78 protein-coding genes, 1 tRNA gene and 1 riboswitch are annotated in these 98,993 nt (G+C 71.9%); of the genes, 44 read left to right on the top strand and 35 right to left on the bottom strand.

The genetic code is table 11. The features are described from left to right. Nucleotides 1–549: 549 nt before the first annotated feature. Entirely contained in the window at nt 550–831 is a 282-nt protein-coding gene (locus ACGFW5_RS29345) for a hypothetical protein (RefSeq protein WP_393837324.1), read from the bottom strand. A gap of 18 nt (nt 832–849) precedes the next feature. Next, on the bottom strand, nt 850–2,520 hold the full coding sequence (locus ACGFW5_RS29340; protein ID WP_393837323.1) for a sodium:solute symporter family protein: 1,671 nt from the start codon (nt 2,518–2,520) through the stop codon (nt 850–852). 217 nt (nt 2,521–2,737) lie between these two features. Here ACGFW5_RS29340 and galT point away from each other — a divergent pair, with 217 nt between their 5' ends. Genes galT through galK form a run of 3 tightly spaced genes read left to right on the top strand, consistent with a single transcriptional unit; the run spans nt 2,738 to nt 5,900 of the window. Continuing rightward, a complete protein-coding gene (gene galT, locus ACGFW5_RS29335; protein ID WP_393837328.1) occupies nt 2,738–3,793 on the top strand; it encodes a galactose-1-phosphate uridylyltransferase in 1,056 nt (351 codons plus the stop codon). Further along, nucleotides 3,790–4,758 (top strand): UDP-glucose 4-epimerase GalE, encoded by a 969-nt coding sequence (gene galE / locus ACGFW5_RS29330; RefSeq protein ID WP_393837322.1) that lies wholly within the window; start codon nt 3,790–3,792, stop codon nt 4,756–4,758. The genes galT and galE overlap by 4 nt, the downstream gene beginning before the upstream one ends. After that, a complete protein-coding gene (gene galK, locus ACGFW5_RS29325; protein ID WP_393837321.1) occupies nt 4,755–5,900 on the top strand; it encodes a galactokinase in 1,146 nt (381 codons plus the stop codon). The genes galE and galK overlap by 4 nt, the downstream gene beginning before the upstream one ends. A 15-nt stretch (nt 5,901–5,915) precedes the next feature. Here the strand turns inward: galK and ACGFW5_RS29320 are convergent, their stop codons facing one another. After that, entirely contained in the window at nt 5,916–6,359 is a 444-nt protein-coding gene (locus ACGFW5_RS29320) for a GNAT family N-acetyltransferase (RefSeq protein ID WP_393837320.1), read from the bottom strand. Between the two features lie 262 nt (nt 6,360–6,621). Between ACGFW5_RS29320 and ACGFW5_RS29315 the strand changes: the two genes are divergently transcribed. Then, on the top strand, nt 6,622–7,389 hold the full coding sequence (locus ACGFW5_RS29315; protein WP_393837319.1) for a LuxR C-terminal-related transcriptional regulator: 768 nt from the start codon (nt 6,622–6,624) through the stop codon (nt 7,387–7,389). Here the strand turns inward: ACGFW5_RS29315 and tamR are convergent. After that, nucleotides 7,348–7,845 carry a MarR family transcriptional regulator TamR gene (tamR, locus tag ACGFW5_RS29310; protein WP_053724556.1) on the bottom strand — a complete coding sequence of 166 codons (498 nt, stop codon included), beginning with the start codon at nt 7,843–7,845 and terminating at the stop codon, nt 7,348–7,350. The two genes, ACGFW5_RS29315 and tamR, sit on opposite strands and share 42 nt — an antisense overlap. Before the next feature lie 242 nt (nt 7,846–8,087). Here tamR and ACGFW5_RS29305 point away from each other — a divergent pair, with 242 nt between their 5' ends. Together ACGFW5_RS29305 and ACGFW5_RS29300 are read left to right on the top strand one after the other, a co-directional pair. Next, nucleotides 8,088–8,912: a trans-aconitate 2-methyltransferase gene (locus tag ACGFW5_RS29305; RefSeq protein WP_393837318.1), complete on the top strand. Its 825-nt coding sequence runs from the start codon at nt 8,088–8,090 to the stop codon at nt 8,910–8,912. Between the two features lie 13 nt (nt 8,913–8,925). Continuing rightward, entirely contained in the window at nt 8,926–9,288 is a 363-nt protein-coding gene (locus tag ACGFW5_RS29300; RefSeq protein WP_393837317.1) for a VOC family protein, read from the top strand. 60 nt (nt 9,289–9,348) lie between these two features. On the opposite strand, the gene ACGFW5_RS29295 is transcribed toward ACGFW5_RS29300, so the two are convergent. The 3 genes from ACGFW5_RS29295 to ACGFW5_RS29285 form a co-directional block, all read right to left on the bottom strand. Continuing rightward, complete coding sequence (locus ACGFW5_RS29295; RefSeq protein ID WP_393837316.1) at nt 9,349–11,106, bottom strand: FG-GAP repeat domain-containing protein; 1,758 nt, start codon at nt 11,104–11,106, stop codon at nt 9,349–9,351. Between the two features lie 290 nt (nt 11,107–11,396). Continuing rightward, nucleotides 11,397–12,119: a TetR family transcriptional regulator gene (locus ACGFW5_RS29290; RefSeq protein ID WP_393837315.1), complete on the bottom strand. Its 723-nt coding sequence runs from the start codon at nt 12,117–12,119 to the stop codon at nt 11,397–11,399. Beyond that, on the bottom strand, nt 12,116–13,111 hold the full coding sequence (locus ACGFW5_RS29285) for an acyl-CoA desaturase (protein ID WP_393837314.1): 996 nt from the start codon (nt 13,109–13,111) through the stop codon (nt 12,116–12,118). The genes ACGFW5_RS29290 and ACGFW5_RS29285 overlap by 4 nt, the downstream gene beginning before the upstream one ends. Before the next feature lie 217 nt (nt 13,112–13,328). Here ACGFW5_RS29285 and ppc point away from each other — a divergent pair, with 217 nt between their 5' ends. Then, nucleotides 13,329–16,058: a phosphoenolpyruvate carboxylase gene (gene ppc, locus ACGFW5_RS29280; protein WP_393837313.1), complete on the top strand. Its 2,730-nt coding sequence runs from the start codon at nt 13,329–13,331 to the stop codon at nt 16,056–16,058. A gap of 530 nt (nt 16,059–16,588) precedes the next feature. Here the strand turns inward: ppc and ACGFW5_RS29275 are convergent. The 3 genes from ACGFW5_RS29275 to ACGFW5_RS29265 form a co-directional block, all read right to left on the bottom strand. Further along, nucleotides 16,589–17,056, bottom strand: coding sequence for a hypothetical protein (locus tag ACGFW5_RS29275; protein WP_393837312.1), 468 nt, complete (start codon nt 17,054–17,056; stop codon nt 16,589–16,591). Between the two features lie 58 nt (nt 17,057–17,114). Next, entirely contained in the window at nt 17,115–17,708 is a 594-nt protein-coding gene (gene pth, locus ACGFW5_RS29270; protein WP_393837327.1) for an aminoacyl-tRNA hydrolase, read from the bottom strand. Nucleotides 17,709–17,833: 125 nt separating this feature from the next. After that, nucleotides 17,834–18,418 (bottom strand): 50S ribosomal protein L25/general stress protein Ctc, encoded by a 585-nt coding sequence (locus ACGFW5_RS29265; protein ID WP_393837311.1) that lies wholly within the window; start codon nt 18,416–18,418, stop codon nt 17,834–17,836. 241 nt (nt 18,419–18,659) lie between these two features. On the opposite strand from ACGFW5_RS29265, the gene ACGFW5_RS29260 reads away from it, so the two are divergent. Further along, complete coding sequence (locus tag ACGFW5_RS29260) at nt 18,660–19,610, top strand: LysR family transcriptional regulator (protein ID WP_393837310.1); 951 nt, start codon at nt 18,660–18,662, stop codon at nt 19,608–19,610. After that, nucleotides 19,607–20,512, top strand: coding sequence for a serine hydrolase (locus ACGFW5_RS29255; RefSeq protein ID WP_393837309.1), 906 nt, complete (start codon nt 19,607–19,609; stop codon nt 20,510–20,512). Before ACGFW5_RS29260 ends, ACGFW5_RS29255 begins: the two co-directional genes overlap by 4 nt. A 659-nt stretch (nt 20,513–21,171) precedes the next feature. On the opposite strand, the gene ACGFW5_RS29250 is transcribed toward ACGFW5_RS29255, so the two are convergent. The 3 genes from ACGFW5_RS29250 to ACGFW5_RS29240 all read right to left on the bottom strand — a co-directional run bounded on the left by ACGFW5_RS29250 (nt 21,172) and on the right by ACGFW5_RS29240 (nt 24,801). Then, nucleotides 21,172–22,146: a ribose-phosphate diphosphokinase gene (locus tag ACGFW5_RS29250; RefSeq protein ID WP_114039280.1), complete on the bottom strand. Its 975-nt coding sequence runs from the start codon at nt 22,144–22,146 to the stop codon at nt 21,172–21,174. 117 nt (nt 22,147–22,263) lie between these two features. Further along, a complete protein-coding gene (glmU, locus tag ACGFW5_RS29245) occupies nt 22,264–23,712 on the bottom strand; it encodes a bifunctional UDP-N-acetylglucosamine diphosphorylase/glucosamine-1-phosphate N-acetyltransferase GlmU (RefSeq protein ID WP_393837308.1) in 1,449 nt (482 codons plus the stop codon). A 228-nt stretch (nt 23,713–23,940) separates the two neighbouring features. Then, entirely contained in the window at nt 23,941–24,801 is an 861-nt protein-coding gene (locus tag ACGFW5_RS29240; protein WP_393837307.1) for a hypothetical protein, read from the bottom strand. Between the two features lie 166 nt (nt 24,802–24,967). Here ACGFW5_RS29240 and ACGFW5_RS29235 point away from each other — a divergent pair, with 166 nt between their 5' ends. Next, complete coding sequence (locus ACGFW5_RS29235; RefSeq protein ID WP_393837326.1) at nt 24,968–26,293, top strand: sensor histidine kinase; 1,326 nt, start codon at nt 24,968–24,970, stop codon at nt 26,291–26,293. 326 nt (nt 26,294–26,619) lie between these two features. Here ACGFW5_RS29235 and ACGFW5_RS29230 read toward each other — a convergent pair whose 3' ends face one another. Beyond that, complete coding sequence (locus tag ACGFW5_RS29230) at nt 26,620–27,108, bottom strand: SUKH-3 domain-containing protein (RefSeq protein WP_393837306.1); 489 nt, start codon at nt 27,106–27,108, stop codon at nt 26,620–26,622. Between the two features lie 41 nt (nt 27,109–27,149). Then, nucleotides 27,150–27,665 (bottom strand): YwqJ-related putative deaminase, encoded by a 516-nt coding sequence (locus tag ACGFW5_RS29225; RefSeq protein WP_393837305.1) that lies wholly within the window; start codon nt 27,663–27,665, stop codon nt 27,150–27,152. 251 nt (nt 27,666–27,916) lie between these two features. Here ACGFW5_RS29225 and ACGFW5_RS29220 point away from each other — a divergent pair, with 251 nt between their 5' ends. The 5 genes from ACGFW5_RS29220 to ACGFW5_RS29200 all read left to right on the top strand — a co-directional run bounded on the left by ACGFW5_RS29220 (nt 27,917) and on the right by ACGFW5_RS29200 (nt 37,099). Beyond that, nucleotides 27,917–28,903: an SMI1/KNR4 family protein gene (locus ACGFW5_RS29220; RefSeq protein ID WP_393837304.1), complete on the top strand. Its 987-nt coding sequence runs from the start codon at nt 27,917–27,919 to the stop codon at nt 28,901–28,903. 8 nt (nt 28,904–28,911) lie between these two features. Then, the gene (locus ACGFW5_RS29215; protein WP_393837303.1) at nt 28,912–31,740 is read left to right on the top strand and encodes an SUKH-4 family immunity protein; all 2,829 of its coding nucleotides are present in this window, start codon (nt 28,912–28,914) and stop codon (nt 31,738–31,740) included. Nucleotides 31,741–32,038: 298 nt separating this feature from the next. Next, entirely contained in the window at nt 32,039–32,935 is an 897-nt protein-coding gene (locus tag ACGFW5_RS29210; protein ID WP_393837302.1) for a cellulose-binding protein, read from the top strand. 796 nt (nt 32,936–33,731) lie between these two features. Further along, nucleotides 33,732–34,520 (top strand): ABC transporter ATP-binding protein, encoded by a 789-nt coding sequence (locus ACGFW5_RS29205; protein ID WP_393837301.1) that lies wholly within the window; start codon nt 33,732–33,734, stop codon nt 34,518–34,520. Further along, nucleotides 34,517–37,099 carry an ABC transporter permease gene (locus tag ACGFW5_RS29200; protein ID WP_393837300.1) on the top strand — a complete coding sequence of 861 codons (2,583 nt, stop codon included), beginning with the start codon at nt 34,517–34,519 and terminating at the stop codon, nt 37,097–37,099. The genes ACGFW5_RS29205 and ACGFW5_RS29200 overlap by 4 nt, the downstream gene beginning before the upstream one ends. Nucleotides 37,100–37,120: 21 nt before the next feature. Here the strand turns inward: ACGFW5_RS29200 and ACGFW5_RS29195 are convergent, their stop codons facing one another. From ACGFW5_RS29195 to ACGFW5_RS29185, 3 genes are read right to left on the bottom strand one after another with little or no spacing between them, the layout of a single operon-like run. Continuing rightward, a complete protein-coding gene (locus ACGFW5_RS29195; RefSeq protein ID WP_393837299.1) occupies nt 37,121–38,581 on the bottom strand; it encodes a DUF2079 domain-containing protein in 1,461 nt (486 codons plus the stop codon). A gap of 16 nt (nt 38,582–38,597) precedes the next feature. Next, nucleotides 38,598–39,146 (bottom strand): hypothetical protein, encoded by a 549-nt coding sequence (locus ACGFW5_RS29190; RefSeq protein WP_393837298.1) that lies wholly within the window; start codon nt 39,144–39,146, stop codon nt 38,598–38,600. After that, entirely contained in the window at nt 39,139–39,636 is a 498-nt protein-coding gene (locus tag ACGFW5_RS29185) for a SigE family RNA polymerase sigma factor (RefSeq protein ID WP_393837297.1), read from the bottom strand. The genes ACGFW5_RS29190 and ACGFW5_RS29185 overlap by 8 nt, the downstream gene beginning before the upstream one ends. Nucleotides 39,637–40,584: 948 nt before the next feature. Here ACGFW5_RS29185 and mfd point away from each other — a divergent pair. Continuing rightward, on the top strand, nt 40,585–44,118 hold the full coding sequence (gene mfd / locus ACGFW5_RS29180; protein ID WP_393837296.1) for a transcription-repair coupling factor: 3,534 nt from the start codon (nt 40,585–40,587) through the stop codon (nt 44,116–44,118). Between the two features lie 149 nt (nt 44,119–44,267). Next, nucleotides 44,268–44,945: an HNH endonuclease family protein gene (locus ACGFW5_RS29175; RefSeq protein ID WP_393837295.1), complete on the top strand. Its 678-nt coding sequence runs from the start codon at nt 44,268–44,270 to the stop codon at nt 44,943–44,945. 86 nt (nt 44,946–45,031) lie between these two features. Here the strand turns inward: ACGFW5_RS29175 and ACGFW5_RS29170 are convergent, their stop codons facing one another. Further along, nucleotides 45,032–45,772 (bottom strand): hypothetical protein, encoded by a 741-nt coding sequence (locus ACGFW5_RS29170; protein WP_393837294.1) that lies wholly within the window; start codon nt 45,770–45,772, stop codon nt 45,032–45,034. 186 nt (nt 45,773–45,958) lie between these two features. On the opposite strand from ACGFW5_RS29170, the gene ACGFW5_RS29165 reads away from it, so the two are divergent. The 3 genes from ACGFW5_RS29165 to ACGFW5_RS29155 all read left to right on the top strand — a co-directional run bounded on the left by ACGFW5_RS29165 (nt 45,959) and on the right by ACGFW5_RS29155 (nt 50,463). Further along, nucleotides 45,959–48,052: an N-6 DNA methylase gene (locus tag ACGFW5_RS29165; protein ID WP_393837293.1), complete on the top strand. Its 2,094-nt coding sequence runs from the start codon at nt 45,959–45,961 to the stop codon at nt 48,050–48,052. A gap of 219 nt (nt 48,053–48,271) precedes the next feature. Further along, the gene (locus ACGFW5_RS29160) at nt 48,272–48,916 is read left to right on the top strand and encodes a hypothetical protein (protein WP_393837292.1); all 645 of its coding nucleotides are present in this window, start codon (nt 48,272–48,274) and stop codon (nt 48,914–48,916) included. Further along, entirely contained in the window at nt 48,913–50,463 is a 1,551-nt protein-coding gene (locus ACGFW5_RS29155) for a serine/threonine-protein kinase (RefSeq protein ID WP_393837291.1), read from the top strand. Before ACGFW5_RS29160 ends, ACGFW5_RS29155 begins: the two co-directional genes overlap by 4 nt. A gap of 505 nt (nt 50,464–50,968) precedes the next feature. Here the strand turns inward: ACGFW5_RS29155 and ACGFW5_RS29150 are convergent. Next, nucleotides 50,969–53,440, bottom strand: a complete 2,472-nt coding sequence (locus ACGFW5_RS29150; protein WP_393837290.1) for a YfhO family protein — start codon at nt 53,438–53,440, stop codon at nt 50,969–50,971. Between the two features lie 248 nt (nt 53,441–53,688). On the opposite strand from ACGFW5_RS29150, the gene ACGFW5_RS29145 reads away from it, so the two are divergent. From ACGFW5_RS29145 to ACGFW5_RS29135, 3 genes are all read left to right on the top strand, one after another. Beyond that, nucleotides 53,689–54,387 carry a SurA N-terminal domain-containing protein gene (locus ACGFW5_RS29145; protein ID WP_393837289.1) on the top strand — a complete coding sequence of 233 codons (699 nt, stop codon included), beginning with the start codon at nt 53,689–53,691 and terminating at the stop codon, nt 54,385–54,387. A gap of 21 nt (nt 54,388–54,408) precedes the next feature. Continuing rightward, nucleotides 54,409–55,365 (top strand): nucleoside triphosphate pyrophosphohydrolase, encoded by a 957-nt coding sequence (locus ACGFW5_RS29140; RefSeq protein ID WP_393837288.1) that lies wholly within the window; start codon nt 54,409–54,411, stop codon nt 55,363–55,365. Between the two features lie 249 nt (nt 55,366–55,614). Further along, nucleotides 55,615–55,758 carry a hypothetical protein gene (locus tag ACGFW5_RS29135; protein ID WP_393837287.1) on the top strand — a complete coding sequence of 48 codons (144 nt, stop codon included), beginning with the start codon at nt 55,615–55,617 and terminating at the stop codon, nt 55,756–55,758. Between the two features lie 256 nt (nt 55,759–56,014). Here the strand turns inward: ACGFW5_RS29135 and ACGFW5_RS29130 are convergent, their stop codons facing one another. Beyond that, nucleotides 56,015–56,359, bottom strand: a complete 345-nt coding sequence (locus ACGFW5_RS29130) for a putative quinol monooxygenase (protein ID WP_393837286.1) — start codon at nt 56,357–56,359, stop codon at nt 56,015–56,017. 98 nt (nt 56,360–56,457) lie between these two features. Here ACGFW5_RS29130 and ACGFW5_RS29125 point away from each other — a divergent pair, with 98 nt between their 5' ends. From ACGFW5_RS29125 to ACGFW5_RS29080, 10 genes are all read left to right on the top strand, one after another. Next, nucleotides 56,458–56,775 (top strand): ArsR/SmtB family transcription factor, encoded by a 318-nt coding sequence (locus ACGFW5_RS29125; protein WP_393837285.1) that lies wholly within the window; start codon nt 56,458–56,460, stop codon nt 56,773–56,775. A 679-nt stretch (nt 56,776–57,454) separates the two neighbouring features. Then, nucleotides 57,455–58,729 carry a cytochrome P450 gene (locus ACGFW5_RS29120; protein WP_393837284.1) on the top strand — a complete coding sequence of 425 codons (1,275 nt, stop codon included), beginning with the start codon at nt 57,455–57,457 and terminating at the stop codon, nt 58,727–58,729. A 118-nt stretch (nt 58,730–58,847) separates the two neighbouring features. Then, on the top strand, nt 58,848–59,906 hold the full coding sequence (locus ACGFW5_RS29115) for a transglycosylase family protein (RefSeq protein ID WP_393837283.1): 1,059 nt from the start codon (nt 58,848–58,850) through the stop codon (nt 59,904–59,906). Between the two features lie 257 nt (nt 59,907–60,163). Then, a riboswitch (cyclic di-AMP (ydaO/yuaA leader) is annotated at nt 60,164–60,334 on the top strand. Nucleotides 60,335–60,336: 2 nt separating this feature from the next. Beyond that, entirely contained in the window at nt 60,337–61,041 is a 705-nt protein-coding gene (locus ACGFW5_RS29110) for a transglycosylase family protein (protein ID WP_393837282.1), read from the top strand. A 258-nt stretch (nt 61,042–61,299) separates the two neighbouring features. Continuing rightward, nucleotides 61,300–62,586 (top strand): phosphopyruvate hydratase, encoded by a 1,287-nt coding sequence (gene eno / locus ACGFW5_RS29105; protein WP_393837281.1) that lies wholly within the window; start codon nt 61,300–61,302, stop codon nt 62,584–62,586. A gap of 303 nt (nt 62,587–62,889) precedes the next feature. Next, entirely contained in the window at nt 62,890–63,378 is a 489-nt protein-coding gene (locus tag ACGFW5_RS29100) for a septum formation initiator family protein (RefSeq protein WP_393837280.1), read from the top strand. 30 nt (nt 63,379–63,408) lie between these two features. Then, nucleotides 63,409–63,942 (top strand): DUF501 domain-containing protein, encoded by a 534-nt coding sequence (locus ACGFW5_RS29095; protein WP_393837279.1) that lies wholly within the window; start codon nt 63,409–63,411, stop codon nt 63,940–63,942. Continuing rightward, nucleotides 63,939–64,853, top strand: coding sequence for an exopolyphosphatase (locus ACGFW5_RS29090; protein ID WP_393837278.1), 915 nt, complete (start codon nt 63,939–63,941; stop codon nt 64,851–64,853). The genes ACGFW5_RS29095 and ACGFW5_RS29090 overlap by 4 nt, the downstream gene beginning before the upstream one ends. 369 nt (nt 64,854–65,222) lie before the next feature. Next, complete coding sequence (locus ACGFW5_RS29085; protein ID WP_393837277.1) at nt 65,223–66,614, top strand: NAD(P)/FAD-dependent oxidoreductase; 1,392 nt, start codon at nt 65,223–65,225, stop codon at nt 66,612–66,614. A 247-nt stretch (nt 66,615–66,861) separates the two neighbouring features. Next, nucleotides 66,862–68,154 (top strand): class I SAM-dependent methyltransferase, encoded by a 1,293-nt coding sequence (locus tag ACGFW5_RS29080; protein ID WP_393837276.1) that lies wholly within the window; start codon nt 66,862–66,864, stop codon nt 68,152–68,154. 86 nt (nt 68,155–68,240) lie between these two features. Here the strand turns inward: ACGFW5_RS29080 and ACGFW5_RS29075 are convergent, their stop codons facing one another. Both ACGFW5_RS29075 and ACGFW5_RS29070 read right to left on the bottom strand, forming a co-directional pair. Next, entirely contained in the window at nt 68,241–70,772 is a 2,532-nt protein-coding gene (locus ACGFW5_RS29075; RefSeq protein WP_393837275.1) for an ABC transporter permease, read from the bottom strand. 196 nt (nt 70,773–70,968) lie between these two features. After that, entirely contained in the window at nt 70,969–71,739 is a 771-nt protein-coding gene (locus ACGFW5_RS29070; RefSeq protein ID WP_393837274.1) for an ABC transporter ATP-binding protein, read from the bottom strand. Nucleotides 71,740–72,182: 443 nt separating this feature from the next. Here ACGFW5_RS29070 and ACGFW5_RS29065 point away from each other — a divergent pair. Together ACGFW5_RS29065 and ACGFW5_RS29060 are read left to right on the top strand one after the other, a co-directional pair. Further along, nucleotides 72,183–72,264, top strand: a tRNA-Leu gene (locus ACGFW5_RS29065). A 199-nt stretch (nt 72,265–72,463) separates the two neighbouring features. Beyond that, complete coding sequence (locus ACGFW5_RS29060; protein ID WP_393837273.1) at nt 72,464–73,321, top strand: Bax inhibitor-1/YccA family protein; 858 nt, start codon at nt 72,464–72,466, stop codon at nt 73,319–73,321. 259 nt (nt 73,322–73,580) lie between these two features. Here ACGFW5_RS29060 and ACGFW5_RS29055 read toward each other — a convergent pair whose 3' ends face one another. The 3 genes from ACGFW5_RS29055 to ACGFW5_RS29045 all read right to left on the bottom strand — a co-directional run bounded on the left by ACGFW5_RS29055 (nt 73,581) and on the right by ACGFW5_RS29045 (nt 77,531). Further along, a complete protein-coding gene (locus tag ACGFW5_RS29055) occupies nt 73,581–74,777 on the bottom strand; it encodes a glycoside hydrolase family 64 protein (protein WP_393837272.1) in 1,197 nt (398 codons plus the stop codon). Between the two features lie 16 nt (nt 74,778–74,793). After that, nucleotides 74,794–76,194: a glycoside hydrolase family 16 protein gene (locus ACGFW5_RS29050; RefSeq protein WP_393837271.1), complete on the bottom strand. Its 1,401-nt coding sequence runs from the start codon at nt 76,192–76,194 to the stop codon at nt 74,794–74,796. A 758-nt stretch (nt 76,195–76,952) separates the two neighbouring features. Next, nucleotides 76,953–77,531: a TetR/AcrR family transcriptional regulator gene (locus ACGFW5_RS29045; protein WP_393837270.1), complete on the bottom strand. Its 579-nt coding sequence runs from the start codon at nt 77,529–77,531 to the stop codon at nt 76,953–76,955. 88 nt (nt 77,532–77,619) lie between these two features. On the opposite strand from ACGFW5_RS29045, the gene ACGFW5_RS29040 reads away from it, so the two are divergent. After that, nucleotides 77,620–78,501: an SDR family oxidoreductase gene (locus ACGFW5_RS29040; protein ID WP_393837269.1), complete on the top strand. Its 882-nt coding sequence runs from the start codon at nt 77,620–77,622 to the stop codon at nt 78,499–78,501. A gap of 36 nt (nt 78,502–78,537) precedes the next feature. Here the strand turns inward: ACGFW5_RS29040 and ACGFW5_RS29035 are convergent, their stop codons facing one another. Both ACGFW5_RS29035 and ACGFW5_RS29030 read right to left on the bottom strand, forming a co-directional pair. Continuing rightward, nucleotides 78,538–78,702: a hypothetical protein gene (locus ACGFW5_RS29035; protein ID WP_393837268.1), complete on the bottom strand. Its 165-nt coding sequence runs from the start codon at nt 78,700–78,702 to the stop codon at nt 78,538–78,540. 148 nt (nt 78,703–78,850) lie between these two features. Continuing rightward, nucleotides 78,851–79,081, bottom strand: a complete 231-nt coding sequence (locus tag ACGFW5_RS29030; protein ID WP_053725101.1) for a DUF4287 domain-containing protein — start codon at nt 79,079–79,081, stop codon at nt 78,851–78,853. A gap of 99 nt (nt 79,082–79,180) precedes the next feature. Here ACGFW5_RS29030 and ACGFW5_RS29025 point away from each other — a divergent pair, with 99 nt between their 5' ends. Next, nucleotides 79,181–79,507 (top strand): hypothetical protein, encoded by a 327-nt coding sequence (locus tag ACGFW5_RS29025; RefSeq protein WP_393837267.1) that lies wholly within the window; start codon nt 79,181–79,183, stop codon nt 79,505–79,507. Nucleotides 79,508–79,902: 395 nt separating this feature from the next. On the opposite strand, the gene ACGFW5_RS29020 is transcribed toward ACGFW5_RS29025, so the two are convergent. From ACGFW5_RS29020 to ACGFW5_RS29010, 3 genes are all read right to left on the bottom strand, one after another. Beyond that, a complete protein-coding gene (locus tag ACGFW5_RS29020) occupies nt 79,903–80,703 on the bottom strand; it encodes a hypothetical protein (RefSeq protein ID WP_393837325.1) in 801 nt (266 codons plus the stop codon). Nucleotides 80,704–81,067: 364 nt separating this feature from the next. Further along, entirely contained in the window at nt 81,068–82,288 is a 1,221-nt protein-coding gene (locus tag ACGFW5_RS29015) for an acetyl-CoA C-acetyltransferase (RefSeq protein WP_393837266.1), read from the bottom strand. 508 nt (nt 82,289–82,796) lie between these two features. Next, nucleotides 82,797–83,789 (bottom strand): SGNH/GDSL hydrolase family protein, encoded by a 993-nt coding sequence (locus ACGFW5_RS29010; RefSeq protein WP_393837265.1) that lies wholly within the window; start codon nt 83,787–83,789, stop codon nt 82,797–82,799. A gap of 164 nt (nt 83,790–83,953) precedes the next feature. On the opposite strand from ACGFW5_RS29010, the gene ACGFW5_RS29005 reads away from it, so the two are divergent. Next, nucleotides 83,954–85,342: a cystathionine beta-synthase gene (locus ACGFW5_RS29005; RefSeq protein WP_393837264.1), complete on the top strand. Its 1,389-nt coding sequence runs from the start codon at nt 83,954–83,956 to the stop codon at nt 85,340–85,342. Between the two features lie 1,148 nt (nt 85,343–86,490). On the opposite strand, the gene ACGFW5_RS29000 is transcribed toward ACGFW5_RS29005, so the two are convergent. Continuing rightward, nucleotides 86,491–86,934, bottom strand: coding sequence for a hypothetical protein (locus ACGFW5_RS29000; protein ID WP_393837263.1), 444 nt, complete (start codon nt 86,932–86,934; stop codon nt 86,491–86,493). Next, complete coding sequence (locus ACGFW5_RS28995; RefSeq protein WP_393837262.1) at nt 86,921–88,420, bottom strand: purine-cytosine permease family protein; 1,500 nt, start codon at nt 88,418–88,420, stop codon at nt 86,921–86,923. Before ACGFW5_RS28995 ends, ACGFW5_RS29000 begins: the two co-directional genes overlap by 14 nt. A gap of 611 nt (nt 88,421–89,031) precedes the next feature. Between ACGFW5_RS28995 and ACGFW5_RS28990 the strand changes: the two genes are divergently transcribed. Further along, nucleotides 89,032–89,871 (top strand): MurR/RpiR family transcriptional regulator, encoded by an 840-nt coding sequence (locus ACGFW5_RS28990; RefSeq protein ID WP_393837261.1) that lies wholly within the window; start codon nt 89,032–89,034, stop codon nt 89,869–89,871. A 290-nt stretch (nt 89,872–90,161) separates the two neighbouring features. Then, the gene (locus ACGFW5_RS28985; RefSeq protein ID WP_393837260.1) at nt 90,162–90,728 is read left to right on the top strand and encodes a hypothetical protein; all 567 of its coding nucleotides are present in this window, start codon (nt 90,162–90,164) and stop codon (nt 90,726–90,728) included. An 18-nt stretch (nt 90,729–90,746) separates the two neighbouring features. Here the strand turns inward: ACGFW5_RS28985 and ACGFW5_RS28980 are convergent, their stop codons facing one another. Then, on the bottom strand, nt 90,747–92,093 hold the full coding sequence (locus tag ACGFW5_RS28980; protein ID WP_393837259.1) for a diaminopimelate decarboxylase: 1,347 nt from the start codon (nt 92,091–92,093) through the stop codon (nt 90,747–90,749). A gap of 115 nt (nt 92,094–92,208) precedes the next feature. Here ACGFW5_RS28980 and hutU point away from each other — a divergent pair, with 115 nt between their 5' ends. The 4 genes from hutU (at nt 92,209) to hutI (ending at nt 98,382) form a co-directional block, all read left to right on the top strand. Beyond that, nucleotides 92,209–93,873 carry a urocanate hydratase gene (gene hutU, locus ACGFW5_RS28975; protein WP_393837258.1) on the top strand — a complete coding sequence of 555 codons (1,665 nt, stop codon included), beginning with the start codon at nt 92,209–92,211 and terminating at the stop codon, nt 93,871–93,873. Nucleotides 93,874–94,412: 539 nt separating this feature from the next. Continuing rightward, nucleotides 94,413–95,603 (top strand): allantoate amidohydrolase, encoded by a 1,191-nt coding sequence (locus ACGFW5_RS28970; RefSeq protein ID WP_393837257.1) that lies wholly within the window; start codon nt 94,413–94,415, stop codon nt 95,601–95,603. After that, complete coding sequence (locus ACGFW5_RS28965) at nt 95,594–96,931, top strand: formimidoylglutamate deiminase (protein ID WP_393837256.1); 1,338 nt, start codon at nt 95,594–95,596, stop codon at nt 96,929–96,931. Before ACGFW5_RS28970 ends, ACGFW5_RS28965 begins: the two co-directional genes overlap by 10 nt. Before the next feature lie 284 nt (nt 96,932–97,215). Beyond that, a complete protein-coding gene (gene hutI, locus ACGFW5_RS28960) occupies nt 97,216–98,382 on the top strand; it encodes an imidazolonepropionase (protein ID WP_393837255.1) in 1,167 nt (388 codons plus the stop codon). Between the two features lie 104 nt (nt 98,383–98,486). Here the strand turns inward: hutI and ACGFW5_RS28955 are convergent, their stop codons facing one another. After that, the gene (locus ACGFW5_RS28955) at nt 98,487–98,786 is read right to left on the bottom strand and encodes a hypothetical protein (protein ID WP_393837254.1); all 300 of its coding nucleotides are present in this window, start codon (nt 98,784–98,786) and stop codon (nt 98,487–98,489) included. Between the last annotated feature and the right edge of the window lie 207 nt (nt 98,787–98,993).

The raw sequence follows: 98,993 nt of genomic DNA, 5'->3' as shown, positions 1-98,993 counted from the left end.
CGCCCCAGACCCCATGCGGGGGCTCCGCCCCCTGCACCCCCGTTCGCGCCTGAACGGCGCTCGTCCTCAATCGCCGGACGGGCTGAAGATGCCCGTGCTGCCCGGCATCGAGTAGTCAGGGGCGCGGGGCTGTGACATTGCGCGGCTCCGCCGCGGTGGGCGCGGCCCGCAGTTCGGGGTGCCCTACAGGGGCGCGAGGAACTGCGCGAGGAGCGACCACGCCCCGCAGCCGAAAGCGGGTTAAGGGGCGCGAGGAACTGCGCGAAAAGCGACCACGGCCCGCAGGGGGCGACGGGTTAAGGGGCGCGAGGAACTGCGCGAGAAGCGACCACGACCCGCAGGGGGCGACGGGTTCAGGGGCGCGAGGAACTGCGCGAGCAACCAAGCACGGCCCGCAGCCGAAAGCGGGTTAAGGGGCGCGGGGAACTGCGCGAGCAACCCCGCACAGCCCACCCGCGGCACTGCGCCAGCAACCCCGCACAGCCCACCCGCGGCACTGCGCCAGCAGCCCCGCACAGTCCGGCGGCCCGGGCCGCTCAGTGGGGCCACTCAGTGGTCGGGGTTGTCCGGTGCGGGGGGAGCCAGGGGGCGCAGTTTTAGCCAGGTCAGGAAGAAGACGCCCAGCGCCAGCATCCCGAGCCCCGTCCACAGGTTGATGTTGATCCCCTGCGCCTTCTTCAGGTCCGCGTCGGACGCCATGATTCCGGCTACGGTGACGATCACCCCGTACAGGGTGAAAAGGCCGCCGATGATCCGCCGGATGTCGAAGAGCCGCGCCGCGGACGCCGACTTCTTCTCCAACTCGGAGACTTCACGCTGCAGTTCGGACATGTCGGTGCCTCCGGTGGATCAGAACGAGTAGGGGATGTAGCAGAGCGCGGCCAGCACGATCGCGCCCCAGCCGAGCAGGGCGGGCCGCCGGTACCAGGCGCTGTCGCCCTCGGCGGGCGGCTCCTCGACGCCGGGGGACTTCGTCCCGTACACCAGGCCCGCCAGCTCCGCCGCCGGCTTCGGCGCCGTGAAGAGCGTGACCGCCACCATCACCACCGCGCCGGCCACGAACCCGACGATCGCGGAGACGAAGTTGGCACCCTGGTCGGTGGGGATGGAGATGACGCCCTGCTTGTAGATCCAGAAGTAGTTGACCATCGCGGCGGAGGTGCCCGCGAAGAGGCCCCACACCCCGGACTTCACCGACGCCCGCTTCCAGAACATGCCGATCACGAACACCACGAACATCGGCACGTTGAAGAAGGAGAACAGGGTCTGGAGGTAGCCCATGATGTTGGAGAAGGAGGAGGCGATGAACGCCGTGCCGATCGACGCGAGCACGCCTATCGCCGTGATCAGGCGGCCGAATCGCAGGTAGTACGCGTCGGGCTTGTCCTTCTTCACGTACTTCGCCCAGATGTCGTACGTGAACACCGTGTTGAAGGACGACACGTTGGCCGCCATGCCCGCCATGAACGCGGCGAGCAGACCGGTCACCGCGATGCCGAGCACACCGTTGGGCAGCAGCTCCTGCATCAGGAGCGGGATCGCGTCGTTGTAGGTGAGGGGCGAGCCCGGCGTGCCGATCTTGGGGACCAGGACCGCCGCGACCAGGCCCGGGATCATCACCAGGAACACGATGAACATCTTCGGGAACGCCGCGATCAGCGGGGTACGGCGGGCCGCGCTGAGGTTCTTCGCGGACAGGGCGCGCTGCACCTCGGCGAAGTTGGTCGTCCAGTAGCCGAAGGACAGTACGAAGCCGAGGCCGAGGACGATGGTCAGCCAGTTCGCGCCCAGCGGGTTGGCCTCGCCGATGCCGGTGCCGCCCCAGGCGGACAGGAAGTTGTCGCCGTGGCTCGCCTTGAGGGACCCGGTCAGGCCGTCCCAGCCGCCGACGCGCTTGAGACCGAGGATGGTCAGCGGTATGAGCGCGGCCAGGATCACGAAGAACTGAAGCACCTCGTTGTAGATCGCCGAGGAGAGACCGCCGATGGTGATGTAGGCGAGCACGAAGAACCCGGCGACGACGATCGCCACCCACTGCGGCCAGCCGAGCAGCGCCTCGACCACGATCGAGAGGGCGTAGAGGTTGACGCCCGCGATCAGGACCGCGGCGAACGCGAAGAGCGCCGAGGCGAGCAGGTGCGCCGACTTGTCGAAGCGCTGGAGCAGGAACTCCGGCACCGAGCGCACCTTCGAGCCGTAGTAGAACGGCATCATCACCAGGCCGAGGAAGACCATCGCCGGGATCGCGCCGATCCAGTACCAGTGCACGACCGCGACGCCGTACTGGGCGCCGGTCGCGGACATGCCCAGGATCTCCGTGGCGCCGAGGTTGGCGGCCACGAAGGCGAGACCGGTCACCCAGGCGGGCAGTGAGCGGCCCGACAGGAAGAAGTCGAGGCTGGTCTTCACGCTGGCGCGGGCGGCGAAGCCGATGCCCAGGACGACGATGAAGTAGATCGCCAAAATCGTGTAGTCGAGCCCGTTGGTGGGGAGCCGGAGCCCCGCGGCCAGAGATTGCATGCGTACCCGCTTCGTCGCGCTTACTGATCCGGACGGGAACCTACGCCTCGATGTTCGAAAACTGAACAGCCTTGATGAGATTGTTTGTTTGATTGTGATCGGGCCTGAACCCCGGCCGCAGCGGGCGCTGCCATAGAAAGCGCTTGCCCTCGCCATTGACGAAGCCTGTTGGCTTATGGTTTGTTGTGCGCGGTTCTGTTGGATGGTGGAGGTTCAGGTGAAGAAGACGTCGACCCGTCTCGCCGACGGTCGGGAGCTGCTGTACTACGACACGCGCGACGACCTCGTACGTGAGGAGACGGACCGCCGTCCGCTCGACCCGGTGTCGACCGCGTCCGAGCTGCGCCGCGACCCGCTGCTCGGCGACACGGTGGTCGTCGCCTCGCACCGTCAGGGGCGCACCTACCTGCCGCCCGCCGACGCGTGCCCCCTGTGCCCCTCGCGCGAGGGCCGCGACAGCGAGATCCCGGCCCCCGACTACGACGTCGTCGTCTTCGAGAACCGCTTCCCCTCGCTCGCCGGTGACTCCGGCCGCTGCGAGGTCGTCTGCTTCACCTCCGACCACGACGCCTCCTTCGCCGACCTCACCGAAGAACAGGCCACCCTCGTCCTGGAGGCCTGGACCGACCGCACCGCCGAGCTCGCCGAACTCCCGCAGGTGCAGCAGGTGTTCTGCTTCGAGAACCGGGGCGCCGAGATCGGCGTCACCCTCGGCCACCCGCACGGCCAGATCTACGGCTACCCCTTCACCACCCCCCGCACCGCCCTCATGCTCCGCTCGCTCGCCGAACACCGCGAGCGCACCGGCGGCCGCAACCTCTTCGACGACGTGGTCGCGCGCGAACGCGCCGAGGGCACCCGCGTGGTGCTCGAAGGCGAGCACTGGGTGGCGTTCGTGCCGTACGCCGCGCACTGGCCCTACGAGGTCCATCTGCACCCCAAGCGACGCGTCCCCGACCTGCGCGCCCTGGAGGACGACGCGCGCACAGAGTTCCCACAGATCTACCTGGAACTCTTGAGGCGCTTCGACCGGATCTTCGGACCCGGCGAGCCGCCCACCCCCTACATCTCCGCCTGGCACCAGGCGCCGTTCCGGGGCGAGGGGGCCCTCGACCGCGCGGAGTTCGGGCTCCATCTGGAGCTTTTCACCATCCGACGCACTTCCGGCAAGCTGAAGTACCTCGCGGGTTCCGAATCCGGCATGAACGTGTTCATCAACGACGTGCCGCCGGAGACCGCGGCCGAGCGACTGCGAGAGGTGGCCAGCAAGTGAGCAAGTATCTGGTGACGGGTGGCGCGGGGTATGTGGGCAGCGTGGTCGCGGCCCACCTGGTCGAGGCCGGCCACGACGTGAGCGTCCTCGACGACCTCTCCACGGGCTTTCGCGAGGCCGTCCCGGCCGGCGCCGCCTTCATCGAGGGCCGCGTCCAGGACGCGGCACGCCTGCTCGACCCCTCCTTCGACGCGGTGCTGCACTTCGCGGCGTTCTCCCAGGTCGGCGAGTCCGTCGCGGTCCCCGAGAAGTACTGGGCCAACAACGTCGGCGGCACCATGGCGCTGCTCGCGGCGATGCGGGACACGGGCGTGCGCCGGCTGGTCTTCTCCTCCACGGCGGCCACCTACGGCGAACCGGTCTCCACCCCCGTCACCGAGACCGACCCGACCGCGCCCACCAGCCCGTACGGTGCCTCCAAGCTCGCCGTGGACCACATGATCGCCGGCGAGTGCGCGGCGCACGGCCTGGCCGCGGTGTCGCTGCGCTACTTCAACGTGGCGGGCGCGTACGGCACCTGCGGCGAGCGCCACGACCCGGAGTCCCACCTCATTCCGCTGGTGTTGCAGGTGGCGCTCGGGCAGCGGGAGTCCATCTCGGTCTACGGGGACGACTACCCGACCCCGGACGGCACCTGCGTACGCGACTACATCCACGTCGCCGACCTGGCCGAGGCCCACCTGCTGGCCCTCGACGCCGCCACGGCGGGCGAGCACCTGGTCTGCAACCTGGGCAACGGCAACGGGTTCTCGGTCCGCGAGGTCATCGAGACCGTCCGCAAGGTCACGGGCCACCCGGTCCCGGAGGTCGTGGCGGGCCGGCGCGGCGGCGACCCCGCGGTCCTGGTGGCCTCCGCGGCGCGCGCCCACGCGACGCTCGGCTGGCAGCCCTCGCGCGCCGACCTCGCGGGCATCGTGGCGGACGCCTGGGCGTTCGCCCGCACACGCGACGGAGCCCGCGCATGAGTGAAGTGGCCGCGGCTTTCCGCGCGTTGTACGGGTACGAGCCCGAGGGCGTGTGGGCGGCGCCCGGCCGGGTCAACCTCATCGGCGAGTACACCGACTTCAACGACGGCTTCGTCATGCCGCTCGCGCTGCCGCACACGGCGGTGGCGGCGGTGGCCCGGCGCGCCGACGGGGTCCTCAGGCTCCACTCGGCGGACATCGCCGGCCCCGTCGTCGAGCTGCGCACCGAGGGGCTCGAACCCCTCTCCGGGGCGGGCTGGGCGGCCTACCCGGCGGGCGTGGTGTGGGCCCTGCGCGAAGCCGGCCACGACGTGAGCGGCGCCGACATCCACCTCACCTCGACGGTGCCGACCGGCGCGGGCCTCTCGTCCTCGGCGGCCCTGGAGGTCGTGACCGCCCTCGCACTGCGTGACCTGTACGAACTGCCGCTGTCCATGGCGGAGTTGGCGGGCCTGTCCCAGCGGGCGGAGAACGCCTTCGTGGGCGTCCCCTGCGGAATCATGGACCAGACGGCGTCGGCGTGCTGCACCGAGGGCCATGTCCTGCATCTGGACGCCCGTGACCTGACGCGCCGGCAGATCCCCTTCGACCTGCCCGCGCACGGCCTGCGGCTCCTCGTCGTGGACACCGGCGTGCAGCACGCGCTGGGAGACGGCGCGTACGCCGAACGGCGCGCCGGCTGCGAGCGGGGCGCGCGGGAGCTGGGTGTGCGGACCCTGCGCGAACTGTCGTACGCGCGACTGCCCGATGCGCTGCGCGAGCTGTCATCGCCGACCGTACGGGGCTATGTGCGGCACGTGGTGAGCGACAACGAGCGGGTGGCGCGGGTCGCGGCGCTGCTGGACTCGGGCGACGTTTGGGGGGTGGGGCCCGTGCTGACCGAGGGCCATGTCTCCCTGCGGGACGATCTGCGGGTGTCCTGCGCCGAGCTCGACCTGGCGGTCGAGGTGGCGGTGGCGAGCGGGGCGCTGGGGGCGCGGATGACGGGCGGCGGGTTCGGAGGGTCCGCGATCGTGCTGGTCGAGGAGGCGGCCGCGGGCGCGGTGTCGAAGGCGCTGGTGTCGGCCTTCGAGAAGGCGGCCCTCGCCCGGCCCCGGCTGTTCGAGGCGACACCCTCGGCGGGGGCGCGGCGCCTGGCCTGAGGCCGGCCGGCCGGTTCAGGGCAGGTGTTTGGTCAGGGTGTACTCCGTCACGCCGGGGGGATAGTCGGGGATGGCCGCCACGACCTCGTACCCCCGCTTGCGGTAGAACTCCGGCGCCTGGAAGTCCCATGTCTCGACGCGCGCGTACCCGCAGCCCCGCTCGGTGCGGGCCAACTCCTCGGCGTGCCCGAGGAGTTGGCCGCCCAGGCCCGCCGAGCGCAGCCCGGGGTCGACCCACAGCAGGTCGACATGCAGCCACCGTGCCCACGTGCGCCCCACCAGGCCCCCGGCCAGCAGCCCCGCCTCGTTCAGACCCCAGACCTGGAGCGGCACTTCCTTCTCCGAAGGAGTCCCCCGCATCGCCCGCAGCACCGGCGAGCGCTCGGTGTTGGTGTCCCGCAACCGTCGACGGAGCTGCACGTGACGGTCCTTGTCCACTTCTGTCTCGATACGAAACATGATGCTCACCTTAAACATTCGTGTACGCCACGTAGCCGTCCGGGTTCAAACAGTTCTGCAAAGTGCCTTCCCCTCACAGCCTGCGGCCCTACGCTGATGCACAACACCGGTGGGGGCCGGTGTTGATCAGGGGGCGAGACAGTCGGGTACGTCGCCCGGGGTGGGGCAGCGCTCAGTGCACGGCGGCGGCCGTGTGTCTGCGGTGCCCCGGTTCCGGGCGGCGTACCCGTACCGGTCCGCCCTCCGTCCCTGGGGGTGTCACGTGGTACGTATCCGAGTCCTGGTGGTGGACGATCACCGCATCTTCGCCGAGTCGCTTGCCGCGGCCCTTGCGGCGGAGCCCGATGTGGACGTCGCCGCGGCCGGCAGCGGTCCCGCGGCGTTGCGCTGCCTGGAGCGGGCCGCGGCCGAGGGTCGCCGGTTCGACGTGATGCTCGTCGACGCGGACCTCGGGGCGTCGGCGACGGTCCCGGTGGCCCGCGCGGTGCCCGAAGGCGGCGGCGCGGACGGCCTGGTGGACGGCATCTCGCTGGTCGCGGGCGTGCGTTCGGGCCAGCCCGCGGTGCGTACCGTCGTGCTCGCCGAGAAGGACGACCCGCGCCGGGCCGCCCTCGCCCTCCAGGCCGGCGCGTCGGGCTGGGTCGCCAAGGACTGCTCCCTGCAACGGCTGCTCGCCGTCATCCGGGGCGTACTGCGCGACGAGACGCATCTGCCGCCCGCGCTGCTCACCGGGGTGCTGCGGGAGCTGACGGCCGCGCGCAAGCACCGCACCGAGTCGGAGCAGCTGGTCGAATCGCTCACCCCGCGCGAGCGCGAGGTGCTGCGCTGCATGGTGGCCGGGCTCGGCCGCAAGGCGGTCGCCGAGCGGCTGTTCCTGTCCCCCCACACCGTGCGCACCCACATGCAGAACGTGCTGGGCAAGCTGGGCGTGCACTCCACGCTCGCCGCCGTCGCGCTGGCCCGGCGGGCCGGCGTGGGACCGGCCGACCTAGCCGGGGATGTTGTCGAACGGGGCGGTCAACTGGCGTAGCAGCGCCGCCAGTTCACCCCGCTGGTTGCGGCTGAGCTCGCCGAGGATGGCGCGCTCCTGCTCAAGGAGCCCGGCGAGCGCCTGGTCGGCGCGGTCGCGTCCCTCGGGTGTGAGCCGCACCAGCACCCCGCGGCGGTCGCTGGGGTCGGGCAGCCGCTCGACCAGGCCCTTCTTGGCGAGCCTGTCGATCCGGTTGGTCATGGTGCCCGAGGTGACCAGGGTCTGGGTCAGCAGCTGCCCGGGGGAGAGCTGATAGGGGGCGCCCGCGCGCCGCAGCGACGTCAGGACGTCGAACTCCCAGGGCTCAAGACTGTGCTCGGCGAACGCGAGCCTGCGGGCCCGGTCGAGATGGCGGGCCAGCCTGCTGACCCGGCTCAGTACCTCAAGTGGTTCCACGTCGAGGTCCGGGCGCTCTCGGCGCCATGCTGCGACCAGTCGGTCGACCTCGTCCTCCATGTCGATCAGTGTAGTGGGTCCCTCGACGTGAAGTCTCTTGACGTCAAGATATATATCGAGCCACCATTGGGCATGGAGGGGCCGGGACGCCGTTCCGCTTCGGTCAGCCGCACGTGCAAGGGGGCTCGAACATGCATTCCGATTCTTCGTCTTCCTCGTCTACCTCGTCTACGTCGTGTTCTTCGTCGTCGTCACCTTCGCCTTCGTCGCCTTCGCCGTCGACCACACCGCCGGGGCCACCGGTGCCGCCAGGACCGCCGGTCTGGGACCCGCAGCAGTATCTGCGGCACGCCGGACACCGCACCCGCCCGTTTCTCGACCTGCTCACCCGCATACCCGAGCTCCCCGCGGCCGACGGCCTCTCCCCCCGGATCGCCGACCTCGGCTGCGGTCCCGGCAATGTCACCGCCCGCCTCGCCGACCGCTGGCCCGACGCCCGCATCACCGGGTTCGACCTGTCGCCGCAGATGCTCGCCCAGGCCGACAAGGACTACGCGGGCACGACCGCGGGCGGCGGCTGGCTCGACTTCCAGGTCGCCGACGCCACGAACTGGGTGCCCGGCGAACCGTACGACCTGATCGTCTCCAACGCGGCCCTGCAATGGGTGCCCAACCACCCCGATTCCTTCCCCGCCTGGATCGACGGCCTCACCCCGGGCGGCACCCTCGCCTTCCAGGTCCCCGGGAACTTCACCTCGCCCAGCCACGCCATCCTCGCCGAGCTCTGCGAGTCCCCGCGCTGGCGCAGCCGCCTCGGCGGCCACGGCCGACGCTATGTCCACATCCTGGAACCCGCCGACTACCTCACCGAACTCGCCGGCCTCGGCTGCGAGACCGATGCCTGGGAAACCGTCTACTGCCAGCTGCTCACCGGGCCCGACCCCGTCCTGGACTGGGTGAAGGGCACCGCGCTGCGGCCCGTGCTCACCGCCCTCGACGGCGACCAGCAGGCCATCGACGCACTGCTCACCGAATACCGGGACCGGCTGCGCGAGGCCTACCCGCCGGGCCCGCACGGGACGGTCTTCCCGTTCCGCCGCATCTTCGCCGTCGCCAGAAAGAAGTAGGAGGCCACCGGCCGTGCTCGTCGCCGTCGACCATGTGCAGCTCGCCGCCCCGCCGGGCAGCGAACCCCAGTTGAGGACGTACTACCAGGACGTCCTCGGCATGACCGAAATACCCAAGCCGCCGGTGCTCGCCGCCCGGGGCGGCTGCTGGTTCCAGTACGGCGCCGTCCAGCTCCACCTCGGCATCGAGGAAGGCTTCCGCCCCGCGCACAAGGCCCACCCCGGGCTGCGGGTGGCCGGCATCGAGCAGTACGCGCGCCGCCTCGAAGAACGCGGCGCGAAGGTCGTCTGGGACGACGCCCTGCCCGGCCACCAGCGCTTCTACTCCGAGGACCCGGTGGGCAACCGCCTGGAGTTCCTTGAGCCACTGGCCTGAAACGGAAGCGCCCTGCCCCTCGCGAGGAGGAGCAGGGCGCCCGGTGCCGCCGGTGGCGGTTTAGTAGATGCCGTACTTGTAGGTGTTCCAGCCGTAGCCGATCTTCACGCGGCTCTTGAACCCGCCGGTGCCGTCGGCGTCGTAGCGCCACAGGTTGCCGGAGGAGTCCACCGCGACGAGGTCGGTGCGGCCGTCGCCGGTCAGGTCGCCGGGGGCGGCGATCTTCCCGCCGCTGTACATGTCCCAGCCGTAGCCGATCTTCACCCGGCCCTTGAACGGGGTCTTCGGGTCGCCGGTGCCGGCGTAGAGGTACAGGTCACCGCCGGGCGTGCGGGCCAGCAGGTCGGCCTGCCCGTCCCCGTTGACGTCACCCGCGCCGAGCAGCTTGTCGTAGGCGTTCCAGCCGCCGCCGATGTCGACGCGCGAGTAGACACGGCTGCCCTCGCCGTTGCCCGGGTACAGGTACAGGTGGCCGTTGCCGGGCTGGCGGGCGAGCAGGTCGCCGTTGCCCTCGTTGGTCAGGTCGCCCACGCCGATGACGCTGTTGTAGATGCCCCAGCCGCCGCCGAGGTCCTTCCCGTCGACGTAGAGCTCCCCGTCGGTGGTGACCTCAAGGAGGTCGGCCCAGCGGGACGCGGTGAGCGAGGACGCCAGGGCGATGTAGTGCGCCCCGTTCCAGCCGCCCGCGGGGCCGGCGCTGGCGGCCGACAGCTCGCCGTTGCCCCGGCCGTAGTACGAGGAGAGCGTCCCGTTGGCGTCGAGGCCCACCAGGTCGTTCTTGCCGTACGCAGGGTTGCCGCCGCTGCCGGCGAAATCGGAGCCCTGCCAGCCCTTGCCCCCCGCGGTGTGGGGCTTGAGCGTGCCGTCGCCATTACCCGCGTAGAACCAGGCCTGGCCGGACGTGTCACGGGCAAGCAGGTCGCCGAGGCCGTCGCCGCTCTGGTCGTCCACGCCGATGATCTGGTTGAAGCCGTCCCAGCCGTAGCCGACCTTCACGCCGGCGGCCAGCGGGTCGGCCGCGTTGCCGGTGCCCGCGTAGAAGTACAGGTCACCGCTGGGTGTGCGGCCGTAGACGTCGCCCAGGCCGTCGCCGTTCGCGTCGTTGGCGCCGACGATCTGGTCGTACCGGTCCCAGCCGGAGCCGACCTTGCGGCCCGTCGTGAAGGGGGCGCTGAGGCTGCCGGTGCCCGTGTAGAGGTAGAGGTCGCCGCCCGGGGTGCGGGCCAGCAGGTCGGGCAGCCCGTCACCGCTGACGTCACCGGCGGAGACGACCTTGTTGAACATGTTCCAGCCGCCGCCGGACCAGCTGCCGGGGCCCACACCGGAGGAGGTGGTGACGTCGGCGTGCAGCGTCAGCGTCCCGGTCGGGGACAGGTCGAGCACCTCGGGAGCGGACCCTCCACCGAGGTCGCCCGGGTTGATCAGGTCCTTGTAGGTGCCCAGGTTGTTGGCGAACAGCGCGTTCGGCTTGCCGTTCCCGACAGCGAGGTACAGCCGGTCGTCCAGCCACCGGGTCAACAGGTCGCTGTAGCCGTCGTTGTCCGGGTCGAACCGGGGCTTCGCCTTGACCGGCGCGTTGGCGACGGCAGAGCGCGGGGCCTTGCGCGCGTCCTTGGGAACGTCCTTGCGGGCGTCCTTGTCGGCGGCGGCCGGGCGGGGAAGCGTCAGCGTCGGCGGCGCGGTGGCCGCGCGCGGCGCGGGCGCGGGTGTCGCGTGCGGGGCGCCGCCGTCGGCCGCCGCCGGGCCCGCGAGCAGCATGCCCGCAGACAGGACGATGGCGGTGCAGGCCGCGAGGCGACCGGCGCGCTGGGTGCGCACAGAGGACAAAATTCCCCCCATGGGAATAAGCGGGTGTATTCGGGGGGAACGGGATTCGCTGCGTATTCGTCGTCGCGTGAAGGCGCGGAAAAGGCGCGGCGTCTGGCCGCGGCCGCGCAACGGGCCATCAAAAGTGGTGGCGCGCGAAGAATGGCGAACATCCCCCCCGGGACTTTCGGTGAAGACTACAGCTGTTTTCCGTGCAGCTGAAGTGAAAAGCGTGGCCGATGTTGCCGACGGCACGCCGTGTCGAAGACGTCGTCACCGATGCCCTTGGGGGGAGGGGAGGGTCACTTCTTGCGGTGCCCTATGAGGCGCGGTTTCGGTTCGAGACCGTCCAGGCCGTGCCAGGCCAGGTTCACCAGATGCGCCGCGACTTCCGCCTTGCCGGGCTTGCGCTCGTCCAGCCACCACTGGCCGGTCAGCGCCACCATGCCGACCAGCGCCTGTGCGTACAGCGGCGCCAGTTTCGCGTCGAATCCGCGGGCCTTGAACTCCAGGCCCAGAATGTCCTCGACCTGGGTGGCGATGTCGGAGATCAGCGAGGCGAAAGTGCCGGTCGACTGGGCGACGGGGGAGTCGCGGACCAGAATGCGGAATCCGTCCGTATACGTCTCGATGTAGTCGAGCAGGGCGAAAGCGGCCTGCTCCAGCAGTTCGCGGGGATGGCCCGCGGTCAGCGCGCCCGTGACCCCGTCGAGCAGCGAACGCATTTCCCGGTCCACGACCACCGCGTACAGGCCCTCCTTGCCGCCGAAGTGCTCGTACACCACCGGCTTGGAGACCCCGGCCTTCGCGGCGATCTCCTCGACGGAGGTGCCCTCGAAGCCCTTCTCGGCGAAGAGCGTGCGACCGATGTCCAGCAACTGCTCCCGGCGCGCCGCCCCGGTCATCCGCGTCCTGGGTGCGCGTCGGGGTTTCGCGGCCGAGCCGGAGGGTGCAGCCGTGCGGGAGGAACCAGTGGTGCTGGTGGTACGGGTGGTGCTGGAGTCGGTCGCCACGTCGTCCATCATGCCGCCTCGGCGGCCTTCTCCTCGCCCCGGGACCGGCCGCCCTCGTTCCGCTTGGAGTCGATACGGGCCGCGCTCGGCCAGCGCACGTCGTACGCCAGACCCAGCTGCTCGCACCAGCGGATGATCCGGGCACTGGAGTCGATCTGGCCCCGCATCACCCCGTGCCGCGCCGACGTCGGGTCCGCGTGGTGCAGGTTGTGCCAGGACTCGCCGCAGGACAGGACCGCGAGCCACCACACGTTGCCGCTGCGGTCACGCGACTTGAAGGGACGCTTGCCCACCGCGTGGCAGATCGAGTTGATCGACCACGTCACATGGTGCAGCAGCGCCACCCGCACCAGCGAGCCCCAGAAGAACGCCGTGAACGCGCCCCACCACGACATCGTCACCAAACCTCCCACCAGCGGCGGGATCGCGAGCGAGAGCATCGTCCAGAAGACGAAGTCGCGCGAGATGCGGCGGATCGCCGGGTCCGCGAGGAGATCCGGCGCGTACTTCTCCTGCGAGGTCTGCTCCTCGTCGAACATCCACGCGATGTGCGCCCACCACAGGCCCTTCATCAGCGCGGGCAGCGTCTCACCGAAACGCCACGGCGAATGCGGGTCGCCCTCCGAGTCGGAGAACTTGTGGTGCCTGCGGTGGTCGGCCACCCAGCGCACCAGCGGCCCCTCGACGGCCATCGAGCCCGCGACCGCCAACGCGATCCGCAGCGGCCGCTTCGCCTTGAACGAACCGTGCGTGAAATAGCGGTGGAAGCCGATCGTGATGCCGTGGCAGCCCAGGTAGTACATGAAGACGAGAAGGCCGAGATCGAGCCAGCTCACCCCCCAGCCCCAGGCCAGCGGCACCGCCGCGAGCAGGGCCACGAAGGGCACCGTGATGAAGAGGAGCAGAGCGATCTGTTCGATGGAGCGTTTGTTCTCGCCGCCCAGCGTGGCGGAGGGCGGCGGGGTCTCGTCCGGCGACGTACGCAGATCGGGACTTGTGGTCATGGGGACTACCCCCGGCAGGGTGAGGAAAACGAGCGGAATCGCCCGGCTACGGTTGCGTAACCTACGGCAACGTAAGTATGGCAGTGCCGTGGCCGGGGACAAGAGCCCGTGACGGCGGGGCGGAATGGGACACCTATCCTGGGTGTCGTCGGACAGCGCGGTCCGCAAGCCTCCAGAACCCTCCAGACGTGCTCAAACACTGCAAGGAGCCGCACCTGTGAGCAGTGCCGACCAGACCCCCGCCGCCAGCAACGAGCTGCGCGCCGACATCCGCCGACTGGGTGACCTCCTGGGCGAGACCCTCGTCCGACAGGAGGGCCCCGAGCTCCTTGAGCTCGTCGAGCGGGTCCGCGCGCTGACCCGCAGCGACGGCGAAGCCGCCGCCGACCTGCTCGGCGGCACCGAAGTGGAGACCGCCGCCAAGCTGGTGCGCGCCTTCTCCACCTACTTCCACCTGGCCAACGTGGCCGAACAGGTCCACCGCGGCCGCGAACTGCGCGCCCACCGGGCCGCCGAGGGCAGCCTCCTCGCCCGCACCGCGGACATGCTCAAGGACGGCGACCCCGAGCACGTACGCAACAGCGTCAAGAACCTCAACGTGCGGCCGGTCTTCACCGCCCACCCCACCGAGGCCGCCCGCCGCTCCGTCCTGAACAAGCTGCGCCGCATCGCCGAACTCCTCGAAACCCCGGTCATCGAGTCCGACCGGCGCCGCCACGACCTGCGCCTGGCCGAGAACATCGACCTGATCTGGCAGACCGACGAGCTGCGCGTCGTACGCCCCGAACCCGCCGACGAGGCCCGCAACGCCATCTACTACCTCGACGAGCTGCACGCCGGCGCCGTCGGGGACGTACTGGAAGACCTCGCGGCGGAACTCGAACGGGTCGGCGTCGAGCTGCCGCCCGGCACCCGCCCGCTCACCTTCGGCACCTGGATCGGCGGCGACCGCGACGGCAACCCCAACGTGACCCCCTCGGTCACCTGGGACGTCCTGATCCTCCAGCACGAGCACGGCATCAACGACGCGCTCGACATGATCGACCACCTGCGCGGCCTGCTCTCCAACTCCATCCGCTACGCCGGCGCCACCGAGGAACTGCTCGCCTCGCTCCAGGCCGACCTCGCAGCACTCCCCGAGATCAGCCCCCGCTACAAGCGGCTCAACGCCGAAGAGCCCTACCGGCTCAAGGCCACCGCCATCCGGCAGAAGCTCGTCCACACCAAGGACCGCCTCGCCAAGGGCACCCCGCACCAGCCGGGCCGCGACTACCTCGGCACCGCCGAACTCCTCGCCGACCTCACCCTCATCCAGACCTCCCTGCGCGAACACCGCGGCGCGCTGTTCGCCGACGGCCGCATGGACCGCCTGATCCGGACCCTGTCCGCGTTCGGCCTCCAGCTCGCCACCATGGACGTACGCGAGCACGCCGACGCCCACCACCACGCGCTCGGCCAGCTCTTCGACCGGCTCGGCGAGGAGTCCTGGCGCTACGCCGACATGCCGCGCGACTACCGGCAGAAGCTCCTCGCCAAGGAGCTCCGCTCGCGCCGCCCGCTCGCCCCCACCCCGGCCCCGCTGGACGCGGCCGGCGAGAAGACCCTCGGCGTCTTCGGCACCATCAAGGAAGCCTTCGAACGGTTCGGGCCCGAGGTCATCGAGTCGTACATCATCTCGATGTGCCAGGGCGCCGACGACGTGTTCGCCGCGGCCGTACTCGCCCGCGAGGCCGGCCTGCTCGACCTGCACGGCGGCTGGGCCAAGATCGGCATCGTGCCGCTCCTGGAGACCACCGACGAGCTGCGCGCCGCCGACGTCATCCTCGACGAGATGCTGGCCGACCCCTCCTACCGGCGCCTCGTCTCGCTGCGGGGTGACGTCCAGGAGGTCATGCTCGGCTACTCCGACTCCTCCAAGTTCGGCGGCATCACCACCTCCCAGTGGGAGATCCACCGCGCCCAGCGCCGGCTGCGCGACGTCGCCCACCGCTACGGCGTACGACTGCGGCTCTTCCACGGCCGCGGCGGCACCGTCGGCCGCGGCGGCGGCCCCTCGCACGACGCGATCCTCGCCCAGCCGTGGGGCACCCTCGAAGGCGAGATCAAGGTCACCGAGCAGGGCGAGGTCATCTCCGACAAGTACCTCATCCCGTCCCTGGCCAGGGAGAACCTGGAGCTGACCGTCGCGGCCACGCTCCAGGCCTCCGCCCTGCACACCGCGCCCCGCCAGTCCGACGAGGCGCTGGCCCGCTGGGACGCGGCCATGGACACGGTGTCCGACGCGGCGCACTCCGCCTACCGGCGGCTCGTCGAGGACCCGGACCTTCCGGCGTACTTCTTCGCGTCCACGCCCGTCGACCAGCTCGCCGAGCTGCACCTCGGCTCCCGGCCCTCGCGCCGGCCCGACTCCGGTGCCGGACTCGACGGGCTCCGGGCCATCCCCTGGGTGTTCGGCTGGACCCAGTCCCGGCAGATCGTGCCCGGCTGGTTCGGCGTCGGCTCCGGGCTCAAGGCGCTGCGGGAGGCCGGGCTCGGGGAGGTCCTTGAGGAGATGAGCGAGCGGTGGCACTTCTTCCGCAACTTCCTCTCCAACGTGGAGATGACGCTCGCGAAGACGGACCTGCGGATCGCCCGGCACTACGTCGACACGCTCGTGCCGGACGAGCTCAAGCACGTGTTCGCGACGATCGAGGCGGAGCACGAGCTGACGGTGCGGGAAGTCCTGCGGATCACCGGGAGCGATGAACTCCTCGGTACGCACCCGGTGTTGCAGCAGACCTTCGCAATCCGGGACGCGTATCTGGACCCGATCTCCTATCTCCAGGTCGCCCTTCTCGCCCGTCAGCGGGCGGCGGCCGACCGGGGCGAGGCTCCGGACCCGTTGCTCTCCCGAGCCCTTCTCCTCACGGTGAATGGTGTGGCGGCGGGTCTGCGCAACACGGGCTGAGTTTCGCCCCTCCCCGCCCCTTCCCTCAACCCTCCGGGGGCGGGAGGGGGCGGCTAGCCCCCCCGGGCGGGGGCTCCGCCCCCTGCACCCCCGTTCACGCCTGAACGGCGCTCGTCCTCAAACGCCGGACGGGCTGAGGATGCCCAGGCCGCCCCGCATCGAGCAGCTGGGTGCGCGGGAAACGGGCAGGGGACGGTATTTGGGGGCGCGGGGAACGGCGCGAGCAACCACGCACGGTCCGCGCCCGAAGGCCGGTCTTTCAAGGGGCGCGGGGAACGGCGCGGGAAGCGACCACGGCCCGCAGGGGGCGAAGGTATTGGGGGCGCGGGGAACGGCGCGAGCAACCACGCACGGTCCGCGCCCGAAGGCCGGTCTTTCAAGGGGCGCGGGGAACGGCGCGGGAAGCGATCACGGCCCGCAGGGGCGAAGGTATTTGGGGGCGCGGGGAACTGCGCGAGCAACCACGCACGGTGCGCGCTCGAAAGCCGGTCTCTCCAGGGGCGCGGGGGACCGCAAGCGTGGGGGCCGGGCTACAGGGCGATGAAGGCCGCCGCCATCGCGCCGGCCCCGGCCACCCCCACCGCCCACGCCGTCCGCGGCATCCGCAAACCCCCCGCTATCAGCAGCGACGCCAGGAGCAACGCTCCGGACAGCGGCAGCCAGGCGTACAGGAGGCCCGCGGCCCCGCTGCGTACCGCCTGGTCGGAGTCCGGTTTGACCACCACCGGCAGCCGCTCACCCGCCCGGGCCGCCACCGATTCGGCAATCGTCACGCGCGGGTGCGCCGAGGAGCCGGAAGACGGCTGGTAGCGGCCGGTGCAGACGTCGTCCGCGCAGCCCGTCACCGTCAACGTGCCATGGTCGCGGCCCTTGGCGAGCACCACGTGCTGGGCCGTGCCCCACGACGACCAGAACCCGGCCACCACGACCAGCGCGGCGACCAGTGCCATCGCGCCCCGCCGCACAAACAGCAGGAAGGTACCGCTCCGCTTCGTCATGGGGCGCGATCCTGACGGGTGTGAACGCGCTCAGTCAACCTGAGCCCAACGATCCGCGTCAGGAGTTGTACGTCGACTGGGCCCGCTCAAGGCCCTCGATCACCAGCGCCTCGGCCGCGTCCGCCGCCCGGTCCACGAAGTAACCCAGCTCCTTGCGCTCGGCGGAGGAGAAGTCCTTCAGGACGAAGTCCGCCACCTGCATCCGCCCGGGCGGACGCCCGATCCCGAACCGCACCCGGTGATAGTCCGCACCCAGCGACTTGGTGATCGACTTCAGACCGTTGTGCCCGTTGTCCCCGCCGCCCAGCTTCAGCCGCAGCACCCCGTAGTCGATGTCCAACTCGTCATGAAGCACCACGATGTTGGCGACCGGCACCTTGTAGAAGTCGCGCAGCGCCGTCACCGGACCGCCCGACAGGTTCATGTACGACAGCGGCTTCGCGAGCACCACCCGGCGGTTGAACGGACCGGGCGGACCGATCCGGCCCTCCACGACCTGCGCACGCGCCTTGTGCGCCTTGAACTTCCCGCTGATGCGCTCCGCGAGCAGATCAGCGGCCATGAACCCGACGTTGTGCCGGTTCGCCGCGTACTCGGGACCCGGATTGCCCAGGCCCACGATCAGCCAGGGCGCGTTCGCGTCGGTCGTCATGTCGGTCGCCATGGGGGCTGCGTCTCCTCAGATGCGTACACAGGAAAACGGGGCGGCAGGCCAAGTGTGGCCCGCCGCCCCGTCGAAGTCCGTGCCCGGCACGGAACTCAGGCAGAGCGTACGGCTCAGGCCTCGGCGCCCTCGGCCTCGGCGTCGGCAGCCGGCTCCTCGGCCTGCGCCGACAGGATCTGGATGACGACCGCCTCGGGGTCGGTGGCCAGGGTCGTGCCGGACGGCAGCTCGACGTCCTTCGCGAGGATCGCGGCGCCGGCCTCAAGGCCCGCGATGGAGACGGTGACGGAGGTCGGGATGTGGGTGGCCTCGGTCTCGACGGAGAGCGTGTTCAGCACGTTCTCGACGAGGAAGCTGCCCGGGGCCAGGTCGCCCTCGGTCTCGACCGCGACCTCGACCGTGACCTTCTCGCCCTTCTTGACGAGCAGCAGGTCGACGTGGACCAGGTAGCCCTTGATGGCGTCACGCTGGACGGCCTTCGGGATGGCGAGCTCGGTCTTGCCGTCGATGTCCAGGGACAGCAGAACGTTCGGCGTACGCAGCGCGAGCAGCAGCTCGTGGCCCGGCAGGGTCACGTGAACCGGCTCGGTGCCGTGACCGTAGATGACACCGGGAACCTTGTTCTCACGGCGGATGCTGCGGGCGGCGCCCTTGCCGAAGCTGGAACGGACGTCGGCGGCGAGCTTGACCTCGGACATGTGCACTCCTCGTAGAAAGTGAAAGGCGAACCAGAAAAACCAGAAAAGGGGGGTCACCCGGCCACGACTGGCCTGCTACGAAGAGCGCGTCGATAACGGACCGCCGTACCTCAGGTACGGCCTCCCTCGCCGAGCAACTGCCCCAGACTACCCGGCCACCCCCCGACCGCCCAATTGGATCAGCCGGGCCCACCCGCCTATCAATGCAGCCGCCATAGGTGTTCCCCTATCCTTGCTGCTCATGGACCTGCTGCTGCACCTCAGGTACTTCCGCACCGTCGCCGAGGAACAGCACTTCGGCCGCGCCGCCGAACGCCTGCGCGTCGCCCAGCCCTCCCTCTCGCAGCGCATCCAGCGCCTGGAACGCGAACTCGGCGTCCGCCTCCTGGACCGCGGCCGCACCGGCGCCACCCTCACCCCCGCCGGGCGTCTCGTGCTGGCCGAAACCGACACCCTCCTGGACGCCGCCGACCGGCTCCGCACCCTCGTCGGCCGCGTCAAGGGCGGCGCCGCCGGCACCCTGCGCGCCGCCGTACCGCCCCAGCTCGGCGGCGCCACCGTCGCCGCACTCCTCACCGCCTACCGCGAACGCAGCCCCGGCGGCGAACTCGACCTGCGCGAACTCCCCACCGCCGAAATCACCGCCGAACTCGCCGCGGGCACCCTCGACGCCGGCATCGTCCGCCACCCCTGCCCCGCCACAGGGCTCGGCTTCGGCCCCCAGCTCCACCAGCCACTCGGCGCCCTCCTCGCCGACCAGGACCCCCTCGCCCAGCACACCGACATCGACGTACGCGACCTCGACGGCCGCGAACTCCTCCTCTTCCCCCGCGCCACCGCCCCCGCCCTCCACGACGAAACCCTCACCGCCTGCGCCCGCCACGGCTGCACCCCCAGCGCCGTACGCGAAGTCGCCGGCATCGAGTTCACCCACGCCCTCATCCTGTCCGGCACCCACGTCGTCGCCCTCGTGCCGCGCCCCGCCCCCGAACCCGGCACCACCTGGCGCCCCCTGCGCGCCAACCCCCTGACCTGGCGCACCTCCACCGCCTGGCCCGCCGGACGCGACGGGCCCGCCGTCCGCCTGTTCACCGACACCGCCCACGACGTCCTGCGCGAACACGCCGGACTCGTCCCCACCGCACCCCAGCGGCGCCTGTTCCCCCGCCCCGCATCGGAGTTCCCGCTGTGACCGTGAACATCCCCGGCCCCGTAGGCGGCCGCATCACCGCCGCCTTCACCGATGCCGGGACCACCGGAACGCTCTGCGCCACCGACATCGACACCGGCGACACCGTCGGGCTGGGCGCCGACACCCCCGTCTGCACCGCCAGCGTCCACAAGCTGTGCCTCGTCGCCACCCTCTACCGCGAAGCCGCGGCGGGCCGCGTCGACCCCACCACCCCCCTCGACATCCCCGCCGAGGCCCGCGCCCCCGGCCCCACCGGGCTCGCCGTCATGCGCGACGCCGCCCGGCTCTCCCTGCGCGACCTCGCCTCCCTCGCCATCGCCGTGAGCGACAACGCCGCCGCCGACCTCCTCTGGGACCACCTCGGCCTCGACACCGTCAACGCCACCATGAACGCCCTCGGCCTCACCCGCACCATCGCCGTCCACAACCAGGCCGGGCTCTACGCCACGATGCTCGCCGACGCCGGCGAGGGCGGCCCCGCCGCACTCGTCGACCCCGCCGCCGTGGCCCGCCTCGCCGTCCTCGACCCCGCCCGCACCAACCGCTCCACCGCACGCGAGATGACCACCCTGCTCGGCGCCGTCTGGCGCGATGAGGTCTGCGGCGGGCAGTGGGGCGAGGAACTGCGTGCCGTGCTCGGCGTCCAGGCCTGGAGCCACCGGCTCGCCTCCGGCTTCCCCTTCGACGACGTACGCGTCAGCGGCAAGACGGGGTCGCTGCCGACGCAGCGGCACGAGGCGGGGGTCGTGGAGTATCCCGACGGCGGGCGGTACGCCGTCGCCGTCTTCACCCGGGCGGCGTCGACGGCGGCGACGTTGCCTGCGGCCGATGCGGGGGTCGGGCGTGCGGCCCGGATCGCGGTCGACGCGCTGCGAGCCCGAGGCAGCGAACCCCCTGGCTGACCCGGGCCCCACCCCGCGCCACGCCGCCGGCGCACCACAACCTCCGAACCCCGGCCCCCCCAACCCCGCGTGCGTCTGCGGACCGTGCCCGCGTCTCGCGCCGTTCCCCGCGCCCCAACTTCGTGTGCGTCTGCGGGCCGTGCCCGGCTGGTCGCGCAGTTCCTCGCGGCCCTAACCCCGTGTGCGTCTGCGGGCCGTGTGCGGCTGGTCGCGCAGTTCCCCGCGCCCCTAACCCCGTGTGTGTCTGCGGGCCGTGTGCGGCTGGTCGCGCAGTTCCTCGCGCCCCTAACTTCGTGTGCGTCTGCGGGCCGTGCGCGGCTGGTCGCGCAGTTCCCCGCGCCCCCTACCCCGCTCGCGTCTGCGGACCGTGCTCGCGTCTCGCGCCGGTTCCCGCGCGTCTGACGCAGCTGATCTTGGCAGGGTGCTCGCTCCAGGCAACCTCAGCCCGTCCGGCGTTTGAGGACGAGCGCCTTTCGGGCGCGAAAGGGGTCTGGGGCGGAGCCCCAGGAGTGTGTACCTCAGCCACTTCCACCCCCGGAGGGTTTCGGGAAGGGGCGGGGTGGGGTGGAGCCTCCCGGGGTCAGCCGGGATGCGGCGAAGGGCCGCGTCCTCTTGCTCGACGCGGCCCTTCGCCGTACAGCTACAGCTACAACTACCCGCTAGTTCTCCTCGAAGAGACTCGTCACCGAGCCGTCCTCGAACACCTCACGCACGGCCCGCGCGATCGACGGCGCGATCGACAGCACCGTGATCTTGTCGAGCTCCAGGTCGGACGGGTCCGGCAGCGTGTTCGTGAACACGAACTCGCTCACCTTGGAGTTCTTCAGACGGTCCGCGGCCGGACCCGACAGGATGCCGTGCGTCGCCGTCACGATGACGTCCTCCGCACCGTGCGCGAACAACGCGTCCGCCGCCGCACAGATCGTGCCACCCGTGTCGATCATGTCGTCCACCAGGACGCAGACGCGGCCCTTCACATCACCGACGACCTCGTGCACCGTCACCGTGTTCGCGACGTCCTTGTCACGGCGCTTGTGCACGATCGCCAGCGGCGCGTCCAGACGGTCGCACCAGCGGTCGGCGACCCGGACGCGGCCGGCGTCCGGGGAGACGATCGTCAGCTTCGAGCGGTCGACCTTCGCGCCCACGTAGTCCGCGAGGACCGGAAGCGCGGTCAGGTGGTCGACCGGACCGTCGAAGAAGCCCTGGATCTGGTCCGTGTGCAGGTCCACCGTGAGGATGCGGTCCGCGCCCGCCGTCTTCAGGAGGTCCGCCACCAGACGCGCCGAGATCGGCTCACGGCCCTTGTGCTTCTTGTCCTGGCGGGCATAGCCGTAGGACGGAATGATCACGGTGATGGATCGCGCCGACGCCCGCTTCAGGGCATCGATCATGATCAACTGTTCCATGATCCACTTATTGATCGGAGCCGTGTGGCTCTGGATCAGGAAGCAGTCCGCACCACGCGCCGACTCCTGGAAACGAACGTAGATCTCACCGTTCGCGAAGTCGAAGGCCTTCGTCGGCACGAGGCCCACACCCAACTGGTGCGCAACCTCCTCGGCCAGCTCGGGGTGGGCGCGGCCGGAGAAGAGCATCAGCTTCTTCTCGCCGGTCGTCTTGATCCCGGTCACAGCACAGTCTCCTCAGACGTGTTCGATGCTGCTGCGCCCGCGCGGTCCCTCTCGCGGCGAGCCAGCCGAATATGTGCACCTATCACGGTAGCCCGTGAAAGACGCATCCGAATCCGGTCAGTTCTCCCCAGCCGGACGCTCGGCCGCAGCCTGAGCGGCCTGCGCGGCAGCACTTCCCGGACGCTTGCGCTCCACCCAACCCTCGATATTCCGCTGCTGGCCACGGGCCACGGCCAGCGAACCCGCCGGCACATCCTTCGTGATCACCGAACCCGCGGCGGTGTAAGCACCGTCCCCCACTGTGACGGGCGCAACAAACATGTTGTCCGAACCCGTCTTGCAGTGTGAGCCGATCGTCGTGTGGTGCTTGGCCTCACCGTCATAGTTCACGAACACGCTCGCCGCGCCGATGTTCGTGTACTCGCCGATCGTCGCGTCCCCCACGTACGACAGATGCGGAACCTTCGTCCCCTCACCGATCGTCGCGTTCTTCGTCTCGACGTACGTACCGACCTTCGCCTTCGCACCCAGCCGCGTACCCGGCCGCAAATAGGCGAACGGACCGACCGTCGCGCCCTCGCCCACCTCCGAGTCGTACGACACCGCGTTGTCCACCCGCGCGTCCCGGCCCACCACCGTGTTGGCCAGACGGGAATTCGGACCGACCTCGGCGCCCGAAGCCAGATGCGTCGTACCGATCAGCTGCGTCCCCGGGTGCACGACCGCGTCCTGCTCGAAGGTCACCTGCACATCCACGAACGTCGTCGCCGGATCCACCACCGTCACACCCGCGAGCATCGCCCGCTCCAGCAGACGGTCATTCAGGAGCCGACGCGCCTCCGCCAGCTGCACCCGGTTGTTGATCCCCAGGATCTGCCGGAAGTCCGCCGCAAGCGACGCACCGACCCGGTGCCCCGCCTCCCGCAGGATCCCGAGCACATCCGTCAGGTACTCCTCGCCCTGGCTGTTGTCCGTACGCACCTTGCCGAGCGCGTCCGCGAGGAGCGCCCCGTCGAACGCGAACACACCGGAGTTGATCTCACGGATCGCGCGCTGCGCCTCGGTCGCGTCCTTGTGCTCCACGATCGCGGTGACCGCGCCCGAGACGTCGTCCCGCACGATGCGGCCGTAGCCCGTCGAGTCGGTGACCTCGGCCGTCAGCACGGTGACCGCATTGCGGTCCGACTCGTGCGTACGGGCCAGCTCCGCCAGCGTCGCGCCGGTCAGCAGCGGGGTGTCGCCGCACACCACGACGACCGTGCCCTCGATGGACTGGCCCAGCTCCTCAAGCGCCATCCGGACCGCGTGCCCGGTGCCGTTCTGCTCGTACTGGACCGCGGTGCGCACGTCGGCGTCGACCGCGCCGAGGTGGGCAGTGACCTGCTCGCGGGCGTGGCCGACGACCACGACCAGGTGCTCGGGGTCCAGCTCACGGGCGGCGGCGACGACATGGCCGACGAGCGAACGCCCGCAGATCTCGTGCAGAACCTTGGGAGTGGCCGACTTCATGCGGGTGCCCTCACCCGCGGCGAGGACGACGACGGCGGCCGGGCGGGTTGCGCTCACGGAGGTGCCCTTCGGCTTCGGGGGGTGGACACCCGAAGGATACCGGGGGGTTTCGCGGATGAAATCTGGGTGGGGGCTGGGGAAATGCGGCGGGTCCTGACGAGAAACGTCAGGACCCGTTGTCTGGGCTCCCCCATCAGGATTTGAACCTGAACAGACGGTACCAAAAACCGTAGTGCTGCCTGATTACACCATGGGGGATTAAACCCGGCTGAACCAGACATTGGGTCAGGTCGCCGGACCAGCACCCAACACTATGCCGTACCAAGTGCCTTCCATGCGACGGTAGAGATCGGCGCTTTTGGTCACGTAGATCACGAGGCAGCCCCGGTACGTCTCTGCGACGTTCTTTCGCTTCGTGCGCGGGTTGTGTCTCTTGAGTGTGGCCCGCTTGAAGGCTGAGGCGTCCACTCCCGCCAGGCGGGCCCAGAAGCGCTCGGCTTCAAAGACGTCCGCCGACTCGTGGATGCTCACGCGGAAGTGCATCCGCTCCCGCGTGACGCCCAGAAGGTCGAGCCAGTCGAGGTAGACCTTGATCACGTCGGGGTCGCTGTTGATGAATTGGAGGCACCCGCTGCGGCGGTAGGTTTTGTCCTTGGCACCCTCGGCCCAGTACAGGCCGACGCCGACGAGGAAAAGCTCGCGATCCGACAGCTTTCCCACCCGGTCGCGAGCCGCCGCCTTCGTTGCCAGGCGCTCGTTGTCCTGCGCGGCCCGGAGCCGGGCGAGCCCGTCATTCATCAAGCCGCGCCGCTCCTCGTCCGTGTAGCGAGGTCCCGGCTTGGGGAGGTCGCGGACCCACAGGGATATGGAGCTCTTCGAGCAGCCCAGCTCGACCTGGATCTGGTCGTACGTCATGCCCTGCGTGCGGAGTTCACGCGCCCGGGCGCGGAGGTCGTCCTTGGCGTTGGGGCGTTTGGTCCACTCGGGGGCGGGCTCGCCGTTCAGGAGGCGGTTCAGGAGGTCGTTGTTGTCGACGAACAGGCGGTCGCGGATCTGGCGGCGGCTGAGTCCTTCGCGGCGCAGCGCGATCGCTTGTCGGCGCAGTCCTTCGAAGTCGGCGTATTTGCCGGGTGTGGTCGATGTCATACGGACACGCTCGTCCGGAATGCGGACGTCCGGTCGAATACCGGGGCGGTTCACTACATCGTGGGATTGACCGCTATTTCTGGCGTGTTCGATGGGGCGTCGTGCCGTGGATGGCCGTGGAAAAGCCGGAGGAGAATCGTTCGCGGCCGCCCGTAGGCTGGGAGCCATGACCGCAACGGGGGCTGACCGGCGAGCCACGGGGTTGACCTCCCGTGGCCGTGGCTGGTGGTGGTGGGAGCGCAGGCGCAGCGCGGTGCTGGACGTCTCGCTCGGGGTGCTGTCCGCGCTGGAGTGCGCGGTGGAGGGTGTGGGTTTCGCGAGGGACGCGGGGCTTCCGGTGCCGGCCGGGGTGCTGCTCGGTCTGGTGGCGGGCATGTCGTTGGTGTTGCGGCGGCGGTGGCCGATCGCGGTGGTGCTGGTCTCGATCGCGGTGACCCCGGCGAGCATGGGTTTTCTGCTGAGCGTGGTGGGTCTGTACACGCTGGCCGCGTCGGAGGTGCCGCGGCGGATCACGGCGGCGCTGGCGGGGATGTCGGTGGCGGGGACGTTCATCGTCACGTTCGTACGGATGCATCAGAGCGTGGCGCAGGGGGATTACGACCCGGGGCGTTGGTACGTGCCGATGGTGTCGGTCGTGATGTCGCTGGGGATTTCGGGTCCGCCACTGTTGTACGGGCTGTATATAGGGGCGCGGCGGCGGCTGATGGAGTCGTTGCGGGAACGCGCGGATTCGCTGGAGCGGGAGTTGTCCTTGCTCGCGGACCGGGCGGAGGAGCGGGCGGAGTGGGCGCGTACGGAGGAGCGGACGCGCATCGCCCGTGAGATGCATGACGTGGTGGCGCACCGGGTGTCGTTGATGGTGGTGCATGCTGCGGCATTGCAGGCGGTGGCGCGCAAGGATCCGGAGAAGGCCGTGAAGAACGCCGCGTTGGTGGGGGACATGGGGCGTCAGGCGTTGACGGAGTTGCGGGAGATGTTGGGGGTGCTGCGGACGGCCGATCAGCAGCGGGGGGCGGTACGGGTGGACCCGGTGCCGCTCGCGGCGGTGGGGGCGGCGGCCGCGGCGGCTGCGGCGGCCGCGGAGGAGGGGCCCTGTCTTGCGGACATCGAGGCGCTGGTGGGGCAGTCCCGTGAGGCCGGGATGGTGGTGGAGCTGATGGTGCGGGGGCAGGCGCGGGGGTGTGACGCGCTGGTGGAGCAGACGGCGTGCCGGGTGGTGCAGGAGGCGCTGACCAATGTGCACAAGCATGCGGCGGGCGCGAAGGTGATGGTGCGGCTGGCCTATCGGGAGGCCGAGGTCGCGATGCAGGTGGAGAACGGGCCTGCGGACGGGGTCACGGCGGACGCGGGGTTGCCCAGTGGGGGCAACGGGTTGGTGGGGATGCGGGAGCGGGTGCTTGCGCTGGGTGGGGTGTTTGTGTCGGGGCCGACGGATGCGGGGGGGTTTCGGGTGTCGGCCGTGTTGCCCGATGCGGTGCGGGTGGTTCCGTAGGGGTGTTTGCCCACCCTCCCCCAAGCTCTTAAGGAGCAGGGGGACCCCCATCCCGTGCGGCTACTTGAGGGTGCGGCTCCCTGGGGCTGCGCCCCAGACCCCATGCGGGGGCTCCGCCCCCTGCACCCCCGTTCGCGCCTGAACGGCGCTCGTCCTCAATCGCCGGACGGGCTGAAGATGCCCGACCTGGCCAGCACCGACCCTGCCAGGGGCGCGGGGAACTGCGCGAGCAACCACGCACGGTCCGCGGCCGAAAGACGGTCCTCAGGGGGCGCGGGGAACTGCGCGGATCCCGGGTGGGTGGGGCGGTCAGGATGGTGGGGCGGTCAGGATGGGGTGAGGCGGATGGGCTGGGTGCCGGTGATGAGGGTGTTCAGGGCGTGGTCGATGTCGGGGCCGAGGTACCAGTCACCGGTGTGGTCGAGGGAGTAGACACGCCCCTGCGCGTCGATGGCGAGGACGGCCTGCTGGTCGCCCTCTTCGCCGAGCGGGGCGATGTCGGTTTCGAGGGCGCGCCCGAGGTCGGCCAGGGTGCGGGCGAGGTGCAGGCCGGCGAGGGGGTCGAAGCGCAGGGTGGCGGGGGCGTTGCGCCGGCCGGGGCCGGGGGCGGTGAGGTGCAGGCCGCCGAATTCGGCCCAGGCTTCGACGGCGGCGGGAAAGACGGTGTGGCGGTGTCCGGCGGGGGAGGTGTGGCCGCGCAGGACGTCGGCCCAGGCCTCGGCCTGTCGGATGTCCCAGCGGCCGGGCTGCCAGCCGGCCGTGCGCAGGGCGGCGTCGACGGGGACGGGGAAGCGGGTGGTGGAGGTGTCCGGCATCGGCCGCGGCCTTTCCGTGCGGTGGGTGCGGGGGCTCGTGCTCAGGGTTCGACGCTGCGGACGCCGAAGTGGTCCAGGAGCGCGGTGCAGGAACGGCAGGGGGGTGCGTAGCTGCCGTGGAGCGGGTCGCCGTCCTCGCGTATGCGGCGGGCGGTGAGTTTGGCGTGCTTGAGGGCGCGGCGCGCTTCGCCGTGCGTGAGGGGTTTGCGCTGGGCGCGTTTGGAGCGGCCTGTTTCGACGGCGGTCAGGTGTCGGGAGAGCAGGATCGCTTCGGGGCAACGGCCGGTGAAGCGTTCGCGTTGGCCGCTGGTGAGGGTGTCCAGGTAGTCCTGGACGAGGCTGTGCAGGGCGGGGGGCTGTTCGCCCTTGCCCGCGGTGCAGGTGAGGGTTTCGCCGCGGACGGAGAGCGCGGCGGCGATGGCGGGGAGGATGCCGTCGCGGCGGTGGCGGAGTAAAGGCGCGGCGGTGGCGGCGCTGGCGCTCCACGTGAGACGTGGGTCGCCCGGTGTGTCCCGTACGGGCTGTGTTGCGGATGTTTCGCCTGGTGCGGTGTGCATGGTGCTGGTGTTCCTCCCACTGGCGGCGGCTTCAGCCGCACGTGTCAGCGCCCCCGAGTTGCGGGGACAGCCTGCCAAATGTGAGTGGTGGTACGGAAGCTGGGGCGCGATAAGCCGCGTATGACGGGCGCAGGGTGATATGTGCGTGACGGTTGGTGATCGAAATGCGGGGCCGGTCCTCGGTATTGCCGCACCGCATACTCTGGTCCTCACCAGCCAGACGCCGGAGCACGCAGCAGGGGGCAACCGCCATGACGACAGGTCGGCTCGGGCAGCATGCCGCGCCACCGAACGCGGCCTATGCCGGGCAGGTCGTGCACTTCCCGGATCCGGTCCGGGCCGCCCGGCATCCCAGAGGGGTGCGGGTGGACGAGAACGGCTTCCCGGTTTTCGCGCCGTACGCCCGTGCGGCGGTGGAGATCGCCGAGCCGCCCGAGGGCTTCGGGGTGGATGAGCTCCGGCTGACGGACTACGTGTCGGCCAACGCGGCGCTCGCCGCGGCGGGGCACGAGTTGTGGGACACGATCGCGGCGGTGGCGACGCCGCACGGCTGGACGTGGCATCACGTGCCCGGCGGCCGTCGTCTCGAACTGGTGCCGGTCGAGGTGAAGGCGCTGCTGCGTCATTACGGCGGCCTCGCGACGACGCAGGTGGAGCACGAGAAGCGGGGCACGCGCCCGTTGCAGGAGACGCGTCCGGCGCATTTCGGTCTGCCGAAGGGATCGGTGGCGGTCTCGGAGTCCCAACTCCTGGGCGTGGAGGAGGACTTGGGCTTCCGGCTGCCGGGTGCCTACCGCTCGTTCCTGAAGGCGGCGGGGGGCTGCGCCCCGGTGGGCGCGGCGCTCGACGCGGAGCTGGGCCTCCTGGTGGACCAGCCGTTCTTCACGGTGCGTGAGGAAGCGGCGGTCAACGACCTCGTATACATCAACAAGTGTCTGCGCGATCACCTCACCAAGGACTATCTGGGCGTCGCCTTCGTGCAGGGCGGGATCCTCGCGGTGAAGGTGCGGGGTTCGGCGGTCGGTTCGGTGTGGTTCTGCGCGTACGACGACGCGCGGGATCAGGACGGGTTGAGCGTGAACGAGCGGGTGGAGCGGCTGCTGCTGCCCTGCGGTGACGACTTCGACGCGTTCATGGCGCGGCTCGCGGGTAATCCGCCGGAGCTGGAGACCGTGGCGAACCTGATGGTGGACGGCGGCTTCGCGCGCGTCGTCGAGACGACCTCGGTAGGGGAGTGAGCCGGCCGATGGTGACTTTCGCTCAGGCGCAGGAGCGCGCGGAAGAGTGGATCAACGGCGATGTGCCCGCGTACCAGCACCGTGAGGTGCGGGTGCGGGAGTTCGAGCTGGGTTTCGTGGTGTGGGCGGAGGACCGTGAGAACGGGCCTTCGGGCGGTGGCGGCGCGCAGCGCCTGGTGATCGCACGGGACAGCGGGGACGCGTCGTTGTGGCCCGGGCTGCCGGTGGGTGAGGTGATCCGCCGGTACGAGGAGGAGTACGGGGTGCCCGAGGACGCGCCGGTCGCGCCGGAGCCCGCGGCCCGGATCGATCTGAATCAGACGTCGTTCCTGTTGAGCCCGCCGGAGTGGTTGCAGGAGGCGGCCGACCGGCTCGGGATTCCGGACCGCCGGGGCGAGGGCGCCGGCGGCGATGCGTCGCGGGCGGTCGGTCAGCCCGACTGGCCCGCTCCTGCGGCGTCCGGCCAGGGCCCGGCTTCGGGTGCGTCGGATGTTGCGGGTGCGTCGGGTGCTGCGGCTGCGTCGGGTGCTGCGGGTGTTGCGGGTGCTTCGAGTACGGCGGGTGCTTCGGGTGCGGGCACTCCTGCCGGGGCCACGCCCTGGGCGGGGACCGACACCAACGCCGGTTCGGACGACGGTTCCGTGCCGCTGCCCGCGACCGTGTTCGCTCCCGCCCTGTCCGGTTCGGACGGCGACGAGGCAGAACCGCCGAGGGCGCTGCCCGAGGCGAAGACCGCGTTGATGGCGGGCGGCAGTCAGCTTCCGCCGACGGCGCTCGCGCCCGCGTACGACCCGCAGACCGGGCCGGCGTCCGGTGCCAACGCGCCGCGACCGGCCGGCGCGACTCCGCCTCCCGGTGTCCCCGCCTCCCCGCTGGCGCCGGCGCCCGCGTCGGGTTCTGCCATGTCGGGTTCCGGCCCGGCGGGTTCTGCCGTGTCCTCGGGCGCGGGCGACATCGCCGATGCCGCGACGAGCAAGGCGGCCGGTCCGCCGCCGGGTGCGCGGGGCGCGCGGGGCGGGGGTTCCCCCACGCCGCCTCCGCCGGGTGCGCCGGGCACTCCCGGTGCCCGTCCGGGCGTTCCGACCGCAGGCCCGGTGCCGGGTGCGACCCCGCCGCCGGGGGTGACGCCGGGTGCGACTCCGCCGCCGGGTGGGCCGGCCGGTGGCTATCTGCCCACGCAGCTGGTCTCGCAGTTCGGCCCCGAGGGGCCCGGACCGCAGCAGCCGGGGCCGCCCGCGCCGCCGCCCGCGCGGGGCGACGTACACCACGCCGCGACGATGTTCGCGGACCCGAGCCTCGGCGGCCAGGCAGGTCTGGGCGCACCGATGCCGCCGGGACCGCCCGGCGCTCCGGGTGCGCCGAGTGCTCATGGCGCTCCCGGCGCCCCGAGTGCTCATGGCGCTCCCGGTGCGCCGCAGCCGCCCGGTCCTCCCGGGGTGCCGCATACGCCGCCCGGCGGTGTGCACCACGCCGCGACGATGCTGGCCGATCCCAGCCGGATGGGTCCCGCGGGCCCCGGCGCGCCGATGCCGCCGGGAGCTCCGGGAGCTCCGGGCGCGCCGATGCCGCCCGGTCCGCCCGCGGCCCCGGGTGCGACGCCGTCGCCCGGCGCTCCGATGCCGCCCGCCGCTCCCGGTGCCCCCGGTGGCGGTGTGCATCACGCGGCGACGATGCTGGCGGGTCCCGCGCAGATGGGGCCCGGCGGCGGGGTGCCGCAGCCGCCCGGCCCGCCCGGCATGCCGCCGGGTGGTCCCGGCATGCAATCCGGCCCGCCCGGCATGCCGCCGGGTGGACCCGTGCCGCAGCCGGCGCCCGCGTACGGCTATCCGCAGCAGCCCCCCGCGGGGCTGCCGACGGTGGGGCCCGGGTATCAGGCGGTGCTGCGTTACCGCGCGCCCGACGGGTCCGAGCAGCAGCTCATCCGCCGCTCGGCGCCGGGCATTCCGCACCCGGAGTGGCAGATCTTCCACGAGCTGCGGACGATGAACGTGCCCGCGGACCATGTGCTCGAACTGCACACCGAGCTGGAGTCGTGCGAGCTGCCGGGTGGCTACTGCGCGCGGATGATCCGCGAGCAGTGGCCGCAGGTGCGGATCACGAACGTCGCCCCGTACGGCAAGGACCATGCCTCGCGTCGCCAGGGTGTGCAGCATCTGCTCACCCACCAGGGCGAGTTGGCGCAGGTCGCGGACGGGCCCGCCAGGCCGCAGCCGGTGCGGGCGCCGATCCCGGCGGTCCAGCCGGCTCCGCCGCTGCCGCCGGAGGGCGTGGCGCACGAGCTGGCGGGTGCGTTCGGACCGCAGGGCGTCTTCCGCTTCGACCAGCGGGCGGTGTCGCGTCAGGGTGTGCCGGAGGTCGTGGCGGTCACGCTGGTGTGGGCGGGCCTGCCGGTGGACTTCGGCCCGTTCTTCTGGGCGCAGGCCGCGCCCGGTCAGCCGGTGCCGACGTTGGCGGAGCTCGCCCAGCAGCGCGGGGTGCAGCCGGCCGCGGACGCGGGTTCGTATCTGGTGATGGGCTCGGACTTCGGGCGGGCGATCTGTGTCCAGTACGGGACCGCGAACATCGTGGCGGTGCCGGTGGAGGCGGGATCCCCGACGGGAGGGCACGGTCAGTCGGTGCCGCCGCAGTTCGTGAACTCGGGGCTGCCCGAGTTCGTACGCTGCCTCGCGCTCCTCGGCCGCATGTGGCGGCTGCGGTTCGGGCTCAACCCGGAGCAGGCGGGGCGCTGGACGGTCGACTTCCAGGCGCAGCTCGCCGCGCTCGACCCGGCGGCCCTCGCGTCGCCGGAGAGCTGGTGGTCGGTGCTGCTCGAACAGCTGTGGGACGGGCTGCTCTGACCGTCGCTCTTCTTCGCTGGGCCGAGGCGCTCACCGTGCGGGTCGCGGTGGGCGCCTCGGGCATGCGGGTCGCGGTGGGTGCTTCGGGCGTGCGGGTTGCGGTGGGTGCTTCGGGCGTGCGGTGCCCATGGGGTGCCCATGCGATGCCGACTTCTGGCGCCGGTTGACGCATCCTTGAGCGAGGGATGTGGGCGGAGTGTCGCCTTTTGGCCATGTCGCTTCGATCGGTCGGAGTGGGCGTCGGGCAGCCGGTACAGGTGCCGGGCGGTCCGTGGGTGCGGATGAGAGGACGTGAGGGATGAGCGCAGCATCGGTGCCGCCGGCGGCGCGGCCGTTCGGGACCGGCCGTGGCCGTGGTTACCGTCCCGATCAGGTCGACCGCACCGTGGCCCGGCTCGCGCGGGAACGCGAGGAGGCCGGGGAGCGGGAGGCCCGGCTCGCCGCCCTCGCCGCTGAGCTGGGTGAGCGGGCGGCCGCGTTGCGCGAGCAGGTCGCCGGGCTCGCCCCGCAGACGTACGAGGAGCTGGGTGGCCGCGCCCGGGCGCTGTTCGCGCTGGCCGTCGAGGAGGCGGACGAGCTGCGGGCCGCGGCGGACGAGGCGGCGGCCGGGTGCGTGCGCGCCGCGGAGGAGGCGGGCCGCGCGGCGCGGGACGCGGCGCGTACGGACAGCGAGGCGGTGCTCGCGGACGCCGAGGAGTGGGTGACCCGGCGGCTGCTCGCGGCGCGCGAGGAGGCCGACGAGCTGCGGGGTGCCGCGCGCACCGCGGCGGAAGAACTCCGCGAGGAGGCGGCCGGAGAGCTGGCCGGGACGCGTCGCCGCTGTGAGGCGGAACGGGCCGGGCAGGAGCGGGAGCACGCGGACGCGCTCGATGCGCTGGAGCGTGAACACGCCGAGCAGGAACGGCAGTTGGAGTCGCGTCTCGCGGAGCTGACGGCGGCCGCCGAGGCCGCGCTCGATGCGGCGCGGCGTGCTTACGCCGACGCCGAGGAGAGCGCGCGGCACGGCGAGGAGGACGCCGAGGCACGGGCGGCGGAGCTGGTCGCAGGGGCGCGGGCCCGCGAGGACCGGATCGTGGCGGAGGTGGAGCGGGTGGTGCGCGAGCACGACGAGGCCCGCGAGGGCATGCGGGCGCACATGGCGCACGTACGCGACAGCCTGGCCACCCTGACGGGCCGCACCCCGCCCGAGGACTGAGCCCGGACGACGCCCCCGGCGACCCGGGCGACCCGGGCGGCCCGGGCGGCCTCGGCGGCCCTGGTGACCTCGGCGGCCCCGGTGACCCGGGCGACCCCTGCGGCCCCGGCGCCCCCGGTGACCTTGGCGACCTCGGCGGCCCGGGAGGCCTCGGCTTCCCCTGCGACCCGGGCGACCTCGGCGACCCCTGGGCCCCGGTGACCCTTGCGACCCCGGCGGCCCTGGCGGCCCTGCGGCCCCGGCGGCCCTGGCGGCCCTGCGGCCCCGGCGGCCCTGGCGGCCCTGCGGCCCCGGCGGTCCCGGCGACCTCGGCGACCTTGGCGACCTCGGCGGCCCCGGCGCCCCGGCGACGCCGCCGCGCGGCTGGGCGCGGTGGCGTCGCCGGGGTCAGGGGCTAGGCGGCCAGGCGGCCAGGTGCCAGGCGGCCAGGCGGCCAGGTGCCAGGCGGCGTCAGGGGTCAGGCGGCCAAAGGCCCGGGGTCGGCGCAATGGCTGACAAGGATGCGTGGCAGAGGGTGGCGGGGGCTCCTCCCGGGGGACTGGTCCCAGGGGTTGAGACCCCTAGGGGGTGGGCCCTACTTCGGGGGAGGGGCGTTTCGTCCCGGCGGAGGAGGTGGCGCCTGAGCCCGTTCCTTACCGTGGTTTTACGTCATGAAGCGCGGTCGCGGGGTGGGGAAAACCCCACCCCGAAGACTGCGCCGGGCACCAGGGCGCCGAGCGCTGCCCTGCCGGAGACTCAAGGCGTACGTCAGTGACTGGCGTCAGCGACTGGCTGAAAACGACCTAGGAGAATTACCGTGACAACGGCTGTGACCATTCCCAGGCACGGGGACACCGGAGGGCGTGCGGCGGTCGCGGCTCGGGCGCGCCAGGTCGTGAAGGCGTACGGATCGGGTGAGACCCGAGTGGTCGCCCTCGACCACGTCGACGTCGACATAGCCCGGGGCCAGTTCACCGCGATCATGGGCCCATCGGGCTCCGGCAAGTCCACGCTCATGCACTGCCTGGCCGGGCTCGACACGGTGACGGGCGGCCAGATCTACCTGGACGAGACCGAGATCACCGGGCTCAAGGACAAGAAGCTCACCCAGCTGCGCCGGGACCGGATCGGGTTCATCTTCCAGGCGTTCAACCTGCTGCCGACGCTGAACGCGCTGGAGAACATCACGCTGCCGATGGACATCGCCGGGCGCAAGCCGGATGCTCAGTGGCTGGAGCGTGTGGTGGAGACGGTGGGCCTTGCGGGACGGCTCAAGCACCGGCCGACCCAGCTCTCCGGCGGCCAGCAGCAACGCGTCGCGGTGGCGCGGGCGTTGGCGGCCCGCCCCGAGATCATCTTCGGTGACGAGCCGACCGGAAACCTGGACTCCCGCGCGGGCGCCGAGGTGCTCGGCTTCCTGCGCCAGTCGGTGGACGAGCTGGGTCAGACCATCGTGATGGTCACCCACGACCCGGTGGCCGCCTCCTACGCGGACCGGGTGCTCTACCTCGCCGACGGCCGCATCGTGGACGAGATGCTGCGTCCGACCGCCGACGCGGTCCTCGACCGGATGAAGGACTTCGACGCGCGGGGGCGGACCTCGTGAGCGTGCTCAAGACCTCGATGCGCAACTTCCTCGCGCACAAGGGACGGATGGCGCTCTCGGCCGTCGCGGTCCTGCTGTCGGTGGCGTTCGTGTGCGGCACGCTCGTCTTCACCGACACCATGAACACCACCTTCGACAAGCTGTTCGCGGCGACCGCGTCCGACGTCACCGTCAGTCCCAGGTCGGCCGACGACGACCAGGGTGCAGGCTCCCGCAGCGGCAAGCCCGACGCGCTGCCCGCCTCCCTCGTGGAGCGGATCGCGAAGGTGCCCGGTGTGGGCAAGGCCGAGGGCGGGGTGAGCAGCGCAAGCGTGACCGTCGTGAACGGCAAGAACGAGAACATGGGCTCCTCCACCGGCGCCCCGACCATCGCGGGCAACTGGACCGGCAACGACCTCAAGGCGATGGAGATCACCTCCGGGCGCGCCCCGCGCGGGCCGACGGAGATGATGGTCGACGCCGACACCGCCGACAAGCACCACCTGAAGCTCGGTGACGAGCTGCGCACCATCGCGGTCACCGGGGACTTCACCGCGAAGATCACCGGTATCGCCACCTTCAAGGTGACCAACCCCGGCGCGGCCATCGTCTACTTCGACACCGCGACGGCGCAGCGCGAACTGCTCGGCGCCACCGGCCGGTTCACCCAGATCAACGTGACCGCCGCGGGCGGGGTGAGCGATGCGCGGCTCAAGCAGGACGTGGCGGCGGCGGTCGGCGCGGGCACGTACAAGGTGCAGACGGCGAAGGAGTCCGCCGACGCCAACCGCTCAAGCGTCGGCTCGTTCCTCGACGTGATGAAGTACGCGATGCTCGGCTTCGCCGGGATCGCCCTCCTCGTCGGCATCTTCCTGATCATCAACACGTTCTCGATGCTGGTCGCCCAGCGCACCCGCGAGATCGGTCTGATGCGCGCCATCGGCTCCAGCCGCAAGCAGGTCAACCGCTCGGTCCTCCTGGAGGCGCTGCTGCTCGGCGTGTTCGGTTCGGTCCTCGGGGTCGCCGCGGGGGTCGGGCTGGCCGTCGGACTGATGAAGGTGATGGGCTCCATCGGGATGGAGCTGTCCACCGGTGACCTCACGGTCAGATGGACGACACCCGTCGTGGGCCTGGTCCTGGGTGTCGTGGTGACCGTGGTCGCCGCGTACGTGCCGGCCCGGCGGGCGGGGAAGATCTCGCCGATGGCCGCGCTGCGCGACGCGGGCACCCCGGCCGACGGCAGGGCCGGCGCGATCCGGGCCGTCATCGGTCTGGTCCTGACCGGCGCGGGTGTGGCCGCGCTGTTCGCCTCGGCCAACTCCTCGAAGGCGTCCGCCGGTTCGGGCCTGCTCGGGATGGGGGTCGTTCTCACTCTGATCGGCTTCGTCGTCATCGGGCCGCTGCTCGCGGGCGTCGTGGTGCGGGTGATCAGCGCGCTGGTGCTGCGGATGTTCGGCCCGGTCGGGCGGATGGCCGAGCGCAACGCGCTGCGCAACCCGCGGCGTACCGGAGCGACGGGCGCCGCCCTGATGATCGGGCTCGCCCTGGTCGCCTGCCTCTCGGTGGTGGGCTCCTCGATGGTCGCCTCGGCCACCGACGAGCTCGACAAGTCGGTCGGCGCGGACTTCATCGTGTCCTCCGGCACCGGCCAGCCCATCGTGCCGCAGGCCGCCGAGGCCCTGGAGAAGACCCCGGGCATCGCGCACGTCACCAACTACAAGGACATGGACGCGACGGTGACCGCCCCCGACGGCAGCACCTCCAGGAGCGAGAACCTGGTCGCCGCCGACCCGACGTACCCGCAGGACCTGCGGCGCACGGTGCTCTCCGGCGACCTGGCCGCCGCGTACGGCAAGAACGCGATGTCGGTCGGCGACACCTACGCCACGGCGCACCACGTGAAGGTCGGCGACTCGATGACCGTCGCCTTCAAGGAGGGCCGGACCGCCCGGCTGAAGATCGCGGCGATCACGTCGGACGACACCAACGTCGACAAGGCCGCGATGTACACGAGCATCACGACGGCCGCGAGCTACGTTCCCGCCGACCGGATGCCCAAGGACGAGATCATGTTCGCGAAGGCGGACGACGGCAAGGCGAAGGACGCCTACGCCGCCCTGAAGGAGTCGCTGAAGGCGTACCCGCAGTACAAGGTGCAGAACCAGGCCGACTTCAAGCAGGACCTGAAGGACCAGATCGGCCAGCTCCTGAACATCGTGTACGGGCTGCTCGCCCTCGCGATCATCGTGGCGGTGCTCGGCGTGGTGAACACCCTGGCCCTTTCGGTGGTGGAGCGGACCCGGGAGATCGGCCTGATGCGTGCGATCGGTCTCTCGCGCCGCCAGCTGCGCCGCATGATCCGCCTGGAGTCGGTGGTGATCGCCCTGTTCGGCGCGCTGCTGGGCCTCGGGCTCGGCATGGGCTGGGGCGCCACGGCGCACAAGCTGCTCGCCCTGGAAGGCATGGGCATCCTGGAGATCCCCTGGTCGACCATCCTCACGGTGTTCGTGGCCTCGGCGTTCGTGGGTCTGTTCGCCGCGCTGATCCCGGCATTCAGGGCCGGCCGGATGAACGTCCTGAACGCCATCGCGACGGAGTAGGACGGCCCCGGCCCGTACGGGTCACGGCTGGAGCCGCAGCAGTACGTAACCCGCTGCCACCCCGGCGACCTGGTAACGGGCGCCGGGGTGCAGCGTCGTGGCGTACTGGACGGGGTCGCCCGCCCAGCCGTCGGAGTTGTCGATCGCGATGTACCGGGGGGTGACCGGGCGGGCGGAACCCACCCAGAAGACCCGGCAGCGTGAGGTGAGCCGGGCGATCGGTCCGATGTCCGCCTCCACCGTCGCCCCGTCCGGGATCGTGCTCAACAGGCGCTCGGCGGCGTCCACTTGGGGGCTCACCCGGTACGTCGTGGGCTCGGTCAGGGCCGCAAGGGGCAGCGAGGGGGTGAGCGCGAGGGCCGCGACGGCCGCGCACAGCGGCAGCTTGGGCGCGTGGGTACGCAGCCAGGCGCGCCGGCTGCGGCGGGCGGTGGCCACGGCGTCGGTGAGCGCGAGCGCGACCACCGGCATCAGGACCGCGCTGTAGTGCCAGTCCGTCGACCAGTAGTGGTCGTCCGAGGACAGAAAACGCCAGCCAAGGGTGGGCAGTGCGGCGAGCAGCAGCGGGGAGCGCAGCGCGAGGAGGCCGGTGGTGGGCAGCAGGATCCACGTCAGGGTGCGCATCTTGAGGTGCCAGGCGGCCAGCGGGCCCGCCGCGTCGGCCCCGTCCACCTTGCTCCAGTAGTCATAGCCGCCCGTGGAGTTGAAGGCGGGGATGACGGTGGTGAGGATGACGAGGGTGGCCACCGCCCCGAACGCGGCGACACCCACCGCCCACTGGGTGGCGCGCGGCGAGACGCGGCGGGCCCGCACCACGACGACGACGGCGAGCGCGGCGGTCGTCAGGCCCAGGTCCTCCTTCACCAGCACCAGCGGCAGTGCGTACAGGAGGGCCGCGCGCCACCGCTCGCGCAGGATCGCCTCCAGGCTGAAGGCGATCAGCGGGACGGCGAAGCAGATCTCGTGGAAGTCGAAGTCGGCGGCGCGCTGGATCCCCCAGGACAGGCCGTACGCGACACCCACCGCGAGCCCGGGGCCGCGTCCCAGCAGCCGGGCGGACGCGCGGGTCACCGGGACCGCGGCAAGCGCGAACAGCGCGGCCTGGGCGACGAGCAGGGTGACGGGCGTGGGGAAGAGCCGGTAGGCCGGGGCGAGCAGGGCGGTCACCGGGCTGAAGTGATCACCGAGGACGTTGGTGCCGGGCCCCTTCAGATCGACGATGGGCGCCTGGAGGTGGGCGTAGGCGCGGACCGCCTGTTCGAAGATCCCCAGGTCCCAGGAGCGGGTCTCCATCCGCCGGTAGCGCAGCACTCCGAGCGCGGTGTACGCGACGAACAGGACGGCGGCGAGCAGATACGGATCGGCCTGCCGCCGCCGGAGTATTCGCTCCCAGCCACGCTCGCGCCGCCGGCCTCCACCCGGCTCGGGGGAAGGCCGGGGGCCGGTCCCGTTCTCGGGCAGGGTGAGGAGGACTCCGGACACGGTGGGGCTCCTTGGGTCAGCGGACGGGGGTGGTCGGGGTGACGGAGCCGGAGGGGTTCTGGTCCGCGAACGAGTAGGAGGGCGAGCCGACGGGCACGCCGTTCGAAGGGGAGCCCTGGTCTTGGGGCAGCGGGGAGCGCGAGGGGGTGCCCGTGGAGGTGCGGGGCGGGGCGGAGAGCGAGGGGGACCCGGTCGGCGGTACGCGCCGGGAGGTGCCGGCGCCGAGCGAGGGCCCCGGGGGGCCCGGCACCGCGGACGGCGTCCCCGTCCCCTGCATGGCGGAGGGCGAGCCGGAGCTGCTTCCCGTGGCGGACGAGGCGCCGGTGGGGGCCGTGGCGGGCGGCGCGGGGGCGCTCTGCTGGAGCCGTGCGCCGAGCGCGGCGCCGGAACCGGCGAGCAGGCACACCGCGCAGGCGGCGAGCGCGGCGAGGTTGCGCCTGCGGCGCCGCAGCCCGCGCGCGGCGATCCGTTCCACGGGCTGCGGCACGATGTGCCGGCCGGCCGTGTCGGCGGCCCGCTTCAGGGCGCGGACCAGGGGTTCCTCGTCCTCGTTGACGTCAGACACCGGGCTCCTCCTCCAGGAGACGGGGCGCGAGGGCGGCCCTGGCGCGCGACAGATGGGTCTTGACGGTGCCGGGGCTGATGCCGGTCTCGTGTGCGACCTGCTCCACGCTCAGGTCGCACACGTAGTGCAGTACGGCGACGCGGCGCTGGCGGTCCGAGAGGGTGCGCAGCGCCTCGACGAGGGCGACGGTGCCGGGTTCCGGTTCGGGGGCGGGGGTGTGGTGCGTGCGGTGGTGGCGCCGCCATGCCTCGCCGGCGCGGCGGCCTCTGCGCCAGCGGCTCACGGCGAGGCGCCATGCCACGGTCCTCACCCAGGCGTCCGGGCCCGCGGTCGTGGGGGCGTCCAGGCGGCTTCGGCGGGTCCAGGCCCGTACGAATGCCTCCTGGACGACGTCCTGTGCCTCGTGGAGGTCGCCCGTCATCAGGTACAGCTGGCCTACCAGCGGCTTCGTGGAGTGCGCGTAGAACTCCTCGAACTCCTCGTCGGTCAATGCGGCTCCTGTGGCTGGATAGGTCTCACGGGGTATACGCCTGGGACCCCCTGCCCGGTTGACACCGGCCCTCAACTTTCCCCCACGCGGTGTGAGGCGCGGCCCTGGACCCCGGGGGGTCCGCCCACCCGCCCGCCCGTGCGGCTACTTGAGGGTGCAGCTCCCTGGGGCTCCGCCCCAGACCCCGGGGGGTTTGCCCACCCTCCCGCCCGTGTAGCGGTTTGCACCGGCTGAGCCCTGGGGCTGCGCCCCAGACCCCATGCGGGGGCTCCGCCCCCTGCACCCCCGTTCGCGCCTGAACGGCGCTCGTCCTCAATCGCCGGACAGGCTGAGGTGGCCCGTGCGGGCCGGCACGGCTCGTGCACCAGCGCCGCCAGGGGCGCGGGGAACTGCGCGAGCACCGTCCACGACCCGCGGCCAACGACGGGTTTAGGGGCGCGGGGAACTGCGCGAGAAGCGACCACGACCTGCGGACGAAAGGGGGGTTCCAGGGGCGCGGGGAACTGCGCGAAAAGCGACCACGGCCCGCACCCGAAAGCCGGTCTCTGAAGGGGCGCGGGGAACTGCGCGACCAGCCACGCACGGCCCGCAGCCGAAAGCCGGTCTCTCAGGGGGCGCGGGGAACTGCGCGAGAAGCGACCACGGCCCGCAGCCGACAGCCGGTCTCTGAAGGGGCGCGGGGAACTGCGCGACCAGCCACGCACGGCCCGCAGCCGAAAGCCGGGGTCTCAGGCGCCGCGGGGAACTGCGCGAGAAGCGACCACGGCCCGCACTCGACGAACGACCGACCCTTCAGGCACCGCGGGGAACTGCGCAAGTTCTGGGGGTGGGGGGTGGCCCGGGGGCGGGGAGGCGGCGGGGGGAGGCGGGGCGTCGTACGCTGGAAGCCCCCCGGCCCGTACGACGTGTCGGGCAGTTCGCGTTGCCCACTCCCCGGGATGGATGTCCATGAGCCTGCACGGTCTGCTGGACGCAGTTGTACGAGACCCCGCGCTCGCCGAAGCGGTGAAGGCCGCCACCGACGGCCACCAGGCCCACGTCGACCTGGTCGGACCACCCGCCGCCCGCCCCTTCGCCGTCGCCGCCCTCGCCCGGGAGGCAGGCCGCACGGTGCTCGCCGTGACCGCCACCGGCCGCGAGGCCGAGGATCTGGCCGCGGCGCTGCGCTCGATGCTGCCCGCCGAGGAGGTCGTCGAGTACCCCTCCTGGGAGACGCTGCCGCACGAACGCCTCTCGCCGCGCAGCGACACCGTGGGCCGCAGGCTCGCCGTGCTGCGCCGCCTGGCCCACCCCAGCAAGGACGACCCCGCGGCCGGCCCGGTCTCCGTCGTGGTCGCGCCGATCCGGTCCGTGCTCCAGCCGCAGGTGAAGGGGCTGGGCGACCTGGAGCCCGTCGCGCTGCGCACCGGGCAGTCCGCCGATCTGAACGAGATCGTCGAGGGGCTGGCCGCCGCCGCGTACACACGGGTCGAACTCGTCGAGAAGCGCGGGGAGTTCGCCGTGCGGGGCGGCATCCTCGATGTCTTCCCGCCGACCGAGGAGCACCCGCTGCGCGTGGAGTTCTGGGGTGACGACGTCGAGGAGATCCGCTACTTCAAGGTCGCCGACCAGCGCTCCCTGGAAGTCGCCGAGCACGGCCTATGGGCGCCGCCCTGCCGCGAGCTGCTGCTGACCGACGACGTACGCACCCGTGCCGCGGCCCTCGCCGAGGAGCACCCGGAGCTTGGTGAACTGCTCGGCAAGATCGCCGAGGGGATCGCGGTGGAGGGCATGGAATCCCTCGCTCCGGTCCTCGTCGACGAGATGGAGCTGCTGGTCGACGTACTGCCCAAGGGCGCGATGGCCGTGGTCTGCGACCCCGAGCGGGTGCGGACCCGGGCTGCCGACCTGGTCGCCACCAGCCAGGAGTTCCTTCAGGCGTCCTGGGCGGCGAGCGCCGGCGGAGGCCAGGCGCCCATCGACGTGAACGCCGCCTCCCTGTGGGGCATCGCCGACGTACGGGAGAGGGCGCGCGAGCTCGGCATGATGTGGTGGTCGGTGTCGCCGTTCGCCGCCGACGACGCGGACCAGGACGAGGGCACCCTCAAGCTCGGCATGCACGCTCCCGAGACGTACCGCGGTGACACCCAGCGCGCGCTCGCCGACACCAAGCAGTGGCTCGCCGACGGCTGGCGCACGGTGTACGTGACGGCGGGCCACGGCCCCGCGTCGCGCACCGTGGAGGTCCTGGGCGGCGAGGGCATCGCGGCCCGGCTCGACGCCGAGCTCGCCCGGCTCACCCCCTCCGTCGTCCATGTGACGTGCGGCGCCATCGACTTCGGGTTCATCGACCCCGCGCTCGGACTCGCCGTCCTGACCGAGACCGACCTCACCGGCCAGCGCTCCGCCACCAAGGACCTCGGCCGCATGCCGGCCCGGCGCCGCAAGACCATCGACCCGCTCACCCTTGAGGTGGGCGACTACATCGTGCACGAGCAGCACGGCGTGGGCCGCTACATCGAGATGGTCCAGCGCACCGTGCAGAACGCGACCCGCGAGTACCTGCTTGTCGAGTACGCGCCCGCCAAGCGCGGCCAGCCCGGCGACCGGCTCTACATCCCCACCGACCAGCTGGAGCAGGTCACCAAGTACGTGGGCGGCGAGGCCCCGACGCTGCACCGGCTCGGCGGCGCCGACTGGACCAAGACCAAGGCGCGCGCCAAGAAGGCCGTCAAGGAGATCGCCGCCGACCTGATCAGGCTGTACAGCGCGCGCATGGCCGCTCCCGGCCACGCGTTCGGCGCGGACACCCCCTGGCAGCGCGAGCTGGAGGACGCGTTCCCGTACGCGGAGACCCCCGACCAGCTGTCCACGATCGCCGAGGTCAAGGAGGACATGGAGAAGACGGTCCCGATGGACCGGCTCATCTGTGGCGACGTCGGCTACGGCAAGACGGAGATCGCGGTGCGCGCCGCGTTCAAGGCGGTGCAGGACGGCAAGCAGGTCGCCGTGCTCGTGCCGACCACGCTCCTCGTCCAGCAGCACTTCGGCACGTTCACCGAGCGGTACGCCCAATTCCCGGTCAACGTACGGGCGTTGAGCCGTTTCCAGAGCGACACCGAGGCCAAGGCGACGCTCGAAGGGCTCAAGGACGGCTCGGTCGATCTTGTCATCGGCACGCACCGGCTGTTCTCCTCCGAGACCAAGTTCAAGGATCTCGGCCTGGTCATCGTCGACGAGGAGCAGCGCTTCGGTGTCGAGCACAAGGAGCAGCTGAAGAAGCTCCGCGCCAATGTGGACGTCCTGACGATGTCGGCCACCCCCATTCCCCGTACGCTCGAAATGGCCGTCACCGGCATCCGCGAGATGTCCACGATCACCACACCGCCGGAGGAGCGCCACCCCGTCCTCACCTTCGTGGGGCCGTACGAGGAGAAGCAGATCGGCGCCGCCATCCGGCGTGAGCTGCTGCGCGAGGGCCAGGTCTTCTACATCCACAACCGGGTGGAGTCCATCGACCGGGCGGCGGCGAAGCTGCGGGAGATCGTGCCGGAGGCGCGCATCCAGACCGCGCACGGGCAGATGGGCGAGAGCCGGCTGGAGCAGGTCGTGGTCGACTTCTGGGAGAAGAAGTTCGACGTGCTCGTCTCGACGACGATCGTCGAGTCCGGCATCGACATCTCCAACGCCAACACCCTCATCGTGGAGCGCGGCGACAACTTCGGCCTCTCCCAGCTGCACCAGCTGCGCGGCCGGGTCGGCCGTGGCCGTGAGCGGGGCTACTCCTACTTCCTGTATCCGCCGGAGAAGCCGCTGACGGAGACCGCGCACGAGCGGCTGGCCACGATCGCCCAGCACACCGAGATGGGCGCGGGCATGTATGTGGCGATGAAGGACCTGGAGATCCGTGGCGCGGGCAACCTGCTCGGCGGCGAGCAGTCCGGGCACATCGCGGGCGTCGGCTTCGACCTGTACGTCCGCATGGTCGGCGAGGCCGTCGCCGACTACCGGGCACAGATGGACGGCGGCGAGCAGGAGGAGGCGCCGCTCGAAGTCAAGATCGAGCTGCCGGTCGACGCGCATGTCCCGCACGACTACGCGCCGGGTGAGCGGCTGCGGCTCCAGGCCTACCGGGCGATCGCCTCGGCCAACTCCGAGGCCGACGTCAAGGCGGTGCGCGAGGAGCTCACCGACCGCTACGGCAAGCTGCCCGAGCCGGTCGAGAACCTGCTCCTGGTCGCGGGTCTGCGCATGCTGGCCCGCGCCTGCGGGGTCGGCGAGATCGTGCTCCAGGGTCCCAACATCCGTTTCGCGCCGGTGGAGTTGAGGGAGTCGCAGGAGCTGCGCCTCAAGCGGCTCCACCCGCGCACGATCATCAAGGCGCCCACCCGGCAGATCCTGGTGCCGCGTCCGACGGCGGGGAAGATCGGCGGGAAGCCGGTGGTGGGCCGGGAACTGCTCGCGTGGACGGGCGAGTTCCTGACCACGATCCTGGGGTCGTGAGACGGCTGGGGCGAGGGCGAAGTGAGGGGTGGCCCGCACGGCGCGGGCCACCCCTCGTTCGTGTCCGCGGCCGTTGAGCTGCGGTCGGCCGGGTAGGAGTACGTACGCTTGCGAGGTTCCGCCGACTGCTGCCAGGATGGCCCGCTTTGATGCGTATCTACCGAATCGCCCTGCCCGCGACCGTCCTCGCGGCCTCCCTCGTCGTCACCGGCTGCGGGCCCGGCACCACCGCGAAGGGCGGCGCCCCGGGTGCCAGGGGGGCCGCCGGCTACGCGCTCGCCGCCGTCGACTCGCTCGCCGTCAAGGGGCGGGCGCCCAAGACCGGTTACACCCGCGACCAGTTCGGCACGGGCTGGACCGACACCGACCACAACGGCTGTGAGACCCGCGAGGACATACTCAAGCGGGACCTCAAGGACGTGACGTTCAAGGACAAGTGCGACGTGTCGTCCGGCACGCTCGCGCATGACCCGTACACCGGGCAGTCCATCACCTTCAAGCGCGGCGCCAGCAAGATCGACATCGATCATGTGGTGGCGCTGTCGGACGCCTGGCAGAAGGGCGCCCAGCAGTGGGACAAGCAGAAGCGGACCGCGTTCGCCAATGATCCGCTCAACCTGATCGCCGTCGACGCGAGCGCGAACCGCCGCAAGAGCGACGGCGACGCGGCGACCTGGCTGCCGCCCTACAAGGCGTACCGCTGTACGTATGTGGCGGACCAGGTGGCCGTGAAGAAGAAGTACGGCGTGTGGCTGACCGATGCCGAGAAGACCGCCATGAAGACGGTCCTCGACGGCTGTCCCGACCAGAAGCTCCCGGCGGGCTGAGCGGGCTGAGCGGGCTGAGGGGGCTGCGCGGGCTGAGGGGGCTGAGCGGGCTGAGCGGGCTTTTGGCCGGGGGCGGGTGGGCGTCGTCAGCCCGCGGCGACCTGGGACTTCGGCGGGGCGACCGCGTGGACGGGCCGGCCGAAGTCCGAGAAGGCGACGGTGCCGGGGCTGTCGCCGCCCGAGGAGACCATCTTCAGGAGATAGGGCTTGCCGGACGTCGCCACGTCCATGGTGAAGTCTCCGGTGCTGTCGTTCTCGGTCAGCACGATCGCGGGGGCGCCGCCGACCGTCGTGGTCGCGCCCTTGCGTGCCACCGTGTCCTCGCCCTTGAGGGGGCCGAAGAAGCTGTTCAGGTCGCAGGCGGCGGCGAGGTCCTTGCCGTCGCCGGACGTCGTGTTCGTCTTCGTCCACTTGCCGGTCGACTTCTCCGGCTTCACATACGCCGTGTGGCCGACCTTGATGAGTTTGAGGGCGTCCTTGCCGTCCCCGAGGGTGCCGGTGCAGTCGCCCTTGGAGTTCAAGGACACGTCCAGCTTGCTGGGGCCGTCCTTCGCGTCGACGATGTCCGCCAGCACGTGCAGCGAAGAGGCCGAGCGGGTGGCCTTGAGCGCGTTGGTGGCGATCTGGCCGCCGGAGAGGTCCGCGTACGGGCCCTTCGTGGCGCTCGGCGTCGCGGCGGCCGGGGCCGCGGCGGTCGGCGACGTGGCGGCGGCCGCGCCCTTGGCGGAGCCGGAGCCGGAGCCGGAGCCGGAGCTCGAACAGGCCGTCAGGGCCGTGGTGGCGCAGACGAGGAGGGCGGTGCTGGTGACGATCGTGCGGCGGCGCATGACGGTGAACTCCCCCTGGGGGCACGGCGGTACGGGGTGGTGGTGAGGGGCCGGCGCGGTGGCAGGTGCGGCGGACCGCGGCACATCAGAGCAGAGCGCTGTGAACCGAGTCAACATCGACGCATGGATCGTTACCATTCACGGTGTGTACCGGGTGCTGTGGCATCGTTCGGTAGGCTCGGCGTCATGGACGAGGGGAGCGGCCAAGTGCCGCAGCACGCAACGGAGGTGACCGCGGCCGCCATCGCCCGGCTGGCGGGGGTGGGCCGCGCGGCGGTCAGCAACTGGCGCCGCCGTCACGCCGACTTCCCCAAGCCGGTCGGCGGCACCGACACCAGCCCCTCCTTCGCGCTCGGCGAGGTCGAGCAGTGGCTGCGCGACCAGGGCAAGCTCGCCGAAGTCCCGCTGCGCGAACGGGTCTGGCAGCAGCTCTGCGTCCACCCCGCGGGCGCGGTCACGGCCCTGGTGCACGCGGGGCGCGTCCTGCTGATGCTGCGTCAACAGCCGCCGCTGTGGCGCCAGTTGGCCAAGATGTCCGACGCCGATCTGACTGAGCGGCTGCCCGAGGTCCTTGACCGGGTGGCGGGCGAACGCCTGGGGCCGGGCGGCTGCCTGCCGGGTGCTCACACCCAGGGTGTGAACACCCCTGGCGCCGCGGAGTTCGCCTCGTTCGTGCCGCTGCTGCGCGGGGTCGTCGCACTCGCCGACGAGGCCGGACCCCGGGACGCCTTCGAGTTCCTGCTCGGCCGGCACCTCGACGCCAACCCCCGCCAGTACACGCTCACCCCCCGGGGCCCCGCAGACCTGATGGCCGCACTCGCCGGGCCCGCCGCCTGCGTCCTCGACCCGGCCTGCGGCACCGGCGCCCTGCTGGGCGCGCTGCCGACGGCAGGCGCCCTGCACGGCCAGGACGCCGACCCCGACCTCGCCGCCCTGACCGGGCTCCGGCTCGCCCTGGCGGGCTCCGCAGCCGTCCGCACCGTGGCCGCCGACTCGCTGCGCGCGGACGCCTTCCCCGAACTGGCCGCGGACGCCGTCCTGTGCCACCCGCCGTTCAACGAGCGGTCCTGGGGCCACGACGAACTCGCCTACGACCCGCGCTGGGAGTACGGCCTCCCGGCCCGCACCGAGTCCGAACTGGCCTGGGTGCAGCACGCGCTGGCGCGGCTGCGCGAGGGCGGCACGGCCGTGCTGCTCATGCCGCCCGCCGCCGCCTCGCGCCGGTCCGGGCGGCGCATCCGCGCCGGCCTGCTGCGCCGTGGCGCCCTGCGCGCCATCGTCGCCCTGCCGCCCGGGGCCGCGCCCCCGTACGGCATCCCGCTGCACCTGTGGGTGCTGCGCAGGCCGGGCGCCGCCGACCGGCCCGCCGCCGAACTCCTCCTCGTCGACACCTGCGGCATCGAGGGCGCGGCGGTGGACGCGGGCCGCGACCGCCTGCCCTGGCCTGCCCTGCGGACCGCGGTGCTCGACGCCTGGACCGCGTTCGACCGCGACGGCACCGTCACCGGGCAGCCCGGCGTCAGCCGGTCGGTGCCGGTCATCGACCTCCTCGACGACGAGGTCGACCTCGCGCCGGCCCGTCATCTGCCGCCCCCCGCGGCCGAGGGCGGCGCCGCCGCTCTCGACGCCGTACGCGAACGGCTCCACGCCACGCTGCGGCAGGCCGCCGAGCTGGTCCCGGACCCCGCAGGCGAGGCCCCCGGTACGCGCCGGACCCTCACCACCGTCGGCGAACTCGCCCGCGCGGGCGCGCTGGTGATGCGTCCCGGCGGCGCCGGCACCTCGGGCGCGGGCGGCACCCCGCCCGCCGTCCTCACCGAGCACGACGTGCTGGCCGGCACCGCTCCCTCGGGCAGCCTGCCCGAGGGACCCGCCGAGGAACCGGTGCTCATCCGGGCCGGCGACGTGGTGGTGCCGGTGCTCGGCGGCGGGACGATCGTCCGGGTCGTCGACGAGAGCCACGCGGGCGCCGCACTCGGCCGCAACCTTCAGCTCCTGCGGCCCGAACCCGGCGCGCTCGACCCGTGGTTCCTCGCCGGATTTTTGCGCGGCACCGCCAACAACCGCCAGGCCAGCAGCCACGCCACCACCGCCTCCCGGCTCGACGTGCGCCGACTGCATGTGCCGCGGCTGCCGCTGGCGGACCAGCGGCGCTACGGCGAACGGTTCCGCGCGCTCGCCGCGTTCGAGGACACGCTGCGGCTGGTGGGCCGGCTCGGAGAGCAGCTGGTGCGAGGACTTCACGACGGCCTGACCGACGGCGGGGCCGCCCCGGAGTGAGGGGTCTCGGCGGCCCGAGCGACGGGCGTCAGCGGCCGGAGTGAGGGGCGGCAGTGGCCGGTGTGGCGGGGCGTCAGCGGCCGGTGTGACATGGGGGAGCGGGGGGCCGACCGGTCCCTGATGACGGTTGGATACCGGCCGGGGGATCGCCCGGGACGTTGTCGGTGGCGGTGTATACGCTCGTGTCCCCGCGCCCGTCCCCGTTCTCCAGGAGCAGCAATGCACGGCCCCGGCTATGGACCGCCGCAGCCCCGCCCCTCGCGGACGGCGCCGATGGTGCTGCGCGTGCTGTTCGCGGCGGTGCCGCTGCTCAGTTGCGGGCTGCTGTCGTGGACGGCGCTGCTGCGGCTCGCCATAGTGACCGGGCGCCGGGCGCACTGGGTGCTGTTCTGGGCCCAACTGTCCCTGTTCGTCTTCTTCTTCGCCTTCGTCGTGGCGTCGCGCGACGAGAACGACGCGAGGATGAACACCGGCATGATCGGTCTGCTCTCCCTCGCCGTGGCCACCACCGCCTGTTTCCTGTACGCCGACATCCGGCACGCCGCCGGGCCGCGGGCGCCGGGTCCGTACGGCCCGCCCGCCGGATACGGGCCGCCGCACATGCCGGCGGGCGCGGCCCCCCGGTTCGGGGCGTACGCCAATCCGTACGCCGACACCCCGGCGCCGGGCACACCGCCCACCCCCGCGCCGCCCGTACCCATGACCCCCGCGCCCATGGCGTCCGCGCCCATGCCCCCCGCGCCGAGGGCCCCTGTTCCACCGCGGCCGCACGCCCCGGGCGCACCCAGGATCGACCAGGTCAGGGCCGAACTCGACGAGCTGTCGCAGTACTTGCGCAAGGGGACCGAGGGCGAGACCCGGTGACCGTGGGACGAGTCGTCGCCGGACGCTACGAGCTGGCGGCGCTCCTCGGCCAGGGCGGCATGGGCCAGGTGTGGACGGCGTACGACAGCCGCCTTGACCGGCGGGTCGCGGTGAAGCTCCTGCGGCCCGACCGCGTCGCGGGCGCCGGGCGGGCCGACGACGCGGAGGAGCTGCGGCGCCGCTTCGTGCGCGAGTGCCGGGTGACCGCACAGGTCGACCATCCGGGGCTCGTCACCGTGCACGACGCGGGCAGCGACGGCGACGACCTGTACCTCGTCATGCAGCATGTCGCCGGCGCCGACCTCGCCGACCACCTCGCCGAGCACGCGCCCTACCCGTGGCCGTGGGCGGTGGCCGTCGCGGCCCAGCTGTGCGCGGTGCTGTCGGCGGTGCACGCCGTGCCGATCGTCCACCGCGACCTCAAGCCGCGCAACGTCATGGTGAAGCCGGACGGCACGGTGACCGTCCTCGACCTGGGCGTCGCCTCCGTCCTCGACTCGGACACCACGCGCCTGACCCACACCGGCTCACCCATCGGATCGCCCGCCTACATGGCGCCCGAGCAGGCGATGGGCGGCGCCGTCGGCCCCTACACCGACCTGTACGCGCTGGGCGTGGTGCTGCACGAACTGCTCAGCGGGGACGTCCCGTTCGCGGGGTCCACCCTGCTCGGCGTCCTGCACCGCCACCTGTACGAGGCGCCCGTCGCGGTGCGCGAGCTGCGCCCCGAGGTGCCCGAGCCCCTGGAAGCGCTCGTGCTGCGGCTGCTCGCCAAGGACCCGCAGGACAGGCCGAGTTGTGCGCAGGAGGTGTACGAGGCGCTGGCGCCGCTCCTGCCGCCGCGGGGCGGCTCGGGGCTCGCGGGGCCGCTCGATCCGACCCGGCCGTTCCTGCGCCCGCACGCGCCCTGGCCGGACCGCGTCGCCACGCCCGCACCCGGCCCGGTCACCGTGACGCCGCCGCTGCCCACGGCCCCGCCGCGGCCCGACGTGGCGGGCGCGGTCGACGAGGTCAAACGGCTGCTCGGCGAGGGCCGCATCACCCAGGCCGTCGACATCCTCGGCTCGATCCTGCCCGCCGCCGCGGCCGAACACGGCGAACGCTCGCCGGTGGTACGGATCCTGCGCAAGCAGTACGCGGCGACCCTGATGGACGACGGCCAGTACCGGCGCGCGCTGCCCGAACTGCGCCGGCTGGCCGCCGACAGGGCCGCCGACGCCGGTCCCGCCGACCCGGGGGCCCTGGACTTCCGCCACGACATGGCCCAGTGCCTGGAACAACTCGGGGATGCGGCGGGGGCGTTGGCGGAGTACCGGGCGGTGCTGCCCGGCCTCGAAGCGCTGTATGCGGCCACCGACCCGTCCCGCCCCTTCGCCGTCCGGCACCGGATCGGTGACCTCCTGCTCGCGGTGGGCGACCATGCCGGCGGGCACCAGCAGCTCCAGGGGCTGCTGTGGGACGCGGAGCGGGTGTACGGGGCGCAGCATCCCTACCCCGCGGAACTCCGCCGCGCGCTGGCCCACCAGAGAGACCTCCGCGGCGCGTAGCCCCGCTCGCCCCCGCCCCGGTCTGCGGCCCGGCCCCCTTCTGCGCAGTTCCCCGCGCCCCTGACTACCCGATACCCAGCGACCCGCCTCCGGGTGCGGACCGTGCTGGGTCACCCGCGCAGTTCCCCGCGATGCCTGGCGACCCGTCTTCGGGTGCGGGCCGTGCTGGGTCACCCGCGCAGTTCCCCGCGCCCCTTGACTACTCGGTGCCGGTCGGCACGGGCATGTTCAGCCTGTCCGGCGTTTGAGGACGAGCGCCGTTCAGGCGCGAACGGGGTCTGGGGCGGAGCCCCAGGGGCTCATTTTCACCTCCGGAGGGTTTCGGGAAGGGGCGGGGTGGGGTGCCTCCCGGGGTCTGGGGCGGAGCCCCGGCAACCCCGCCTCCGGGTGCGGGCCGTGCTGGGGCACCCGCGCCGTTCCCCGCGCCCCCACAGGGGCACCGGAACTGTCGGGCCGGCCCGCACCCCCCACGGCGGAGGCCGCGCCAAGGGCGCAACCCGCACCCCTACGCAGGGCGCCCGGCATCGCGCACCCGGCGCAGCCGGGGCCAGGCTGCCACGGCCAGCAGGGCCAGGGCGGACGCGCCGCCCACGAGCGAGCCCGAGCGCAGCCCCGGCGGCCGGAAGTCGCACTCCACCGACCTCGCGCCGGCGGGAAGGGAGACGGCGACCAGGCCCAGATGGTCGCCGGCGGGTGCCGCCACCGCGCCGTCCACCCGGCACGTCCACCCCGCGATCCTCGGCATCGCGAACACCGCCGTTCCCCGCGCCCCGGCGGGCAGTTCGGCGCGTATCGAGCTGTCCGCGACCGAGACCCGGGCCGCACCCGTCGTGCGCAGCTGATCGACCGCGCGGGACAGGGCCGCCCGGTCGAGGCAGCCCAGTTCCGCGGAGCGGTCGGCGGGCGACAGGGTCACGTGCGAGGCGCGCCCCGGCCCGGCAGAGGGGCCGAACGGGATCAGCGGGGCCCGTCGGCTCGGCGCGCCGCCGCGCATCTCCACGACGGGCCCGCCGCCCAGGCGTGCGGTGCCGAAGTGGTCGGGCGCGGACAGGAAGATGTCGGTGCCGGCCGGGCACCCCTGGGCGAGGGTGCGCACGGTGTAGACGCGGGCGCCGAGCAGGAGTTCCTGGTTGCGGAACGGATCGGTGCCGTACGACAGGGGCGGCCCGGACGGCCGGAGCGTGACCAGGGGCGGTGTCGCGGCGGCCCGCACCAGCTCCGGCGCGCCCGCCTTCCCCGCGACCCGCACGCGCGCGCTCACCGAGAAGATCGCGTCGGTCACCGGATTGTCCAGACTCTGGAGCGCCCGCCCCCGCGAGGTCCAGCCGCCGCCGAGCGCGGTCATCGTACGGTTCAGCACCTCGGGGGTGAGGCTGGAGTAGTAGGCGCCGCCCTCCCCGCCGAGCAGCAGGGGGTCGTTGTTGGTGATCTGGCGCTGCCCGGGGTCGGTGCGCGAGGCCGGCCATGCGGAGGCCCGCGATCCGAGTGCGGCCCGCTCGGTGTGGGCGGGGCCCCAGGCGGGATAGCCGTCCATGCGGGCCGCCCGCCCCTTGTCCCCGTACGCCTGCGTGACACCCGCCTGCGCGATCTGCGCCCCGGCCAGCAGGGCGAGCGCGACGACGGTGAGTCCGCGCCGGCCCCTGCGGGCCAGCAGCAGACCGCCCACCACGGCGGCGAGACCCGCCGCGAGCAGGGGGTACGTCCACGCCGATATCAGCTCGCTGAAGGCCGCGCCCACCGCGATCAGGGCGAGCACACCGCTCCCGCCGAGCAGCGCGCGACGCCCGGGGACTCCGTACGACAGACAGATCCACGCGGCGATCACGAGGATGCCGCACAGCACGAACGTCTGGCGGTAGGGGCTGCCGTTGGGGGTGGCGAAGGCATGCCAGGCCAGATGGGTGGGCTTGAACTGGAAGGACAGCGCGACGGCGAGGGCCAGGCCGGACCAGGCGTACCGCTCGCGGCGCGGCACCGCGCGGTGGAAGGCGAGGGCGCAGGCCAGGAGCAGCGCGCCGGTGCCGAGGAAGACGGCGGGGGAGGAGAAGGAGTACGTGCCGGGCAGGGTGCGGGCCAGGTAGTCCGGCCAGGACACCGGCGCGAACTCCCGCACCCAGCCCGGGTGCGCGTGCTTCGTGCCCAGATACACGGTGAACAGGACGGGCGCCGAGAGCCCGATGCCGATCACGACCGACCGCCCGGCCCGCAGCACCGTCCGCGTCCGGCCGCGCGCGTCCGCGTCGCGGTCCACGTACAGAAGGAGGAGCAGGACCAGACCGGCCCCGATCGTGGCCATGTACGCGGTGTAGAAGTTGGCGGTCCAGGCGAGCGCCACGACCAGCGGGCCGAGCACCGGCCGCCGCCGGTTCCTGGCCCAGTGGCCGACCAGGCACAGCAGCGGGAAGGCGATGAGGCCGTCGAGCCACATCGGGTTGTACGTGGCTTCCAGGACCGACCAGCCGCACAGCGCGTACGCGGCGCCGAGCACCCCCGCCGCCCAGCGGTGGCGCACCGCGGGACGCAGGGCGAGCAGCAGCACCGTCATGGCGATCGCCGCCGAGGCCGTCTTGAGGACGGTGATGACGTACACGGCGAGGTCGATCCGGTCGCGCGGGAAGAGCGCGACGAGGAGCGCGAAGGGGCTGCTGAGGTACGTGCCGAGATCGGGCAGGAACGAAGTGCCGTACCCGGACTGCCAGTTGAGGAGGAGCCCGCCCTCGGCGCGGCCGTGCAGCAGGTCCCACAGATGGGCGTGGAAGGGGACGAACTGGTTGCCCAGGTCGTTGATGCTGCGGGTGTGGCGCTGGAGCGGGCCCAGCGGGATCGCCCCGGCGACGGCGTCCGCGCCGCACACCGCGATGAGGGTGATCAGTGCGGAGAGGGCGGCGGCCCGGGTGCGGGGGCGGCGGGCGGCCGGGGTCCGTGCCGGGGCCGCCGGCGGGGCGGGAGCGGCTTCGAGGGTCGGCATGGTCGGCATCGGGGTCCTTTGCTGTGCGCTGCCGTCGAATATGCCGGACCGCCCGGGGCAACACGGCGGGTGCGGACGTCAGTTCACGCGATGGACGGCGCGGCTTCATCCGGCGTCACCCCCGCGACCGATGGGGGTCGCGAATCGTTGGGCGAATCAGTGGCCCCGGCCACGCCGACTGCCTACCATCGATCACCGCAAGGTCTTAGCAAGGTTCGTCGCCATGCCGCACGTATCTGCTCCGCCGGGAGGCTCCTTTGCACCGCCGTCGTCGTACCGCGCTCTCCGTCTCCGTCGTCCTGCTCGCCGCGGGTCCCCTCCTGGCCGCGTGCGGCAGTACGGCCCATCCGGGGGCCGCGGCCGTCGTCGGCGGGCAGCGGATCGAGGTCTCCGCGCTCCAGGCCGAAGTCAAGGACGTACGGACGGCCCAGCAGAACGCGCCGCAGTCCGCCCAGCTGATCAAGGACTCGGGCCAGCTCGGCAAGGTGAAGCTCAGCAACATGATCTTCGACCGGGTCCTCGCGCGCGCCGCCGACCAGGCCGGGGTGGGCGTCAGCCGCAAGGAGGTCCAGGACGCGCGGGCCGCGATGGTCCAGCAGGCCGGCGGTGAGGACCAGCTGCGCGAGCAGGCCCTCACCAACGGCGGGCTCGCGCCGGGCCAGATCGACGCGTACGTACAGCGGCAGGTCCTGGAGCAGAAGCTGGCCGTCAAGATCGGCGCGCGGACGCAGCAGGACCTGCTGCCCGTCCTGGTCAAGGCGTCCAAGGACCTTCATGTGGACGTGAACCCCCGGTACGGCAGCTGGAACACGAACCAGATCCAGCTCACCGACCACCAGGCGCCGTGGATCGCCACGGCCAAGCAGCCGGCCGGGCCGCAGGCCGCCCCCGACGGCCGGCAGGGCGCCGCCCCCGACCAGCAGGACGACCCGGGGGACTCCGCGTCGACCGGCTGAGCCAGCGGGTAGGTTCGACGGGTGACTGCTGTCGAAGAACCCGGCCGAATCGTTTTGCTCACGGCGAGCCACCGGGTCGCCCCCGGCCTCCTGTCGTGGCCCGCGTGGGAGACCCTGCGCGGCGCCGACCTCGTGCTGTGCCCCGATGCGGGGCACCCGCAGCTGCCGTATCTGCGCGAGGCCGGCGTCGAGGCCGAACTGTCCGCGCCGGACGCGCGGGAGCTGGTCGAGACGTGTGCCGGGGGTCGCACCGTGGTGGTGCTGGTCTCGGGCGAGGGCGACCGGCGCCTGACCGACGGGCTCGCCCGCCTCGCCGGTTCCGGCCGCGTGAGCATGCCGAACCTTGAGCTGCTGCCCGGCTCCTACGACCTGCCGGGCGCGCGCCTGCTCGACCTCGTCCAGGTCATGGACCGCATCCGGCGCGAGTGCCCGTGGTCCTCGCAGCAGACACACAAGGGGCTCGCCAAGTACGCCCTTGAGGAGGCGTACGAACTCGTCGAGGCGGTGGAGGAGGGCGACCGCGACGAGTTGCGCGAGGAGCTGGGCGACGTGCTGCTCCAGGTCGTCTTCCACGCGCGGATCGCCGAGGAGGACGCGGAGGAGCCCTTCTCGGTGGACGACGTCGCGGGCGGCATCGTGGAGAAGCTGATCCACCGGCATCCGCATGTGTTCGGCTCGGAACGGGCGGACACTCCGGAGGAGGTCGCGGAGCACTGGCGGCGGATGAAGGCGGTCGAGAAGCAGCGGGCGTCCGTGACGGACGGGGTGCCGCTCGGGCAGCCGGCGCTCGCCCTGGCGGCCAAACTGTCCTCCCGCGCGCGCACGGCGGGCCTCGCTGTCCCGCTCCCCTCCGGGGAGGGGGTGGGGTACCGCCTGCTCGCCCTCGCGGTGGAGGCGGAGGCCGCGGGCGCCGACCCGGAGGCAGCGCTGCGCGCGGCGGCCCGCGCGTACCGCGAGGCCATCCGCGCGACGGAGTAACCCTGGACGCCCCCGCGCCCCCTGAACCTGCGTTCGCCTTCACGTGCGGCCCGGTGGGGGCTGGTCGCGCAGTTCCCCGCGCCCCTTGAATCTGCGTTCGTTTTTACGTGCGGCCCGGTGGGGGGTGCTCGCGCAGTTCCTCGCGCCCCTTGGTTGCCCGGTGCTGGCTGGCATGGGCATCTTCAGCCTGTCCGGCGTTTGAGGACGAGCGCCGTTCAGGCGCGGCGGGGTCTGGGGCGGAGCCCCAGGGTGCTGGTTGCGCAGTTCCCCGCGCCCCTGAATCTGCATTCGTTTTTACGTGCGGCCCGGTGGGTGCTGGTTGCGCAGTTCCTCGCGCGCCTTGGTTGCCCGGTGCTGGCTGGCATGGGCATCTTCAGCCTGTCCGGCGTTTGAGGACGAGCGCCGTTCAGGCGCGGCGGGGTGTGGGGCGGAGCCCCAGGGTGCTGGTTGCGCAGTTCCCCGCGCCCCTTGGCTGCCCGGTGCTGGCCGGCATGGGCACCTTCAGCCTGTCCGGCGTTTGAGGACGAGCGCCGGACGGGCGCGGCGGGGTGTGGAGCGGAGCGCCAGGGTGCTGGTTGCGCAGTTCCGGTGGCTGGGCGAGACAGCTGTCACCACGGCGCCGGTTGGAACGTTCAAGATCGGCGCGGCGTCACTGGGGCGCCAGAGACCGCGCCCCAGTCCGGCCGGCCGACCGGTAGGGGCTGTGCATGGTGAGAAAGCGGACGTCGAGGTCGGTCTCCAGGTAGTCCATGCGCCGCTCCCAGAAGGCTTGCATGTGGGGGAGGGCAAGGTGGGCGTCGAGATCGGCCTGGGAGCGCCAGGCCTCGTAGAAGACGAAGACGCCGGGGTCGTTGCGATCTTCGTGGAAGTGGTACTCCAGGCAGCCGGACTCCTGCCGGGTCGGCTCGACGAACGAGAGCAGAAGCTGCTTCAACTCCTCGGCGCGTTCGGGTTTGGGGCGAGCAATGCCGACGAGTGCGAATGGCTGAGGCATGCGGGTTCTCTCCGATAGGTACAATCAATCTCGTACCTCCCGGACGCTACCGAACTCGTAGGTACGATGCAATCCTTACCTGAAGGGAGGTGTCCCGAATGCCCGACGGTGAAGGCCACCCGAGCCTTGAGGAGATCGAGCTCGGCCCCGTACTCTCCGCGCTGGCAGATCCGCTGCGCCGCCGAGTGGTGCGTGAGCTGGCGGCCGAACCCGACGGCACGGCGCGGACCTGCAGCTCCTTCGGGCTGCCGGTCTCCAAGGCGACCGTCACGCACCACTTCCGTGCACTGCGCGAGGCCGGGTTGATCCGGCAGGTCGACCGGGGCAACAGCCGGATGGCAGGCCTGCGCCGGGCCGACATCGAACAGCGGTTTCCTGGACTGCTGGGCATCGTGGCAGCCGAGCCGGAGGAGTGAGCTCAGGAGCGGGACAGGTCCCCTTCACGCCGGCATCCTGACGCACGCGCGCGTCAACGCCGCGTCCACGGCAGACGCGACGTCCGCAAAAGCCGGCCGGTGGAGAGCGCCAGGAGCCCGGATCCCCAAACCGTCCGGCAACGCCGCAGGTCAAGCGCTTGCACGTGTCCCAGGCGTTGCGACAGGACATCGTGACGGAGACGGTGTCGGCGGCGCCGGCCATGACGAGGAAGGCCAAACCGACCCACGGGTTGGGCGGCAGTCCGAACAGCGTCAGCGAGTCGCCCCAGGCGGCGGATCCCCTTGGCTGCTGGGTGCGGGCCCGCATGCGCATCTTCAGCCCGTCCGGCGTTTGAGGACGAGCGCCGTTCAGGCGCGGCGGGGTGTGGGGCGGAGCGACAGGGTGTTGGTTGCGCTCCTTGGCTGCTGGGTGCGGGCCCGCATGTGCATCCTCAGCCCGTCCGGCGTTTGAGGACGAGCGACCTCAAGGTGCGAACGGGGTGTGGGGCGGAGCGACAGGGTGTTGGTTGCGCTCCTTGGCTGCTGGGTGCGGGCCCGCATGCGCATCCTCAGCCCGTCCGGCGTTTGAGGACGAGCGACCTCAAGGCGCGTTCGGGGTGTGGGGCGGAGCCCCAGGGGGTGGGGCGGGGGTGGCCCGGGCGCGGGATACGGTCGGGGCGTGCAGGACGACGCCCCCCTTCCCCCCGCCCCCGAACTCTTCACCTGGGAGTTCGCCACCGACCCCTACCCCGCGTACGCCTGGCTCCGCGAGCACGCCCCCGTGCACCGCACCCGGCTGCCCAGCGGGGTGGAGGCCTGGCTTGTGACGCGGTACGGGGACGCCAAGCAGGCCCTCGCCGACCAGCGGCTCTCCAAGAACCCCGCCCATCACGCCGAGCCGGCCCACGCCAAGGGCAAGACGGGCATTCCGGGTGAGCGCAAGGCCGAGCTGATGACGCATCTGCTCAACATCGACCCCCCGGACCACACCCGCCTGCGCAGGCTCGTCTCCAAGGCGTTCACACCCCGTACGGTGGCCCAATTCGCGCCCCGCGTGCAGGAGTTGACGGACCAGCTCATCGACGCCTTCGCGGCGAAGGGCGAGGCCGACCTCATCCATGAGTTCGCCTTCCCGCTCCCCATCTACGCCATCTGCGACCTGCTCGGCGTCCCGCGCGAGGACCAGGACGACTTCCGCGACTGGGCCGGCATGATGATCCGCCACGGTGGCGGGCCGCGCGGTGGCGTCGCCCGCTCGGTGAAGAAGATGCGCAACTACCTCGCCGAGCTCATCCACAAGAAGCGCGAGAACCCCGGCGACGACCTCATCTCGCGGCTCATCGAGGCCAGCGACCACGGCGAGCACCTGACCGAGAACGAGGCCGCCGCGATGGCCTTCATCCTGCTCTTCGCCGGGTTCGAGACGACCGTCAACCTGATCGGGAACGGGGTGTACGCCCTGCTGCGCAACCCCGGCCAGCGCGAGCGCCTTCAGGCCTCGCTCGACGCGGGCGAGAGCGACCTCCTGGAGACCGGTGTCGAGGAACTGCTGCGCTACGACGGCCCGGTCGAGCTCGCGACGTGGCGGTTCGCGACCGAGGCGCTGACACTGGGCGGCCAGGACATCGCGGCCGGCGACCCCGTCCTCGTCGTGCTCGCCGCCGCCGACCGCGACCCGGAGCGCTTCGAGGACCCGGACACGCTCGACCTCGGCCGGCGCGACAACCAGCACCTCGGGTACGGCCACGGCATCCACTACTGCCTCGGTGCGCCGCTCGCGCGACTGGAGGGACAGACCGCGCTCGCGACTCTGCTGCGCCGCCTTCCTGACCTGCGCCTCGCGGTGGAACCTGACGATTTGCGCTGGCGCGGCGGGCTCATCATGCGTGGACTGCGCACCCTGCCGGTCGAGTTCACACCGCCCGCGGACAACCGGAATTCCGCCGTCACCTGACACACCGTCAAGACTGTGACTTTTACGTGATCGCGGTGCCATCGACTTGTGACAGGCGTTCGAGTACGGCTACGTTCACCGTTCATTCGGCTCAGCAGTCACACGGAAGGCCTTCTTCATGCGCTCCGGGAATGGACGGCATCGTCGACCCCGCCAGGCACCCGCCCTCGTCGTAGCGGCAGGAGTGACCGGGTCCGCCATCGCGCTGCCCCTGCTCGCCGCGACCGGCGCGAGCGCCGCGGACGCCGGCACCTGGAACCAGGTCGCCTCCTGCGAGTCCGGCGGAATGTGGAGCGCCGACTTCGGCAACGGTCTGTACGGCGGGCTCCAGCTCTCGCAGGCCACCTGGGAGGTGTACGGCGGCAACGAGTACGCCCAGCGCGCCGACCTCGCGAGCCGGGCGCAGCAGATAGCCGTCGCCGAGAACGTGCTCACGGCCAAGGGCCCGAGCGCCTTCGCGAGCTGTGGCACCAGCGCCGGGCTCGCCAAGGGCGGCGGCTCGGCGAACGTCGATCCGGGCGTGCCGGACGCGCCGGACGGAACGGCGTCGTCCCTGCCGTCCATCCCGGGCGTCCCCACCGCCCCCGCGACCGGGACGCCCGACGCCACACCGACGCAGGACGGCACCGGCCAGGCCACGCCGTCCACGGACGCATCGAAGCCGAGCGGGCCGGCCAAGTCCGCCACCCCGTCCGCCTCCACGTCGGCGAGCCCCGGCAAGCACCGCGGGACGCCGGCGCCGGAGGAGAGCACGGGCGCCACCGCGCCGCAGACGCCGCCCGCCCGGACCGGCTCCGCCGCCGAGAACGGCGCGGGCGACTCGACGGACGGCCGCGACGCGGGACGGCACGCCTCGCGAGGTGACGGCGCCTCACGCGAGACGGGCAACACGCCTGCGGCGAGCGGCGCCTACACCGTCCGGCCCGGCGACAACCTCTCGGTCATCGCCGACGCGAACAAGGTCCAGGGCGGCTGGCCCGCGCTCTACCACGCCAACGAGCAGCTGATCGGCACCGACCCCAACCTGATCCTGCCTGGCCAGAGCCTGGACCTGAAGGACGTGACGGCCGCCAGGGCGACCCCGGGCGCCACCTCGGCGACCCCGGACGCCACCTCGGGCTCCGCCCCGGCCACCACGGCGGACTCCACCCCGAACTCCACCCCGAAACAGGGTTAGTTCGAGGGCGTATGTCCGTTCTGTGCAAGTGAGACATGGGTCTCTTCGCCTCAACTGGCGTGTCCTGTCTGCCCGGTCCGTCCGTCCCGCCCCTCACCTGCGGAAACATCCCTTCTGTAACCGCAAGTAAGGGGGATTTCTCCCCGATGTGCGTCTTTGAACATTGGCGGGGCGTGTGTTTTCGTCGGACTCGCTCGTCACCGCGAGCCCCGTCAGCCGAGCACGCCGAATCCTGCCGTCGGCCGATGGGAACAGTCGACGCTTATGCGCCGTAGGCAGGAGCGGGGGACCCAAGGTAAGTGCCGGGCCCGGCAGTTCGACAGGACTGCCGAGAACGGCTTGGGGTGAAGACGGGCGCATCGACGCTCGGCCGGGCAGCTCACGCCCGAACCCGACAGCTCACCTCGCAGGCGTCGGTGAGGAGAACTCCATGCTGCTTTCCGGCAAGGGCAAGCACCGCCGCCCGTCCAAGGCCGTCCGTGTCGCCACGCTGGCCGGTGTCACCGGTGCCGCTGTCGCCGCCCCGCTGATGGCGGCCGGCTCCGCCAGCGCCGCCTCCGTGCAGACCTGGGACGCCGTCGCCCAGTGCGAGTCCGGCGGCAACTGGTCCATCAACACCGGCAACGGTTACTACGGTGGCCTCCAGTTCTCGAACTCCTCCTGGGCCGCCGCCGGCGGCACCCAGTACGCCTCGCGCGCCGACCTGGCCACCAAGGGTCAGCAGATAGCCGCCGCCGAGAAGCTGCTCGCCATCCAGGGCCCGGGTGCCTGGTCCTGCGCCGGCGCCGGCAACTTGACGTCGGGTGGCGCCAAGGCCGACGTGGACACCTCCGGCTCGTCCTCTTCCTCCTCGAAGGCCGCCAAGCCCTCGAAGCCGAAGAAGCAGGCCCAGCCGCAGCAGAAGTCGCAGAAGTCCGAGCGCACCGAGTCCGCGCCGGCCAGCCGCAGCGAGCAGCGCAGCGAGCCGGTCAAGCAGGGCGACGGCGAGTACACGGTCAAGTCCGGCGACACCCTCGGCACCATCGCGAACGCCAACGGCGTCAAGGGCGGCTGGGAGAAGGTGTTCGACCTGAACAAGGACATCGTCAAGGACGCGAACCTGATCTTCCCGGGCCAGAAGCTCCACCTCGGCTGAGTCCGGCCGACCCCCAGGCCGCCCCGGCCCGGCGCGCGTTCCCCCGTACGCGCCGGGCCGGGGCTTCGCCGTTACCGGGCAGTAGTGTTGTGGTCCTTTGCCCGGGAATCCAGGCCATTGGGCCCTTTTTCGTCCCAGGACGCGGGCACCCGGCCGGTCTGGGCCCCGGAGCCGGTTAGGCTCTTGTCGCAAGGCGAAGCGACCCCGCATGTCCCTTGCACTGCTTGCGTCACATCTAGCGTCACATCCCAGAAGGAGATGCTCGTGCCGTCCATCGACGTCGTCGTAGCCCGGGAAATCCTGGACTCCCGAGGCAACCCCACGGTCGAGGTCGAGGTCGGCCTCGACGACGGCAGCACCGGCCGTGCTGCCGTCCCGTCGGGCGCCTCCACCGGTGCCTTCGAGGCCATCGAGCTTCGTGACGGCGACCCCAACCGCTACGGCGGCAAGGGTGTCGAGAAGGCCGTCCTCGCCGTCATCGAGCAGATCGGCCCGGAGCTCGTCGGCTACGACGCCACCGAGCAGCGCCTGATCGACCAGGCCATGTTCGACCTGGACGCCACGGACAACAAGGGCTCGCTCGGCGCCAACGCCATCCTCGGCGTCTCGCTCGCCGTCGCGCACGCCGCCTCCGAGGCCAGCGACCTGCCGCTGTTCCGTTACCTCGGCGGCCCCAACGCGCACCTGCTGCCCGTCCCGATGATGAACATCCTCAACGGTGGGTCGCACGCCGACTCCAACGTCGACATCCAGGAGTTCATGATCGCCCCGATCGGCGCGGAGTCCTTCTCCGAGGCCCTTCGCTGGGGTGCCGAGGTCTACCACACGCTCAAGGGCGTCCTGAAGCGCAAGGGCCTGTCCACCGGCCTCGGCGACGAGGGCGGCTTCGCGCCGAACCTGGAGTCCAACCGCGCCGCCCTCGACCTCATCCTTGAGGCCATCAAGGAAGCCGGTTACGCCCCGGGCAAGGACATCGCGCTCGCGCTCGACGTCGCCGCCTCGGAGTTCTACAAGGACGGCACGTACGAGTTCGAGGGCAAGTCCCGCTCGGCCGCCGAGATGACCGAGTACTACGAGGAGCTTGTCTCCGCGTACCCGCTGGTCTCCATCGAGGACCCGCTGTACGAGGACGACTGGGCCGGCTGGAACACCATCACCTCGCGTCTGGGTGCCAAGGTCCAGATCGTCGGTGACGACCTGTTCGTCACCAACCCCGAGCGCCTGGCCCGCGGCATCGAGGAGGGCTCCGCCAACGCCCTGCTCGTCAAGGTCAACCAGATCGGTTCGCTGACCGAGACCCTGGACGCCGTCGAGCTGGCCCAGCGCAACGGCTTCAAGTGCATGATGTCCCACCGCTCGGGCGAGACCGAGGACGTCACCATCGCCGACCTCGCCGTCGCGGTGAACTGCGGCCAGATCAAGACCGGCGCCCCGGCCCGCTCGGACCGCGTCGCCAAGTACAACCAGCTCCTGCGCATCGAGGAGATCCTGGACGACGCCGCGGTCTACGCCGGCCGCTCCGCGTTCCCGCGCTTCAAGGGCTGAGCAGCATCACCGGCTGAGCAGCGTCACCGGCTGAGCAGCATCAACGGCTGACGCCCTAGGGGGTGTCTGGTGGATCATGGCCGGGGGTGCGGCGCCTGGCACGGCACCTCGCGGCGTTGCCGAAACGCCCCGATAGCTCCGCTATCACGACGTTCCGGCGCCTTGCGATGCACCGCACCAGGCGCCGCGCCCTGACCGACCCTGATCCACCAGACACCCCCTAGCCAGTCGTCCGTACGTCCCCGGCCGCGGTCCCGTACCGTGTCCGGGGACGTACGTGTGTGACGGGGAGGCGGGACAGCGATGGGCAACGACGCCAAGGTCAAGGACCGCGACCGGTTCTCCACCGCGGCCCGGCTCAAGGTGCTCGGCGAGCAGACGGCGGCCCGCGTCTACCGCTCGCAGAGCAGACGGCAGGCCCGCCGCTCCCGGCTCACCGGCCGCGCGGCGCTGCTCGCCCTCGTGATGTGCTCGCTGATCGTGGCGCTCGCCTACCCGATGCGGCAGTACGTCTCGCAGCGCGCCGACATCTCCGACCAGCGGCGCAAGGCCGCCGACGCGCAGAAGTCGGTCGAGAAGCTGCGCGACGAGAAGGCGCGTCTCCAGGACGACGCGTACATCGAGCGGCTGGCCCGCGAGCACCTGCACATGCAGTTCCCCGGGGAGACCGCCTTCACCGTCGTCGACCCGGAGGCGGCCGCCAAGCACCGTGAGGACAAGGGCGCGACCGGCCGCGCCTGGCACTCCAACCTCTGGGACGGCGTCGACAAGGCCGACCGTTCCGCCCACTGACCACCGCTAGCGATAGAGACACCCCCAGGCATGGAAACGCCCCCGCCCCAGACCGACCGCACCGAGCCCACCGACGCGGACATCGCCGCCTTCAAGCAGCAGCTCGGCCGCCCGCCGCGCGGTCTGCGCGCGATCGCGCACCGCTGCCCCTGCGGCAACCCGGACGTCGTCGAGACGGCCCCGCGCCTGGAGGACGGCACGCCGTTCCCGACGACGTACTACCTCACCTGCCCGCGCGCCGCCTCGGCGATCGGCACCCTTGAGGCCAACGGCGTCATGAAGGAGATGACGGAGCGTCTGGCGAGCGATCCCGAACTCGCCGCCGCCTACCGCGCCGCGCACGAGGACTACATCGCGCGCCGCGACGCCATCGAGGTCCTTGAGGGCTTCCCGAGCGCGGGCGGCATGCCGGACCGGGTCAAGTGCCTGCATGTCCTGGTCGGTCACTCGCTCGCGGCGGGCCCGGGTGTGAACCCGCTGGGCGACGAGGCGATCGCGCTGCTGCCCGAGTGGTGGGCCAAGGGCCCCTGCGTGACGCCGTGCGGCGAGGAGGCGGCCAAGTGACGCGCGTCGCCGCCATCGACTGCGGTACGAACTCGATCCGTCTGCTGGTCGCCGACGCGGACCCGGCCACCGGCGAGATCACCGACCTGGACCGGCGCATGACGATCGTCCGGCTCGGCCAGGGCGTGGACCGCACCGGCCGGCTCGCCCCCGAGGCCCTTGAGCGCACGTTCGCGGCGTGCCGTGAGTACGCGGCGGTCATCAAGGAGTTCGGCGCCGAGCGGGTGCGTTTCGTGGCGACCTCCGCCTCGCGGGACGCCGAGAACCGGGACGACTTCGTACGCGGGGTCCTCGACATCCTCGGCGTCGAGCCCGAGGTGATCTCCGGCGACCAGGAGGCCGAGTTCTCCTTCACCGGCGCCACCAAGGAACTGGACGGCGACGGGCAGTACTTGGTCGTCGACATCGGCGGCGGTTCCACCGAGTTCGTGGTCGGCTCCACGCGCGTGGAGGCCGCCCGCTCGGTGGACATCGGCTGTGTGCGGATGACGGAACGCCACCAGCCCGGCGACCCGGCGACGCCCGGTCAGATCGCCGCGATCCGCGCCGACATCGACGCCGCCCTCGACCTGGCGGAGCAGAGCGTGCCGCTGACGGGACCGCGCACCCTGGTCGGCCTCGCGGGCTCGGTCACCACCGTCGCCGCGATCGCGCTCGGCCTGACCGCGTACGACTCGGCCGCCATTCATCATTCACGGATCCCTCACGAGGACGTCGCCGCGGTCACCGAGCGGCTGCTCGCCTCGACCCACGAGGAGCGCACCCGCATCCCCGTGCTGCACCCCGGGCGGATCGACGTGATCGCCGCCGGCGCGCTGGTCCTGCTCGCCGTCATGGAGCGCACCGGGGCCCGCGAGGTCGTGGTCAGCGAGCACGACATTCTGGACGGAATCGCCTGGTCGATCGCCTGATCGCGGGCTTCTGGCGGCGTCGGGAACGCGCCACCGGAGAAAGTTCGTGAAGTTCTTCACAAGGAAAAGGGGCCCACGGGCCGAGGTTTCTGGTCCCGGGACCGCTTTCCGAGGCTCAAGGGCCCCTCGCGCAGGCATTCCAAACGGTTCCGCGTGGGCTGCGCCTGCGTTTCCCACGGCAGTGGTCCACCGGGCCCCGGGCGGTGCAGGCCAGTTCAGAAGGGGTGAACAACGTTCACCCGGGCCCCGTGGTTCCCTCTGAACACCATGACCCCGCTCACGTGGGCCGCGCAGTGTAGCAGACCCCCCTGCGAACCTTGTGAAGGGGCGCACGAGCGGGGGTCCTCGGGCAGGTGGATACTCGATGGCATGAGCACCACGGAGCGTCCCAGGATCCTCGTAGTAGGTGGCGGGTACGTAGGCTTGTACGCAGCGCGACGCATTCTCAAGAAGATGCGTTACGCGGAAGCGACCGTCACGGTCGTCGACCCGCGCTCGTACATGACGTACCAGCCCTTCCTCCCCGAAGCCGCCGCAGGCAGTATCTCGCCGCGCCATGTCGTCGTCCCGCTGCGACGCGTCGTGCGTGGAGCCGAGGTGCTCACCGGCCGGGTCACCAGCATCGATCAGGACCGCAAGGTCGCCACAGTCGCGCCGCTCGTCGGCGAGGCCTATGAGCTGCCCTTCGACTACCTGGTCATCGCGATGGGTGCGGTCTCCCGCACCTTCCCGATCCCCGGCCTTGCCGAACAGGGCATCGGCATGAAGGGCGTGGAGGAGGCCATCGGCCTGCGCAACCACGTCCTGGAGCAGCTCGACAAGGCCGACTCCACCACGGACGAGGACGTCCGCCGCAAGGCGCTGACGTTCGTCTTCGTGGGTGGCGGCTTCGCCGGCGCGGAGACCATAGGCGAGGTGGAGGACATGGCGCGCGACGCGGCCAAGTACTACACCAACGTCAAGCGCGAGGACATGCGCTTCATCCTGGTCGACGCCGCCGACAAGATCCTCCCCGAGGTCGGCCCCGAGCTCGGCCGCTGGGGCAAGGAGCACCTTGAGGGCCGCGGGGTGGAGATCTACCTCTCGACCTCCATGGACTCCTGCGTGGACGGCCACGTCGTGCTGAAGAACGGCCTTGAGGTCGACTCCAACACGATCGTGTGGACCGCGGGCGTCAAGCCCAACCCGGCGCTGTCCCGCTTCGGCCTCCCGCTCGGCCCCCGCGGTCACGTGGACGCCCAGCCGACCCTCCAGGTCACCGGCACCGACTACATCTGGGCCGCGGGCGACAACGCCCAGGTCCCCGACCTCGCCTCGCGCAAGGCCGGTGTGGAGAACGCCTGGTGCCCGCCGAACGCCCAGCACGCGCTGCGTCAGGCCAAGGTCCTCGGCGACAACGTGGTCTCCGGCATGCGGGGCTTCCCGCAGAAGGAGTACGCGCACGCCAACAAGGGTGCGGTGGCGGGCCTCGGCCTCCACAAGGGCGTCGCGATGATCGTCATGGGCAAGATGAAGATCAAGCTCAAGGGCCGTCTCGCCTGGTACATGCACCGTGGCTACCACGGTCTCGCCGTGCCGACCTTCAACCGCAAGATCCGCGTCCTGGCGGACTGGACCCTCGGCATGTTCCTCAAGCGCGAGGTCGTCTCCCTCGGTGCGATGGAGACCCCGCGCGAGGAGTTCTACGAGGCGGCCAAGCCCGCCCCCGCTCCGGCCGTCAAGGCGGAGGAGAAGACCGAGGCGAAGGCCAAGGCGTCCTAGCAGCATCCACTTCCACCCCGAAGGGGCCGTCCGCCATCCGTGGTGCGGGCGGCCCCTTCGGCGTGCCCGGGGTCTTCGACCGCCGTCGGAGCGCGGGGCGCACACGCCGTGAAGGGCGGTTTCCGGCCAGGAAGATGGTGTATACAGACACCCTGGCGCGCCCATGCGCGGTAGCGGGATTGCCTCGCGCCCGGGCACTGTTGAGCGGGGTGCTGAGACATTTCTGCGAGGCACGGAGGTGCGCACCATGGCCGACGCGGCGCTGCGGCTGACCGCTCTAGCCGAGGAATTGCTGGGAGAGCCCCTTCCCGTACGGATCCGCGCCTGGGACGGCAGCGAGGCGGGGCCGCCCGGCGCACCGGTCCTTGTCGTACGCCATCGCCGCGCGCTGCGCCGCCTGCTGTGGAAGCCCGGTGAGCTGGGGCTCGCCCGGGCCTGGGTGGCCGGGGAGATCGACATCGAGGGCGATCTGTACGCGGCCCTCGGCCGGCTGGCCGGTCTCATCTGGGAGCGCGACGACGCCCCCGAGGACGCCGTCCACCCGGTGCGCGACCCGAGACTGCGGGCCGCGGCCAAGGCGCTGGTGAAGCTGGGCGGCGCGCTGCCCCCGCCGGCGCCGCCCGCCGAGGAGATGCGGCGCCGTAGCGGGCGCACGCACACCAAGCGCCGCGACAAGGAAGCGATCAGCCACCACTACGACGTGGGCAACGACTTCTACGAGCTGGTCCTCGGCTCGTCGATGGTCTACTCGTGCGCGTACTGGGAGGGCCCGGAGTCGACCCTGGCCGAGGCCCAGCGCGACAAACTCGACCTGGTCTGCCGCAAGTTGGCCCTCAAGGAGGGGGATCGCCTGCTCGACGTCGGCTGCGGCTGGGGCTCGATGGCCATCCATGCGGCCCGCGAGTACGGCGCCCGCGTCGTCGGCATCACGCTCTCGCGCGAACAGGCCGCGTACGCCCGCAAGCGCATCGCCGAAGAAGGGCTCACCGACCGCATAGAGATCCGCGTCCAGGACTACCGCGACGTCAACGACGGCCCGTTCGACGCGATCTCGTCGATCGGAATGGCCGAACACGTCGGCTCGGCGCGGTACGCGGAGTACGCGGACCTTCTGTACGGGCTGCTCAAGGACGGCGGCCGGCTGCTCAACCACCAGATCGCCCGGCGCCCCGAGCGCGACGAATCGGCGTACCACATCGACGAGTTCATCGACGCGTACGTCTTCCCCGACGGCGAACTCGCGCCGCTGGGCCGCACCTTGGCCATCCTTGAGGAGTCGGGGTTCGAGGCCCGTGATGTCGAACCCATCCGTGAGCACTACGCCCTGACGCTGCGTCAGTGGGTGCGGAACCTGGAGTCCGACTGGGCCCGCGCCGTGCGGTACACCAGCCCCGGCCGGGCGCGGATCTGGCGCCTCTACATGGCGGCCTCGGCGATCTCCTTCGAGCGCAACCGGATCGGCGTCAACCAGATCCTCGCGGTGAAGACGCCGGTGGGCGGGGCGTCGGGGATGCCGCTGCGGGCCCGCACCTGGAACTGAGCACGGCCGCACCGCGTAACGCCGAAGGGCCCGGGAGGACAGCCTCCCGGGCCCTTCGACTGCCGTACGCGAACCGTGCGTTGGGCCTACTCGGTCTTGATGGCGGTCAGCATGTTCAGCTTTGCGGCGCTGCGGGCTGGCCACATCGCGGCGAGCACGCCCACCAGGCCCGCGAGGAGCAGGAAGACGCCGATCCGGTCCCACGGCATGACCAGCGCGTAGCCCGGGATCGAGCCCTTGATGGTCTGGCCGATGGCCCAGGCGAGGAAGGAGCCGAGGCCGATGCCGATCACCGCGCCGAACAGCGAGATGACGACGGCCTCCAGGCGGATCATGGTCTTGACGCGGCGGCGGTCGAGACCGATCGCCCGCAGCATGCCGATCTCCTGCTGGCGCTCGAACACCGACATCGCCAGGGTGTTGACGACACCGAGGACCGCGATGATCAGGGCCATCGCGAGCAGGCCGTACATGATGTTGAGCAGCGTGTTGATCATGCCGCCGAACTCGTTGCGGATGTCCTGCTGGTCCATGATGCTGATCGCCGGGTTGTCACCGAGCGCGCTGACCAGGGCCTTCTCGTTGGCGCTCGTGGCGCCGCCGTCGGTCTTGACGAAGATCTGCGGGATGTAGGGCTTGGTCTGGTGCGGGTCGAGGAGGCTGGTCGGTGCGAGGACCGAGTCCAGGAACTCGTTCTCCTTGAACGTGGCGCCGATCGTCACCTGCCCCTTCTTCTTGTCCGCGAACTCGACGGGGATCTCGGAGCCGGTCTTCCAGCCGTGCTGGGCGGCCGTCTTGTCGTCGACGGCTATCCGCCCCTGGCCGAGGGTGGCGAGGGAGCCGGACACCGGCTCGATGCTGATGACCTTCTCGATGTCGCCGGGCGTGACGCCGGCCACCGACTGCTCGGTGTCGCCGAGCTTCAGGTACGAGGACTGCTTCGGGGACACCGCCGAGACGCCAGGCGCCTTGCGCAGCGAGGAGACGACCTCCTGGTCGAGCCCGGAGCCGCCGGCCGCCATCTGGACCATGTAGTCGGCCTTGATGTTGTCCGTGGTCATCTTGTCGATGGCGGTGCCGACCGTGACGCCGAGCACCGACAGGCCGGTGACCAGGGTCAGGCCGATCGCGAGCGCGGAGGCCGTGGCGCCGGTGCGGCGCGGATTGCGCACCGCGTTCTGACTGGCGAGCTTGCCGGAGACGCCGAACACCTTGCCGAGCGCGGGGCGTACGAGGGCGATGACCGGGCGGGACAGCAGCGGGATCAGGATGATGATGCCGACCAGGGCGAGGAACGCGCCGAGACCGATGAGGTACTTGCCGTCCTTGCCGGCGGCGGCACCGGACACGATGGCGGCCGCACCGGCAAGGGTGATCACCCCGCCGATGGAGTTCCGTACGACCAGGGACTTGGTGGTGGCCACGCCGTGCACGCTGTTCATGGCGGCGACCGGCGGGATCTTCGCGGCGCGCCAGGCGGGCAGCAGGGCGGCGACCAGGGTGACGAACACGCCGACGGCGAGCGCGGCGATGACCGGCGTCGCGGACACGATCAGCGGGCCGTCCGGCAGCTTGGCGCCGAAGGAGCTCATCGCGGACCGCAGCCCCGTCGCGAGCCCGATGCCGAGCGCGAATCCGATCGCGGACGCGATGACGCCGACCACCAGCGCCTCGGCGAGCACCGAGCGGCGGACCTGGCCGCGCGAGGCGCCGACGGCACGCATCAGGGCGAGCTCACGGGTGCGCTGGGCGACCAGCATGGTGAAGGTGTTGGAGATCAGGAAGATGCCGACGAACAGCGCGATGCCGGCGAAGCCGAGCAGCGTCTGGTTGAGGCCGCTGAGGCCCTGCTCGATGTTCTTGGCCTCCTCGTCGGCGAGCGCCTGGCCGGTCTTGGCGTCGGCGTCCTTGGGGAGCAGCGGCTGGATCTCGGTGAGGATCTTCTGGGCGTCGGCGCCGGGGGCGGCGGCCACGCTCACGTTCTGGAAGTACCCGGGCTTGAGGTAGAGCTTCTGGGCGACGGCGGTGTCGAACAGGACGAGGCTGCCGCCCGCGTTGACCGCGCCGTCCTCGGTGGTGAAGATGCCGGCCAGCTTGTACGTCCTGACCGGCCCGTTGGTGGCCACCCGCACGCTGTCGCCCACCGCGTACTCGCCCTTGGACGCGGTGTCCTTGTCGAGGGCGATCTGGTCGTCCCGCACGGGGCCCGAGCCCTGGGCGAAGGTGTACGCCGGGTCCTTGCCGTCCGTACCGGGGGCGAAGTTGCCGCCCTTGTTGGCCCAGCCCTGGCCTATCAGCTTGCCGTCGGTCCCGGCGACACCGGCGAAGCCGTCCAGCCGGCCGGTGACGGAGGCGACGCCGTCGAGCTTCTCCATCTTCTGGAGGGTCTGCTTGCTGACGCCGGATTCCCGGTCGGTGTCGTCGGCGCTCGCGTACGTGGTGACGGCGACGGCCACCTTGTCGTAGCTCTTGGACGACTGGTTGCGGAAGGCGTGGCCGAGGGTGTCGGTGAACACGAGCGTGCCGGAGACGAAGGCGACGCCGAGCATGACGGCGAGCACCGTCATCAACAGCCGGGCCTTGTGCGCGAGCACGTTGCGCAGGGCGGTTTTGAACATGGGGTTTCTCAGTCCTGGTGAGGTACGACGACGTCGGCGCGGTGAGGGCGGGCCTGGGTGCGGGCGGGGCCCGGGCCGGATTCCGGCTGCGGGCCGTGCGTGACTGGGCGCGCAGTTCCCCGCGCCCCTGGAGGGCGCCCGGTGAGGGCACAACCGGCCAAGGGGGTTCGGGGGCACAGCCCCTGGCGGCTCGGGGTCAGCTGGTGCGGCCCTTCGCGTCGAACGCCTTCATCCGGTCCAGCACCCCATCCGCGCTGGGCCGCAGCATCTCGTCGACGATCCGCCCGTCGGCGAGGAATATGACGCGGTCCGCATAGGACGCGGCGACCGGGTCGTGGGTCACCATGACGACGGTCTGCCCGAGCTCACGCACCGAATTGCGCAGGAAGCCCAGCACCTCGGCGCCGGAGCGGGAGTCCAGGTTTCCGGTGGGCTCGTCGCCGAAGATGATCTCCGGCTGGGAGGCGAGCGCGCGGGCCACGGCGACGCGCTGCTGCTGGCCGCCGGAGAGCTGGGTGGGACGGTGGCCCAGCCGGTCGGCCAGGCCCACCATGGCGATGACCTGGTCGAGCCACTGCTTGTCGGGCTTGCGGCCCGCGATGTCCATCGGGAGCGTGATGTTCTCCAGGGCGGTCAGCGTCGGCAGCAGGTTGAACGCCTGGAAGATGAAGCCGATCTTGTCGCGGCGCAGCTGCGTGAGCTGCTTGTCCTTGAGGGAGCCGAGCTCGGTGTCACCGATGCGGACCGAGCCGGAGCTGAAGGAGTCAAGACCCGCGACGCAGTGCATCAGCGTGGACTTGCCGGAGCCCGAAGGACCCATGATCGCGGTGAACTCACCCTGGCGGAAGTCGACCGTGACCTGGTCGAGGGCGACCACCTGGGTCTCGCCCGTGCCGTAGACCTTCGACAGCTCGATGGCGCGGGCGGCCACCGCGGTCGCGCGGTGTGCGGTGGGGATGGTGGTCACGGAGGTACTCCTGTCGAGCGGTTTTCGGGGACGTCTCCATCCTCGCCGCAACCGGGCGCCGCATCGTCAGCCCCTGTGCCCGTTCCCTGGCCCTCTTGAGTCGGACGGGACAACCCTCCCTGTCCTCCTGAGGTATGACGGCGCCCCTGAGGCGCGCCGCGATCGGCGCGGCCCCGAGCGTCGCTCCAGGCGGACTCCGCCCGGACGGGCCAGCATCCGGTGCGGGGCGTGTCCGGGCATCGACTTTCCGTCATTCCATATCCGCATATCGGGGTGGCCGATACGCCCTGCCAACCGCCTCCGGCATGTGCCAACACCGCTCCGAGCTGTGCTGACGCACCCTCAGGCGTCAATAAAATAAGACAACATCGGATGGTTGTTCCGCTGTTCGGGGGATGCGTCGGGCTAGGCGCGTCCCGCGAAACGCGGAGCCGCGCGCCCTGGCCCGGATGGTGGAACGCAGACACGGCGAGCTTAAACCTCGCTGGCCTTCGGGCCGTGCCGGTTCAAGTCCGGCTCCGGGCACCTCCTCGACTACATACGGTGACCTGCGGAAACAGCCAGTTTCCGCGGGCACTCGTTTTCGGCTCCCGCGCGTCGGGCCGGTGGGCCTTGCGGCCCCTTCCGCGCCGAGTGAAGATCCTCCCTAGGCAGTACGCCGGTTTCTTTGCGTGCCCATTACCCTGGACGGCAAGGCCGCGCACGGTGGCCATGGAGGAGTGAGATGAGGAGCAGCAACCCGGTCTTCTCGCGACGGGGCTTCAGCCGCGACAACGGCTACGCCGGTTTCAACACCGCGCAGCAGCCGCAGGCCGGGGGCAACCCGTACGCGCAGGCCCCCGCCAACCCGTACGCGACGAATCCGTACGCACAGCAGGGCGTCCCGCAGGCGCCGGCCGGCAACGTCATGACGATGGACGACGTCGTCACGCGTACCGCGATCTCGCTCGGCACGGTCATCGTCGGCGCGGTCCTGGCATGGGTGATGCTGCCCGTCGACAGGGACCACCTCGGCACGTCCATCGGTATCGCCTTCGCGGCCGGCATCGTCTCCCTGGTCCTGGGCCTCATCCAGGCCTTCAAGCGCAAGCCGGTCCCGGCCCTGATCCTCGCGTACGCCGCCACGCAGGGCGTCGCGCTCGGCGTGATCAGCAGCCTCGTCACGACGTACGTCGCGGCGGGCGCCGTCCCGCAGGCGGTGCTCGGCACCATGGCGGTCTTCGGCGGTGTGCTCATCGCGTACAAGACCGGCCTGATCCGGGTCAACCGCCGCTTCTACGGCTATGTGATGGCCGCGGCCATCGGCTTCCTGCTGCTGATGATCGCCAATTCGCTCTTCGCGGTCTTCGGCGGTGGTGACGGCCTCGGCTTCCGCAGCGGCGGCCTCGGCATCCTCTTCGGGATCATCGGCATCATCCTCGGCGCGTGCTTCCTCGCCCTCGACTTCAAGCAGGTCGAGGACGGGATCGCCTACGGTGCGCCGCGCGAGGAGTCCTGGCTCGCAGCCTTCGGCCTCACGCTGACCCTGGTGTGGATCTACCGCGAGATGCTGAACATCATCGCGATCATCCAGGGCGACTGAGCCCGGGAGAACGTCCGAGGGGCCCCGCCCGGCACTGCTGCCGGGCGGGGCCCCTCGCGTCGTGCCGGGACCCGGGGCCCCGGGACTTCGGGACTTCGGGACCCCGGGACTTCGGGACTTCGGGACCCCGGGACCTTGGGACTTCGGGACCCCGGGACTTCGGGACTTAGAGAGCCCGGGAGCCGGAGAGCTCGGGAGCCGGAGAGCTCGGGAGCCGGAGAGCTCGGGAGCCGGGGGGCTCGGGAGCTCAGGGGCCTCCTCACCATCCGATCGAGAGCGTCAGATCCGTCGGCGGGTTCGCGTTGCCCAGGATCTGCACCGAGGACTGGTCGTCGATGTCGTCGTAGGGAAAGCCGTACGCGCGCCCCGCGAGGCCCACCGTGTGGAAGAACCCCGCGTAGTCGTTCTTCGGGGTCGCGCCCTGGTAGTAGGCGGACGGGGTGTGCCACAGCGCGGTGTTCTGGGCCACGCCCCGGTTGAACGCGGCGCAGAACTCCGCGCCGAGCCGCTTCTCCACGTCGCCGCCCGAGGCGAGCGCCCCCGAACAGGCCATGACCTCGCGAGAGGTCGGCCGGTGCAGGGTGAAGGGACCGGCCCCGTTCCTGGTGAAGGTCAGGGTGTCGCCCGCGACGTGCCCGGAGAACGTCTCGCCCGGCAGGCTGAGCGTGAAGGGATGGGAGCCGTAATAGCTCCAGGTCTGGTTGATGGCCGCGGTCAGGTAGTCCGCGGGGAAGGCGGCGGCCGAGCGCGGAGCCACGATCCGGTAGGTGGACTGGAGCGGCTTGAAGGCCGCCCCGACGCCCGCCGCGTACGCCGCCATGACCTCGGCACGGGACGTGGCGATGCCCCGGGTCGTGTCGTAACCGCTGGAGCTCTGGCGCAGTCGCGCCGTCATCGGGAAGCCGAACTGGTCGACCTGGGTGGTGTTCCCGCCGTACGCCGCCTGCCCGTTGACGAAGGTGTACTCGTACCAGTCGTAGTAGACGTCGTTGTTGGGGTCGGAGGGGTTGTTGGGGTCGGGGCCGCCCCAGCCCTGGTCGTCGGGCGAGACCGGGATGTACAGCGGTGAGCCGAGCGAGAGGTAGATCCGGCCGCCGCGGATCGAGGACGGCGACGGCACCCGGCCGCCGACCTGGGCCAGCGTGAACGACATGTTCGGGTAGTTCACGCCGTGCTTGGTGAGGTGGCCCGGCGCGTTCGCGTCGAGGTGGTTGATGTGGGCGGTCGTCCCGTCGGGCCTCAGGTACGACCACTGGCCGGGGGTGATCTGGCCGAGCACGGTGACATAAATCTGCGCGTCGGCGTACGCGCCATGGGTGTTGTTCTGCAAGACGATCGGGAAGCCCGCCGCCGCGGCGCCGGGGGCGGGGGAGGCGGTTGCCGCGGTTGCGCCCGAGCCGAGCAGCAGGAGGGCGGTCGCGGTCGCGGCCGCGAGGAGGAGCCGTACGGTCTTCATGCCTGTCCGCTCCTCATCAGTGCCCGAAGCCGAACCAGTTGACGTTCACGAAGTCGGCGCCCTGGCCGCTGGTGAAGGTCAGATACACGTCGTGCGTGCCGGTGACGCCGCTGATGTTCGCCGGGATGGTGCGCCAGCTCTGCCAGCCACCCGTGTTGGCCACGGCGAAGCTGCCCACGGGGGCGTTGCCGCGGCTGTCGAGGCGTACCTCCACCAGGCCGCTGACCCCGCCGGCCGCGCCGCTCGCCACCCTGGCGGAGAACTGGCGGGCCGCGTTCGTACCGAAGTTCACGCCCTTGTAGAGCGCCCAGTCGCCGTTGGCGATCGAGCCGATGTCCTGGCCGCCTCCGCTGTCGGTGGTGGTCTCCTTGGCCACGCCCGCCTGCTGGTCGTAGGACTCGGCCTGGAGGGTGCCGTACGCGTCACGGTTGCCCGCCGGCGGTGTGGTGGGCGGTGTGCTGGTGCCGGAACCTCCGGCCTGGCGCACGGTGACGTAATCGACGACCAGGGGGTGGCCCGGCTGGGTGCCGGCGTCGGGGCCGCCGCCGAACGCGTCGGGGAAGCCGCCGCCCATGGCGACGTTCAGAATGACGAAGTAGCCGTGGTTGGTGGCGTTCGTCCACGTTGCCGCGTCGACCTGGTTCTGGCTGACCGTATGGAAGTTGACGCCGTCCAGGTAGAAGCGCATCTGCTCGGTGGCACCCGAACGGTCCCACTCGACGGCGTAGGTGTGGAAGCCGCCCTGGCAGGTCGCGCCGTCGCAGGCCTTCTGACCGCCGATGCCGGTGGTCTCGTTGCAGGGGCCGCCGGGACTGGTGCCGCAGTGCATCGTGGACCAGTTGTTGTTGAGGCCCTGGACGTTCTCCATGATGTCGAGCTCGCCGATGCCGGGCCAGTTCCAGTAGTTGCCGCGGAAGGGCGCGCCGAGCGCCCAGAACGCCGGCCAGTACCCCTTGGCGGCGGCGCCCGTCACATCGGGCATCTGGAGCCGCGCCTCGATGCGGAGCTTGCCGCCGGCCGGGGGCTGGAAGTCGGTGCGCTTCGTCTCGACGCGGCCCGACGTCCAGTGGCCCGAGGCGTCGCGCTGGGGGGTGATGCGCAGGTTCCCGGCGCCGTCGAGAGCGACGTTGCTGGTGGCGGAGGTCATCGTCTCGACCTCGCCGGTGCCGAAGCCGGCGGGGCCGCCGGGGTAGCTGGTGCCGGTCGTGTACTGCCAGTTGGCGGTGTCGATGCCGGATCCGGCGGGGCCGTTGAAGTCGTCGGTGAACACGGTGGACCAGCCGGCGGGGGGCGGCGGGGCGGAGGCGCTGGCGGGCAGGGCGACGACGGCGGCGCTCGCGGCGGCGAGGCCGAGGGTGGCGAGGACGGCGGTCAGGGCTCGCCTTGCGGGGTTTCGTCTGTGGGGTGACGGGCGCATGTGGGGGTGCCTCTCTCGGAAAGAGAGCGCTCTGAGAGCGCTCTCAACGACGGGCTGCGCGGTCACTGTGCTCCCCGGCGTCCGGAGCGTCAAGAGGTAAAGCAGTGAAAGCCCTTACGGGGAGGGCGAGTTCACCTACTGAAGGCGGGCGGGCGGGCGGGCGGGGGTGGGTGGGGGCTGGGTGGGGTGGCTGGTGGTGGGTGGGGGTGGTCGGGGTGGCTGGTAGCGGTGGGGGTGCGCGGGGGGCGGCCCAGGTGCGGTTGAGGTGCGGCCAGAGGCGGGCGGGGTGCGGCCGGGATTGGTCGGGGTGCGCGGGTGTGGCCGGGGTGCGGCCCAAGCGTGGTCGGGCTGCGACTGGGGTGCGGCCCAGGTGGGGTCGGGCTGCGGCCGGGGTACGGCCCTGGTGCGGCCGGGCTGCGACCGGGAGTGGCCGGGGTGCGACCGGGATACGGCCCAGGTGCGGTCGGGCTGCGACCGGGAGTGGACCGGGTGGGTTCGGGGTGCGGTCGGGAATGGCCGAGGTGCGGGCCGGTGGCTTGCGGGGGGCGGTGAGCTTCCGCCCACTTAAAAGCACGGGTCAAAGGGCTGGCGTGACCGGCCCTCGGGGGTGCTCACGCTGGTCCTGGGTGGCTGTCTGCGCAGTAGGTCGTCTGTCAGCGATTGGCTGGGAGGTGAGGTCTGCCGGGAAGGGCTGGGCGTCTCGGAAACAGTCGACGGGCGCCGCAGTGCATGTGGCGCCGCCGGCCGAGCCGCATGGGTCAGCCCAGTGATGCCGTGGCCGCACGCAGGTCTTCCAGGGCTGCCAGTGCATGTGGCGCGAGCCCTTCCGTGTCGTCACGCTCGCTTTCGGACCACTGGGCGTATCCCCGCTTGAACGCGAGGACTCCCAGCTCGCCCGCGAGGTGCGCGGTCGGGCCGGGGACGCCACGGGCGATGAGCGCGGCTGTCATGGCGGCCGCGAGACCGACGCTCTTGAGGGCGTCGCGCTCCTGTAGTTCGGTGCTGGCTGCCACGGCTGCTTTGAGGCGGGGGCCGAGTTCGCGGTTCGCCGGTCCCATGGCGCTCGATGCGCGTTCGAGACCGGCTGCTACCGCCTGGAGCGGGCTGGCGCTCGCAGGGGCCTCGGTGATGCCGTCGGCGAGCAGCCTGCTGAGCGTCTCCTGGCCGGCGACCAGTAGCTCGCGCTTGTCGGGGAAGTGCCGGAAGAAGGTGCTCTTGGTGACACCGGCGCGCTCGGCGATCTGCGTCACCGTGGTGGCGTCGTACCCCTGCTCGGTGAACAGGTCGACCGCCGCAACGACGAGTCGCTGGGCCGCCCCCGCTTGCCATCTAGCCATGCGACCAGGATAGGCGATGGGACACCTGTCCCGTCACCGTGTAGGGTCGGTGATGGGACAATGGTCCCATCACTTTCAGGGAGAGCTCATGCATGTCTTCGTCACCGGCGGTACCGGCACCATCGGCTCAGCCGTCGTCGCCGAACTCCTGGGCAACGACCACACCGTTCTCGCACTGGCTCGCTCGGACGGCTCCGCGCAGGCCCTTGAAAGTGCTGGTGCCAAGGTGCTGCGAGGAGACCTGGCGGACCTAGACGTCCTGCGGTCCGGCGCAGCGCAGTGCGACGGCGTGATCAGTCTGGCGTTCGGACGCGACTACAGCAGTCCGGACGCTCTCGCGCAGGCCATCACCGAGGAGAGCGCCGCTCTCGCCACGCTGGGGCAGGAACTCATCGGAAGCGACCGGCCGATCGTCACGGTCTCCGGGACGCCCTGGGTGCCGGGGCGCGCCTCAACCGAGGCCGATCCGCTGCCGACCGACGGACCGGTGGCTGGTCGGGGCCGTTCGGTCAATGCGCTGCTGGACCTCGCCTCGCGCGGTGTGCGCAGCATGGCTGTCCGCATGCCGCGCACGGTCCACAACGAGGGCCAGGGCGGATTCGCCGGCCTGTTGACCGATCAAGCGCGCCGCACCGGGGTGGCCGGCTACCCGGGCGACGGCACCCAGCGCTGGCCGGCCGTGCACGCGCTCGACGCAGCCGTCCTGTTCCGGCTGGCCCTTGAGTCCGCGCCGGCCGGGACGGCCTGGCACGCCGTCGGCGACGAGGGCGACGCGGTGCGGGACATCGTCACAGTCATCGGCCGGCGACTTGGCCTGCCGGTCGAGGAGGTTCCGCGGGAGAACTTCGGCCCGTTCGGCCCGATCTTCGCCATGGACCAGCCGGCGTCCAGCGCCCACACCCGCGATGCCCTCGGGTGGCAGCCGACCCACTCCAGCCTCCTTGAGGACCTGGAAACCATTCAGCCCTGACGCATACGGGTTCCGGGGGACCGGACGGAAGCCGGCTCAATGGGTCACTGGCATGGGTCCAGTACGCCGGGTGCCGGGACACTCCAAATCGCCGTGGGCGAAGCCGTGCTCGACCGGTGCGCGTCCGTTGGCGAGGACGCCGAGGACGCCGAGGACGCCGAGGACGCGGTTGGCGGTGCCGCCGACGACCAGCACGAGCACCCCGAGAACCGGTCACTCCAGCCCTTTGACCTGTGGAGTCAAGTTGGCGGAGGCTCAGCGCTTCGCCCCGACGGCCTGATGGCCGGCGGGGCGAAGGGGCGGTGCACTCGCCGCGCGGACGCGGAAAGCCGGTCGGTTCCTCCCGGAGCTAGAGCAGCCGGCGCGCGGCCCGCCTCAGGTCGTACTCATGGATGATCGCCTTGGCGTGCCCATAGGCGAGATCGTGCTCGCTCCGGAGCCAGCTGACCTTCTCCTCGAAACGGAAGAGGGAGGGGCCTTCCTCGACGGTGCGGAGCCAGTCGGACACTTCACGACCGGTGCAATGGGGGATGCGGGAGAGCAGGTTGCGATGGGTCTCTTCGGAGAAGACTTGGGACATCGGCGCCTCCGGAGGCGTTGCGCGTACTGGCCTTCACTGCACCGTGCCTGAGGGTTCGCGTATTGGCAACAGTGCGGGACGGGCGCGTAGGGTCGCGGCGTGCTCGATGTGAACCCCCTGATCTTGGCCGTGGACCGTTTCGCCGACCGGCTGCGCGCCGCTCCCGAGAGCCGCCTCCGCCGTGGCGCGGCCGCCGAAGGGCTGGCCCTGGCACGGGAGTTGTCCCTCAGGGCGCAACGCGTCGAGAACCCGAAGCGCGCGCCCCTGCTCATGCCGGACGCGGGCGTGTTCACGGTGGCGGACCAAGTCATGGTCGCCGGAAGGGATCTGGCGCAGGCCCTGCACACCGCGAAGACGCCGCCCGGCGGGGAGCCGGAGGGGGCCGTGGATCTGGTGGAAGCGGCGGCGGGGCGGGCGTTCGGCTAGCGCCGGGCGTTCGGCTAGCGCCGGGCGTTCGGCTGGCGCCGGGCGTTCGGCTGGCGCCGGGCGTTCGGCTGGCGCCGGGCGTTCGGCTGGCGCCGGGCGTTCGGCTGGCTTCGGGCCTTCGGCTGGCTTCGGGCCTTCGGCTGGCTTCGGGGGCCGCTGCCCCACGCCGCCCCTTCCCGAAACCCTGCGGGAGATGGGCGAGGTGCGGACCGTGCGTGGCTGGTCGCGCAGTTCCCCGCGCCCCTGGCGGGGTTGACCTTGGCAGGGTGCGCATCCCAGGTACGCCAGGTACCCCTGGGATGCCTGGCATACCAAATCGTCATGGGCGTCCAGGACCTGAGGCAGAGCCCCGTCCCCGAGGCGGACCCCAGGGAGTCGCACCCTCAAGTCGCCGCTCAGAGTGAGGCGATGACCCGGTCCGCGAGGATGTAGACGCTCTCCTCGCCGCAGGAGAAGGTCAGCGCGTACGCACCGGACACGCCCGAACCGCCGAGCAGCACCGGGGTCTGCCCGTCGCGCAGGGCCCCCGCGAGCCGTTCCGAGGTCTCGCGGTGGCCCGGGGTCATGCAGAGGGTGGTGCCGTCGGCGAAGACGTACACGTCGAGCGTGCCGAGCGGTCCCGGGCGTACGTCCGCGAGGGCGGTACGGGACTCGGCCAGCTCCTCCAGGCGGGAGACCGTGGCCTCGTGGTCGGCGACGACGGGCGTCTGGGCCGGCACGAAGTCGGGGTGCGAGGGGTGGCGTCGGCGGGCGGCGGCCAGCTCGGGGGAGTCCTCGGGGAACTCCTCCACCATCTCCAGGGCTTCGGACTCAAGGCCCACGAAGTCCGCCTGGCGGGGCAGGAAGAACGCGGCGTCCTCGCCGAGCCCGGCGAGCCCGCCCAGCATCGGAGAGGGCGCGTCGGCGGCGTCCCTGGCCTCCTGGGCGGCCCAGAAGGCACGCGCCTCGGCCAGCTCGCGCTCGCGCTCCTCGGCCAGCGCCTCCGCGACGGCGGCCCGTATTTCGGCGGCCGGTGTCCCGGTGGAGCGGGCCTGCTGGGGCAGGCTCACGTGGTGGTCGGTGTGGTGTTCGGCTCGGGCGGCTGCCAGGTCTTCGCGCAGGGCCACGACCTGCTTGCGCAGCCCGTGGGCGGCGTGCAGGGCAGCGGCGCCCACGGCCGTGGCAGCGGCCGTGGTCAGCAGCAGGGCAAGAGGCATGGCGCTCACTGACGTACTCCCGGATTCAAACGATTCCCCGACTTCCTACATCAGCTTGTCGTGAGCCCGCCCCTGCTGTCAGTGCATTACGTCACGAAATGGACAGGTCTTTGGGCCTGGGGTTTACTGCCGCAACCAATGTGACCTGCGAAAATACTCCTCCGGCAGGAGATACGTCACATCCTGGGGGAGATTCGGTCACGGTTAGGACGCGGAACGATTGGCTGTGAGTGGCCTGTGGGAGACGAGAGGCCTGGTCAGGGGGCCAGGGGTCGGACTCCGCGTTCCGTTGGGGGCGGCCGGGCCGTCAACTCTGCGTCGACGCACGGTCAACACAGCGCTCCGGCCGCCCAACGGCCCGATGTCAGCTGAGGCGTTCGATGACCATCGCCATGCCCTGGCCGCCACCGACGCACATGGTCTCCAGGCCGAACTGCTTGTCGTGGAACTGGAGGCTGTTGATCAGCGTTCCGGTGATGCGGGCGCCGGTCATGCCGAAGGGGTGACCGACCGCGATGGCGCCGCCGTTGACGTTCAGCTTGTCCAGCGGGATGCCGAGGTCCTGGTAGGACGGGATCACCTGGGCGGCGAACGCCTCGTTGATCTCGAAGAGGTCGATGTCGTCGACGGTCAGCCCGGCGCGCTTGAGTGCCTGGCGGGACGCCTCGACCGGGCCGAGCCCCATGATCTCGGGCGAGAGGCCCGTGACGCCGGTGGAGACGATGCGGGCCAGCGGGGTCAGGCCCAGCTCGCGCGCCTTGGTGTCGCTCATGATCACGAGCGCGGCGGCGCCGTCGTTGAGCGGGCAGCAGTTGCCGGCGGTGACGAGCCCGTCCGGGCGGAAGACCGGCTTGAGGCCGGCCACACCCTCGACGCTGACGCCCGCGCGGGGGCCGTCGTCCTTGCTGACCACGGTGCCGTCCGGGGTCGTGACGGGGGTGATCTCACGCTCCCAGAAGCCGTTCTTGATGGCCTGCTCGGCGAGGTTCTGCGACCGTACGCCGAACTCGTCCATCTCCTGGCGCGAGATGCCCTTGAGGCGGGCCAGGTTCTCGGCGGTCTGGCCCATCGCGATGTACGCGTCCGGGACCAGGCCGTCCTCGCGCGGGTCGTGCCAGTCGGCGCCCTCGGACTGCGCGACGGATGCGGTGCGCGCCTCGGCGTCCGCGAACAGCGGGTTGTGGGTGTCGGGCAGGCCGTCGCTGCTGCCCTTGACGGAGCGGGACACCATCTCGACACCGGCCGAGATGAACACGTCGCCCTCGCCCGCCTTGATGGCGTGCAGCGCCATCCGGGAGGTCTGGAGCGAGGACGAGCAGTACCGGGTGATGGTGCAGCCCGGCAGGTGGTCCATGCCCATCTGCACGGCCACGATGCGGCCGAGGTTGTGGCCCTGCTCGCCGCCGGGCAGGCCGCAGCCGAGCATCAGGTCGTCGATGTCGCGCGGGTCGAGGCCGGGCACCTTGGCGAGTGCGGCCTCGATGATCGTGGCGGTCAGGTCGTCCGGGCGCAGGTCCTTGAGGGAACCCTTGAAGGCGCGGCCGATGGGGGAACGGGCGGCAGAGACGATCACGGCTTCGGGCATCACGGCTCCAGGGGATGGGAAGGCAGGACTCCCTGGGAAGTTACCCGTACGTACTGGATTGGTCATCCGGGGTGGCGTGTGATGCGGGACTCTTTTCTAAGCGGTCGCTCAGTGAGGTGAGGTGAGGTGAGGTGCGGTGACGTGAGGTGAGCGGGTGCGGGTGCGGGTGCGGGTGCCCGGCGTACGGGGATGGGGCCCAACGCCCCCGTCGGGGCCCGCCCCACGCCCCGCGGCCGGGTGAACCGCCCCGGGGCCCGGTCTGCGCCTTACGGCCGGGCGGACTGCTGCCGGGGTCGGCTCCCGCCTTACGGCCGGGCGGACTGCTGCCGGGGTCGGCCCCCGCCTTACGGCCGGGCGAACCGCCCCCGGAGCCCGGGCCCAGAGGCCCGCCCCCCCGGGCCCGGTCTGCGCCCTACGGCCGCCCCCCGGGGCCCGGTCTGCGCCCTACGGCCGCCCCCCGGGGCCCGGTCTGCGCCCTACGGCCGCCCCCCGGGGCCCGGTCTGCGCCCTACGGCCGGGTGTGGGAGCCGTTGGGGGTGGGCTCCACCGGGGTGGGCAGGCGCCGTCTGCGGCGGTGTTTGAGGAGGGCCCAGGGCGCGCGTGCCCCGGTGACCTCCGTGCCTGCCTGCGCCGCCGCGGCCGAGGCCGCCTTCGCCACCGGCAGGATGTCCTCGTCGCGCGAGGCGTCGGGGTGGTCGGACTCGGGCCACAGGCCGAGCGAGGCGCACAGCGTGGGCAGCACCGCCATCGCCGCGGTGGCGTATCCCTCGGCGGACGGGTGGTAGTTGTCGGGCCCGAACAGTTCCCGCGGGTTCGCCGCGAACTCGGGGCCGAGCAGATGACCGAGCGAGACCGTGCGGCCGCCCTGCTCCACCACCACGATCGTCTGCGCCGCCGCGAGCTGGCGCGAGACCCGGCGGGCCAGCCACCGCAGCGGCTGGTAGACGGGCTCGATGGTGCCGAGGTCGGGGCAGGTGCCGACGACGACCTCGGCTCCCGCGCCACGCAGCCTGCGTACGGCGGTCGACAGGTAGCGCACCGAGGTGGTGGGCGCCATCCGGGTGGTGACGTCGTTCGCGCCGATCATGATCACGCAGACGTCGGGGGTGCGTGCCGGGTCGGCGAGCAGGACGGAGACCTGACGTTCGAGGTCGTCCGAGCGGGCACCGGGCAGCGCCACGTTCCGCAGCGTGACCATGCGCTCGGCGACCGCAGCGAGCCCGGAGGCCAGCAGCGCGGCCGGTGTCTGGCCCGCTCGGCGCACGCCTTGGCCGGCCGCCGTGGAATCGCCCAGCATGCCGAGCCTGAGCGGCGGTGTGCCGTCCGCGTACGCGGTCCCGTACAGCCCGTCCGCGTTCGGGACCTGCGGGGAGGCACCCGCGCCGCCCACCGTGCGTTTCGCGAGGGCCAGCTCGGCCAGGACGACACCGACCGCGGCTCCGGCGAGCAGCCCGATGCCGCCACCGCCGAACGCCGCGCCCGTCGCGATCCGCCGTGCCACCCTCGCTCTCGACAGAGTCCCCGCCACCGCCACCTCCCAGGAGCTTGCAGTCGTACACCAGCTAACTGCCCGGTAGCGGGTGCCGCTCAATCCAGCGCAAAGGTGAACACCCCCGCGCGGTCCGCATACGCTGGCGGTACCTAATCGGAGACCCGGAGACAACGGTGCGATTCCACGACTCGATGATCAGCCTCGTAGGCAACACCCCGCTGGTGAGGCTCAACAGTGTGACCCAGGGCATTCAGGCGACAGTCCTGGCCAAGGTCGAGTACTTCAACCCGGGCGGCTCGGTGAAGGACCGGATCGCCGTCCGCATGATCGAGGCGGCGGAGCAGTCCGGCGCGCTCAAGCCCGGTGGCACCATCGTCGAGCCGACCAGTGGCAACACGGGTGTCGGCCTGGCGATCGTGGCCCAGCAGAAGGGCTACAAGTGCATTTTCGTCTGCCCTGACAAGGTCTCCACGGACAAGATCAACGTGCTGCGCGCGTACGGCGCCGAGGTCGTGGTCTGCCCGACCGCCGTCGACCCCGAGCACCCGGATTCGTACTACAACGTCTCCGACCGCCTGGTGCGTGAGACGCCGGGCGCCTGGAAGCCGGACCAGTACAGCAACCCGAACAACCCCCGTTCGCACTACGAGACCACCGGTCCCGAACTGTGGGAGCAGACGGAGGGGAAGATCACCCACTTCGTCGCGGGCGTCGGCACCGGCGGCACCATCACCGGCACCGGCCGCTACCTCAAGGAGGCCAGCGACGGGAAGGTGCGGATCATCGGCGCGGACCCGGAGGGTTCCGTGTACAGCGGCGGCTCCGGCCGGCCGTACCTGGTGGAGGGCGTCGGTGAGGACTTCTGGCCGACCGCCTACGACCAGAACGTGACCGACGAGATCGTCGCCGTGTCCGACAAGGACTCCTTCCAGATGACCCGCCGCCTCGCCAAGGAGGAGGGCCTGCTGGTCGGCGGCTCCTGCGGCATGGCCGTCGTGGGCGCGCTGAAGGTCGCCGAGGGCCTTGGCCCCGACGACGTGGTGGTCGTGCTCCTGCCGGACTCCGGCCGCGGCTACCTGTCGAAGATCTTCAACGACGAGTGGATGGCGGACTACGGCTTCCTGGAGGAGGGCGGCCCCTCGGCGCGCGTCTCCGACGTGCTCGGCTTCAAGGAGGCCGGTCACCTTCCCTCGCTGGTGCACATGCACCCCGAGGAGACGGTCGGCCAGGCCATCGAGGTGCTGCGCGAGTACGGCGTCTCGCAGATGCCCATCGTGAAGCCGGGCGCGGGGCACCCCGACGTGATGGCCGCGGAGGTCATCGGTTCGGTCGTCGAACGGGAGCTGCTCGACGCCCTGTTCACGCAGCGTGCCGCGCTGGACGACGCCCTGGAGAAGCACATGAGCGCGCCGCTGCCGCAGGTCGGCTCGGGCGAGCCGGTCGCCGACCTGATGTCGGTGCTCGGACGGGCCGACGCGGCGATCGTGCTGGTCGAGGGCAAGCCGACCGGTGTGGTCAGCCGCCAGGACCTGCTGGCGTTCCTGGCACGCACCGCGAAGTAGCCGGGCGCGCCCCGCGACGCCCTGGCCGGCGCAGCGCCCCGGCCGGGCTCGGCCGGGCTCGGCCCGGCCGCGTGGTCGGGCCGGGCTTCCGTCCTGCGTCACGGGTCACGGGCTGCCCGCGTGGGCCGTGCGGGTCGTGGGTCGACCGTCGTGGTCAAGCCGGTGACGTCGCGCAACCGGTACGCGCATGACATGTTCGCGCAGCATCCACTTAATACTCGGCGTGCAGAGTGGGGGGTGTCGGCGGGGGACCCTGGGCAGGGGACTCGGCCGATGCCACCAGTGGCGTCGGGAACCTCCGGAGCGGCTCCCGGACTTCCCCGAGGCGCCCGGGGCCGGGCCCGGCATGCGCCGGGTCCGCGTCCCTCGCGGGGGCTGCCGTCGTCCCGGCCCCCGGGAGCCCCCGGGGGTGTGCGGCGGCCCCTGCGGGCGGCCGGCCGACGCGGACTGGCTGCGCAGTTCCCCGCGCCCCTGAACTCCCTCGCGTCTGCGGGCCGTGTGTGGCTGGTCGCGCCGTTCCCCGCGCCCCCCAAACCCTCCCGCGCCTGCGGATCGTGGTCGCTTCTCGCGCAGTTCCTCGCGCCCCTGAACCCGCTTTCGACCGCGGGCCGTGGGCGGTTGCTCGCGCCGTTCCCCGCGCCCCCCAAACCCTCCCGCGCCTGCGGGCCGTGGTCGCTTCTCGCGCAGTTCCTCGCGCCCCCAAACCCCCTTCCGGCCGCGGACTGTGGGCGGTTGCTCGCGCAGTTCCTCGCGCCCCTGTAGGGCTCCCGGAATCGCCTCTCGCGGCCACCGCGGCGGAGCCGCGCCATGACACAGTCCCGCGCCCCTAACAAACAGCACTGGTGCAGGGGACGTGCTGGCCTGCATGGGCATCTTCAGCCTGTCCGGCGATTGAGGACGAGCGCCGTTCAGGCGCGAACGGGGGTGCAGGGGGCGGAGCCCCCGCATGGGTCTGGGGCGCAGCCCCAGGGAGCCGCACCCTCAAGTAGCCGCACGGGCGGGTGGGTGGGAAAACCCGCCCGGGGTCTGGGGCGGAGCCCCAGGGGGCTGCACCCTCAAGTAGCCGCACGGGATGGGGGTCCCCCTGCTCCTTAAGAGCTTGGGGGAGGGTGGGCGAACCCCCCGGGGTTCACCGGCGGAGCCGAGGGTCACCCGTCCGCCCCAGACCGCTTGAACAACTGCCACGGCCACCGATGCGCCGCATGCACCGCGTTGACGCCCACGATCCCGCACCACGCCACCACCAGCCCCTTGAGCCCACCCTGCGCCCCACCGATCGCGGACAGCGGAATCGCCAGGATCAGCGAGACCATGGCGAAGCCGAAGCGCTCACCGAAGTTGCCGTCCGCGCCACCCCCCGCGGAACGCCCGCCCCGCGCCACGACCATCTGCTGCTCCGCCAGCTGCCGCCGCACCCGGCGGTCCACCGAACCGTCGACCCGCTGCTCGACCTTCTCAAGGAAGGAGTCGACGAGCGCGGTCTCGTAGTCGGGGCCGAGCTCCCTGCGGGCGTGCAGGGTGGCGTCGAGTTCCTTCTTGAGCTCGGGGTCCTTGACGAGACTGGGCCGGGGCTCGGTGTCACGGGCATCCATGCGTTTCACGGTACGGAGCCGGCGCCCCGTCCGCAGTGGGGGTATCCCCCGTATTCCTCCTTCGTGCCAGTACGAAGAAGAGCGCCGCAGGGACGGCGAGCCCCACGATCCAGGAGATGTCCGCGCCGCCGAGCGGTGCGACGAGTGGGCCGGTGTAGAAACTCGTGGCCAGGAACGGGAGTTGGGCCAGCACGCCGATGACGTACACGGACAGCGCGTCCCAGCGCCAGGCGCCGTACCGGCCCCGTGCGTCGAAGAGCGCGGGGATGTCGTAGCGCTCGCGCGAGATCAGGTAGTAGTCGACCAGGTTGATCGCCGACCACGGCGTGAAGAAGGTCAGCAGGAAGAGCAGGAAGTCCTTGAACGAGGTCAGGAACGAGTCCTTGCCCGCGAGCGCCACCGCCGTGCCGGCCAGCATGATGCCCGCGATGTAGAGGGCGCGGGCGCGCGGGCCGACCGTCTTGTGGCCCCGGAACCCCCCGATGCCGGTCACCATCGACATGAACCCGCCGTAGGTGTTGAGGACGTTGATGGTGAGCTTGCCGAGCGCGATCGTGAAGTACAGGAACGAGGCGATCAGGCCGGCGCCGCCGAGCCCGACGACGTACCCGACCTGGTCGGCGAGGAAGGCGTCGCCCGCGGTCGCCGCGACCAGGACGCCGAAGGTCATCGACCACTGCGAGCCGAGCGCGGAGCCCGCCAGCGTCCACCAGAACGTGGCACGGGCGCTGGTCGTACGCGGCAGATAGCGCGAGTAGTCCGCGACGTACGGGCCGAACGCGAGCTGCCAGGACGCGGAGAGCGAGACCGCGAGCAGGAACATCGGCAGGTGGAAGGCGCGGTCGTGCAGGACCGCCGTCAGGTCGATCCGGTCCAGCAGGCGGATCCCGAGGTAGACGAAGGCCAGCGCGCAGATCACGCTCGCCACCCGGCCCAGCGTGTGGATGACCCGGTAGCCGATCGTCGCCGTCACCGCGGTGACAAGCGCGAAGATCACGATGCCCGGGGTCTCGCCGAGGTGGGTGAGCTCGCCGACCGCCTGGCCGGCCAGCACGGTGCCGCTGGCGAAGAACCCGACGTACATCACGATCACCAGGAGCAGCGGGACCACCGCCCCCTTCACGCCGAACTGGGCCCGCGAGGAGATCATCTGCGGCAGCCCGAGCCGGGGGCCCTGCGCCGAGTGCAGCGCCATCACGGCGCCGCCGAGCAGGTTGCCGGCGACCAGACCGAGGAGCGACCAGAACGCGCCGCCGCCGAACACCACCGCGAGGGCGCCGGTCACGACGGCGGTGATCTGGAGATTGGCGCCCAGCCACAGCGTGAACTGGCTGAAGGGGGTGCCGTGGCGCTCGGCGTCCGGGACGAGGTCGATGGAGCGCCGCTCGACGAGGCCGGCGGCTCGCCCTTCCGATCCGGCTGACCCGGCTGATGCGGCTGATCCGGCTCGCCCGGCTGATCCGGCTGATTCGACTGGTTCGGCCATGGGGGGGATGGGCTCCTTCGCGACGAGGAGGCGGAGAAGGCGGAGCGGGGTTGCCCGGCTGTATATGGTCATGCAGAGTTCTGGGTGGCTGAATAATTTGTCAATGGTTCGCACCCGGCCCCTTGGTTCCCCGTCCGGAAATGGTGGTGTTCGCGCATGTTGTCGTCCCACGTCGTGGACGCCGCGCGGGATGCGGCGTCGGCGGCGGCCGGTTGCGGGCCGCCCCCGGCGGGTGGGGGGATCGTGGCGTGCCCGGCCCGCGCCGTCCCCGGTGATGCGCTGCGGGTCCGCGCCGCCCCGGCCGCGCGCGACCACGCTGTACTCTCTCGGGGCGTCGGGGACCGGGCAGGTTCGGCCTCGCCCGTAACCCGTCGGGCACCGCGGCCCGGTGGGGTGTCGTGGCGTGAGGTGGGGGGCCAACTCGCTGTAGGGGTACGGGCGTTGCGCCGAGGCGGGGCGTGTCCCGCGCCGAGGCTCCCGGACGTGCGGGCCTTCGCGCGCGAGGGGGCCGGGCTCGACGAGGGCGCCCGTGTACACCCGGCGGCCGCCGACGACCGGGCGGCCGCACTGCTCGACCGGTTCAAGGACGTGGACGTATGAAGGGGGACGGCATGAGCGAGGGCCCTGCCGCACGGCTGCAACAGCTCTTCGAGGGGCGCCGGCTGACGCCGACCCAGCGGCGCATCGCCCACTGCATGGTGCGCCAGGCCACCGATGTGCCGTTCCTGTCCAGCGTCGAACTCGCCGAACTCGCCGGGGTCAGCCAGCCGTCGGTGACCCGGTTCGCGGTCGCCCTCGGCTTCGACGGCTACCCGGCGCTGCGCCGCCACCTGCGCGACGTGGCCCCCGTACCGGCAGGCGAGGTCGCCGAGACCTCGTACAACGAGTACCAGCAGGCGGTGCGCGCCGAGATCGAGAACCTTCAGCACCTGGCGGGCCTGCTCGCCGACCCGGGTCCGGTCGAGAGCGCCGGCCGGCTGCTCGCGGCCTCCCGGCCGCTTCCCGTGCTCGGCCTGCGCGCCGCCTCCTCGCAGGCGCGTGGCTTCGCCTACTTCGCCGCCAAGGTCCACCCCGACGTACGCCTCCTGGACGAGGGCGGCACGATGCTGGCCGACCGGATCGACGCGGCGCTGCGGGCCGGGGCCTCGGCCCTGCTGTGCTTCGCGTTGCCGCGCCACCCCAAGGAGGTCGTCGAGGCGCTGGCGTACGCGCGGTCCGCCGGGCTCACCGTGGTCACGGTCGCCGACTCGGCGTTCGCGCCGGTCGCCAAGCACAGCGACCTGCTGATCCCGGCGGCGGTCGGCACGGGGCTCGCGTTCGACACGGCGTGCGCGCCGATGCTGCTCGGCCGGGTCCTGCTCGAAGCGATGTGTGACGCCCTGCCCGACGCGCAGGCCCGCCTGGAGGAGTTCGACGCGCAGGCCGCGGCGCGGAGCCTGTTCGTGGAGTGACCCGCAGGCCCCAACCCCCTGGGTCTCCGCCCCGGAGCCCGGCTTGCGCCGGGTGGTTCAGGGGCGCGGGGAACTGCGCGAGAAGCGGGCACGGTCCGCGGACGACAGCGGGGTTGCCGGGGAGGTGGCCCCTGCCGCCCGGCACCGAGACGTTGAGGGGCGCGGGGAACTGCGCGGGCGCCTGCGCCCACCGGCGCGCAGCCGGGTCGCAGATGGCGCGCTCTCTCACGAACCGCTCAGATTGCCCGGCTATCGTCCGCGCCAGTTGTTCGAGCGCATGGAGGTGGACCGTGAGTCGCGGAGGGCAGGCGCTGGCGCGCGTGGCGGTGATCGTACGGGCCGGGGCGGCCCCGCTGTGGTGGCTCGGTTTGCTCGCGGCGGGCATCGGTGCGGTGCTGCCGGTGAGCCTCACCGGGCGCCGGATCGGGCTGCTCGCGGGCGCGGCGCTCTTCCTCCTCACGGCGGCCGCGGTGCTCCTGGCCCGGCGCCGCCGCTACGCGCACTTCGCGAAGGCCGCCTCCCGCGCCGCCAAGGCGGATTTCCTCCAGGTCCGTTCCGTGACCGTGCGCACCTGGCGGCGGGCCCGGCGCTGGTGGCTGGTGCTCGCCTTCGTCGCGGCGGCCGGCTCCTCCTTCGCGCTGCCGGGCGCGGGCGGTCTGCTGATGGCCGGCGCGGGCGTCGGGCTGTGGCTCAAGGCGGTCTGGCTCGGCCGTCTGGAGCGTACGGGCGACGCGCTGCTGTGGGTCAGGACGGACTGGGTGCCGCGGGGTGCGCCGGTCGGCAAGGGCGTACGGGGCTTCCGGGCGACGGGGCCCGGCGCGGGCGACGCCGCGCCCGGCGGGGCCCGGCGCCGCTGAGGGGCGCGGCCCACCCGTTCAGAGCAGGGCGTCCGCGTGGGCGCCGCCCGCCTCCGTGACCAGGTCCTCGACGGACTGCGGGCTGCGTACGGTCGCGAACCGGACGCCGTCGGGTGTGGCCGTGAAACCGTGAACTCCCGGTCTGGCAAGGGAGTTGTAGGAATAGTGGTGTGCGAAGTAGTACGCGCCGGTGTCGAGCACCGCCGTGTAGTCGCCCTGTTCGAGCAGCGGCAGTGGGCGGTTCTCGGCGAGCAGGTCACCGGCGAAGCAGGCCGGTCCCGCGACGTCCTGCGCGACGGCCGGGCCCGGCTTGGGGCGGCCCTTCGCGTCGTACGCCTCGATCCGCAGCGGCCAGGACGCGGGCGCGTACACGGTGCGGGCGGCGATCTGCACCCCCGCGTGGGTCACCGCGATCGGCCGGCCGCCCGAGCGCTTGGCGTACTCGACGCGTGCGAGCACCGTGCCGTGCTTGGCGAGCAGTGAGCGGCCGAACTCCGTCACCAGCGCGTACCGCCCGTCGAACAGACCCGGCACCGTCTCCTTCAGGACGCGGACGTACGCGGCGTACGTCGGTGTCTCCTCGTCGGAGCCGAAGTTGACCGGGAGTCCGCCGCCGATGTCGAGGGTGTCGACCTGCCGGCGCCCCACCGCCGCGTTGATCTCCTCGGCGAGCTCGTAGGCGGCCCGGACGCCCTGGGCCATGAGGGGGAGCGCCACGCCCTGCGACCCGGTGTGGGTGTGCAGCCGGGTCAGCCACGGGCGCTCGGCGTACGCCCTGACGACCCAGTCGCGGGCCCCGTCGTCCAGGAGTGCCACGCCGAACTTTGACGTGGCCGTCGCCGTGGACAGGGCGTCGATGGATCCCGCGCCCACCTGCGGGTTGACGCGGATGCCGAGCGGCGACGCGGTCCCGGCGGAGTCCACCAGCGCGTCGAGGCGGGCCAGCTCCTGGGGGTTGTCCGCGTTGACGGCGATGCCGAGGCCGAGCGCTTCGCGCAGCTCGGCCGGGGTCTTGGCGGGGGAGTCGAGCACGGTGTCGGCGGCGCTCATCCCGGCGGCCCTGGCCAGCGCCAGCTCGCCCGGGCTCGCGACCTCGGCGCCGAGCCCCTCCTCGCGCAGCAGCCGCAGGACCGGCACCAGCGGGCAGGCCTTCACGGCGAAGGCGTGCAGCACGGGAGCGTCGGTGGCGTCGGCGAAGGCGGCCCGCAGGGCGGCGGCGCCCGCGCGCATGCCGGTGGTGTCGAGGAGGGCGACGATGGGGGCGTCGGGCCCGACGAGGCCCTGTTCCACCGCGGCCCGCACGGCCTGTGCGCGGCGCCGGGCGGCATCACTCGCGGCTGTGGAGGGCGTTGCCGGGGCAGTCATGCGATCAAGCCAATCACCGGGCGGGCCGGAGTGCAGGGGCGCGCTACGTATTGACTAGTTCTATTCAGTGACCCAGGATGTGAATATCTGGATCAGGTCACGAGGAGGCATCGCCATGTCAGGACCCCGCCCCGTACGGGCACCGCGCGGTACGGAACTGAGCGCCCTGGGATGGCAGCAGGAAGCCGCGCTGCGCATGCTCCAGAACAACCTCGACCCCGAGGTCGCCGAACACCCCGACCAGCTCGTCGTCTACGGCGGCACCGGCAAGGCCGCCCGCGACTGGCGCTCCTTCGACGCGATGGTGCGTACGCTGCGCACCCTCAAGCAGGACGAGACGATGCTGGTCCAGTCCGGCAGGCCCGTCGGCGTCATGCAGACCCACGAGTGGGCGCCGCGCGTCCTGATCGCCAACTCCAACCTCGTCGGCGACTGGGCCAACTGGGAGGAGTTCCGCCGCCTTGAGGCCCTTGGCCTCACCATGTACGGCCAGATGACGGCCGGCTCCTGGATCTACATCGGCACCCAGGGCATCCTCCAGGGCACGTACGAGACGTTCGCCGCGGTCGCCGCCAAGAGGTTCAACGGCACCCTCGCCGGGACGATCACGCTCACCGCCGGCCTCGGCGGCATGGGCGGCGCCCAGCCGCTCGCCGTCACGATGAACGACGGCGTCGCGATCTGTATCGACGTCGACCCGCGCGCCATCGAGCGCCGCATCGAGCACCGCTACCTGGATGTGCGGGCCGACTCCCTGGAGCACGCGCTCCAGCTGGCGGTGGAGGCCCGCGACGCCCGCCGCCCCCTGTCGATCGGCCTGCTCGGCAACGCGGCGGAGCTCCTGCCCCGGATGCTCGCCGAAGGCGCCCCGATCGACATCGTGACCGACCAGACCTCGGCCCACGACCCGCTGGCCTACCTGCCCCTCGGCGTCGACTTCGACGACATGGCGGCGTACGCGGCGAAGGACCCGGCCGGGTTCACCACCCGCGCCCGTGAGTCCATGGCCAAGCACGTCGAGGCGATGGTCGGCTTCATGGACGCCGGCGCCGAGGTCTTCGACTACGGCAACTCCATCCGCGGCGAGGCCCAACTCGCGGGCTACGAGCGGGCGTTCGCCTTCCCCGGCTTCGTGCCGGCCTACATCCGCCCGCTGTTCTGCGAGGGCAAGGGCCCCTTCCGCTGGGCGGCGCTTTCGGGTGAGGCGTCCGACATCCACAAGACCGACAAGGCGCTGCTGGAGCTCTTCCCGGAGAACGAGTCCCTGCACCGCTGGATCAAGATGGCCGGCGAGCGCGTCCACTTCCAGGGTCTGCCCGCGCGGATCTGCTGGCTCGGCCAGGGCGAGCGGGACAAGGCGGGCGACATGTTCAACGACATGGTCGCCAACGGCACGCTCGCGGCGCCCCTCGCGATCGGCCGTGACCACCTGGACTGCGGGTCGGTCGCGTCTCCGTACCGCGAGACCGAGGCGATGCTCGACGGGTCGGACGCGATTGCCGACTGGCCGCTCCTGAACGCCATGGTGAACGTCGCCTCCGGCGCGTCCTGGGTGTCCATCCACCACGGTGGCGGTGTCGGCATGGGCCGCTCCATCCACGCGGGGCAGGTGTCGGTGGCCGACGGCACGAAGCTGGCCGGCGAGAAGATCCGGCGTGTCCTCACCAATGACCCCGGGATGGGTGTCATTCGGCATGTAGATGCGGGGTACGACGTGGCGGAGCGGGTGGCGTCGGAGAAGGGCGTCCGCGTCCCCATGCGAGAGGGTGCCTCCGAGTGACCCCGGACCCGTCCCCTGGGGCTCCGCCCCAGCCCCCGTTCGCGCCTGAAGCCCGCTCGTCCTCAAGCGCCGGACGGGCTGAGGTGGCCGCTGCTGAGCACGCCGCCCAGGCCGAGCCCGCCGGGGGCGCGGGGAACTGCGCGACCGGCCCCGTACGGTCTGCGGGTGAAGGCGGGGTTGCTGGGGCTGTGCCCCAGGCCCCCTTCGCGCCTGAAGGGCGCTCGTCCTCAATCGCCGGACGGGCTGAGGTGGCCGCTGCTGAGCATGCCGCCCAGGCCGAGCCCGTCAGGGGCGCGGGGAACTGCGCGACCGGCCCCGCACGGTCTACGGGTGAAGGCGGGGTTGCTGGGGCTGCGCCCCAGGCCCCCTTCGCGCCTGGAGGGCGCTCGGCCTCAAGCGCCGGACGGGCTGAAGATGCCGGGATGGCGGCTCCCGACCCTGCCAGGGGCTCCACCCGCCCCGCACGGCCCGCACCCGGCATCGTCCCCCCGGAGGGTATCGGGAAGGGGCGGGGTGGGGGAGGAGCCACCTTCCACGAGATGTGGCGCGAGCTCACCCCCATCGGCCGCGACAGCGCAACCCACGGCTACCGCCGCCACGCCTGGACCGCCGCCGACGCCGACTGCCGCGCCTGGTTCCGGGCGCAGGCCGAGGCCCGCGGGCTCACCTATGAGCTCGACCGCAACGGAAACCAGTGGGCCTGGGCCGGCGACCCCGAGGCCGGCGACGCCGTCGTCACCGGCTCGCACCTCGACTCCGTCCCCGACGGCGGCGCCTTCGACGGCCCCCTCGGCGTCGTCTCGTCCTTCGCCGCGCTCGATGAACTCCGAAGGAGAGGCGCCGAGTTGACCCGGCCTCTCGCCATCACCAACTTCGGCGACGAGGAAGGGGCCCGGTTCGGCCTCGCCTGCGTCGGCTCCCGGCTCGCCGCCGGACAGCTCACCGTCGAGGCCGCGCACCGCCTGCGCGACCAGGACGGGATCAGCCTCCCGCAGGCGATGGAGCGGGCCGGGTACGACCCGGACACCATCGGCCCCGACCCCGAACGCCTCGCCCGCATCGGCGCGTTCGTCGAGCTGCACGTCGAACAGGGCAGGGCGCTCGACCTCAGCGGCGACGCCGTCGGCATCGCCTCCGCCATCTGGCCGCACGGCCGCTGGCGGTTCGACTTCGCCGGCGAGGCCAACCACGCCGGCACCACCCGCCTCGTCGACCGCCGCGATCCGATGCTGACGTACGCCGAGACCGTCCTCGCCGCCCGTCGAGAGGCCCAACTCGCGGGCGCCGTCGCCACGTTCGGCAAGATCTCCTGCGAGCCCAACGGCGTCAACGCCATCCCCTCCCTCGTGCGCGGCTGGCTCGACTCGCGCGCCGCCGACCAGTCCACCCTGGACACCGTCGTCGCCGCGATCGAGCACGCCGCGAGGGAGCGCGCCGAGCGTGACGGCGTGGACCTCACCGTCGTACGGGAGTCGTTCACACCCGTCGTGGAGTTCGAGCACGCGCTGCGCGACGAGATCGCCAAGATCCTCGGCGGCGCCGCACCGGTCCTGGGGACCGGGGCCGGACACGACGCCGGAATCCTCTCCGGCTCGATCCCGACCGCCATGCTGTTCGTACGCAACCCGACCGGCGTCTCGCACTCGCCGGCCGAGTACGCCGGCGAGGACGACTGTGTCGCCGGGGTGCTCGCACTCGCCGATGTACTGGAGGGCCTGGCGTGCAGGTGACGTACTGGCTGGAACACGCCTGGCTCGACCCCGACGTCGAGCCGGGCGTGGTCGTGGAGGTCGCCGACGGCGGCCGGATCTCCGCCGTCCGCAAGGGAGTCGAGACACCGCCCCCGGGCGCCGTCGTGCTGCGCGGGTTCACCGTTCCCGGCCTCGCCAACGCCCACTCGCACGCCTTCCACCGCGCCCTGCGCTCCACGGTGCAGGTCGGCTCGGGCACGTTCTGGACCTGGCGCGAGACCATGTACCAGGTCGCCTCCCGGCTCACCCCGGACTCGTACCACGCGCTCGCCCGCGCGGTGTACGCGGAGATGGCGCTCGCGGGGATCACCGCCGTCGGCGAGTTCCACTACCTGCACCACGCGCCGGGCGGCATCCCCTACGACAACCCCAACGCGATGGGCGAGGCGCTGATCGCCGCGGCCGCCGACGCGGGGATCAGGATCACGCTGCTCGACACGGCGTACCTGTCCTCCGGCTTCGGCGCCGCGCCCGACCGGCACCAGCTGCGCTTCAGCGACGGCACCGCCGACGCGTGGGCGGAACGCTGCTCGGGCCTCAAAGAGCAGGGCCACGCCAGGATCGGCGCGGCCATCCACTCCGTACGGGCCGTCCCCGCACGGGAGTTGGGCACGGTCGCCGGGTGGGCCGAGGAGCGCCGGGCCCCGCTGCACGTCCACCTCTCCGAGCAGACCGCGGAGAACGAGGCCTGCCTCGACGCGTACGGGATGACGCCGACCGAGCTGCTCTGCGAGCACGGGGTGCTGGGGCCGCGCACCACCGGCGTCCACAACACGCACCTCACCGACGGGGACATCGCCCTCATCGGCTCCACCGCCACCGGCACCTGCATGTGCCCCACCACCGAACGCGACCTCGCCGACGGCATCGGCCCCGCGCTCGCCCTCCAGCGGGCCGGTTCCCCGCTGTCGCTGGGCAGCGACAGCCACGCCGTGATCGACCTGCTCGAAGAGGCACGGGCGATGGAGCTCGACGAGCGCCTGCGCACCCGGACACGGGGCCACTGGACGGCCGCGGCGCTGCTGCGGGCGGCCACGGCCGACGGGCACGCGGCGCTCGGCTGGTCCGAGGCGGGCCGCATCGAACCGGGCGCCCTGGCCGACCTGGCCACGATCGCCCTGGACTCCGTCCGGACGGCAGGGGCGGTGCCTCGGCTCGCCGCGGAGACCGCGGTGTTCGCGGCGTCGGCGGCCGACGTCCGGCACGTCGTGGTCGGCGGCCGCCAGGTCGTGCGGGACGGCACCCACACCCTCGTCCCCGACGTCCCGTCGGCTCTGTCCAAGGCCCTGACCACCCTACGATCCTGACCCCTGGGGCTCCGCCCCAGACCCCGTTCCGGGCCCCTCCCCGCCCCTTCCCCAAACCCTTTGGGGGCGCAAGGAAAGACCTTGGGCTCCGCCCCAGACCCCGTTCGCGCCTCAAGGGCGCTCGTCCTCGAATGCCGGACGGGTTGGGTATGCCTCAGCAGGAGCCCGTCAGGGGCGCGTCAGGGGCGCGGGGAACTGCGCGACCAGCCACGCCTGGCCCGCGGGTGTGCATCCACCCCCGGCGGGTCTCGGGAAGGGGCGGGGTGGGGGATAGAAAGGAAGCCATGCCCAGCACCCTCGTACAGAACATCGCCACCCTCGTCACCAACGACCCCGAACGGGGAGACGGCCCCCTCGGCCTCCTCCAGGACGCCGCCCTCGTCATCGACGGCGACACGATCGCCTGGACCGGACGCACCGCCGACGCCCCGGCCGCCGACGAGGCCGTCGACGCGCGGGGCCGCACCGTCATCCCCGGCTTCGTCGACTCCCACTCCCACCTCGTCTTCGCGGGCGACCGGACGCAGGAGTTCAACGCCCGCATGAGCGGCCAGGCCTACGCCGCAGGCGGCATCCGTACCACCGTCGCCGCCACCCGCGCCGCGAGCGACGAAGAGCTGGGCGCCAACGTGGCCCGCTATCTCGCCGAGGCGCTGCGGCAGGGCACCACCACCCTGGAGACCAAGTCCGGCTACGGCCTGACCGTCGACGACGAGGCCCGCGCCCTGCGCATCGCGGCCGAGCACACCGACGAGGTCACCTACCTCGGGGCACACATCGTGGCCCCCGAGTACGCCGACGACCCGGCCGGATACGTCGCCCTGGTCACCGGCGACATGCTGGACGCCTGCGCCCCGCATGCCCGTTGGGTCGACGTCTTCTGCGAGAAGGGCGCCTTCGACGGGGACCAGGCGCGCGCGATCCTCACCGCGGGCAAGGCCAAGGGCCTGCTGCCGCGCGTGCACGCCAACCAGCTGACCTACGGGCCCGGCGTGCTGCTCGCCGTGGAGCTGGAGGCGGCGTCCGCCGACCACTGCACCCACCTCACGGACGCGGACGTCGACGCGCTGGCCAACAGCACGACGGTCGCGACGCTGCTGCCCGGCGCCGAGTTCTCCACCCGCGCCCAGTGGCCCGACGCCAGGAGGCTGCTGGACGCCGGGGCGACCGTGGCGCTGTCCACCGACTGCAACCCGGGCTCGTCGTTCACGTCCTCGATGCCGTTCTGCGTCGCGCTCGCCGTGCGGGACATGAAGATGACACCGGACGAGGCGCTGTGGTCGGCGACCGCGGGCGGAGCCGCGGCCCTGCGCCGCACCGACATCGGCCGGCTGTCCCCGGGCGCCCGTGCCGACCTCGCGTTCCTGGACGCGCCCTCGCACGTCCACCTCGCCTACCGGCCCGGCGTCCCGCTGGTGAGCGAGGTCTGGCGGGCGGGCCGCAGGGTCTGAACCCCGCCTCACTCCTGCGGGGCCCGGCCCGGTGGCGTGGAAGGGCCGGGCCCCGGCACAGCGGCTCGCCCGTTCACGCGCCGAGCGCCGCTGCCGTACGTCCCTCAGGCACTGGCCAGGCGCTCGATCTCCGCCGTGTCCCCGGTCGCGAGCAGAGCGAACAGGCGCAGCACCTCGTCCTTGGAGACGCCGGACAGCTGGCGCGGGGGAGCGTCGGGGTCGTCCAGGTTCTCCCACAGCAGCCACAGCAGCTCGCCGCTCGGGAAGGCGCTCAGTGACCAGCTGTTCTCATGGGTCAGGGAGACATCGGGGTGCTCGTCGTCGGCGTCGGCCAGGCCGTCGAGGATCGTACGCATCGTCGCTTCGTCGGGCGCCTCGACGGAGGTGCCCGAGAGATCGGTCATGAAGTAGCTCATACCGTGCATTAGCTCACGCAGGACCCTTCCGCGTCCCTCCGGCCCCGCCCGCCCCGGCGGGAGACCGGGGGGAGACCGCTGGGAGACCGGAGGGGAGGCCGGGGGGGTGCCCCTATGGGTTTGGTCAAGGTGATGGGGCGGGCTGGGGTTCGTAGAAGGTGCCGTCTCGGAGCATCGCGAAGAGGACGTCGGCTC

Source organism: Streptomyces sp. NPDC048416 (assembly GCF_043200435.1).
Lineage (GTDB): Bacteria > Actinomycetota > Actinomycetes > Streptomycetales > Streptomycetaceae > Streptomyces.
This window is presented reverse-complemented; position numbering and strand designations above follow the sequence as displayed.

Excerpts from the sequence above, each read along its gene's own strand:
- ACGFW5_RS29345 (WP_393837324.1), bottom strand. The coding sequence starts at position 831 with ATGTCCGAACTGCAGCGTGAAGTCTCCGAGTTGGAGAAGAAGTCGGCG.
- ACGFW5_RS29340 (WP_393837323.1), bottom strand. The coding sequence starts at position 2,520 with ATGCAATCTCTGGCCGCGGGGCTCCGGCTCCCCACCAACGGGCTCGAC.
- galK (WP_393837321.1), top strand. The coding sequence starts at position 4,755 with ATGAGTGAAGTGGCCGCGGCTTTCCGCGCGTTGTACGGGTACGAGCCC.
- ACGFW5_RS29320 (WP_393837320.1), bottom strand. The coding sequence starts at position 6,359 with ATGTTTCGTATCGAGACAGAAGTGGACAAGGACCGTCACGTGCAGCTC.
- tamR (WP_053724556.1), bottom strand. The coding sequence starts at position 7,845 with ATGGAGGACGAGGTCGACCGACTGGTCGCAGCATGGCGCCGAGAGCGC.
- ACGFW5_RS29290 (WP_393837315.1), bottom strand. The coding sequence starts at position 12,119 with ATGATGGACGACGTGGCGACCGACTCCAGCACCACCCGTACCACCAGC.
- ACGFW5_RS29285 (WP_393837314.1), bottom strand. The coding sequence starts at position 13,111 with ATGACCACAAGTCCCGATCTGCGTACGTCGCCGGACGAGACCCCGCCG.
- ACGFW5_RS29275 (WP_393837312.1), bottom strand. The coding sequence starts at position 17,056 with ATGACGAAGCGGAGCGGTACCTTCCTGCTGTTTGTGCGGCGGGGCGCG.
- pth (WP_393837327.1), bottom strand. The coding sequence starts at position 17,708 with ATGACGACCGACGCGAACGCGCCCTGGCTGATCGTGGGCCTGGGCAAT.
- ACGFW5_RS29265 (WP_393837311.1), bottom strand. The coding sequence starts at position 18,418 with ATGTCCGAGGTCAAGCTCGCCGCCGACGTCCGTTCCAGCTTCGGCAAG.
- ACGFW5_RS29260 (WP_393837310.1), top strand. The coding sequence starts at position 18,660 with ATGGACCTGCTGCTGCACCTCAGGTACTTCCGCACCGTCGCCGAGGAA.
- ACGFW5_RS29240 (WP_393837307.1), bottom strand. The coding sequence starts at position 24,801 with ATGACATCGACCACACCCGGCAAATACGCCGACTTCGAAGGACTGCGC.
- ACGFW5_RS29235 (WP_393837326.1), top strand. The coding sequence starts at position 24,968 with ATGACCGCAACGGGGGCTGACCGGCGAGCCACGGGGTTGACCTCCCGT.
- ACGFW5_RS29230 (WP_393837306.1), bottom strand. The coding sequence starts at position 27,108 with ATGCCGGACACCTCCACCACCCGCTTCCCCGTCCCCGTCGACGCCGCC.
- ACGFW5_RS29225 (WP_393837305.1), bottom strand. The coding sequence starts at position 27,665 with ATGCACACCGCACCAGGCGAAACATCCGCAACACAGCCCGTACGGGAC.
- ACGFW5_RS29220 (WP_393837304.1), top strand. The coding sequence starts at position 27,917 with ATGACGACAGGTCGGCTCGGGCAGCATGCCGCGCCACCGAACGCGGCC.
- ACGFW5_RS29215 (WP_393837303.1), top strand. The coding sequence starts at position 28,912 with ATGGTGACTTTCGCTCAGGCGCAGGAGCGCGCGGAAGAGTGGATCAAC.
- ACGFW5_RS29210 (WP_393837302.1), top strand. The coding sequence starts at position 32,039 with ATGAGCGCAGCATCGGTGCCGCCGGCGGCGCGGCCGTTCGGGACCGGC.
- mfd (WP_393837296.1), top strand. The coding sequence starts at position 40,585 with ATGAGCCTGCACGGTCTGCTGGACGCAGTTGTACGAGACCCCGCGCTC.
- ACGFW5_RS29175 (WP_393837295.1), top strand. The coding sequence starts at position 44,268 with ATGCGTATCTACCGAATCGCCCTGCCCGCGACCGTCCTCGCGGCCTCC.
- ACGFW5_RS29170 (WP_393837294.1), bottom strand. The coding sequence starts at position 45,772 with ATGCGCCGCCGCACGATCGTCACCAGCACCGCCCTCCTCGTCTGCGCC.
- ACGFW5_RS29165 (WP_393837293.1), top strand. The coding sequence starts at position 45,959 with ATGGACGAGGGGAGCGGCCAAGTGCCGCAGCACGCAACGGAGGTGACC.
- ACGFW5_RS29160 (WP_393837292.1), top strand. The coding sequence starts at position 48,272 with ATGCACGGCCCCGGCTATGGACCGCCGCAGCCCCGCCCCTCGCGGACG.
- ACGFW5_RS29150 (WP_393837290.1), bottom strand. The coding sequence starts at position 53,440 with ATGCCGACCATGCCGACCCTCGAAGCCGCTCCCGCCCCGCCGGCGGCC.
- ACGFW5_RS29130 (WP_393837286.1), bottom strand. The coding sequence starts at position 56,359 with ATGCCTCAGCCATTCGCACTCGTCGGCATTGCTCGCCCCAAACCCGAA.
- ACGFW5_RS29125 (WP_393837285.1), top strand. The coding sequence starts at position 56,458 with ATGCCCGACGGTGAAGGCCACCCGAGCCTTGAGGAGATCGAGCTCGGC.
- ACGFW5_RS29115 (WP_393837283.1), top strand. The coding sequence starts at position 58,848 with ATGCGCTCCGGGAATGGACGGCATCGTCGACCCCGCCAGGCACCCGCC.
- ACGFW5_RS29110 (WP_393837282.1), top strand. The coding sequence starts at position 60,337 with ATGCTGCTTTCCGGCAAGGGCAAGCACCGCCGCCCGTCCAAGGCCGTC.
- eno (WP_393837281.1), top strand. The coding sequence starts at position 61,300 with ATGCTCGTGCCGTCCATCGACGTCGTCGTAGCCCGGGAAATCCTGGAC.
- ACGFW5_RS29100 (WP_393837280.1), top strand. The coding sequence starts at position 62,890 with ATGGGCAACGACGCCAAGGTCAAGGACCGCGACCGGTTCTCCACCGCG.
- ACGFW5_RS29095 (WP_393837279.1), top strand. The coding sequence starts at position 63,409 with ATGGAAACGCCCCCGCCCCAGACCGACCGCACCGAGCCCACCGACGCG.
- ACGFW5_RS29085 (WP_393837277.1), top strand. The coding sequence starts at position 65,223 with ATGAGCACCACGGAGCGTCCCAGGATCCTCGTAGTAGGTGGCGGGTAC.
- ACGFW5_RS29080 (WP_393837276.1), top strand. The coding sequence starts at position 66,862 with ATGGCCGACGCGGCGCTGCGGCTGACCGCTCTAGCCGAGGAATTGCTG.
- ACGFW5_RS29075 (WP_393837275.1), bottom strand. The coding sequence starts at position 70,772 with ATGTTCAAAACCGCCCTGCGCAACGTGCTCGCGCACAAGGCCCGGCTG.
- ACGFW5_RS29060 (WP_393837273.1), top strand. The coding sequence starts at position 72,464 with ATGAGGAGCAGCAACCCGGTCTTCTCGCGACGGGGCTTCAGCCGCGAC.
- ACGFW5_RS29055 (WP_393837272.1), bottom strand. The coding sequence starts at position 74,777 with ATGAAGACCGTACGGCTCCTCCTCGCGGCCGCGACCGCGACCGCCCTC.
- ACGFW5_RS29050 (WP_393837271.1), bottom strand. The coding sequence starts at position 76,194 with ATGCGCCCGTCACCCCACAGACGAAACCCCGCAAGGCGAGCCCTGACC.
- ACGFW5_RS29045 (WP_393837270.1), bottom strand. The coding sequence starts at position 77,531 with ATGGCTAGATGGCAAGCGGGGGCGGCCCAGCGACTCGTCGTTGCGGCG.
- ACGFW5_RS29040 (WP_393837269.1), top strand. The coding sequence starts at position 77,620 with ATGCATGTCTTCGTCACCGGCGGTACCGGCACCATCGGCTCAGCCGTC.
- ACGFW5_RS29030 (WP_053725101.1), bottom strand. The coding sequence starts at position 79,081 with ATGTCCCAAGTCTTCTCCGAAGAGACCCATCGCAACCTGCTCTCCCGC.
- ACGFW5_RS29020 (WP_393837325.1), bottom strand. The coding sequence starts at position 80,703 with ATGCCTCTTGCCCTGCTGCTGACCACGGCCGCTGCCACGGCCGTGGGC.
- ACGFW5_RS29015 (WP_393837266.1), bottom strand. The coding sequence starts at position 82,288 with ATGCCCGAAGCCGTGATCGTCTCTGCCGCCCGTTCCCCCATCGGCCGC.
- ACGFW5_RS29000 (WP_393837263.1), bottom strand. The coding sequence starts at position 86,934 with ATGGATGCCCGTGACACCGAGCCCCGGCCCAGTCTCGTCAAGGACCCC.
- ACGFW5_RS28995 (WP_393837262.1), bottom strand. The coding sequence starts at position 88,420 with ATGGCCGAACCAGTCGAATCAGCCGGATCAGCCGGGCGAGCCGGATCA.
- ACGFW5_RS28990 (WP_393837261.1), top strand. The coding sequence starts at position 89,032 with ATGAGCGAGGGCCCTGCCGCACGGCTGCAACAGCTCTTCGAGGGGCGC.
- ACGFW5_RS28980 (WP_393837259.1), bottom strand. The coding sequence starts at position 92,093 with ATGACTGCCCCGGCAACGCCCTCCACAGCCGCGAGTGATGCCGCCCGG.
- hutU (WP_393837258.1), top strand. The coding sequence starts at position 92,209 with ATGTCAGGACCCCGCCCCGTACGGGCACCGCGCGGTACGGAACTGAGC.
- ACGFW5_RS28970 (WP_393837257.1), top strand. The coding sequence starts at position 94,413 with ATGTGGCGCGAGCTCACCCCCATCGGCCGCGACAGCGCAACCCACGGC.
- hutI (WP_393837255.1), top strand. The coding sequence starts at position 97,216 with ATGCCCAGCACCCTCGTACAGAACATCGCCACCCTCGTCACCAACGAC.
- ACGFW5_RS28955 (WP_393837254.1), bottom strand. The coding sequence starts at position 98,786 with ATGACCGATCTCTCGGGCACCTCCGTCGAGGCGCCCGACGAAGCGACG.